A 102,105-nucleotide genomic window follows, 5' to 3' on the forward strand; every position below is an offset into this window, starting at 1 on the left:
TCCACCAAAACTTATGGTTATCGCAGAAGCTAAAGTTCTGCTTATGGTATCTCTCAAGCTAACAAAGCCGTTTTTGAAATGGTATCTTTCAATTACAAGTTCTGTTCCGCAACCGCACTCTTTATTTTCCGCCAACAGTCTTATTGTTAAATATCCTCCAAGGAGCGCAACAATTGTTGAGGCTAAAAGAAATGAAGAATTCCAGTTTACAATAATAAATGAAGCATAATTTAGCAGTTCGTAAATGTAGACAAGGAGGAATATGGCTAAGCCAATTATTGAGCCTAAAATTAAGGGCAGCACCCAATACTTTGCTACTTCAAAGAATCTTTTACTGCTCAGCCTCAAATTTTATCCGCTCCTTATCTGAACCTCCTGATCAGCCCTAACTAAACTAACCCCAAAATCATGAATAACTTCATTAATCCACCGCAAAACGATCCCTGAGCCCAACGCTCATTATAATGAACACTCATCGAAAGACCCTCTACCTCAAATTATTTCTTTCATACTGTCGAAAATTAAAGTTTATAGAAGCAAATTTAATTATTGAAAGCTGACAATTGAAGAATTAGTTTTTCACGTTTCTCACATAAATATTTTCGGAGTATCCCTTTAGAACGTGTTTAGAATTTCCTTCGTTTTCATAGGAATTTGTAGTATTCGTCGCAACCATACATCAACTTGATCTAGAGTACGCCTTTCTCCTAATTAGGCTAGCTTCCCAAGCCGTAAAGAGCATATATATTGTCTCTGAAGGCGCTGCAAGACTCGAAAGGGGGCCGCATATTCTGCGTCCCGAAGAACTTAATGCGCCTCGATGATTTGGTCCGTTGGAGAAACCCATACTGCTTTAAAACCCTATATCTGATATCGGCAGATCCCTCAACTGCTCCTTAAGCACCTTACCCTCTCACGCGGATGCGTGTTCTTAGCCTTGAGATCCCGTCCTCATCTCTCATGCCCCTCTTTCCAGTACTTTATGAGTTCGAGTATGACGTCCTCCAGGCTTCTAGGCTTTCCATTCCTCGCCTCCAGCTGCCCCCTAATCTTCACAAGCTCCTCCCTAGTGCTCTCATAAACTTGAATCGACGTCCTCTTTCCAGGCAACGTCCTCACCATCCTAATTTATTGTTTATGGAGTGAATATATTTAATGTTTTCTATGGAGAAGCGGAAGATTTAAATCTATGCATTCCATAGAATATATGAAAAACAATAAATACATGGAGGTGATGGAACATGGTGTCCGAAATAAAATCCGTGGATAAATTTAGCCTAAATGGGGAAGGAAGAAGCCTATTTGAGAAAGTCCTCAAATCCCTGCCCTCTGAGATTAGGAGCGCCTATGAGGGGGCTCCTAGGCGTGGTAGCCGGGCGCATGAGTTGGTTAGGCTTTATACTGCGCTTTATATGTTGCGTGAGGGCTATACGGATATAAGCTTTGAGAAGGTTGTTGAGACGGGTAATGGCGAGCCGATATATGTGGATATATTCGCTAGGGACGGAGACTACAATGTTTATGTTGAGTGCGAGCGCTATCCGGCTAAGGATAGGATTGAGAGGCGCGCGGGAGCCATTAAGTCTAGGGATAACTTCGCCAAGGTTATTGTAGCGCTCCAGGATAGGTGCGGCTGGTACTCTGGGCTGCTGAGCAGGGCTGCCAGCGTCTGGATCGTCTGCCGAAATGGCGAGGTCATGTATCCGGGCAGCTGGGAGTCTGAGAGGAGAAGGACCCTATATATGTCTATCCATGAGGCTGCACTCATATGCGCCCTAGCAGACTACAGGGAGGCTGAGAAGATTTATGGAGAGGCTAGGGCGCGGGCCGTTGAGGAGGAGGTCTTCTGGAGACCGCTGATAGACAAGGCTCTGGCCGCGGTCCTCGGAGGATCAAACGAGTGGGCTTTAAATGTGCCGATAAGGGGCGTGTGGCGCCAGAGGGCTGAGGAGGCTGAGAGGAGGCTTCTGGAGTATAAGGCTGAGGTCTTAGGGAGGGCTATACCGGTGCTCAACGCCATTCTAGCGCTAGCCTCACCATACCAGATAGAGGTCGATGAGGATGGATCACTAAAATTCTCAATTGACTGGGAGGCATGGGAGTGGCTCGGCTGGAAGGACTACCCATGCTCCGAAAACAACGTCCACCTCAAGCTCCTAGAGAAGGTACTTAGGAGAGAGCTTAGGATCGCTGCAAAAATGCTGGAGTTCGAGAGGACTGGTAGGATCTCCGAGGAGTATAAGATGGATGTATCCATGGCTAAGCTGGAGGCCCTAGCCAGGGAGATAGATGCCAGAGAAAAAACGCTTAAGCAGCTAAGGGACCTCATCAGGCAGATTAAGGAGGATGGATAGATCCTCACGCATATGCGTATCCCCACATGGCCTATAGGGCGGCGCCTATGGAATCAGATCAACTAGGCGTATTTAACAAGGAGGTAATTCAGCTAAGGGATACATTAATCAGTTTGGCTGCGGAGATAGCCGCCAAATATTCCAGCAGTGTCAGCAGTAAGAAGGTCATTGATCCGCTAATGGAGAACCTTTGTGAGCGCTGCATTATTGAGAGGCTTAAGGCCGGCTACTCCGGGGATGAGGAGGTAGATAGGGTTTGGAGGAACCTACATGAATACGCTGTTTCGCTGCTCGTCGAGCGGCTCAAGAATGAGCTGGCGGCCAAGGGCTTCCCAATAAATATATTCAGCGAGGCAGATATGACGCACTTCTAATCGTCGATAGAAGGAGCATTCAGATACTTAATGGTGGAGGAAATATCTGCATAGAGGCGAAAACTGGGCTAAACATATCTTTAAGCCAGTCAGAGAAGTATATGTGGAATGGGACAACAGTTGTTCTCGTTAGGTTTTCGTCCGGCGACGCAATAGTGTTCAGGGCCGCTGAGTGGGCTGACTTCTTGAAGGCGGCGTTAGCCGACCGCATAGAGAAGGCGAAGCGTATTCTGAATGGAAGATTTATCTTGGTTCCGGGCAGGGATTGCTATGAATGCCCAATAAAGTCGTGTAGGTTCAATAAGAGGAGTGATGGGGAGGGCGAGTCATCTAAGTCTCGAAGCATAGAAGACCTCTTTGACAGCTTTAGGAGAAACGCCTACAAAGCTATTGAAAGAGCCATTAAGGCGGTTATGGCCGAACTAAACCAGGTGCTAAAGGATGAGACAAACCACATAACCAACTCATAAGCACTCTTCAGGAGGCGATAAAATGCTGTCTCAACTCACCATTATGGAACGCAAAGCAACGGCAGAGATGAAAATTTCCCATAAAGATTTGGCTGATGGATGGTTAAGTCGATTTGAGAGCATTAATAAATTGTTAAAGAAGCTGTCGAGAAAGAGTAAAAGTGAGTGGACAAAACGCACCTATCTCTCGATAATAGCCAATTTATGTAACCGAGTAAAGGTAAACCCAGATGAGTTAATTAGGCTTAAAAAAGAGGACGTAGAGAAAATTATCCAGGAATACTGTGATGAACTAAATGGTCGTAGCTGCAGCCGAAGATACATTAACGGCATAATTCACGTTATGCGTTCCTTCTTTAAAGCAAACGGAATCGATATTACTCTTGAAGGATACTATACGCCTTCAAGATATAGGAAGAGACCCGAATATATACCAACAAAGGAGGAAGTTTATGCTATGGCTGACTGCGCTGGCAGTCTCCGCAACAGAGCTATAATCTTATTCCTACTTTCAACTGGTCTCAGGGTTTCAACGCTAATTGCCTTAACGTATGGTGACATTAAGGATGATCTGGAAAAAGGTTATCCAATAATTAGGGTTCCAGTATATCCCGAAATGAAGAAGCGAGTTCCAGGGGCATGCAAAAACAACGTACCCTACTACACGTTCGCATGTGAGGAGGCGGTTAAGGCCTTGCGATTATATCTTCGTGAGAGGATTGAGAAGTATGGGTCAATAGAACCTTACGAGCCGCTTTTCTGCTCCGAATATAATCAAATAAGTTTTCAAGAGCGTAGGTTGAAGTTCATGACTCCAAGGGAGGTTCAGAGAATTATTAAGGATGCTGCAAGAAAAGCCGGAATTGCTAACTGGATGTACGTTACTCCCCACTCACTTAGGAAGACTTATGAATCGATGCTCCGCAGCGAGCTTATCGATGGAGGAAGATTAGACGTAAAGACTCAAGAGTTTCTTATGGGGCATATTCTACCAGGATCTCAAGATGCGTATTACGATAAAACCAAATGCGAGCAACTTAGACTCGAATACGCAAGAATAAACTTCGGGAGAAAAGTTGTTGAAAACAAATTCAGCCTCCTCGAAACCGCTTTAACCAAAGCTTTTGAAGGGACTGGAATCGATTGGAAAGAGGTTTTAATAGAATATGTAAAAACGAGGATGAACTTATGCTTCTGAAGGATTATTAATGAGATGATTATTTATTAGAACTCCGCCTCAACAATCATTCTCCCATCTGGAAGCTTAAACCTGACAATCCATCCATTCTCAAGATAATTCTCAACTTCGTTGACATCGATGATTTTCTGCTTTTTCTTTTTACCTATCTTGGCTTTGCTAGGATTGGGGATCATCTTTGAAAATTTCTCTCTCAGTTCTTCCACCTTACCCCAATCATAATAGAAGTCCATTGACCCCTCCATAACATGACCGAATAAAAACTCTTGGTCTCGAATGTCGAGTCTTGTCGCCTCAGGCTGGTTCCGCAAAAAGCTCTGAAAAGTTTTTCGAAGTGAATGGGGAGTTACTTCTCTCCATCGTTCAAGCCCAGCGGCTTTGGCAGCGTTCTTCACTATACGATTAACCTGCCTTGCGCTTAAAGGTCTCTTTCTCCTCATCTCCTTTCTTATCTGATTATAATTTGTTATGAAGAGCGGTTCATCATCCTCAATATCTCCAAAGGCCCGCTTTCTTTCCTCAATATAAAGCTTCAATGTCTTGGTAGCTTTCTTAGTAGTAAAAGTATAATATCTAATGTTGCCTTTACATGCATTCGCAACAACTTCCTTCATCTCAGGATAGACTTTAATTTGAACATTCTCTACGCCCTTCTCTAGCTCATCTTTGACGTCTTTATATCTCAGCGCTAATAGTGTTGAAACTCTCAATCCCGAAAAAGCCATAAGAAGAATCATTGACTTATCCCTTAAATTGCCCGCCACCTCCGCCATCTTCAGTGCTTCACTAGGCGTTGGAATATACTCACTACGTTTACTGTATCGAGGCGGTATAGAGGGCGGAGAAACCTCTATATTGTTAAGCCCATTTACTCTAAAGAATGTTTTGAGGACGTTTACAGTAGTTGCAATATACCGTAAGCTCCTACCTTTTTCCCGCATCTCCTTGATCATTTCCTCAACCATTTCCTTTATCCTGTTCTTAGGCATTTTCACTAAAGTATCCGGATCTACATTGAACCTTGCACAAAACCGATAAATAGTACTACTATAAGTTTTCCTAGCAGCCTCACTGCCACTCTTCCTAATCCCCAAATATGTAAGCAGATTATTAACAGATCTATAACTGCTGCTCCACCCATCAATCTTAAGCACTCTCTCCCAGATTTCCGTTCTACGACACTGCAGTGTCGTAGAATGACAATTCTGCGAAACCGTGGTGTCGCAGAACGCTTTGCTTGTATCAATTGTTTTTTCACCAGAACTATTATAGTAATTGCTAGTGGAGAAAAATTCGTCCAGCGTTTGATCTATAAGATTCGATTTTCCTCCATATTTTAGCTGACCTTTCTTTCTTTTGTTTTGCCTGTTCATGGTTCAATAAATTAATGATAAAAACTGGAATAAAAAGTTTACTGATTATCAGTTATTTACTGAATTATAGATATTTTCTTTTAAGTCAGTAAAGCTTATTAAATTGGATCTTAAAGAATTTTGGTGGGAGGTTTAAGTATGCCAGCTCCGGGCTATAAAAATTTTACAATTAGGAGGGAGGCTGCTGAGAGGCTTGAGACCTATGCCTCTCTTAATGGTTTAAAGCTTGTGCAGTTGATTGATAGGCTCGCCGAGGAGATTGAGATAGATGTTCCCTTTATGTATTTGTTGAAGGCTGTTAAGAATTCAAGGCTTTTTATGCTTAAGGAGGCTGTTGAGACTGAGTATCTACGGGACCTGCTTGTTAGGCTTTATCTAAACTTAAATGCTGTTTCCCTTGAGCTGCGGTCTATTGTTCACCCGGATGCTTACTTGGCTTCCTACTCTTACATAAAGACCGCTATTATACCTATTATTGATATAGTGGATTATCAGGTATCAAGGCTAAAGAAGATTCTTGATGAATCCTATCCGAAAGGGTGGGCTACACCTCTACCTCCACTCCCAACGGCTTACGGCTGGCTCCAACCTTATAGGCAGCCCTCCGAGCAATTAGAATCGACGATTAAGGAACGAATACTAGAGTTCTTTGAGTTTATAGAGAAGCAGATTGATGATTCATTAATAATTCTTGAGAAGTTAAAGCCATACCTACCCCAGCTCTGGGAGAGCATGGAGGAGACACTCAATCAGGCTCTACTAATACTTAGAGAAAAGGTCGTAAACAGGTTAAGTTAAGTGCAGAGTTGTTATTTTTATAACCTTGTCTACGGGTCATCATTTTTCCTGTCTATACCCGCTCATATTTTGGCATATGCCTTCATCCCTAATATAATCCGCTTTTAAATTTAGAGCCCTCTCATATCTCTGGTGGTGTACGTGGCTGACAGCAGATATGTTGTTATTCGTGAGGAGGATCTTAAGGCAATTTTAAGGGAAGTTTCCGCCTTGAAGGCTATTCTTGCCGAGTGCCTTGAGATCCTGCGAGGACGCCTTGAAGGGTCTTCTCGAGGTTCTCGATGCGCTTAAATGCCTCCTCAAGCATCCCAATTATCTCCTCCTCCCTTTTGCGCTCCTCTTCCTCAATCTTCATCGCCAGACCTTTATCGAGTATATACCCGCAACACTCGCACCTAATATTATTTGGCGGGTTTATGCTTCCACATCTTGGGCACTGTGCTGGCTTCAGTATTCCATCAGCCCGCTTAGCTTCTTTAAGTCCATGGATCTCTAGAACAGTTTCTTCTAAGTCTCTTGCTGAGAAGTGCACGTAGCGCCTAGCCATCTTAGAGCCGTGAACCCAGCCTGCATAGAGCTCAAGCTTACTCTCTGTCAACACCTTTGCTAGGGCTGTTAGGCATGAGTGCCTAAAAAGGTATGGCCAAACATCCCTCCTCAACCCAGCCTTTTTGGCCAGCTCCTTCACTAGCTTCCTGAAATAGTAGTAGCTCATCGCCTCGCTCTTTGAGTTGTTGCTAAGCGATATCCATAATGGTGCATCAGGATCATGCCTTCTAGGATGCTTCATCAGCCAATCCAGTAAGAGCCTATGGCTCGCAACCAGCGGAATCCTCTTAACGCCAGTCTTACCGCACACGGAGATTAGGCAGTAATTGTCCCTAAACTCAACGCTTCTAACTTTCATTGTTAATAGCTCGCTTGGCCTTAATGCAGCCTCGAACAGGACTGATATTAACGCTCTATCCCGCTCATTCTCAGCGGCGTTGATCATGGCTTTAACATCCTCAAGCGAAAGCAGCATTTCTGGCTTAACCTTAGAATCCTTCTCACTCCTATTAATGCTGAACCATGAGACCTCGGGCGGCACAGGAGTATTGCGCCCACAGTTACCACACTTAGCGTATTGAACCAGCTTCCTAACAAGTATCTTAAGATCCTCCTTAGTTGAAGACTTGTATGGCTGGCTATTTATCCAAGCTATTACGCGCTCAACCATACGCCTATCAGCCCCAGCCGGATCGAATGGGCAATTCTTCATCAACGTGCATAGGAGGTTAGCGTACTTAGCAACCCTACCAACCGATAATCCAAGAGCGCTCAAATGATCTATGAATGATAGTAGTAGGCTGCTGTTCTCCAGCCTACTCAGCCTCTCTCTGGCTCTCTTAAGTCTACCAGCATAATCATGTATATCCGCTATCACATTAAACTCTGTACTCGAAGATTTAAAAGTTGGGCTTATGTGAACCGCACCAGAACTAGGGGTATTGGTGCGGGGGGTGGGATTTGAACCCACGAACCCCTACGGGACAGCCGCCTCAGGGCTGCGCCTTTGACCTGGCTTGGCAACCCCCGCCCTCTAAAAATTATAGATTTAGTTCTTCAGTTAAATCTTTATCGGTTATGTTCATTTTAAGCCTCTATTTTAGCCCAACTATTCTTATTTTTTAATGATACTTTTAAATCTTTAACGCTCATTTAATTAAAAACTTGTGGCGATAAAGCATGTCTACAGCGATGATGCTTAAAGAAGGGGATCTAGACACCTTAGATCAGCGTAGAAGGTTTTCCCTCACCGTTGCTGGGTGCGGTAGGATGGGTTTGCCGACGGCATGCCTTTTCGCGGACGCGGGATTTAACGTCATATGCTTCGACATTAATCCGCAGATCATTAATCGAATCAATAAGGGGCTTAGCCCATTTATTGAGCCTGAGTTAACTAAGATGATAAGAAGGAACTTAAGCGAGAAACGCTTAGCGGCTACAAATGATGCGAAAACAGCGTTCTCTAAAAGCGATATAATAGTTATCGTGGTCGATACCCCAATAGATGAGAAGAAAAGGCCTAACTACGCTAATCTTGAGAATGTTTGTAAAGATATAGGACTGAACTTTATGCATGGATCTATGATCATCTTAGAGAGCACGGTTGGTCCCGGCATGACTGAGGAGGTTGTTAAAAAGACTTTAGAGTTATCTTCCGGACTGAAAGCTGGGAAAGATTTTGGTTTAGCTTTCAGCCCCATACGTGCCAGCGTTGGAAGAGTTATTCACGACCTCGTTAACTACCCTAGGATTTTAGCTGCCATAGATGAGCGGAGCTTAATGGCTGCGAGAACCATATTAAAGACGATTGTTAAGGGGGGAATAGTTGAAGTCAGTAATATTAAGACTGCTGAAACCGTTAAGCTCTTCGAAAACATTTATCGGGATGTTAACTTAGCGCTTGCCAACGAGCTTGCGAAGTTCTGCGAGAAGGCTGGTATAGATTATATTGAAGTGCAAGCTGCTGCTAACACGCAACCATACTGTCACCTACTTAAGCCGGGGATCGTTAGCGGACACATACCTAAAGATCCTTATCTCCTAATATATGAGGCTGAAAACCTCGGCGTTAAGCTTCAAATTCCAATTTTAGCTAGAAGAATAAACGATGAAACCGTTAAGAGGGCGTACAGTCTTATTAAGGACGCTTTTAAGGTGATGGAAAAAACACTCAAGAGGTCGAAGATCGCTGTGCTTGGCATATCCTATAAGCCTAACGTTAAAGAGGTTAAGGGATCGATGGTGATAAATCTAGTTAAGATGATGCAGGACAGGAACATCAAGGTTAGCGTTTTTGATCCATTTTATTCTCCTGAGGAGCTAAAGGATATGGGGTTGCCGGCTGAGAAAAATCTAGCGAAAACCCTGGAGCATGCCGACTGCCTTATTATAGCTGTTGGGCATGATAGGTTTAGGCGTTTAAACCTAAGCAAGATAGGTGTGTTGATGAGGAAGCCAGCCGCCATAGTTGATCTAGCCCACGTAGTTGACCCGTCTAAAGCTGAAAAGGAAGGCTTTATATATCGTGGTCTGGGAAGAGGTGTTTGGACAAAATGAGAAAAGTTAGAATAGCTGTTGTAGGAGCCGGTTTTTGGGGCAGAAACCATGTTAGGGTTTTAAGTGAGATCCCTGAGGCTGAGCTGGTAGCGGTATGCGATATAGATAAGCAGAGGGCTGATGCTCTCTCTGAAAAATATGGCTTAAAGTCGTATGATGACAGCGTGAAAATGTATAAAAATGAAGAGCTGGATGCGGTAACCATATGTGTATGGTCATCTAAGCTCGCCGAGGAATCAATAAAAGCCTTAAAAATGGGTAAGCATGTGTTTGTTGAGAAACCTATGGCTAGCTCTGTGAGAGAAGCGCAGAGAGCCTTAAACCTGGCTGAAGCAAAGAACCTTAAGCTTCAGGTTGGTTTTATAGAGAGGTTCAACCCCGGTGTTAGGCGAGTGAAAAAGGCTATAGATGATGGTGTTATAGGGTCTTTGGTTTTAGCTACCGCGAGAAGGGTGTCAAAGTGGCCTCAGAGGATAGGTGATGTCGGTGTGGTGAGAGATACGGCTATACATGATATAGATGTCATGCGCTTTCTCTTTAATGAAGATCCATCAACGGTTTATGCGAGCGTCGGATATCTTCAGCATGAGAAAATAGAGGATTACGCCCAAATAATGCTCACATTTTCGAGTGGAAGATCAGCTTTTATTGAGGCTAATTGGCTTACACCATACAAAATTAGGAAATTAATAGTTACTGGAAGCGAAGCCATAATAAACCTTGACTACATAACCCAAGAGATGACTATAGAGACTTCAGGTCAGACTTTAACACCAAGATATGAATGGGAAGAACCGCTTAAACTAGAACTGCAGCATTTTGTTGACTGCATATTAAATGATAAGAAGCCATTGGTTTCAGGCATAGATGGTATAAAAGCCCTAAAAATAGCCGAGGCTGCTCTAAAATCGGCCAGCAAGGGGCAACCTATTAAAATTCTATAATAACTTCTAGAGATGCTTTTCCTTAAGGTTAAAGGGTTTCCCCTCGAAAAGTATTTTCTTCGGTATTTTATCACGCCATTTCTCTAGGAAACTTAACTCATCCCTCATGTTTCTTAGCTCGTCGGGAAGCATTTCAGGTATCTCATCCTTTATAGGATACCAACGTAAGCATTTTGGGCAAACTATCATCCCCTCAACTATCTCATCTTTCTCTTCAAAAACATAGAGTTCCAGCGGATGATGCTTATCAATTGGACATGCCAAAATATCCATTAGATGTCTCTTCACGCTTGATCACCCCTATTAATTGTCCCGCGGTCGCAGATAAATATGTCTAAAACTGGCTGATACCATCTTGGCCCCACGGTCCTAACGACCCTCGAAGACAATATGCTGAACCTTGCGCCTAAATTTAAAAGTTTTCGGGATACCTTATCGATCACCTTCTTTATGGGATCCTCATTTTTTCCCGCATGTTCAAAGTCATAGTAATGTATTACGCCGCCACATGGCTTTAAAGCCATTAAGGCGTAATCTAAGTACTCGTAGGCTTTCTCCGGTAGCGGCATGAGAACCCTATCAGCTGTATCGCGCAGTCTAGATAAAATCACTTCCTTCGAGTCTCCCTCAATCGGCTCAACGATCCCGTCGACCCTGTTTAAAGCTACATTCATACGCATGTAGCGGACCGCTTCAGGATTAATATCTATAGAGAACACTTTTTCAGCCTTAGAGAACTTGGCGATCAATATTGAAAAGCAGCCGACGCCAGCAAACATGTTAACCACAACCTCTCCCGGCTTAACTTGCCTCGCTACCCTCATGCGCTCGTAAGAAAGCCTTGGGGAAAAATAGCATTTACTTAAATCAACCTTAAATAGGCAGCCATGCTCCCTATGAACAGTTTCAGTCCTCTTCTCGCCGCGCAGCCACTTTAATTCCCTTAATCGCAGCTCTCCCGCGGTCGGCCCAACCTGACATAAAACTGTCTTCACATTTCGGTGTATCCGCATTATGGCGTCAGCGATTATCTCGCTCTTATTTTTGAGGGCTTCCGGCACTTTGAGAATGGCTATGTCGCCAACTATGTCAAAAGACTTGTACACCATCTTTATTTCTGAGGTTTCAAGTATGTTTGCGAGCTCATCCTTTAATTTCATAAAGTTCATCTCGTGTCATCCCTATTTTCAAAAATTTTTCCGAGCTCTTTCTTAACAGACCTGATAAGTTCTCTGGTTTCTTTATTGATTGCGGAAAGCGTGAGAAAATACGCTAGGGCTCCCATAAGCACCCTAAATATTGTTAATGTGAGCCTCGCTGGAAATTGAAGAGCCCAAATAACTATGGTCATAAGCAATGCTGCGCAGAAATATTTTCCAATATCTCTCCAGGGAATTTTAAAGGGCATGCTTTTTTTCGCTATTATGTATTTTGCTAATGTCAGCGAAATATTTACTATAGTGTTTATGGATGCAAAGTATAATGTTGCCTCTGGAGCATTCAATTCCAGCGACCCTAAAACAGCATATACTGACGGGACGACGATGGCCGCTTGCACATAATTTAGCGTTAATAGCAGAAACAACCTGCTTCTAATCATCTTACTATAGGATATTTCGGGCTCAACATCTATTCTCTCCGTTCCGCTGATGATTGATTCGAATATCGATGAGAAAACGGAGAAAAAAGCGCTTAAAGATAAGATTATAAGCGTCAGCCTCGCTGCACCATATACTGGGTTAAGTATTAGTAGGAGCTGTTCTGAAAGGATTATGGCGCCTAAACTCATCGGTATAACGAACATGGAAACCATTTTTAGGGAGAGCGTTACATCCTTTAGCTCGGGCCTTGATAGAAGTTTTGGATATAGGGCAGATGAGAGGAAGGATGAGTATCCTATTATTGAAGCAATCGCCGAAGCGGCTCCGTAATAAGCTCTCGATAGATCACCACCATAAATAAATAGGAAAATGTTTGCGAGCATAAGTATTCTTCCGCTTAAAATGCCATAAACGTTTAGCAGCGAAGCCTTAAACCATTTACCAACATAATCTCGAACAGCTTTTTCTCTGAGGTCATGGAACAGGTATCTCAAATAAAATAATGCTTGGATAATCGATGCCACTGCTATTGACAAGATAGCCCCTATCAAGCTCATTTTCATCGCAATTATCAGCGAGTATCCTAAAGCCAGCTTACTTGCCTCGAAGATAAATAATCCGAATCCGAGATTCTCTGGGCGCCTAGGATAAATTGCCGCCTCAAAAATCGTTAATATGTGGCTTTCGAACACTATTATAGAAGCGACCAGATATACTGGCAGATATTTTTGGCTAATTTGAAGAGCGTCCATAACGACAGGTATTAGAAGAGCATACATTGCCGTAGATATGAAGCCGATTAGAGTATTCATGTTAAATCCGGTCTTAAAAGAGCCTGATTGACATCTTGCTATAAACCTCGTTACCCAAAACGGTATTATTGTGGAGGTTAACGTGAAGTAGGATAAAATATCATTGAGGTTTCCAAGTATACCGTATTCTTCAGGCGATATGCTTCTAGTAACCATTAACGTGAAGAGTAGGCCGGTTCCAATGCTGATAACTCTGAATAGAAATATGATGAAGCCGGAGTATCTAAGTTTAATTTGCTCTTGAGCCAAACACCCTCATCCCGCACTGCAGAAACCTTTGAATACGGCGGTTGTTTAAGAATGTTTTCTCCAATAAATTAATAAACCTTGACGTTAGACTATAATGGCTAGGTCGAGGTATGAGTGCGTTGATATGTTAGGTAGGCTGCCCAGGGCCCCGGATGAACATAAGCCTGGAAGACCCCTTGTCCCCAACGGCTTAGGTATAATCTACGTTTTAGCGTCGGCAATCTATTTATTTATGGTTCATGGCTTTCAAAGCTGGGTTCTCCAAGACTGGGAGAGGCCGTCAGCATTAACGCTGGCTTCCTGTATACTTTTTGGCGGCTTTATGGGTCTCTTGGATGATTGGGCTGATATCCGATGGAGATATAAGGCTTTACTTCCACTCATAGCATCTTTACCGTTAATCATAATTCGTGAAGGCGAGACCCGCATGAGCACATACTTTTTTGGTAAAATAGATTTTGGATTGGCTTACTATTCTATCATTGTTCCAGCCATCGTTACAGTAACCACCAACGCTGTTAACCAGCTCGGCGGGTTAAATGGGCTTGAGACCGTCTGCCCCTCAATAGTCTTGACAGGTTTACTCGTAACCTCAATCATACATGGAAGAAGTGAGAGCATCCTACTTTATGTTCCACTCATAATCTCTTGGGCACTAGCATACTACAATTTTAAGGGAAGGATTTTCGTCGGCAATACCGGCTCATTCGCATTTGGAACAACCCTCGCCGCCTACGCGATTATAGCTAACATGGAGCAGACCTTAGCGATAGCGCTAGTCCCATACATATTTAATTCAGCGCTCGTGCTAATTAACATCGTGATCTTTAAGAGGAGAGCGAGGCTCACCATGAACGGATTAATATTGAAGGCGGATCACAGAAGAAGCCTAATAACGCTGATAGCTTACTATCACCCAACAACGGAGCGAAAAATAGTCACGCTAATATCTTTGCTCTTCATTATTACGACATCTATTGCGGTTATCATATCGACTATTTAGGGCCTTGGGGGTAAAAATGAAAATATGGTATGATGCGTGTACGGGTAAACAAGTCCGCTACGGCGCGGCGATAGCGAAGCGCTTAGAGGAAAAAGGACACGAAATAATATTTACAACGAGAAAGCATCCCGACACAATACCATTAGCGAAGCATCTAGGCTTAAAATTTGAAGTTGTAGGAAAATACGATGCGAAAACACGTTTCACAAGGCTTTACGAAAGCCTTAAGAGACAAATAAAGTTCTCCAAAATGTTTCATGAAACCCCTCCTGACTGCGCTATCTGCCATGCATCGGTTGACCTCTGCCGAGTTGCATTCGGTCTGGGAATACCAATAATATATACGTTCGACACACCTCACGCAGACGTGGTGAACAGGTTAACTCTTCCCCTAGCAAGCGTTATAGTTGCTTCAAAGGCTATTCCGGCAGAAGTAATTCGAAGCTATGGCGCAAAAAATATAGTTCAATTTGATGGTGTAGATGAAGTTGCTTGGATGAAGGATTTTAACCCTTCTATGAATTTCAACTTTGAGAGGCCAGTGATAGTTGTGAGGCAAAGCGAGATTAAGGCAACTTACGCTGAAGGAAAGAACGATATAATGCGGATAATAGCGGAGAAGCTCACCTCGCTAGGACATGTAATATATCTGGCTAGATACAGTAGAAGCCGAATAAAGGGGCTACTTATCCCAAAAGTTTTCGTGGATTCAGCCAGCTTGGCGGCTCAAGCCGACCTCGTCGTGAGCGCTGGCGGAACGATTTCGAGAGAAGCCGCGCTGGCGGGTACACCGAGCATTATAGTTGATATTTTTGGCAGAATACATGTGAATGATTATTTAGCGAGCAAGGGTTTCCCGATATTCACCGTTAAACCGGAGGGCGTCACGAAAACTGCTAGAGAGTATCTTGGAAAGCGTTTCGACGTCAAATCGCTTCTCAGCGATCTTGAGAACCCGGTGGATGTGATTGAGAATATTGTGTATTCATTGGAAGCTAAAGGCAAAGCCTTCTAGCGAACATAGATTTTTTAATCTCATACTCCCCCCTCGTCATAAACGCCTTTGCTGGCACGCCTCTAACCACGGTTTCCGGATCCACATTCTTCGTGACAACGCTTCCAGCCGCTATTACAGCTTTGTTACCCACCACAATGCTAGGCAATATTATCGCGCCGCCGCCAATTATTACATCGCTGCCTACTATCGGCGGCGTTATTCGCTCGCTCACCGGATACCTATCGTTTAGAATTACCACACCTGGTCCTATGAAGACATTATCTCCTATTTTACAGCCGTTTGATATGGTTACGTGCGCTTGAATGTTGCATCCCCTACCTATTTCAACGTTTCTTCCTATATCGCAGAAACTTCCAATTTTAGTTTGCTCACCTATGATAGTGTTATCGCCTATGACAACGTAATTCCATATGATTACGCCGGCACCCAGGCGCACGTTTTTCCCCAATACTACGCCGACACCTATTTTTGGCTTTAATTCCTCCAACCTTATTCACCCTAAACATCAATATATTCCCGCTTAAATAACATTAAAGATTTTATTTATCTAATTCTGACACTTACTACGGTAGGGGAACCATAATAATGTGGGGTTGATGCTGAAATGATGGTTTCTATTAGGGGTGAAAGTTTCCTTTTGGATGGTAGGCCTACTTACGCTGATATGAAGAATGTTAATCCAAGAGCTGTAGGCATGCTGCTAAACGCCCGCATGGTTCAGGCGCTCTTTGAGGATGAGAACCCTGAGACCATGAATCTGTGGCGTTACCCTAATGGAGACGAATTTAACCCGGAGAGAAATACCGATGAGTTTATTGCAGCGTTGCCTCTCTATAGGGCGCATGGCGTTATCGCCTTCACGATAAATATGCAGTGTGGGGGTCCAAAAGCGCGGCACTTCACTGGCAACCAGTAAGCGGTTTTGAGGAGAATGGCGCTTTAAAAAGCTCTTGGATGAATAGGCTTAGGCGGGTTTTAGAGGCTGCGCGAGAGCTGGGCATGGTGGTCATATTAGGGCTATTTTACTTTGGGCAGGATCAGCGGCTGCTTAACGAAGCGGCCGTTAAGCGTGCTGTTGAGAACATGGTTGACTGGTTGATGGGACACCGTTATAGGAATGTTCTCTTAGAGATTGCTAACGAATGCGATCATCCCGGCTACGACCACGAGATCATTAAGCCTAAACGCGTAGTTGAATTGATCTCCTTGGCAAAAGAGATCAGTGATGGAGATCTTCCAGTGTCAACCAGCTTCTGTGGCGGCATCATACCTCCCGACAATATTTTACGCGCTGTCGACTTTGTTCTTCTTCATGGGAATGGGCAAACCCCTGAGGGCATTATAAGCATGGTAAGCGCTGTTAGATCTAGACTCCAGTCCTTTGGCATGCCTAAACCCATAGTGTTTAACGAAGACAGTACAGATCTGCGGAATATGGAGGCAGCGTTAAGCGAAGGCGCGAGCTGGGGCTACTACGATCAGGGACGAAACAATTATAGAGATGGTTTCCAATCGCCGCCTACAAACTGGCTTATCAATACGCCGAGTAAACGCGCCTTCTTCCGTAAGGCCGCTGAGTGGGTTGGCATCTATCCTCCTGAAGGCGTTACCTATGAAATGCAGCGCATGGTTATTGCTCGCCTTAACCCGCAGCTTAACCGGACAATCTGCGTTGTAGGCGATATTAATGGTGATGGAAAAGAAGATGTAGTTATCGGCAGCAGGCAGAAGGGTGAGGACGCCCTCGTCTGGCTTGAACAGATCGCGTCAAACGATTGGAGCGTACATGTGATCGATGATGAGGCAGAGATGCTGGAGTCAGGCGGGGTTTTGGCTGATGTAAATAATGATGGACGCTTAGACTTTATAGCCGGCGGCGATTGGCGAAGCCCATATATTTGGTGGTGGGAGCAGCCGATTAATCCAGCGGAGAGATGGAGACGACATATTATTGGAAAATTCGCTAACAAGTTTCATACGCAGATCTGGATAAATGTTGACAGTGGAGGCGAGCTAGTGACTTGGAATCAGGGGCAAAGAGCTTTATTAAGGTTGAAGCCAGCGGACGATCCGCGAAAAACGTGGCAGTTTTCCTTTATTGCTCGGGACGTGGAGGGCGAGGGGCTTGCGTGGGCGGATGTTGATGGAGACGGTAAATCGGAGCTTATTGCGGGAAACTATTGGTTTAAACCATCCAATGATGAATGTAGGGAGTGGCAGCGCTTCTAGTTCGCGGAAGGATATGTTGGCACGCTTGTTGAAGCCGCAGATCTGGATGGCGATGGGCGGGTGGAGATTGTGCTCTCTGAAGGCGACGCTCAATACTTTGGACGAAAGGAGATGGGCCGGGTTGCATGGTTTAAGGCGAGGAATGATCCCCGCCAACTTTGGCAAGAACATGTGTTAGCTAATGATCTGGTTGATCCGCATTCGCTTGTAGTTGCCGACTTTACTGGCGACGGCCTACCAGATATATGTGTCATTGAAATGGATTTCACAGAGAACCCTCAAGTAATCCTGTTTGTTAACCGAGGCGATGGCGAATTTGAAGCCCATGTTGTCGATGAAGGCGTTGGGAGCCATGATGCTAGGCTCATACATGTAGATGGAAGGCCAGCAATCGTTGGTAAACCGTTCATTGGCAGATGGCTGGGTGAAGTGCACTTATGGATGCCAAAATGGAGAATTAAATCTTAGCCTAAGCTTAAACACTAATGCTTGCTGATCATCAGCGTTTTCATTCGGGAAGCCTTCCAAGGCTCTCTAATTTGTCCGCTACTTCCTTTAAGCCATGCTTCTCTAAAGTTTCCCTTTTAGGCCAACCTGTTTCCGGATCCCATCCTCTAAGGCGATAAAACTCATCCATCAAATTTCTGAATTTATCCAAGTCTAGCCTTATTCCATTCATGTCTGGTTTCTGAAAGTATGGTATTACTGCCTCATCATCCTTTCTTGTTCTTCCTTCCCTAACCATTATCGCCCTCTCAAGGTTGTATATTCTGCTGCCGATGAAATCTAGATACCCTTCAGCGATATCTATCCTAGTGACGGCTGAAAGCATCTTCGCCTCTAAGTAGGTCTCGCCAAAGCCATCCGGCGAGAAAGCGTTAAAAATTACGGGAAAAGCCTGATCGCACACAAGAAGCGAGTCGTCAACAGCAAGCCTATTCTGATGCCATATTGTTGGCTGCGCCTTATATTCGTAGCCGCTTTCAGGATCAACCGCAGCCTCAGAACCATAGAGGCGTTTCCCAATAGCTTTAAGCCTATCTATGGATATGGGCGCATTCTCCCTCATAACCCAATACGTTATGTTTTGAGCATAGCAATGCACCAATGGGTCTCTAGAGTCCATTGCCCATTGGAGGGCCGCAACAATCCAATATGGATATTTTGGCGCCCCGAAAAATCGCCCATCCCAATGCGTCTCAAATCCATGCGCAACGTGCGGTGAAAACTCCCGCCCTTTTCCGAGAATATCTATTGCCCTTGGAACACCCTCGGCGAACACCTTGCCTATACCTTCCTTATATGCTATCTTTTCAAGCATCTTGCTCCAGAACACCCCGCTCTTAAGGTCTATCGGCATACCTAAATCCTCCTCAGTGATCAGCCCCGCCTTAACGCAGTTATCAAGCCATTTGCCGACTCCAGTGAAGCCTAAAACAATCTCCCAATGATTTAAACCCAGTCTATCAGCGATCTCAGCCGCCTCGAAGCCAGCTTCCCAGGGCTTAAATCTCAAATATATGGGAGAACAGCAATGAACTGCGCCAGTATAACGCCTAGAGGAAAGCTTTCCTTCAACATTCTTGTAGACAATCATTTTGCACGCAGACACGTTGCATGCTAAACTACAGGCTTTTAAGTTTGATTCACGTCCCCCTGGGACTCTCCTATACATGATCTTTTGAACGTGCTTACAGATTTCAATTAGTTCTTTCGGCCTCGCAACTTTCACCATCCCAGATCCTTTTACTGTAATTGCCTTTAGATTTTTTGATCCCATAACGGCTCCGAAGCCTCCCTGGCCCGCCGCGCTTTCCAACCCATGATGAATAGTCGCTATTCTAACCAAGTTTTCTCCCGCTGGACCTATACATATGGTTTGCGAGCCGCCCCCATGCTCCTCCATCAACTTTTTCTGAGTTTCAAACGTGTCAAGCCCCCAAAGATTCTTAGCATCCTTAATCTCGACCTCTCCGTCCTCGATCCATAAGTATACCGGTTTTTCGGATCTTCCCTCAATGATTACTCCATCGTAGCCCGCATACTTTAATTCGGCTCCAAAATACCCGCCCATGTTAGATCTCGTGTAATGAGGTTTGGGATAGGCTTGCGGCGCTATGCCCGCAAAGACCATTCTACCCGATGTCGGCGCAATGGTTCCAGTTAATGGTCCCGTCATCATTATTAACTTGTTTTCGGGGCTGAAGGGGTCGATACCGAAAGGAAGCTCTTCCCACGCTATAGCGGCTGCAATGCCCCTTCCACCTATGAATTTCTCCGCATACTTCGTGGTGTCCATCTTATCTATTCTTCCATTTGTCAAATTCACGCGGAGTATCTTTCCAACCCAACCATAGATCTCCATACCGTTATCACCCGACTACTTTAAGGGCTTGGGAGGGGCATATCTGCACGCACTGAGGACTGCCGAAGCATAAATCGCATTTCATGTAAACCCTCTTTTCAGGGTTAAAAACAACTATGTTTTTCTCAACGTTATACGGGCATGCTTCAGCGCATAATCCGCACCCCACGCATTCACCTTCATCTATGAAGTATGCGTTAGATTTTTCATCGAATTTTATGGCTCCAGTTGGGCATGCTTTAGCGCACTCCGGATCAGCGCATTGCCTACACACGTAGGCTTTAGCCTCAGCCTCAAAAATATCTAGAGAGATTCTTATTCTCGACAGCTCTAAGCTGCAGCCCCCCTCATGATGCAATGAGCAAATAAGCTCGCAGCTACGGCACCAAACACATTTCTGGCCGTCAAACTCTATCCTCATGAATCATGTTCACCGTGATTCAGCCAGCGTTTCATATTAGGAGAAGCGCCAAACATTTAAAGGTTTAAGGGGAAATCGGCTACATTTTTGGCGGATACTACCCCAATTATATTATTTGCCATGTAGAGGATATCTTCCATATTTTCTTGCTTCTTTTACCATTGTGTAAATGTTTTCTACCTTGACATTTGCGTGTAATGAGTTGCTTGATGTTAGGATGAACCCTCCACCTTCCGCGGCCGCGTTAACGCATCTTCTCACGTCTCTTTTCACATCCTCTTCATCGCCAAATGGAAGAACATATTTACAGTCAACATTTCCCGCCAAACATATCTTTAAGCCATATCTCTCCTTTACATCCCTTAAGCTCATTACGCCGGGCTCTATGGGATGCAAGCAAGATATACCTGAGCCAACTATATCCTCTAATATTGGGTAAATATTTCCGTCCGAATGCTTTAACACCGGTATACCATATTTTCTCCCAACGCTAACGATTTCCTTTAAGTTAGGTAGCTCGTATTTCCTAAAGATTTCTGGGCTCATAAAGGGCCCTTTACTATCAGCGTAATCATCTGTCACGAATAGGGCGTCCACCCCGGCCTCAGCCATAACTTTGGCGAAACCTTGGCAAGACCTTGCAATTTTATCTAGAAGTTTCTTTGCGAAAAGCGGATTTCGATAGAAGTCTACCAATATTTTATCTATTCCGCCTCTTACCTGAAACGCCATGTGCCATCCGCTGTGGCACTGCGCTATAATGGCGATATCTTCACCTCTCGCTTTACTCATAATTTTCTCAATGGCTTCAATGACATCTTGATGGAATGGGTCCGGCGGCTCATAGAATTCTAAATCCTCTTGAGATTCGATTATTCCGCTGACAAAGAACGTTGTCTTCGCCTCCCTGCTCATCTGCATTACTCTGCCCCAATGATCAACATACCTTTTCCCATCAATATACCTAGGACTATAATCCTTTGTCGTAAGCGAGTAATCGGATAGGGCTGGTGCCGCATCAAAACCCAGCTTTTTGCACGCTTCGATAAGGGCAAGCCTATAGTTTAGCGATTCATCCCACCCAGCGCTTCCACCAGCCATCGTGAAAACTCCGCCGGAAAATCTTTTACCTAGGACTGCATCAACGATTGGCGGGTCGAGAGCAAGATCCGTTATTGGAACATAGTCCGGCTCCTCTAAGTCTAAAGCCCTAAAAAACCTTTCTCTACGATTCATTTTAATCACAAGAATAAGTTTAAGGTCAGATTAAATTCTTATATTTTATACCTAAAATACTGTTATAGTGAGGATTAAAGAATATTCGCTTGCCTATATGAGAGGTTATTGGAAGGCAATGAAACTACATAAAGTGTACTTGGTATTCTTTGGGGCGTATCATATACCGCATTTACTGCCCATGTTTGGGCTATATGAATTCATGATCGGTGCTCCCGGTTTTCTGCCGCTATTCTGGTGGCATTTAATTTTACTGTTCGTTTATGGTGTAGCTCCAATTCTAGCGGTCATCACTAACCGAAAAAAGCTATACATATTTGTTGCCATCTCATCGGCGCTTGGCTCAGTAATTGAAGTCTTAAAGATATTTAAGTGGACTTACGAATTCTACTATGCGCTTGCCGTCCTCGATCTTCTGGCAACTTTTTCAGCCTGCTTAGCGATAAAAAGATAATTTAAGCGGTTTAGACCATATTTTATGGGAGAGATGCTCGTTAACCCATTTAACTATGATGAGATCGGGCATTTCCAGAAAAACAATCTATTTAACTTTTATTATGCCATGCTCTCTAATCTTTACGATAGTTGGGAACAGATTTTCAAATGCTGCGATAGTTTTCTCGTCATGTTTTTCAGTGATGAGAAACAGTGCTGGAATTCTAAAAGAAGATGAGATCTCGATGGCGCTTCTCGTAAACCTGTAAGTTTTTTCAAACCCGATGGAGTAATACAGGTCTGTAAGGTTATCTATGAGCAGCGAATATGTTTTCTTTGCGGCTAAAGATAATTCTCCAAGCAAATGGGTTAAATTATATAGGGGCAATTCAACTTCACGCTCTGAAACGGCGACTCTTTTTGATGCTTCAGATGATAAATAGAAGATGTACGTTTGCTCGCTAGGCAAATATTTCAGTATCCTAGAACCCCTCCTAGTGAATACCGCAAGTTCCTCGCAATTAGCTAAAACCTCATAAATGTAAGCCTTAACGAACTCCTCGTATCTTTCAGAAGGATCTATCTCTACCAGAACGGGGTTCCCAAACAAGTCTTTATGCGTAAAACCAAGATGCCGCGAAAATCCATCGAGATTCTCCTCAGAAAAACCTTTCGGTAAAAATATGTTTCGAAGCTTGCCGTCAGCCAACTCGTGAAGTATCCTAGCTTTTTTTATGAGGTCTTCATGGGCTTTTATCATTGCTACGCTATCGCTTTCAATTAACGGATTTATGCTATCCCAAAACTTCACTAAGTCATTTATAACCTCATATGGTAATTCTCCGCTTTCTATGTACTCTAACGTTTTATCTATGATTCTGACTAGACGAGAATAATCGGGCTCTTTTTGAATAGAAACTTTGCCTCCTGAAAGGACGGCGTATTCGCTGATTCCTGTTTCCTTCAAGTATTTGTCAAACTTGAGGTATCGTTGCCCTAGAACATCCTCTTCCATTAAGCTAAAAACTCTTTGAAGAAATAGGGAGGTCTTTTTAGATAAGTCTTCGTATAATACTGAAAGTTGCGTTTCTTGCATTTTTTCTTTCAGCAATATGCCGAATGTTATCATTGATAGACCTATGCTTGTGGCTATTCCTCCTAAAGGCAGGGTTTCGGGAAAAACATAAAGCAGGATCGTGTTAAATATGACTACGCCGATAACGAAGAGTATAGTGAAGCCGAAAAGTATAAACTTATACTTTCTCCTGACGAAAGATGATCTGCTTTCTCTAATCGGCTTTATTATCCAAACATAATTTAGAACAATGTAAAATATTGTTAGTGGGAGCAACATATAAGAGGACACTCCATATGTGAATACGTATGACCAGCCGAATTTTGTCCAAAAGACCTCGAAAGGCGAAAAGATCAGAATGAAGGCAAAGAACACTAGGTTTGGCACTAGAGCAACAAGGTGCTTCATACTTCCATCTTGAAGGAAAGAAATCGTTAAGAAGAGTGCTGGAAGCATAAGCGAAGCAAACCCGGTTCCTAACGCGAAAAATGTTTTTGACAGAAAAGCATTTGGAGCATTCCTGTGAAGAAAGATAAGGAATTGCCATAGGGCTAAAAAAATCGAGAAAAGCATGAAAAACTTTGACGCCATAGAGCCACGGCTCTTGTAAAAAACATAAAAGCCGAGCAAAAGAGATAAGGTTCCCGCTACAATATATTGGAGGGTAGCTGGAATAAAGTACCATTCCATTTTTCAAATCGACTCCAATAAATCTAGTACCCTTTTTCTCTCGGCAGAAACAATCTTTGGAGGCTTTATTTGACCTATCTCCGCGCCTTCTTTCGCCATTTTAACCGAGTATTGTAGGAATGCTCCTTTCCTTAAATACTTAACTTTAATGATTTCAGTAGGGTTCTTGACGGAGAAGTCTCTCACATAGTTTTGGAAGTCAGGGAATGTTTTTAAGAGTGCCTCAAATATGATTCTGGCGGTTTCTTCTTCTGAATGCTCCCATGGCTTCTCCATCGCGACGTATAGGTATTCTCCTTCACCGCTAAACATTTTTGTAATAGCCCACTTCTCAAAATATTTCAACCCCGCCTCCCTTAAGGCTCTTGAAAAGATTCTTTCAGTGAGCCTAAAGTATCCATAGAAGTCTAACACTTCCTCAACTCGGCTCTTAAAAATGAAATATGGCATACCATCATCCCTAAAATCGACGACTGATAGAAGGTCTCTAATCCTATGTCTGATGAGGATAGATTCGATAGATGTTCCTACAAGCTCATAGGTCTCTCCTTTTTTAAGCTCATCTATCCTCCTTAAATTACCCCTTTCATCAATGAATTCATAGTAGCCGGATCTTAAATTCGGGATCAAACACTCCTTTCTATCCGGAGGCCCGCACATAATTACTGGGAACTCCGTAGAACCATATATGTTGGTCGGCTCAATCCCAAATTCTTGGACGAAAAAATCCTTATATGGCTCTATATTTACGCCAGCTACCCCTATACCTTTAAGCGGCAGCAGATCCGCCAACTTCTCATGCTTTTTACCAAAATATGAGCTTAACCATTTAAATAACATGTAGGCCTTTGCAAAGCCAGCATTCAGTGAACTATAGTACTCTCTGAATATTTCGGGTTTATTTTTCAGATACCTACAAACCAGTTGAAAGAAAGATGTTGCTCCGGCAGCGAAGACCGGCCTCTTCCCCCTTTCAATCTCCTTAAGAATAATCCACATTCTTCTTCCCATATCAGTTACTTCTTCGGCGGTTTCCACTGAGGGGACGACATTAAAATATTTGCTGCCCAACAGAAGCCCCCATCCTGAAATATATGGGATAGGCGCGGCGAGCTGTAATCCAGTCTCGCCCTCTCTGACCTTAGTCTCCCCCCAGTTTTCGCTGCAAATTAGGGCTCCTATAGTTACGCAATTCTCTTCATAGTCTCTCATGCTTGTGACGCCGTGAATTATCCATTTAGGTTCTCCGGTTGTACCGGATGTTTTTGCAGCGTAGCCGAATTCGTCGATCATCCATTCGTCGATTATGGGCTTTAGCTCGGCAAATAACCCGGAATAATAGGCAAATAGGCGTTCTCCCCACTTTCGAGGTTTTTTCGCCATCATTGCCTCTATTTTTGATCCGAATTCTCGTAGAATAGGATAGTCCTCGTAGGTTGTTAATGGTATATCTTCAAATCTTTCGAATTCTCTGCCATATTTCATCATCAGGTATTTCGCCGTCTTTGTCTTCTTCCACTTCTCAAAATGCCTCTTAACTCTCTCTTCGGAGTAGGCAACTTGCTCAGAAAACGGCTTCTCAAAAAAGCTGCAATATTTACGCCATATCTCTCCCTCATCCATCATGGCTTTTCACTCTTCAGCCTCCGGATAAGGTAATAATTCTACTCCAATATTCTTTGAGATATTATACTGGTAGTATCTCAGGTTTAGATCCGTCGCCCGCATCTTAAGAACTATCAATCTCCTTCTGAGGAAGTTTTCTCTAGAAACCATTTCAAGCATAATTATTCCGTCGGATAGAAACTCCTCAACACCGGTGCCAAGCCTGCCACTCCCCCACGGGATTTCAGCCGTCAATATTGTTGTGCAGCCCAGTCTACGCAGCACTTTCTGGAGAATAGATATTAATGTTCTTACCTCAGCCATGCTTCTGAACACAACTGTTAAAGCGGTAATGGAATCTATAACTAGCCTTTTAGCCCCCATAACTCTAACGGTCTCAATTATTTCATCGAGGGCCGCCTCCGCTTTATCAGTTTCCTTCAGGGATAAAAGATCTAGAATCTCTACCTGCTGTTTTTTCTGCAAGTTGTCGAAGTTCCATCCAAGCGTAAGCATATTATTCTTAAAGGACTCAGCCCCCTCCTCAAAAGTTACAAAAACGCCTTTCTCCCTATACTTTGCGGCCCCCAAATATATGAATTGGGCTGCAAGTATAGTCTTACCGGTTCCGGGGCCTCCGGCTATTAAAATTGTGCTCCCCTCTGGAAAGCCACCCTGCAATATTTCGTCGAGCTTCTCCACTCCTGTTGGGATTCTTCTCAATTTAACTTTCACCACCCTTTGGATAAAATATGGCTTCTAGCTCGCTTGGAAAATTATTCCTCATCTCCTTGACTGAAACCTTTTTTCCAGCAATACCCTCAAGGAAACCTGCAATTATACCGTATAAAATGAAGCGTGAATGCGGTGTTTTAAGAGAGGTTTCTTGAATTATAATCCTCCCCAGAAGATCGCTTTCCTCAACATCCGTAAAGATAAGGTTTCCTAAGGCTCTCTGAGCAAAGTATTCTGAGAGGGTTCTTAATCTCTCTTGGAAAGTTGCATCATACCTCTTGATCGCCTCAGCGTAACTTCTTCCGATACCTATGCCAATGTACCGCAATATTAGAGTGCCCCCGGAGCCGAAGAACTCATATATGGTGTCTGAGATCTCATCCCACTCTTTAATAATCCATTTAATTTCCACCTGACCAATATTTTTCAAATAGCGACCTCCAGATTAAAGGACAATCAAAGGTCTTTGTTCAGCCCTAATAAAGATTATTACGTTTTTCGAAAATAATGTGCGCCCTTTGGGATAAGAGTGCTACTTTTTTATATGTTAGGTCTACTCGCCTGATACTTAAAAAAGCGTTTCCACATATATGTTTAAGGGGCGCTATCTACTCTTCTCTCCAAATCTACCAGCAAGCGTATTAAGGCTGTCATCCTTTCCCTAGCCCAAGACTTCCCTTTTTCAGTTACAGAGAAGACTCTACTCCTATTTGTCATCGTATCTCCCTTGATTAAACCTCTCTTCTCCATTAAATGGAGTGTAGGATATAGGACGCTTGGCGCAACCAAGACCCCAAAAGCCTCATATATATGCGACAGCAGCTTATAACCAGTCATGGGACCATCCCTTAGCAACATCAGCACGACGATTAAGTCTAGAAACGTTTTACAGAATTTATCCCTGATTTCCCTTGAGACAGAAAATCTGACGAGGCTATGCGTATCTCTCTGAGCCATAAAGTCTCCTCTAAAGGAGATTTTATACGGATTAAATAAAAATTTTGGAGCAAAATTTAAGAATAATTTAAGCCCTATCAAAAATTTTAGTTAAGCGATGTTTACGATAATATTGTTTATCTTTAAAGTTTAAAGCCAGATATTTTTACTGGTTGAAAGCAATAAACATTGGCTTAGTGGCTTCCAGTTTATTTGGGCACTTCTATTCATCTAGAACAATAATAACGGCGTGATCTCAGGAGGCGCTCTTCTTCTCAGCTATTAAAACGCGATACCCGCTTTCCCTCGCGAGAACTGTAAAATTGCCGAATGCTTCCTTGAGCATCTGTGTAAATCTTTCTTTCCCAATCTTCGATCTCACAACTATCTGTAGTACGCCCCCATTGCTTAAATATTTCGGCGCCTCAGTCACTATGGCTCTGACCGTTGCTAGCCCGGCGCTTATAGGCGGATTGGAGAGTATACATTCAAAAGTCATGCCCCTAACGGGATCATAAAGGCTGCCATGTCTAGCTTCAGCGTTATTAACCCCATTAATCTTGATGTTGTGTTTAGCGAGGTTTACGGCCCGCTTATTTACGTCAACCATTACTACGTGAATATTGGGGTTCAATGCGGCGGCTACAATTCCAATAACTCCGTATCCGCAGCCAATATCCAGAACATAACCTTTTTCTGGTAGAATCATGTTTTCAACCAAAATTCTTGTGCCTAGATCAACTCGATTCTTCGAAAAGACGCTTTTAGACGTCAAAAACTGAAATCTTTTTCCACGTAGATACGCATTTATCAGCTTAAACTCCGGCTTAGATCTCGGTCTGGGAGTAAAGTAGTGCTCTACTTCACTAGGTTTACCGCACATATTTTCATTCATCCTTTAGATTTCTCAGCCCATCTTTTCGGTACAGGCGTTCTCTAAAACCATGTCGCCGCATTCTATACGCGACCGGTGCTACAACACTCTTGAAGGCTTTTAGTCTGGATTTCGATCCTAACGCTTATTCTTTCACTGCGCCTAAAATCAACGATAAAAGAGCCATCCTCGTAACCAAGCCATTTTCAACCTGCTGGAAATACTTTGCAAAGGGCGTTGAATCCACTTCGGCTGAGATTTCATCTACTCTCGGAAGAGGATGAAGCACTATAAGATCATCTTTGGCCTTTCTCAAAGTGTTAAGATCTATCCTATAAGACCCCTTAACCTTAGCGTACTCAGATAAGTCCGGGAACCTTTCCTTCTGGATGCGGGTCACATATAGGACGTCGATCTCCGGGAGAACCTCATCTATGTTTGTATGCTCATAGACCTCTATACGCCTCTTAATATCTTCTAGCACCTCTCTCCTCATCTTCAGGAGTTCAGGGGAGACCAGAAGCAATTTAACATTATATAGCGATAGTGCATAAGCGAGCGAATGAACGGTTCTACCATACCTTAAATCGCCCATTAACGCTATTGTGAGGCCATCAATACACCCTTTTTCCTTAAGGATAGTGTATAAATCTAGAAGCGCCTGGGTCGGATGCTCCTCTGCACCTGAACCCGCGTTTATAACTGGTATCTTAGCGTACTCTGCCGCAAAGCGTGCAGCCCCTTCAGCTGGATGGCGTAAAACTATTATATCCGAGTATTTTTCAACAACCCGAACGGTGTCAGCTAAGCTTTCGCCTTTTTTCACCGAGGAAATTTCCGGTTCACTGAACCCTATAACTGAGCCGCCAAGCTTATACATAGCTGTTTCAAAGCTTAGCCTAGTCCTAGTGCTGGGTTCAAAAAATAAAGTAGCCATTATTCGGCCCCTAAGCATATCGGAGCCGGTTTTAACTAAATGCTCCATCTCGCTGGAAATCCTGAGAATATAGTCTATCTCCTCGCGTGTAAAGTCCCTTATCGAAATAACATCTCTTCCAATAAAATCTGCTGCGCTGACCATTTAAAACACCTCGAGCAGGCAATAAGCATTTTACTCTATAAAAATTTAAATTTTCTCTCGTGGCATATTGAGAAAGTTTATATAGATGTATCAAAATTGATATCAATGGTGATATAATGTTCAGGTTCTATGACGAGGAACACGATAATCCGCCGCATGTGCCTCCACCACCCCCACCTCCACCACACGGACCATGGAGAAACTTAGGTAGACATTTAGCCTGCGTTCCTAAAGGCTTTTTAAAGTTCCGTGTTCTCTGGCTGCTGAAAGAGAAGCCCATGTCGGGCTCAGAGATAATGGATGAAATTGAGAAGGAGACTCATGGTTTCTGGAAGCCTAGCCCCGGGTCGATTTATCCGCTCCTAGCATGGTTACAGGATAAGGGCTATATTAAAGAAGTTCCAAGTGGAGAGACGGGGGTAAAACGTTACGCAATAACCGAGCAGGGCTTAAAACTGCTGGAGGAGCAGGCTAACATACAGGAGAAAATGCGGAGAATAATCTTTTTTGCTCCACGCTTCATATGGTTCCTTCCCTCAATGAGAAGGGTTGCTGAGTTACGGGAATCCTTTGAGAAAACTATTAGATCTCTTATAGATTTGGAGGAGGCTCTTAGGGAGAAGTTCGACGAGGAAACGCTTAAGGAGGCATCCAGAATTCTAAACGAGGCTGCCGAGAAGATTGAAGGGCTCGCTAAGAAGGCTAGGGAGAAATAGGTCAAGCGCCCCTAAAGACTTTTACCGCTTTAGGAAAGCATTAAATAAATGCTTCCTCAAAAGAATATGTTCAGGAGGTTTAAGGCTGATGAAAAGGCTCCTTATGGTGACCCACTCAGCTGGCTTTAAACATGATTACCTGCCAGTTGCTAGGGAGACCATTAAGAGAATCGGTGCCGAGTCAGGGAGGTTTGACGTAGTCGCCACAGATGAATGTGATCTTTTAAACCATGAGAACTTGAAAAAGTTTGATGCAATATTATTCGCGACGACCGGCGAGCTGCCAATATCTGATGAGCAAAAAATGGACTTCATAAATGCGGTTAAAGGTGGAAAAGGTTTCATAGGTATCCATAATGCTGCGGACACATTCTACAAGTTTCCGGAATACGGGAGGATGCTTGGCGGATACTTTCATAGCCATCCGTGGACTCAGGAGGTCGCGGTTATCGTGGAAGACAGAAATCATCCGGCTACAAGACATCTTCCGGAAAGATTTACCGTCAAAGAGGAGGTTTACACGTTTAGGGACTGGTCCCGAGACAGAACTCATGTTCTAATAAAATTAGACAATAGCTCGGTCGACTTAAGTAAAGGGACTAGGCCGGACAACGACTATGCGCTCTGCTGGTGCCACAATTATGGTGAGGGCAGAGTCTTCTATACGGCGTTTGGACATTTTAAAGAGATTTGGAGCGAAGAATGGTTTCAGACGCATCTATTAAATGGCATACTATGGGCGATGAGGGTTCTGTAATTCGGCTTTAGAATCCTCGCTTTATTTTTCCCATATTCTCCCTAAGTACTCGGAGAGCTTATCTTTCAGCAATTTTATTAGCCTTGGATCGCTTCTCGCATATATATCCGGTATGTCAAGCACAACGATTTTGTTTTCTGCCTCAGGCTTCAAGGCCACTATAGCATCCTTATGATGCTCTTCCATCGCAAATATTACGTCAGCCCAATCAATAAGCCCCTCCGTTATTCTTTTCCTAGCGTTAGGCCATATGCCGGCTGATCGAACCTCAAACCCATCGACGCCTCTTAAAATAGCCTCGGCTGTTGGGCTCCGATCAACATTAGCCGTGCAAACAAAGAGAATACGCTTAGGTTTTTCATTTATTGCCACTTAAGTCATCTCCCTGCTCAGTAATTCTTGAATTGGAGGATTACGCCCATAGCATTAAACCTATCCTTTAAGAGCATTCTATAGGCTTCTTCAGCATTACGCCAAGAATATCTATGCGTTATTAAATGGCTAACTCTAATATATCTAGCTGACAATAGATCGAAAAATAGCTCAGTGTTCCTTTTTCTCGTCCATGGATTATATGGTGTCTCGTATTCGGGTTGGCTGGAGAAATGAGTCCCAATTATCACTCTGCTCGGCCTATTAACCTCATCATGAAAGTCTATTGCTGTCTTTCCTCTAGGCGAACTTAAAACTACAAAGTATCCCAGAGGTTTAGTGAGCGTTATAGCTTCTGGTATAACGCTTGGATTCCCTGTTACCTCAAAGACTTTATCCACCATTCTTCCCCTAGTTATTCTCCTAACGGCTTCTCTCAGATCGCCCCAGTCGCCAGCGCGTAGAGTATGCGTTGCCCCCGATAGCTCGGAAAGCTTAAGCCTGTATTCGGCGAGATCTACGGCTATAACCGGATGCGCTCCAGCCATCCTAGAGAACATCACGGCCATCTGCCCAAGAAGCCCAAGGCCGACAACCGCAACAGATTCGCCTAGGGAAACTTTTGCAAGCCTAACTGAATTCATCACTCCAGCCGCAATCGTATGGAAGCATGCTTCTTCAACGTTAACGCCCTCGGGAACCTTTATAATCTGATCCGCGCGGACAGTGGCGTAGGTTGCATGCGGGGACATCGCTGCAATCATATCGCCAACAGTGAAGCCCTCAACCTCAGCGCCGCACTTTACTATTCTACCAACGCTAGAATACCCTGGCACGAAAGGATACTTAACATATATTGACCAAGCTGACCGCTCCGGGAAATCGCCAGTCAAAGCCGTCAGCTCCGTCCCCGTGCTTATCAACGTCGCCACGTTCTCCACCAGAACCTCGCCTTCAGACGGCTCCTTAACGTCGAATTCTTCAATCTCAATGGTATTGGCCTTTGGAAAAACGACCCTGTAACCCCTCACGATTAAACCTCCTTAAACATTCTAACCAATCTTGAAAACTATTCGTCCAAAATATTATATATGTCCCTTCCTTAAAAAGAAAATTGGCGGTTAAGATGAGCGTTGATGAGGCTATGCGTGAAATAAAGGCTATAGAGCGCCTTATTGGCCCCTACGAGCACTTTTCCTATGAGGCTAAGAAGGTTCTCGCTGCTTTAAGGGATCTGAAGAACGTGTTAGAAAGTATGGATGAAAAAAGCATAAAGCGAATAATGAGGGAAATGTCCAATATTGATGAGCTTGCAGCCCCATATAGAGGATACGACTTCGTTGAGGAGACTCTAGTGCACGCAAAAAAATTGTTGGATGAACTCAGGAAGATCGTAGGCGAATAGCCGCTTAATGATCTTTTCATTCACCCTAATCCCTTTATCTTTTTTATAAGCCAAACCATCTTCTTCGCGAAGTTTCTCGCAGTTCTTAAACCCTCTTCATCTTTAAGCACGTCGCCTTTATCCCTGCCGAAAGCTATGTTCCAGTATGTTGACCCCGGAACAATCATGCCTTGAATCATAAAGAAGAAGAGCAGCTGCGCGAATGTGAAGTTTTGGCCAGCTCTTCTAGCTACAACTAGTGGTCCCCCAACCTTGTTCTCAAAAATCCGCCCTTTAGCCATGGAAACATACCCAGCTCTGTCGATTAAAGCCATTATCTGCGGTGTCGCGGATCCAAAGTAGACTGGTGAAGCAAGTATTATGCCGTCCGCTTTAACCATTTTATCAAAGATCTCTTGGAAATCATCCTTTATATGGCATTCGCCCGTTCTTCTGCATGAAAGGCAAGCATCGCATGGCTTAATCTCCTTGTCAGCCAACCTTATAATTTCGGTTTGAGCGCCCTCCTCGGTGGCCGCGTTTAAAGCCTCTTGAAGGAGCATCTCGGTGTTGCCGCCAATTCTCGGGCTACCTACAATCCCTACTATGAAAACCATAATATCACCGAATTAAGTTAAACATGTTTACATAGATAAATCCTACAGGTCTTCTCCAATCAAATTCTTAATTTAGTGGCGCACTTCTTACAGAATCTTCGCGTTTTCCTATCAGTCATCCCTATATGAAGCGAAAAGAACATGACGCATGCCGGGTTTTCACAGTGTCTCAGACCGAACACATGCCCCAACTCATGAATCGCTTCTTTAATGGCTCTATCTACGAGAAGATCTCTGTTTGGATTCTCACCGTAAAATTCAGGCCTAAGCCTAAAAAGCGATATTATCGCAGATTTCCCGGGGCATTGAGCTTCACCGAAAATAAATTCATTCCCGGCGCATAAATATCGGCGCTGGTAACTCCCAGCGCTATACATGATTCCCCAGCATCCCTCTCTGATTCCACCGCAAACTTCAACACTTCGCTCAGCAGTATTTCCGAAAGGAATTGCCGCCTCACATGGTTATACGCTTTATCCGGCAACGGTATCGTTTTTCCACTAATTTCGCAAACAGCTCCTTTAAATGTCTCCATCACTTCTCTTCGAATAAAATCCAGAATTTCCGCATCCACTTCGCCAACTCGAACTAAATAAATCCTCATTTCCCAAACCTATATCACAAATTTTTCTCCGGGATTTGGCGCCTTCGACTCTAAACCCACCTCTTCCTTAATCCACTTAGCGAATTTTTGGCAGTTTCCGTCCGCTCCATGAATCGTGAACACGATTGGCTTTCCATCAAGCATCTTAATGACGCTTTTAAGCTCTTTCGCACCAGCATGGGATGAAAAGTCGAAGAAACCTACCTTTGCCTTAATCTTACGAATTTTTCCATCTATAACGCATCTGCCGCTATCCAACAATTCGCGCCCCGGGGTTCCCGGTATTTGATAACCGACCAGAAAGATCGCGTTCTTAGATTTTTTCCCAACTATTTGAACGTAATATGTTGCTGGGCCGCCCTTTAACATTCCGGCTGGCGCTATTATTATGCCTGGCCGCTTCGCAGCTCTTTTTCGCTCCCTCCAATCATCCACCCAATTAACCATGTGAACGGCATCCATGAAGAGTTTCGGATCCCTGAGAAAATCTAAGTGATTCATAAGTATTCTGCTGGCTTCCCTCGCCATGCCGTCTATTACGACGGGGTGCTCAAAATGATAGGCTGCGAGGACGCATGCGATCTCTTGAGCTCGGCCAACGCTGAACGCGGGAACTAAAACTGTTCCACCCGCCTCTACAACTTCGGTCGCTTCTTTAATAAACTTCTCTTCGAGGAGTTTCCGTTCAGTATGATCCTCATCAGCATATGTGCTCTCAATTATCACGGCGTCGAGATCCTTATACTCTAAATCCGCTCCCGGAAGAAGTCTAGTCTCTATAGTGTTAAAGTCGCTCGTATATAGGAGGCATTTTCCCTCGGCTTCAATTAAAACTGAGGCCCCTCCGGGAAGATGCCCTGAATTCAGGAGCTTAAATTTTATGTCGCCCACCTTAACTTCTTCCCTATAACTCACGCTGATATAGCTTCTAACCATAGAGTTTAACTCTATATATTCGAAAGGAAGATAGTAGCCTGATAAATGAATGAAATCTTTGATTAATAGGCTTGTTAGCTCCATGTTCAACCTCGTTCCATAAACCGGTGTCCGCTCGCTTATATGGAAGATGGGTATCGCGCCTGTGTGATCCAAGTGGCTATGCGTAGCTATAACGAGGTTAACTTCCCTAGGGGGAACATGCATCGGGAAACCAGGAGTATGATTAAGCATAACGCCATAGTCAAGTAGAATTTGAGTTTTAGCTGTCTTCACTGATATAGCGTTTCTGCCAACCTCTCTGGCTCCGCCTAAGAATCTTATCTCCAACGGGCTTTTCCACCATCTAATTCCAATTAATCTCCATTTTTCAACTTTAAACTAAACTATTTATTCACAATAAAATATAATCTTTTTTCCGTATTCTCGGTTTCACTCTACTTTTAGAGAACTCATATCCAAAGTTAATATCTCCGCTTTAATCTCTCTTTCATAAAATCTTTCGATGAACGACTTTACTAGTTTATCGTTCCAAGACCCTTTTTCCACTAATACAATGATTTTCCTATATGGGGATGCGGCAACATATTCTAAAATCTTTTCAGCAACATATTCAATGGTTTCAGCGTCTGGCGGATAGGCATACTCATACTGATACAGCGGGTAAGTTTCAGATAACTCAATCGGTATGACTCCAAATGGCGGCGAATAAAAGCATACGTGAATAGCGTTTAAATCCACGTTTAACCTTCTACAGCTTTTCGAGACAACTCTCTTGACGTATTTCCGCCCGCGGGTGCTCTTTGTTTCAGAATCAGGAATTAGAATTAAAACTCTGGCTCGCTCTGGAGGAACATATCTCTCTTTTAATCTTCTGTTGTGCCGAATAACCTCAGGTCGGCTCAAATCAATCGAGCCGAAGAAAAATAGACCCTTCTTCTTTACGCAGAGGCTGTTTTTCTCGATATATTCGCTGTGTTTCCGCATGCTTTTTAATGCCTTAAGAAGTGAGGGGTGAGCATGCGCTTTCATCTCCAAATACTCCCATAACCTGCCCTCAACTATAGCCTGCTTCACCCTCTTAATCTCAGCGAAACATACGTGCAAATTGTGCTTACTTAGCTCTCTTTCTCTCTCGTCGCTCGGCATCTCCATGAGATCGCTTGGACTACGCTTTACGCAGACGGGGCAAGAGCATGGAAAATACTTAATCTCCTCTAGGCGAATTGTTCCATAATCTGTCAAATACCTGTTCTCACGGGCGAAAAGCGAGTAAGCCGCTGAGTCGAAAAGATCGCAGCCTAAGGCAACCGCCAAAGAAAACATCATGGGGTGCCCGGCCCCGAATAGGTGGAAGGCTCTTTCCACCGGGGCGTTCATTTTAGCTGCAACTATCATGTCAACTAGCACATCAAACAAGTATTGCTCCATGACTGGTGTCGGGCTTCCTAAGGCATGTATGTCGAATGGGAGCTTCCCCATCTCCCTAGCTGAGGCGGCAACGAGATCTATGTATCGTCCACCCTGAATTGGGCCAACCCAAACTATATCAGACCTACCTCTAATATTTTCTAGCTCTCTCGCCCTCTTCAATGTCTCCTCAACAGTGTATCTAGCATAGTCGACTGAGACGTCCCAGCCGGTCGGCATGTCTAGAATGGTTGCAATATCGGTGTTTATCTCCTCCTGATATCTTATGATTTCCTCATTAGTCACGTTTAAGCTGCCGTAAACGAGAATCTGGTAGGCTCCAGAATCAGTCATAACGACGCCTGGATATTCAAGTATTCTATGTATCCCTTTCATCCTAGCTTCTTCGCCAAAATGTTTCTTGACAATGTAAGCATTAGTTATTAGGGCTTTGCAGTTAAAATCTTCCCATAATTCTCTAGGCTTCACCACCTCTTTAGCCGGATTTATAACTGGCAGGAACACTGGAGTCTCGATTGTCCCGCTCTTAGTTTTAAGCCTTCCTATCCTTGCAAGTAGATCTCTTTCGCGAATCTCGAACTCCACCATAGTATGTACGCACCGACGCGACATTTAATTACCAGTTTAACCCCCTATTAAATTTAGATCGAGGGCGAGCATTATTGGTTTGCGAGATAAAAATATATGAGCGCCCCAAATTAACTAATCCCGTCCTCATAGAGGGGCTTCCGGGAATAGGGCTCGTAGCAAACATAGCAGTAGCTTACCTCATAAAAAAGCTTAATGCAAAACTTTTCTGCGAAATTAAGTCTTCCTACTTCCATGACATGGCCATCACCGATGAATCTGGGCTCTTAAAACATCCAATTAACCAACTATATTACTTTAGAGGAGATGAGGCTGGAGAACGGGACCTAATACTTTTGCATGGAAATACACAAGCGCTCACGTTACGCGGCCAATACGAGCTCTGCGGACGGATACTTGACATAGCCGAGAGCTTAGGTTGCGGCTTCGTTATATCTCTTGGAGGCTATAGGCCCGGCAGAACCGTCATTAAACCAAAGCTCTATTTCGCGGCTTCAGATAACGAGACAGCTAAAATCGCTAGAGATTTAGGCGTCGAACCCCTTAAAATCAGCATCTTCGGTGTGGCTGGCCTTTTAATAGGCATGTGCAGGATACGTGGCATTAGAGGTCTATGCCTACTATCAGAGACCCCGGGAAACTATCCAGATAAAGAAGCGGCCATCGAGCTCTTAAAGGCTCTGTCTCAAATACTGAAAATTAAGGTTGATTTCACCAATCTAGGTAACTTGGAAGACTTGATAAGTGTCCTATCGCCCTTCGACTTCGGTGCGTTATCTAAGAGAGGAGAGCGAGGGGCTAGGCCGGAATGGTTTATATAAAACTAATTTAGTAAATATGCTGAAGAATCGGGGAAGAATGTTTCCCTTGGAAACAAAGTTCACTCTTCTTTTACTTCCTGTAAGAACTGCTGATAAACCTTTTGAACCCTCTCGGCGGCTGGTCCCGTCCCTTCTACAACACCGTCTTCTGTCACCTTGATTTTATCCATAACCCATATGAAGCCCTCCTTCTCGTAAAGCTTAACCATTCTCGGGAAAACCCTTTCAAGCCTTTCCGCTAAACCCTTAAGGTCAAAGGGCTTCTTGATCGATAGGATTTCGGCGACTCTACCTCCGCTCAACACTATTTTTGGTATAACCTGACCCTTCTCATCCCTAGCGTCTGATAGGCATAGGCTCAGATTAGCTGGGTTTATTCCGACAAGCGTGCCAACATATGTTTTCCCATCGACGGTTATAACGCTAACTGTTTTATCAATAAGCGAGGAAATTTCAGTAATGAATCTTCTTTCAGCCGCAGACATGCTCCCTCTTCCTTACATTAACTATGTTCTAATATTATATGCTTCGATACTTATTACTTTATTGTGCAGCGCCCAGCTTCTTGCATTTAATTTGCTGCTCTAATGTGAGAATAGTATCCGGAGGTACATCTCTGTAAACAACAATATTTGGCCCAATCCAGCTATTACAGCCAACGGTTACGCCAGGCATAAATAAGGTGCCTACACCTGTCATCACGTTATCGCCCATAATTACACCTATCTTTATTCTACCACTATCGACTTTTTCTCCTCTAACGCTTACGCGAATAGTTTTCTTGTCGAAGCGGAGATTAGCTGAAATAAACCCTGCGCCTAGATTGCAGTTCTCTCCTATTATGCTGTCGCCTATGTATGAGAGGTGCCCTACATGGACATTATCCATCAGTATGCTGCCCTTAACTTCACATGCGTTTCCAATCCTAACGTTTCTCCCTATGCTCGTATATGGGCGTATATAGCAGTTTGGGCCAATATCGCATCCATCGCCAATGAAAACCGGCCCCTCAATATATGATCCGGAGCGAATAAGCGCATCGTTACCTATGAAGACAGGGCCTTTAATGTGCACTCCTTCTTCAACTCTTCCCAGAATATCTGGCTTAATATTCTTTAGAACACGCATGTTGGCGTCAAAAAGATCCCAAGGCCGACCAATATCGAGCCATTTATCGCTGGGAACTTCCACAACTGAAATCTTTTCGCCCTCCTTTATGGCTAATCGGATAGAGCCTGTTATCTCGACCTCTCCTCTCTGGGATGGTTCGGTACGCGCTATAAAATCAAATATTTTCGTTGAGAAAACATAGATCCCTGCATTGACAAGATTACCTATATTTCTCTCGGAGGGTTTCTCGACTATGTCGATCAGTTTCCCACAATCCACCTTTAACACACCATAATCTTCTGGCCGTTCAACTTGAACAGCAGTTAAAGTGGCGATTGAAGAATCTTTTTTGTGCATGTGGACAACGGATTTTATCACGTCGTTCGATACGAGTAGGTCGCCATTAACTGTCAGAAAGTCTTCGTCTCCGACATATTTCTCTACGGCGCGAACAGCGTCAGCTGTCCCAGCAACACTCTCTTGAACAACATATCTTATTTTGACCCCATGCTTAGAGCCGTCACCGAAATAGGCTCTTATAGTCTCAGCTTTATAGTTAACAACGATCAAAATCTCCTCTATCTCAGAGATTTTAAGCGCGTTTATCAAGTGCTCTAAAATCGGCTTCCCGCCAACCGGTATCATGTGTTTTGGACGAGTGAGGGTTAAGGGTCTAAGCCTTTGACCCTCACCAGCAGCCAGCACGACAGCTTTCATGCTTTTTCAACCATAAACCCAGACGCTTAAACAAGTAAGAAGATTTAAAGTGCTCTAAGCCTTCCTTAGTCAAGATTTTGAGATTTTCATCACAAGATTTGCGAATTTAAATCCGAATTCTCTACAGAGATTTTTATCCTCGTCGCTTTCTGGAGCGCCGACGATGGCGAGTCCATAATGTTTGTCTTCCGGATTCCCCTTGACTATCATGCCATGGATTAGTAGGGCGTTAATTATAGACAGTAATGTTGTCTCAGCCCCAGTCGCAGTTCCACCCGACGTGGTGAATGCAGCGCCAACTTTCCCCTCAAGCTTACCATGAATTTTAACACTTTTATCAATTAGATCTTTTATTTTCGCGCTCATTCCACCATAATATGTTGGCGACCCAATAATTATTCCGTCAGCGTTTAAGAGATCATCTAGATTCGTCTCGTCAACCCTTTTAACTATGCAGTTCACACCATTAACTTTCCTAACACCTTCAGCCACAAGAAAAGCGGTCTTCTCCGTGTTTCCGGTTCTTGAATCATAGACTATAAGTATATTCACCATTACTTCAACCCCAACCTACAGTTCTCTACATCTATTATACTCGTTTTCTCCGAGATAAAAATATTTGAATTTTATCCTGACGCGCATCTAACGCGCTCAAAGATAAATCGTTTTAAATAAGGGTTGGTTAAAAATAACCATGATGTCGATTGCCACCTAATAAAGAGGTGTGTCCCTTGAAGAAAATAATTCTTGACACCGATATTGGAACTGATGTTGATGATGCTTTAGCGTTGGCTCTCGCCATAAAGTCTAGGAAAGACGTAGAGATAAGGGCGGTAACAACCGTTCACGGAGATGTTAATTTAAGAGCGAAAATAGCTAAGAAAATGCTGAAAATTTCTGGGTTAGAGCATGTTCCAGTAGCTACGGGGATAGCGCAACCGTTAATGAGGGATAGGCCAATCTTAGGGTGGGCTGGACATGAAGGTAAAGGATTTCTAACCCCTGAAGATAATGAACTAAAACCATGTGAGACCCACGCAGTTGACCTAATAATCTCAGAGATAATGTCTATGAAGGGTGAAATTACAGTGGTCGCCGTAGGGCCTTTGACGAATCTTGCCGCCGCCATAATAAAGGAGCCGAAGATAGCTGAAAACATTATGGAGATAGTGGTTATGGGTGGCGTGACCAGGCTCTTTAACGGTTTAAATCTTCCCTACAGAGAACACAATATCTTATGTGATCCTGAAGCCGCAAAGATAGTTTTCAGCTCCGGGGCCCCGATAACAATGGTTCCGCTCGATGTGACATTAAAAGTCTATATTGAACGAAAAGACTTAGACAAGATTTCGGCAGCTAAATCCCCCCTAACGGACGCGATAGTTTCGATGGTTGAAGAATACTTAAGAATAGTGAATAGAGACTACACTTGGCTCCACGACCCCTTAGCGTTAGCTGTTTCAATAAATCCTAACTTAGTGAGAATGATGGACATGAAGATACTTGTGGAGACTAGAGGAGAATATACTACTGGGCAGACAGTAGCTTTGCCAGCTAAACTAGGAGAGAAAGCCGTGAAAGTTTGCGTGGATGTAAATGTGGATGGGTTCAAGGAGTTTTTTATGAAGAGAATTTGCATGAACAACATGTAGACGCTGCCCTGTAATTAAGTCCCTTAAGCAGAATCTAAGTCCCCAATGTAAGTTAAGACTTAAGGAGGCTACATATACGGGCTACGATAGAGCCCTTTCAGCCCTATATCTTGAGGAAAGCGACAGAGTCCCTCAAGTGGAGTTTCTTAATCATACTGAGTTTATAGCCAAGATCTCCGGCTTAAATCCGCTTGAAAAGCCGAGAGAGGCGCAGAGCCTAGCTTTCGCTAAGCTAGATTTAGACATGACATGGTTTACGTACACTCCTCTAGAGGATTTCATCGCTAAAAGATATAAGAGCATTGAGGTAAGAAAAGACTCTTGGTCCCAAGCTTATCCAACAGAATGGAGAAAAACAATAGAGGTAAAATCTATTAACGAGGTTTTAGATTTCGATCCATTCAGCGAGTGGAATATACCGTCGCAAGAGGATCTTGCGGAGCATTTTAGAGAGGTTCACAGAGAGTATCAGTCAACCTATAGAAGTCAACTTGTTCCAGGAGGAACATACCATACTTGCTTAATGTGGCTCATTAAAATGTTTGGCTTAAACTACGTGGTTAAGGCCGCGTACATGGATCCGAAAGGCTTTGAGAAACTTTTAGGGAGGTTTGGCAATCTGTCGCTGCTTGAAGCGAAAGCATGGTCTCAGACTGATATAAAGGCTTTTATAAGCCACGATGATATCTGCTCAACACGCGGCCCATTCTTTCCTATGAATTGGATGCGCAGATACATTTTTCCATGGTATAATCGTGTTTGGAGTGAGTTAAAATCGAAGGGGATAGTTGTTCTCTTCTGTACCGATGGAGATATGACGCCCATAATGGACGATATATCTGAAGCGGGGGCAGACGGATTTATAATTGAGGAGTGCTCCAACCTAAGCCTTATAGCCGAAAAATATGGAAACGATAAAGTTATAGTGGGCGGCGTAGACATAGGCAGACTAACGTATGGCACAGTGAGCGATGTCGTCATTGAGGTTAAAAGATGCCTTAAGATTGCAGGCTCATATCCGGGATACTTCATAAATGTCTCAGGCTCAATCCCAGATAACGTGCCTTTAACAAACCTTGAAGCATATTTTAAGGCAGTTAAAAAATATGGTCGAAAAACGTCCCATGGGGGAAGAGGTTAAGCGCCACGTTGGGTAATCCTTAAATTCTCAATAGTCGTTTTTATCACTTTAGTTTGAACAGAAGGGGTTGTAAATTTGAGGATAATTCGCTTTTCATCTCCCTTTGGAGAACGCATCGGCATTTGGATGAATAATGAAGTGGTCGATATAACTGAAGCGTGTGAAGACCCTTTACGCTCCTTCCTAGATCTAGCGTCTAAAGCAAACGAGACCGGCAAATCTATCGACGATTTTCTTACAGATCTTATTGAGAAAAAATCCGGCAATCTCCCAGCATACTCGTACAAGAAGATTGAAAGTGGAGAAGACAATTTTCGGCTTTTAATACCCATTGTTCCACCAGAGGTCTGGGGTTGCGGCGTAACATATAGGCGGAGCAGGGAGGCGAGAGAGCGAGAAACTAGCGTGAAGAGCGTCTATGACTTAGTTTATAGCGCTGCAAGGCCGGAAATCTTCTTTAAGGCCACGGCTCATCGTTGCGTAGGACCCGGGGAGGAGATATATGTGAGAGGGGATTCGAAACGAAATATTCCAGAAGCAGAGCTCGCATTTATCTTAGGATCTAACCAAGAAATCCTCGGCTTCACAGCTGGCAACGATGTTTCTTCAAGAGACATAGAGAGCGAGAACCCGCTTTACCTTCCGCAGGCAAAAATATTTGATAGATGCTGCGCTCTAGGTCCATCAATCCTGACGATTGATGAAGCCGGAAAGGAGCCTAAACTGCGTGTAGAATGCAGAGTTTTCAGGTCTGGAAAAATAGTTTTCGAGGGCGCAACAAGCACGGCAGAAATGAAGCGAAGCATAGAAGAGCTTAGATCATATCTCTGCAAATATAACACTGTCCCACCGGGCTCCGTGTGCCTAACTGGAACCGGAATAATTCCTCCAGATGACTTCTCTTTAATGAGTGGAGACATCGTTGAAATAACCATCGAAAAAATCGGGTCTTTAAGAAACCCGGTTAAACAGCTTCAACCCATCTCCTAAATTGAAGAGCGTGGAGAATTGAGGAAACTTGATGCGATAGGCAGAAACTTAAAGCCCTTCTCCAACTATAGGGAAAGCGCGGCAAATGCCGCAGTATCTATTCTACTTAGAGTGCGCGAGTCAGACATATATTTATTGATTGTGAAAAGAGCTGAATCTCCAAGGGATCCATGGTCTGGCCACTTCTCTCTTCCAGGAGGGAAACGCGAGGCGGAAGATAGGGATTTACTGGAGACAGCGGTTAGGGAGACTATTGAGGAGACCGGTATAGATCTTAAGGAAAGTATTCTTCTCGGCGCGGTGGAGCCGGAGAGGTCTAAGTCAAATCCTAGCATCATGGTTCTTCCCTTCGTCTTTCTGCTCGAAAGTGAACCAGAAATAAAGCTGAATAAACGTGAGTTAGAAAGATGTGTTTGGGTATCTCTAAGCGAACTGCTTAATAACGAAAAAGCTATTGAGGTTGGCTCCGAAACACAGCCCGCGTTCATTGTCGGAGACATAGTAATATGGGGGTTGACGTACAGAATCCTAAAGAAAGCTTTTCAAAACATGAAAGACTCCTAGAGAAACAGCCGATTTCGCAGAGCATTCTAAAATATTTTTGAGCCTATAAAACTTTTAGTGGCAATTATCATATTTGCGTTAAGACTTTTACAGTGTCATAAAGAATTGCCGGCTGTCTTTAAATAGGGATGTGGACAGTTAATTATTGGTGGATTCAATGGATAACAATTTTGATCGGTTAGAAACTATTCTGCGTCTTGAGGGAGAGCCTGACAGGGTGCCATTCTATGATCTGTTCGCTGACCCAGAAATCATAGAAGCTGTAACAGGGCGGCAGCTGCCGTTACAACAAGCATCTCAGGCTGAAGCCGCTGGCGGTCGGATGGTGACATTATCTTCTGATCAAATGAAATCCATAGCTAGAGCGGAGAATCAGCAAAAGATTATTAGAGACTTGGAGCGTAGTTTTAGGGTTCAAGTGGACTTCTACTCGAAGCTGGGGTACGATTATGTTGTTCTTCATTTACCTTCCCCCTTCCCTAGGTGGAACGTTTTGCTAGCTGATGACACTGCGCCGCTAACCCGCCATAAGAGGACGTGGCAGGATGAAAATAGAGGTACTATAGAGAACAGGGAGGACTTTGAGAAATATTGTTGGCCAGATCTAAGCGATGTAGAGAACGCGTGCATATTGCTACTAGATATTTTAAGGGGATTTCTGCCTCAGGGAATGAAGATAGTGCCGTTAACACCGGGCGGTGTTTTGGAGAATGTTATGTGGCTTATGGGTTCAATAAACTTCTTTAAAGCATTATACATGGATAGATCTCTGATCGAAAATATGTTTCAGAAAATCGGGCCTGTGATATCTTTTTATTGCAGCATATGTTCTGAGGATAAGTCTGTGGGCGCAATATCCATGGGCGATGATATGGGTTATAAAACTGGGCCGATGATTCATCCAGATCTGCTGAGAAAATATGTTTTTCCATGGCATAGGAAATGTGTGGAAAGCGTGCATAGGCATGGGAAACCATTTATATTACATAGCTGCGGAAACCTGAAGATCGTTATGGATGACTTGATCGAGTATGTTGGAATAGACGCTAAACACTCGTATGAGGATGCTTCTTACCCAGTTGTAGAATATAAGAGACTATATGGTGACCGGATAGCGGTTCTCGGGGGCGTCGATATGGACAAGCTCGTCAGAGCCCCTCTCGGAGACTTCGAAAAATATGTTAAGAGCATCATACATGAGTGTGCTCCGGGCGGAGGCTACGCTTTGGGTTGCGGAAACACTGCCGCCAACTATATTCGACTGGAAAATTACCTGTTGATGTTTAATATTGGCAGGAAATATGGTAAGTATCCTCTCAGATGTTAGGCTTAAACTACATGCTCTCTAGCATAGTATGGTTTACTCACGTACACATATGCCTCGGTAGCCGCAATTATCGCTTGTCCTACAGCGGTTCCAATCTGTTTTACTGGGCACGCTGTTATGTCCCCCGCGGCGTAAACCCCTGAGATACTAGTTTCTTGGTTGAAGCCCACAATTATATAGCCTTGCTCATCGACCTTTATTCCAGACGCTACTGCAATCCCGCTATTCGGGCTTTCACCAACACATATGAAGACGCCGTCAACCGCTAGCTCGCTTTCCTCACCGCTCTTGTTGTTGAAGAGGGTTACGCTCCTGACTCTAGCATCCCCATCAATCTTTTTAACTTCAGTGTTCCATAATATTTCAACCCCACTCTTAACGAGATCATTAAAATAAATTTTCTCGGCTCTTAGCTCCCCTCTCCTGTGAGCTAAATAAACCTTCGCTGCAATCTTGGATAAATATATGGCTGATGCGACAGCAGTATTTCCGCCACCAACAACGAGAACCCTTAAGCCCTTAAAGAACGCGCCATCGCATAGGGCACAATAACTTACACCTCTCCCCTCAAACTCCTCTTCCCCAGGGACACCTAATTTTTTATGCTTCGACCCGGAAGCGATTACAACTGCTCTAGCAAGATACTCGGCTTTATCGGTTTTAACGATCTTCCTTCCGCGATCTTCAACCTTCAGCTTAACAGCGCTCTCAAACTCATGTATCTGAACGCCGTGCTTCAAGCACTGACTAACCATTCTTCTAGCAAGATCCTCACCGCTAATGCCCTCAGGGAAACCCGGATAATTTTCTATCCAGGGTATTATTAGAAGGGAGCCTCCAGCCTGTTTTTCCTCTAAAATTAGGGTTTTAAGGCCGCTTCTGGCGGCATAAATGCCGGCTGTTAAACCAGCTGGCCCTGCGCCAATTATTACTAGATCCCATTCTTCCATATCCGTTCAACCCTGAATAAAATTATACCGACTCATAAACTAAAACTATTAATGTTGATAAGGCTTAGGTAGATTTCAGTGTTTAATAGAGTTAACGGAGGCTACGAGCATGCCCGCGAATTGTAGGAAAGAACGGTTCGAGTTCCTAGAGCATACAGCCGATGTCTATATAGCTGCCTATGGCAAAAATTTATATGAAGCTTTTGAAAATGCGGCTTTAGCCATGTTTGAAACGATGACGGATACCAAGGATGTTAAATGCGAAATTGAGGAGAGCGTTGAGGTTGAGGGGGAGGATAAGCAATCTCTACTATATAATTGGCTTGAAGATCTGCTTGTAAGATTTGAGGTTGAAAATATGCTCTATTCAAGGTTCAACATAATTAAGATAGAGAAAACTGATGGTGGATTTAGGCTGAGCGCTAAAATTTGCGGCGAACCATTCAACCCCGAGAGACATAAGCAGAAGGTCGGAATAAAGGCGGTAACATATCACCGCATGGAAATTATAGAGGATCCTAAGGAGGTAACCGTAAGGTTTATACTCGACATATAATTGCTTGAAATGCTTTTTTCTCAAATCTTTACCCTTCACCATTAGAATGTAAGAGTGAGGCTGAACATCATCCTGCTGGAAAGATTGACCCATGAAGTTAAGTCCACGCTTTCAGCCCATTCATAATGTATTGTATTGCTATTGCAGCTATCAACAGCGCCATTACCTTTGAGATAACTACTGAACCGTTCTTTCCCAATACGCTATAGATCGGCTCAATATATCGAAGAATTAACCATACTGCAGCAAACACTATTATTACCGAGGCAACCGTCACCATTATCCCAAATTCCTGGAGACTTAGTATCGTAGTTGTTATCGCCCCTGGACCGACAAGGAGCGGAACAGCTATTGGAACCGCGCCTATGCTTTCCGGCGCTCTATGTATTTCTCCCCATTCCCCCACAACTAAAATTCTGATGGCAAGTATTAAGAGCAATATTCCGCCAGCCACCATGAAACTCTGTAACGTTATTCCGAAAATGTATAGTATCTGGTTCCCGGCAACAGCGAATGATAAAAGAAGAATGAAGCCTGTTATGGTAGCCGTATTAAATACTTTCCGCTTCTCTCTTCGCTTCATCTCAACCGTTAAACCTATGAAAATAGGTATATTCCCAAGCGGGTCAACTATTATGAACAGTGAAATTACACTTTTAGCTAGAGATATGAGTAAATCTGCCGAATATTCTAACATAAGTATAAGTCTGCTCTGCTTAATATTTTAATTTAGCTTATTCATTTTTAAGATGGGGCTCAGCCTAAATGATTTGCTTGAGGAAAGATATATATTATAGTGAATAAATATTCTACAGAAATATGTAGAAAATTATATGGAGGAGGAAAAACTCGACAGAAACTCTATCGCCACGTTTAATCGCTCTATAATGATTTTGACCTCGATTTCTCTTCGGAGGTTAGTGTTTTGAGGGAGGAAAATAAGGAGATACGCATACGCTCGATAGATGAGATAAATGAAAAGATAAAGCGCGGAGACGCCGTAGTGTTAACTGCTGAAGAGGTTATTAAGCTCGCCGAGAGCAGCGGCGTTGAAGCCGTCGCCAAAGAGGTCGATGTTGTAACTACTGGAACTTTCGGCGCAATGTGTAGTTCCGGAGTGTTCCTGAATTTTGGGCACTCGGATCCGCCGATAAAGATGGTTAGATGCTGGTTGAATGATGTGCCTGTCTATAAGGGGCTAGCTGCTGTTGATGGTTATCTTGGAGCAACTTCTATAAGCGAGACTAGAGGATTAGAGTATGGTGGGGGACACGTTATAGAGGATTTGGTCTCCGGTAAGGAGGTTGTTTTAAGAGCCGAGTCCTATGGCACAGACTGTTATCCAAGACGTCATATTGAAACCGTCATCACCATTGATGATTTAAATCAAGCTATCCTCGTTAACCCAAGAAACTGCTATCAGAGATATGAAGCCGCCACAAACAGCTCTGATAGAATTTTGTATACTTACATGGGTACTCTACTACCAAACTATGGGAATGTAACGTTTTCTGGAGCTGGCCAGCTCAACCCGCTCTGTAAGGATCCGAGCTACGAGACAATAGGTTTTGGAACAAAGATTTTTCTTGGAGGTGGAGTAGGCTACATAATCGGTGAGGGAACCCAGCATAATCCTGAACCCGGCTACGGAACCCTCATGGTTAAAGGCGATCTCAAGCAGATGAATAGCAGGTATCTTCGGGGAGCATCTTTCTACAGATATGGCCCAACGCTTTACATCGGTATTGGTATACCTATACCGATAATAAACATGAGCGTTGCTAAAACTGTAGCTCTAAGAGATGAGGACATATTTGTCAACATACGCGACTACGCCGTGCCGTCTAGACCGGATCTGAGGCCAATTATTAAGCGTGTATCTTACGCTGAGCTTAGATCCGGGAAAGTGTATTTAGGCGATAGAAAGGTTCCTTCCTCCTCGCTTTCAAGCTATAAGATGGCCAGAGAAATAGCTGAAACCCTGAAAAAATGGATTTTAGAAGGCATGTTCTTCTTAACTAAGCCTATTGAACCGCTGCCAAAAAGAGGAAAATTTAAGCCTCTGGAGATCAGAAGAAAAGAGCCTAAAGTTGGCGACATAATGAACCGGCATGTCATTATAGCGAAACCTAACGACGACGTAAATAGCGTAGCGGCAAAGCTCGTTGAGAAAGGCATAGATCACTTGCCGGTCGTCGATGATGAGGGAAAGCTTATTGGAATAGTGACTTCATGGGATCTAGCTAAAGCGATAGCATATAATAAGAGAAGACTGGATGAGATAATGACTAGAAGAGTTATAACGGCCTTCGAGAACGAGTCCATAGATGTTGTTGTGCGTAGGATGGCTCAACACAATATTTCCGGTGTTCCAGTGGTAGATGCGATGAACCGTGTAATCGGGATTTTAACCACCGATGACATATCGAGAAAGATTGTTGGAGGTAGGAACGTAACGTGAGAGTCAAGCTAATATATTCTCACGATGTTGTTGAAAAGCCAATTTTAGCTAGCATAGTGTTGAAAACCGGGGTGCCAATCAATATACTTGAGGCTAAGGTTAACGCTCAGAAAGGTGAACTTATAGTTTCAATACCAGCGACTGGAGACAAGCTTAGGGAGGTGCTTAACTTATTTAGAGAGGCGGGGGTTCAAGTCCAAGAATTTACTGAAACATTAAGAATAGACTGGGATAAATGTATGGCGTGCGGCGCGTGCATATCGCCATGTCCAACCGGAGCGTTAAAGTTTAAGGATGATTGGTCAATAGAGTTCGATGATGAGAAATGCGTAGCGTGTAAAGTTTGCGTTACAGCGTGCCCGGTTAGAGCCATATCCTTACCGTGATAGCCAATGATCTACGAATATGGACTAACTATCGGGTACTCAAAGATCCACATAAAGAGCGATGTTAAAAAAGCCATTTTTGAAGCTACTAAAAGTATAAAACGCCACATAAGGGATCTTCTAAACTATGTAGAGGAAAATCCCTGCTTCAAATACTCATTGGAGCCGCTAGATGCGCACTCAAACGCGCCTACTATTGTGCAGAGAATGACTGAAGCCTCAAACATCGCTGGTGTCGGACCTATGGCGTCTGTTGCTGGCGCAATAGCTGATTTAGGGTTAGAAACGCTAGTAAAGGCGGGCTCAACCGTCGCTGTCGTTGAAAATGGTGGCGAAATCTCAGCCTATACTAATAGCGAGGACATTGTAGTCTCGATTTTAACTAGCGAACCATGTTTATCTGGAAAAATAGGCTTCTTGATAACGGAGAATGATTCGCCGCTAGGTATAGGGTCAAGCTCCGGGAAAACAAGGTTGACAATAAGCTTTGGGGAAGCCGACTCAGTTACCGTTATCGCGGAAAACGCAGCCATAGCTGATGCTGCCGCAACGGCAATATGTAACGTTGTCACAGGCTATGACATTAAAAAATCAGTATTTAGAGGCCTAGAGAAAGCCAGAAAAATAAGGGGAGTTAGAGGGGCAATAATTGTACGAGAAGGATATGTCGGTCTAATAGGCGACATGCCGAAAATAATTAAAATAAAATGAGGAGGGAAATCGCTTTATAAAACGCAGCGTTCAATTAAATGTAGGGCCCGTGGCCTAGCTTGGATAGGGCGCAGCTGAACCACGAGCAAAGCGGCGTAAGCCTTCGGAAATATACTGCTGGAGAAAGCCTGAGGTCGGGGGTTCAATTCCCCCCGGGCCCGCCATTTTGGAGTTAGAGTTGCTTAGAGTGAGGGTTAACATTTTAGACATTAAAAAGATTTATTACATCTCTCTTCCTGATTATTTTTGGGATTGCTTTTAAAATGAGGAAAGGTGGCAGTTGTCTGATAGGTATCTTGAAGACTTAGCCGAGGAAGCGATTAAGAGAGGTGATTATGAGGGGGCTGCGCGATTATTTAGGCATCTCTCGGTACGTTTTGGGGTAAATGGTGACAGATTTAATCAAAGGAGAACCGCTATAAGGGCCGGAGAATGTTATATGCGAGCGGCCGAAGAATCTAGCGACGCTATAAAGGCGATAGCGCTCTATCTCAGGGCTATAGAGTCTTTTGCCGGACAGGGGGAAGATGAGAAAGCTAATCTCTGTGGCTTAAAGATGTGGGAGCGCTTTCTATCTCTCGAGGGCAGCGAGCTTGAAGTAAGCGGCGAAAGCATAAGCATATTCAGAGCTGCAGGCGACTACTTTATCGATAACGGCGACTTTGAAAAAGCAAACATAATCTATCGGAACGCGGCTGAAAGAGCACTAAAAGGTGGAAAGACGCTTCTCGCTGGGAGACTATATAAAAGCGCTGGCGACTGCAGCCTAAAATCTGGTAGACTTGAGGAGACTGCAACTTTGTACACTAAGGCTGCTGACATATATTTCTCATGCCAAGAATATTTTGAGGCTGCGTGGAGCTACTGTGAAGCTGGCTTCATACTTATATATTTGGGACGTTTCAAGGAAGCCTCAGATATTTCGGAGATGGCTGAAGAATCGTGTAGCAGAGATCAGGTGGAATTTTTCTTAAAAGATTTAAGCCATGTATGTAAGCTTCTCAGTAAAGGTTTTATAAGAGAGGCTAGAGAGAGATGGGATAAAATTAAGATAAAAGTTAGAAGAGAGTATGCTCATCTTATTGAATCTTCGTTTCAATCCGCTGAAATGAGACGCTAACCCCTTCCACTTCCGCCCAAGATGTCCGCGCTTCTACGCTTATTAAGAAATACAAATATAACTACGCACATTATTGTCACGATGGCCGCGATAATTGTGAGCAATATTGCATGTTCCCCGGCGCCGAGAATTATCGGTATAGGTCCTATAAGAAGAAATAAACTAGTGGAATTCTTCAGCCCGGAGAGCAGAGCGGCTAAAAACGTGATTAACATCCCAACAAATATTAGCAGGAAGCCCAAGAAAAATACTTTCACTGGCAGAGTTTCAAATGCCATTCTTTCTTCAATTTTCTCAGATGATCTAAGAGATTTCTCGATTTTCCTATAACATTCGAGACAAAACAAATCATATGGCTCTATGCATTGCTCACATACTTTTCGACCGCATTCCTGACAGACATATTTAGCTTGCCTTTTACCGCATATCTCACATATTTTCGCGTTCATTTTCTTCACCTTATTAGCCAGCTTAAGGCTAGCAAAAATATTAATGCCAGAAGCATCAGCATAATTGATAATATAATGAGAACTTTTATTTTTTCCTTATCAGTTCCAAGCACTATTGGTACCGGACCTATCATGACTAAACCGCTCCATCCCGACCCGCGAGCCTTATATCTTCTCAGGCTCCTGAAAAACATTATTAAGGCCGCTACAAAGGACAGCATAAACCCTAAGATGATTAAAGTGAAGCCAGCAATGAATAGAATATTAAATCCATCCATATGGTTACCCTGTTAAGCAATAAGATTAATGGTTTTCAGAAAAATAAGCTTTTACCACTATCATAATAACAAACAATTTATTTATCAATGGGCGTCATTATCTTTTAGGTTTATGTTTATGGTCGTTGCCGCAATGTCGCTTGAGGATATTATTGCCAAAATACTTTCAGTGAAACCTGAATTAACAAAGGATGAAGTTCTAAAGATTATCAAGGAGAGGGAGAAGAGCGCAAAGGGATTTTTAACGCTGGAGAGCGCTGCCCTGTCATTAGCCGCCGATCTGGGCATTGATTTCAAAGTGAGTTTCAGGCGCGAACTAAAAATTAAAGACTTAGTTTCCGGCTTAAGTAATGTAACGATTAGCGGTCGTGTAATCTATGTCGGCTCGTTAAGAAGGTTTTTTTATCCAGAGGGGCGCGAAGGATTTAAGAGGGTTATTTATTTAGCAGACGACACTGGTCTCACCAGAGCTACATTATGGAATGAAAAAGCGCTTCTCATAGACGTCGATGCAACAGATGAGATAGTGAGGTTGTCTCACGTAGCAGTGAGACGTAAAGGTGGCGGGAAAACGGAGCTGAATGTGGGTCCTAAAAGTGAAGTGGAGATTAATCCAAAAGATTTAAATGAAGAAAATTATCCGCCCATAACGGGCTTCACTAAAAAAATTGGTGAAATATCTAGTCAAAATAAATTTGTTGATGTTATTGGCCTTATTGAGCAGGTTTATCCGCAGTTTACTTTTAAACGCAAAAACAGTGAGGGGAAAGTCAGACGTATGGAGATTAGCGATGAGAGCGGTAAAATTCTAGCGGTTCTTTGGGACGAGAGCGCCGATTTCATTTCAGAAGAACACTTAGGGCGTTATGTTATGATGCTAAATATGAGAGTTAAGGAGCGTTTTGATGGTAAAATAGAAATTCATTCAGGAAGCCGGACAAGCATTCTTTTATTAAAAAAGAAGCCATCTGGCTTCAAATAACTTAATACGGACAAAAATAAAATAAAGTTATTAAAAAGAAAAGATAAAAAAAGGTTTTATTGGCTTACTCCTTTTTTACTAGCGAGATCTCTATTGTCGAAACATTTGTCTTCGGTCGATCCGGGCTCGTCATCTCTTGAGTGCCTATCTCGATCTTCTCGATAACTATGTCTTTGAGGAAGGCGCGACGTAGCAATTCAACAACATCAACCGCTCGACTTATAGCTCTTCCTCTAGCCTTGACGACAACTCTTTTGGCACCGGAGTTGAACGCTGTCAGGCACGCTACCACATAGTTCATTACTGGCTTCTTTCCGATCATTACTTGACTTTCTTCGGCCATAGTGTATCTCTTCTCCTCACCGCTAATTTCTTGTTAATTCACCTTATTTTTAAACATAACTACGATATAATATTTTCCTTAAGGAAGAAGAGATAATATTATCGTGAATAGAAAACCAAAGAAAACGAAAATAAGTGAATATTTTTTCGCTCTTCTTGAAACTATATCAGTAAGCGCGCTAAGCTGATTGATTTGAAGTTCTCCAATAACTTTAACTCTTGGAATTACTACTTTATGCCATGCTACTTCAACAGGCTCCATGTTATTTAACGCTTCAATAACGGAGCGCCTAACGTACTCAATCAATCTATTATGCTCTATAACTTCCCCTACGGGGTAGTATCCTCTCTCATTCAACACAATTGCATTAACAATATGTGTATCGGTCGTGAAAACCTCACCGCCACTTACGCCCAAATCCTTTAGACTTAAAAGAATCTTTTCTCTTAAACCGGACACCACATTGTTCCCATCTATTGTAACGTAAGCTATCTTCTGACCGCTGGCCGCGACAACTATGGCCGTGATACCCCCCGGCCCAATCCCATCTTTAACGCTTAAATCCTTCGGGTTAACTTTTCCGGCGCCCACCATTAAGCCATCCGGAATACATGCGAGACCCTTTGCTTTATTGAGGGCTAATATCACGGCTTCTCTGAACGCTTCCACGGCTTTCTCAACATTGAATGGTCCATTGAGACTGTTATGGGAGTCTACAGCTATTGCCCAGGAGAAGCCGTTTTCCATGGCCTTCTGAACTATAAAGTCGTTTAATTCTATTGGTAAATCTTCCATTGTTTCAGGGGAAAGAGTCAAAGTTAAAAAGACACATTTATTGAAGACTTGGCAACCAACTTTCGCTCCATCCTTCTCAACGCTAAAGAAAATAGTTGCGTTGGTGGAAAAAACATGTGGCTCATTCATGGCCTCAAGCAACCTTTCAAGAACCTTTTTGTTTTCTCTTTGAGAGACTAGGTCGAGAGAATGGCCTGATATCCCGTGCGGGACAGAAACCACGCATCCATACTCTTTTTCTAATAGGTTTTCTATTAAGCTTGGAAGGGAGCTGCTTCCAATATTTTTAAATGGTCCCGGATGCAAGTTAGGGACAACTATTATGGCCTTTAAGTCTCCAGTATTTTTGCTCCTAAAAATGATTAGAGACGTCATTATGTCGCGTTCTTCTCCAAGGCGCTCCAATATTTCCTCAAATGGCCCCTCTAGGCTTTCAGTCCAATTGGCAAGAAAAGCCCTAAATATCTCAAGCGATGGAATGCTAAATGTTTTCTCTCCCTCCCTATTAAGGAGGGTTATGAACAAGTGCACACTTAACATTGAGGCGGCTGCGGCAATAATGATATGTCCTATATGACTTATGGAAAAAGTCTTCACACGAATTAAGATCATTAGCAGCAAAGTTGCAGAGGACTGGAGCCCGCTGGCAATAGATTTAGCCAAAAAGTTTGAAAAAGAAATAGAGTGGACGACTAGGGTACGAAAAGAAAAATTTGCAAAAAAGCAAATTGATAAAACTTTAATAAGCAAGTCTGGATCTTTTAGGGAACTTGGAGCTAGTATACCCCCGATAGTCATGATAACTATATAGAAGAGATTTGCGGAAAACGATAGAAAAGATATTCTCCTATGGTTTAAAACAGGGTCTCTGGCAGATAATATCCTAGCGGCAAGATAATCCAAAGCTATAATTAGCGCATTGAACAGGATCCCCAGCTTAAAGCCCCTCGTGATCCATGATACTAACTGATGCTGCAAGCCGATCATCGTTATCAAGCCCAAAAGAAAGTTCTCGAGGCACAGTAATGCGAGTATTACTTTAAATGACGGGAGAGTAAATAGGCTAGAATAATGTTTAACGGCAAGGTCGATGCTGCTTTCAGAAGGCGACGGATCCAATCTCAATCACCAGTCACATTCACCCTCTTCCACTTAAAGAATTTAGGATAAAAATAAATTTAATAGTCAGCCTGAAAACAGCCCTGGAGCACGCATACCGTTATTTTAGGTTGCTTTCGCTACATGGAAAACTGAATGATGATGCATAACGCTATGAAAACTATTGTCAATATTATTAATGTTCTGGGCCTTATTTTTACACCTAAACTTTCCTCTTCAAAGAACCTCAGTAAGCCGGCGCCAGCGGCTGGCGCTGGTGCAGTTCTACGCCTTTTTCTCTCCCTTCCACCGCTCAAAGATTAACCACCTTTTCATAAATTTTAGTGATGAGTAGCCAATTAACCTTTTCGCTTATATTTCGCCTCCTCTTTTAAGTTTTCTTTCGAGACATGCTTTAACAAAACCATAATATTCTGGACTTGGCTTCCCAGGCCTACTCTTAAATTCGCCGTGGAACTGTGACGCGAAAAAGAAGAATTTATCCGGCAGTTCTAGAATCTCCATCCTCTTGCCATCTGGGCTCTTTCCGGAGAAGACGAGTCCATGCTTTTCTAAAATCTCTACGTATTTCGGGTTGACTTCGTATCTATGCCTATGTCTCTCGTATATTTCCGTTGCGCCATAAAGCTTATGGGCTAATGTACCCTCCTTAACTATTATTTTATGTGCCCCTAGGCGCATGGTAGCTCCTTTATAAGTTGTCTGATACTGTTCAGGCATTAAATCTATTACTGGATGGGGAGTATCCTCATCTATTTCAGTACTGTTTGCGTTCTTTAATCCGCATATGTTTCTCGCGAATTCGACAACAGCCAATTGAAAGCCGTAACAGATGCCTAGAAATGGAATATTGTTCTCTCTCGCATACTTGATCGCCATCATTTTACCAGCTGTCCCTCTAGGGCCAAACCCGTATGGAACAAATATGCCATCGTACTCCTTAAGTTCATTGATCCTCTCCGGGTTCTTCTCAAACTTCTCCGCTTCTATAAAATCTATCGTAACCTTGGTGCCGCAGGCCGCACCAGCATGCTTAAATGCCTCATTCATACTAACATAGCTATCAATTAGCCCTGTGTATTTGCCAACAAGAGCTATTTTTACGCTGTATTTAGCGTTCTCTAAGGCGTTAACAAAGTTTCTCCATCTCTCTATCTCACTTATATTGATCTGCTTTGGCGCAAGACCGAGCCGCTTACATATGTAGTCGCCCATCCCCTGTTCATCCAAAATTAATGGAACCTTATAGATGGTTGATACATTATAAGAGCAGAACACCGCTTCTTTAGGTATTGTTCCAAACAACGCTATTTTCTCAAGAGCTTCATTGGTGATCATTTTTGCACATCTAGAAACTATTATGTCGGGCTGTATACCTATTCTGCGCAGCTCGTTTACGCTGTGTTGAAGGGGCTTAGTTTTCATCTCGGATGTCACGTCGAGTATGGGGACCAGAGCAACATGTATGTAAAGAGTATTCTCATAGCCTTCCTCAAGGCGCATCTGCCTCATAGCCTCTAAGAAAGGTAGCCCTTCTATGTCGCCAACGGTTCCACCGCACTCTGTAAGAACGACATCTGCTCCAGACTTTTTTGCGACCGCACGTATCCTATGCTTAATCTCATCGGTTATATGCGGTATTATTTGGACGCATTTTCCGAGAAAGTCCCCCCTCCTCTCCTTCTCAATGACCGCCTGATACACTTGCCCTGTTGTAATATTATTTTCTTTCGACAAATTGATGTCAAGGAACCTTTCATACCAACCTAAGTCGAGGTCTGTCTCTCCTCCATCATCGGTAACAAAAATTTCGCCGTGAATGTACGGGTTCATGGTTCCGGCGTCAACATTTACGTACGGGTCTATTTTAATTACTGTAACTGAGAAACCTCTAAACTGAAGCATTTTTCCTACAGATGATGTGACTATTCCCTTACCTACCGAGCTTAATACTCCGCCAGTAACGAAAATATATTTAACCATCGCCTAAACCTCTTCCCAATTATATAGAGATAAGTCCAGAACATGCTTAAAATGGTTAACGTCTGCTTTTATGTTAAGCGAAAGATTTTTTTCCAACATTTTCCCTCTATACCTAAAGGGTTCGCATGTTTAAAGGAGGAGCTATAAATGAGAGTTGGGGTTCTAACGGGCGGTGGAGATGCACCGGGACTTAATGCCGCTATCAGAGCAATAGTGAAGAAATGTGAGAAATATGGCTTCGAAGTTTTAGGTATTAGACGCGGGTGGGCAGGCATGCTTGAGGGCGACGCGATACCGCTGAAATATGATAATATTAAGGATATCATTGGGTTTGGCGGCACAATAATTAAGACTTCGAGGACAAATCCTCTAAAGTATCCTGACGGGATAAAAAGGATAGCTGAAAACTTTAAAAAACTCGGCTTGGATGCATTAATAGCGATCGGCGGAGATGATACTTTAAGTGTCGCTAAAGCTATTAGTGACGCTGGATTAAACGTTGTCGGTATTCCTAAAACCATTGATTACGATGTGCCGGAAACCGAGCACACTATAGGCTTTGACACAGCCATTAATGAAGCCATGCATCAGATAGAGAACATTAAGGCTACGGCCGACGCTCATGAAAGAGTATTCATTGTTGAAATTATGGGTAGACATGCCGGATGGATTGCGCTATACTCTGGATTAGCTGCAGGGGCTGATCTCATATTGATACCGGAAGAACCGTTCAGCGTATCCGACGTAGTAAACTTTGTGAAGAAGAAGATGGAAAGTGGCCAAAAATCTCTAGTGATGGTTGTTGCTGAAGGCGCTTTAATCAAAGATTACAGAGGCCCAATAACTAAAGATGTTAAAGTCGACCAGTTTGGGCACGTTTATCTTGGAGGAATAGGGGAGTTTTTGGCAAAGGAGATTGAAAAAGCGTTAGGCATTGAAACAAGACATGTTGTTCCAGCTCACACGATTAGGGGAGGATCGCCGACGGCGCTTGACCGCATAGTATCTACAAGATACGGTCTAGCAGCGGTAGATTTAGTCAAGGAAGGAAAATTTGGTTTAATGGTCGCGCTCAAATCCGGAAAGATAACCACAGTCCCACTTTCAGAAGCGACCGGAAGAACCAAACAAGTAGACTTAGAACTATATAATGAGGCTAAAGTTTTCTTCGAATGAAATAGAGGAAAATTAGCCTTAACATTTTTGTTTAAATATTTTAGTTTTTAGATTTCAACACCAGCCCCATGCTCCTTGAGAAAATTATTTAGTTCTTCTCGGTAAGGTAGAGCGGTTATCGCACCATGTTTCGTAACTACGAAAGCTCCAACAGCATTAGCTATTTTAACACATTTCTCTAAGTCCCATCCTTTAATTACGCCAAGAAGTAGGCCAGCGTTCCATCCGTCGCCAGCACCCGTAGTATCTACAGGTTTAACCTTGAAGGCTGGAGCATAAACTTTTCTTCCATCTTTGGTTTTCACAAAGGCCCCTCTCTCGCCAAGCTTTATGCCAACTATTTCAACACCGTATCTCAAAGCCTTATCTGCAGCCCTTTCCGGCTCACTTGTCCCAAACGTGAACTCCGCCTCTTCCCGTGAAAACATCGCTATGTCGGAAAGCCTGAGCACTTTGCTATAGATAGCTTTTATCGTTTTTTCGGATCTCCATACGTCGAGCCTTAAAGTTGGATCGAATGAAACTTTAACTCCCCTCTTTTTAGCATACATGGCGGCGTCTAAAATGGCTTTTCTCGACGGATTGACTGAAAGAGCGAAACCGGAAACATGAAGAATCTTCGCAGAAGAGATGTAATCGTAGTCGATGTCCTCCGGCGATAGTGAATCAACCGAAGTTCTTTTAACCCAAGGGCTTCTGTAAAATATGAACATGCGTTCACCAGTTTCCGGATCATTAACAACAAAAGCAAGCGTTGTTCTAACATCTCTTTTAACTTTGACGCGGGATATATCAACGCCGTTTCTTTCAAGTTCCTTTAAAAGAAAATACCCAAAAGGATCATCTCCGACAACCGTTATGGCTCCAACAGCTAGACCCAACCTCACCGCTCCAATCAATGTATTCATGGGCGCCCCACCAAAAAACTTTCTGAAGGTCGAAGCCTCAATATACGATACAGGCTCTGTAGCAATGAAATCGATCAAAACTTCACCTATTCCAACAATGTCTAAATTTGGCATGTTCTCAACCCTTCCACTACTTTGCCTCCAGCTTCTCCATATTATTCATGTACGGTCTTAAAACTTCCGGGATAATGACAGACCCATCCTCTTGCTGATAATGCTCTAGTATCGCCATCATTGTTCGGCTTGTCGCTAAAGCGGTGCTATTAAGCGTATGCACGTATCCTTTGGGTGGTCTTCCAGGCCCATCCCTGTATTTTATGTTTAATCTTCTCGCTTGATAATCAGTGCAGTTTGAGTTTGAGCCTATCTCCCTAAACTTTCCATCAACCATCCAAACTTCCGTATCGTACTTCTTCGCGGCAACCGTCCCTATATCGCCAGTGCAGACATTTACTACACGATAATGTAAACCGAGCATCTGATACATTTCTTCACAGTTCCGCTGCAGCTCTTCATGGATTTCCCAAGACTGCTCCGGGAGACAGAAGACGAATTGCTCAACCTTATTGAATTGATGCATTCTAAAGAAGCCCTTAGTATATTTACCATGCGCCCCCACCTCCTTTCTAAAGTTTGTGCTCACGCCAACAAACTTTAGTGGCAGTTGACTTTTATCTAGAACTTCGTCCATAAACATCGCCGCTATCGGATGCTCGCTTGTGGCGATCAAATAAAGGTCTTCGCCCTCAATCTTATACATAACTTTCTCAAAATCCTCTAGATCTACGCAGCCCTCGTAGGGTTTTCTACGGAGCATGAACGGCGGCTCAATTAATATGAAGCCGCGCTTTCTAAGGAAGTCTATGGCGAACCTCTGTATTGCAAGATCAAGTAAAACGAGCTCCTCCTTAAAATAAAAGAAGCCTGAGCCGGCAACCTTATTAGCTCTCTCCTCATCAACTAAACCTAGATTTTTCGCTATATCTATGTGGCTTTTAGGCGGAAAATCAAACCTTGGCGGTGAACCCCACCGTCTTACCTCGACATTATCATTTTCATCTTGACCGTATGGAACTGACTCGTGAAGTAAATTTGGCACCCGCATGAGCAAACTCCTTACTTTCACCCTATACTCCTCAACATGGTCTTCTAGAACCTTTATATCCGCCTGAACCTTTTCGGCCTCAAGAAGTAGCTGGTCAGCGCTCTCATTCATCTTCTTTCTCTGAGCAATTGCGACACTAAGCTCATTTCTCCTCCTCCTCAAATTATTTAGCTCAGTTTGCAACATCCTCCATTTCTTATCGATTTCCATGAGTTCGTCGAGAATCTTCAGTTTTTCAGGATCGTTTCTGCGCTTAATGTTTTCCTTAACAAAGTCCGGTTTCTCTCTTATCAGCCTGATGTCTATCATAGCGGAAACCCTTTTTCAAAAAGAAAAGATTTAGACCAATATAAAAGCGTTCATTTAAAGTTTCATAAAAATTTAAGGCTTAGGATTTTTCAGAAACCTTTAATATAAACCTATTTTATTATTTTCTGAATACGACGGTGGCATGAAAGGTGTCAAAGAGCACCCGTATTAAAGATAAGTGGCGTAGTAAAAAATGGTATACTGTAGTTGCTCCACCATATTTTGGGAGCGTTGAAATAGGCGCTATACCAGCAGATGAGCCGGAGAAAATTCTAGGAAGGGTTGTGGAAGCGACGCTATACGATATAACTGAGGATTTTGCCCATCAATATCTGAAGACTTACTTTCAAATCATTAATGTGGATGGTAAAAGAGCGCTGACTATATTTAAGGGACACGAGTATTCAAGAGATTATCTGAGGAGTCTCATCAGAAGGAAGACAACTAAGGTTGACGGAATATTTGACGTGATTACTAAAGACGGCTATAAATTGAGGGTCGCGGCATGCGCCTTCACAACCACTAGGATAAAGACTTCTCAAGAGCGGGAGATACGCGCAATAATGAAGAAGATTATAGAAGAAAAGGCGCAGACATTATCTTTCGATCAGTTTGTGCAGGAGGCTGTCCTTGGTAAAATAGCCTCCGACATATATAACAATGCGAAAAAGGTGGCGCCTCTACGCCACGTAGGCATAAGAAAAACAAAGCTACTCTCAAGTCCGGGGGTCCAAATACCGATGGTTAAAGAGATATCTGAAGCTGAAGTTGAGGCGGATGCTGAGCTAAGCGAAGCTAAAGAAGCCGAAGAAGTTGAGGATGAGAAAGAGCCTTCTTATGATGAGGAGTAATTAAAACAGGCTTTTATCCTCATTTAATATCTTGTCTTAATTAAAGTAGTATGAGTAAAGAGAAAGACTTCTGGAGCTCCCTGTCGAGGAGGAGAGTCGCGCAAGAAGCTGCCTTCTTACTATATACTATGCAGGAAAAGGAGTTTAAGCAAGCTAAAGAGAGGGCTGCTAGCATACTCGGTTTAAGAGTTCTGCCGACAAACTTGGAGATCGCTGAAGAGTTGGATCGAATAGCTGATGAATATGAAGGAGAAGAAAGGAAAACTCGTTTAATACGGATGAGGGAAGAAGCCCTTAAAATAATGGAGTGCCTTCAAGACTTTCATCCAAAACTTATAGGCAGCGTTTGGAGGGGGACAGCAAACAGGAATAGTGACATAGATATAGTTCTTTTCGCGCCAGATGAAAGCTTAGTTATAAAGACGCTCGTTAGTGGAGGATTTAAGTTAACAAGGATCGAGATGACGCCCACTGCAAAAGATGGAAGCGGCGAAGCCACTCATATTTTTTTAGATTTGCCATCAGGAGACAAAGCTGAAATAATAGTTAGGAGGCTAGAAGACATGTACGTTGAGGAGCGCTGTGAAATTTACGGTGATTTAAAGAAAGGCTTAACGATCTCTCAGCTCAGAGAGGTTCTGGAAAAGGATCCTTTGAAAAAATTCATTCCAAAGAAGGCTTGAATCACCTCAGCTTCTTCCTAAAATATTTAATAAAACCTTTTTAAGGCGTAGCTGCCATAAGATAGATTGGAGATGATTAAAAGACAATGAATATTGACAAAGAACAGTTCAGAAAAATGTTCCCTAATCTCGCCAAAGAAATGGAGGGCGAGGAAGCTAAAATAACGATTTCATCCATAAGGCTGGATCCTCAGGAAGGAGAAAAGGCGGTCTCAAAGAGATTCGATGGTTACATTCCAGATGTAATTGATTTTCTGAGGAGATGCGATAACGAGGAGCAAGCTGAAGAAATAATAGCGTACTTAGAGAGGAGAAAAGAAATAACTCATGAATATGCATCATCTTTAAGGAAGCAGTTAAAAGAGAAGGGTGTTAGAAGCTTTGGCCCAAAGAAAGAGGAAGCCTATTACCTTAGGCAAGCTGGCTATAAGTAAGAAGCGTTTTAACCTAAGTTAAATTGAACTCGTTAACGCGTAATCTTCTTTTATACGTAACTTTTAAATTAAATGATCTATTACTTTGATTCAAAATATTAAAACGGTGGACGAAAATCAAAAGATATGAGAGGTTAAAAGAAATTGAGGAAAAGTGCGCTATTATTGTTCCTTCAGCTTTTACTCAGTTCTATAACCGTTTTTACAGTTAATTCCGTAAGCGCGGAGAACACCGTGATGCTGTTGCCGGAAGACCTATATGTGGGTATAGAGAGAAGGATAGCCCCTTTAAGCGGCGGATATATTATGATTAACGACACGTTTACATTTTCAATTTTTGGGGGAAACACCGAAAAACGCATGTTAACTAGCTATACTGTTGGCTTACCAAAAAACTATAGCGGAAAATTGATTTACTATGAGGCTTACAGCGGCCGAGGCATCTTACCTATAACATCTTTCGAAGATGAAAGTTTTAAATGGCTGAATATATCGTTTTTAGAACCAGTAAGTTTAAGCGGCGATGATATCTATAATTTTACTGTAACGCTCGTTTTTTCTGATCTAGTTGAAAGAAAGAATGCAAACTTATTTTACGCTGTTTTCCCATTATATCCAAGTCTAATGCATGAGGCATCTTTTTGCAATGTTACATTAATTCTGCCATCTTTAGCTAAGCTTTCAGAGGATAATTATCCGAGTAATGTTTTCATAAATAAAACTAGCGACCTTCGAGTCCTCTGTAATATAACTAGCCCTCTACCGCCTTTCGCGAGTTCTTCCTCTTGGGTGGAGTTCTCAGACACAACCTTTAAGATACTAAAATTCTTGGAATTGAAGAGAGAATTGTCTATAGATTGTTGGGGAAATATTTTTGCAACGGATTTTTACGAATTAGAGACGATTAACGTATACTCTATAGATGTTGTCTTACCTTCCGGGGCAACTGATATATCTGCTTATGATGCATATGGTAGATATCCTAAAGGCAATATGGATATCGTGGATGCAAGCCATGGTACAGCCGTTAAAATATATTTGAGCGAAAAACTGGAGAAGAGCGAGAGGATTAAGATAGCAATATCGTACGTGCTGCCTTCTAAAAAATATGTTATCAGAAATGGATGGCAGGTCTATACACTAAATATAAATCTCACGAAGCCGGACGCATGGATCATATACAAAGTTATCACCAGCATTACACTACCTGAAGGCGCAAGTTTAGTGCGAGAGAACAACGCTATTGAACTGAATATTGAGACGATAAATCCATTCCAAGAAAAGATAGTCTTTAAGCGACATAACGTTATAAAATTTGAGAGATTAAATCTAAACGTTAAATATCAGTACGTGATTTTCTGGGCAGCATTAAGACCTACGCTATTCGCAGCAATCATAATCGGCTCAATCATCGCGATCCTTCTATCTGCTAAATTAGCTGGAAAAGTTAGCGTCCCTTCACCAGCACCTGTCTCTGCCGAGATTCTAGAAAGATTTATAGAGGTCTGCGAGGAAAAGGTTCGCGTTTCCTCTGAGATAGAGGTTCTAGAGCAGCAGTCCATTAAAGGAAAAATCTCTAGAAAACAATATAGGCTCGCTAGGAGGGCTCTTGAAGAACGACTTTCATCTATCCAGGAGAGATTCCTTGATTTAAAAGCAAAAGTGGAGGCTGCTGGAGGACGCTATGCTAGCATGATTAGAAAACTGGAGGCTGTTGACGCTGAGCTCGAAAATTTAAAGAAGAGCATATCTGACGTTGAAACTAGATATAGACGTGGAGAGATATCCGCTGAAACACGCCGCAATCTCCTTAATGAATATGAGAGTAGAAAAGAAAAGGCGGAAAGCGAAAGGGAAGAGATTCTCTTAAGGCTTAAGGAAGAATTTTTGTAGCCGAGTAAAATCTTCATTTTTCAATTCAAGAATATTTTTATTCGATTAGATTCGGATTCAGAAGCCGTCACAACCAATATTATTTATTGAATTTTAGCCCTAGTTTATGGTGGCGCGAGCAGTCCGACAACCATTACGGAAGATTTTTAACAGGCTGAGGCTCTCAGATTATGAGACGAGGGTCTATGAGCTTTTGTTAAGTGAAGGGCCTTTCCACCGCCATGAGGATAAGTGTATTATCGAATGTTCCGAGGACAAAAGGGCTATAACTTAATACAGGTCGGCTATTTTGTGCAGAACCTCAAAGCAGCGCATCTCAGCTGTACTATAAAACTTTACGTAGTATAGGGCAGTGGTCACCTCCATGTCTTTAAAGTTTGTCTCGTTCCATCCACCATATTTAAGAGCTATAGAGCTATACTGATGGCTTGAGATTTTGAGATAGGCGGAGATAAAAACGAATTTCGATAATTTAGCATAAGCGTGGGATAACTCTTGATAGGAATGACTTATCTTTTGAACCTCTACTAAAACTAGCACGTTAATGGCTAGCGAGATTATGAGACTTAAAATGACCCCTAAAGTTAAAAGCTCAAGACGATTCATCCCCGTATCCCTAACATTTAATTTATTTGTCTTCCTATTTAGCGGGATCTATAGATCAATGGAATATGCGATACTTTTTACTTGGTTTGGGGATAAATTTTTATTTCACCTTAAACTATCTTTTGGGAAAACGTTTAGGAAGTGTCCTCAATGGTTAAAATAGATATAGATGTTGAGAAGTGCACTGGTTGCGGTAATTGCGTTGATGTCTGCCCTGCAGGAGTCTATGAGCTGAGGGAAGGGAAATCTGTTGCGGTGAATGTTGATGCTTGTCTCCTTTGTAGAGCTTGCGAAACGCAATGCCCAAACAACGCTATAACGATTACTGAGTAGTAGGCAACGCCGATAAATCATAGAGACCAGTATCTGGATTGAACTTTTCTTACATCTTCAATTATTTTATTTGCTTCCCTCTGAACCCTTAGATTTATTGGCGGACGTTTATCTCTAATTTTTAAGTCTAATCCAGCCATTCTCGCTATGCAGGAAGCAACAACTTTTCTTAAAAACCAAAGATTGTATCCTCCCTCAAGGACGGTTACAAGTCTCCCATCACATAGTTTACTCGCCAAGTTGAGGATCACCTGAAAAATCTTAGGATAAATATAAGCGGATAACGATAGATCAGATATCGGATCCCTATAATAGCCGTCGAAGCCCGCCGAAATCAACATAAACTGAGGCCTATACTGTACAGCTATTGGTGAAATTATTGTTTTAAAAGCTTTCCAGAAAGCCGGGTCGCTAGATCCATAGGGAAGTGGAACATTAACAGTGTATCCTCTGCCTTCCTCAACTCCAACTTCCCAAATAAACCCTGTTTTAGGAAAATCGGTCGGATCCTCATGTATACTCATATAGAGAACTTCATCCGTATCATAAAAAATATCTTGAGTCCCATTCCCATGATGAGCATCTATATCCAGAATCAACACTCTCTTTAAACCACGCTTCTCGATAAGGTGCTTCGCAGCTAAAGCAACATTATTGAAGACGCAGAAACCAAGCCCATAATTCGGCCCAGCATGATGGCCAGGCGGCCTAGCTAAAACGAAAACATTATTAAATTTTTCCGAAAAAACTTCCTCTACAGCCCCGACTGCTCCACCAGCGGCCAACCTTGCGACGTCGAAGCTCTCCTTTGACAATAAAGTTTCGTCATTAAGCAGGCCGCCACCTGAATCACAAATGTACTTGACCCTTCTAACATATTCTTCAGTATGCGCCAACAGCAGATCTTCTAGTTCTAGCGCCTTGGGTTCAATAAAGGTGATTTTGTCCATTAGCTGCTTCTCCCTTGTTACGCCCCTTATTATCGCTAGTAGGCGTTGGGGTTTCTCAGGATGACCTTTACCAGTCTTATGCTCTAGGTATACGGGAGAGTAAATTATCGCGGTCTTCATTGCGCCCACCTTATTTCGCTAAATACTTTATTAATAAATGATTGCATAGTTAATCCTCTTTTTCTCGCAATCTTCCTTAATGCCCGGCTTACACCAGTCCCATACTGAATGGCTTTTTTAGGTTTAAGGTATATATCTGCTGATAAGCCGATCCGTTTAGCGAGCTGTCTCAGTATTCTCTTTCTTAACGGGTCTCCTTGGGACACTATCTTGAATGTTATTGGTAGACTTAAAGCGAAGGATGCCAAATCATAATCTATGTATGGAAATCTGACGTCTATCCCGTGAAATGAACATATCTTTTCCTCTGGTTCCAGAGCGCTTTCATGCAATCTCAACACGTCCTCGTATAAAGACTGCTTCACTCTTTCTACTGAAACTTCAAATTCCCTCAGGTATTTATAGTAGCCTGCAAATAGCTCATCGCTTCCCTGCCCGGAAAGCATAACTCGATTATTTAATTTAGAAGATATTTCAGCGGTCCAATATATTGGAATGAAGATCGATGCCTTTAAAGCATTGGGCTCCTCAATCAACCATAAAACTCTAGGTAAAACTGCTTCCACATCCACAAGCGTATAGACTTCAGCTTTAAGTGGTAAGCCAATCTCATTGGCGGCTTTCTCGGCTTGCTCTATCTCCCTTGAACCTTCTAGCCCAACAGATATTAAAAGGGCGTTTACCCTGATCTCTTTTGCTAGCGCGGCTATTATGCTGCTATCTAAGCCTCCGGAAAACCCTATTGAAAGATTCCCTAAACCACTCGTCTTCTCCTTGAGAGACTTTAAAATCAAACTGTAAAGTCTCTCTAGAGCCCTGTTCTCATCAATCTTCTCCGTTTTAGGTTTTTCAAAAATCCTAACTGCCTTTAATGCTATACCGTCCTTTGTTATCTCCGCTAGTCTTCCGGGTGGAAAAGACTTTACACTATTGTTGCTTGCTCCAAGAGTCCATAATGCTTTTCGCTCTGAAGCTAGGGCAAAAAATCTCTCGTTTTCGCAAAAATAGAGCGGTTTTACTCCCATAGGATCTCTTCCAATGATAAGTTTATCGTTTTTAATGGCGGCAAACGAGAACGAACCGTCCATTCTCCCAATAACATTTCTCGCAAACTCTTCAATCTCACCGAACCGCTCCAATAAACCAGCAATATCTTTTGTCCCCAAATATTGGGGGGAGAATATTCTTCCCTCAAAAGATAATTTGCAGCCTTTATGCTCAATAGGCTGCGGGGCATCTTCTGGAAGTATACGACTAAAATTATAACCTAATGCTACGTTCGATTTAACCTCCGTCAAATTCTCCAGATCAACAAAATCTTTTGTGATAACTGTCACTCTGTCGGTAGATATCCCGTAAGTCTCCCCACCTCTGTGCTTAAGCGCTTTAAGCATTTTTATGGCTTCTGAAGCCGCGTTGATTCTTCCATAATGTTTAGAGACAACCGCTGCTAGGGCTCCCATTCTTCCTCTTCGTCACCTCAATCCTCTTGCCTTTTCAATGAATCTCTAATAAGCCTATTAGCGCTCAACCCTATATAACGAAAATCTCTCTAGGTATGCAGGATCCTAAATGTTACTATGGCTCCTTCGACAGTCTCCTCTATATCTGAGATTATGGTTTTTAACCCCATCTCCTCTAGAATTATTCTATAATCCTCGAAGTAATCGTAGAAGCCGCATGTATAGCAGAAGCTTCCACCGAACTCAATTTTAATCTCACCACCAGATATTGAGAGTAACTTTGCTTCAACCTCCGGAGACCTATACTTATTGTATTCGACTATTGCTTCTTCAACCACCCTATTCAGTTCCAACATGCAATCTTCTCCCAGAAAAGGGGACTGTAGCTACAAGAATTAATAAGTATTTTTAGAGAATATATTCTTGCAGATAATGTTGGAGGGAAGGATTAGTAATGCCGATTTTACCTATCGATACCGGACGCTACGGCACCCCGGAGATGCTCAGAATCTTTGAGGAAGAAAATTATATCCAAAAGATGCTTGATGTTGAAGCCGCTTTAGCGTGGGCTCAAAGTGAGGTTGGTGAAATCCCGAAAGAAGCCGCTGAGAAAATAATGGAAATGGCATCGACAAAATATGTTAAGGTGAGTCGAATAAAAGAAATTGAGAAAGAAATCAGGCATGATGTTATGGCTCTCGTTAAAGCCTTGGCTGAGGTTTGCGGTCCAAGTGGCGCATATGTGCATCTCGGCATAACAAGCTACGATGTTGTCGACACGGCTAGAGCCCTGCAACTTAAAGAAGCATTAGAGGTAATTGAACACCGCCTTAATGATCTAGAGCTAGTCCTGCTTAACTTATCTGATCGCTACAAGAATACGGTAATGATGGGGCGCACCCACGGTCAGCATGCGTTGCCAATAACATTTGGATTCAAAATGGCGGGCTGGTTGCGTGAAATATCAAGATATATTCAAAGGTTAAGGGAGAGTAAAAAACGCATTTTAGTTGGTAAGATAACTGGTGCTGTTGGTACTCAAGCCGGGCTCGGCTCAAACGCCATGAAGATACAGGAGCTTGTTATGAGAAGGCTTGGGCTTCAGCCAGCGGGCATCACGACGCAGATTATATCGCGTGATATACATGCTGAATTAATATGCCTATTAGCTATGCTGGCCTCAACATTAGACAAGTTTGCCACAGAAATAAGGGAATTACAAAGGACCGAGATAGCTGAAGTTTTTGAGCCATTTGAGAGGGGGAGACAAGTTGGCAGTTCAACAATGCCTCATAAGCGTAATCCGGAGATATGCGAAAGAATATGCGGTTTAGCAAAGGTCGTTAGAAGCCTTGTTATACCAGCTTTAGAAAATATTCCAACATGGCATGAGAGGGATTTAACGCAGTCGTCAGCTGAAAGATTCATTATACCCGAGGCATGTATTCTAGTGGACTACATGCTAAGTTTAATGATTTGGGTTCTATCAAGTCTTGAAGTCGACGAAAGGAAGATGCTTGAAAATATAGGTTTAACTCAGGGTAGAGCGCTATCAGAGGCGGTCATGATAGTCCTTACGAGAAAAGGGATGAGTAGGCAGGAGGCGCATGAACTTTTAAGGAGAATGGCTATTAAAAGCGCGTCTGAGAAAATACCTTTCAGAGAAGTCCTCTTAAATAACGAGGAGATCAGAAAACTTTTGACAGAGGAGGAAATAGATGAAGCTCTGGATCCGAAAAACTATCTTGGCACAGCTATTAAGCAGATCGAATTAGCTATAGAAAAAACAATTCAAGAGAGACGTGAAAGAGGATTAATAAAATAAATGTATTCCTAAACTGTAGCGGGGAAACGCTTTTCAACCTCGATGGCAATCGAATTTCACTCTCTAATTGGCGGTGGTATCACTATTAGGGTCTGCGTTCTAAGAACACCTCTTATACTTTGGACCTTCCCAATGATCTCCCCGAGATTCTCCATTTTTTCAAATTCTACCTGGATTATATCATCGAATTGCCCAGTTACAGCATAGGCTTCCTTAACACCTTCAACCTTTAGTGCCGTCTCAGCAACCTTCCATATCATGCCGGGCTCAGAGTTTACAAGAATATACGCTTTCATATGCATCACTGAAAGCTATTTTTATCTTTTTAGAAGTATAAAAGACTATGCTTAACAAACTGACTGGCCCATAAGCATCAACAGGATCAAAGAAGATAAAAGAATGATCTTTAACTCTAAATAAAAGTTATGGAAGAATAAAAACGATTAAAAAATGCATACAAGATATACTTACGGTTCTCTTAGATTAAACTTCACTCTTCATATCACTGATAATTCTCGAAGACGTTCTCTTAGACCTCATGACTATGCCGATTTAAGGGATCGGGATCAGCCGTCTAGCATACCGGTATTCTTCCATAAATCAAATCTTCGATAAATCTATCTATATTTTCAAGCTCGTATCTGACGATTTCTTCAACCCTCTTTCTTATAGCGTTGAAATACGATTCAGATTTTGTCATAAGCTGCACTGCAGTTATAACTGGCTGATCTACGGGCTGACCAATCTTGCTCAGCATCCAAACGTAAACTTCCTCTACATCATTTATCTCATTATAAATTTTCTCAGCTAGACTATGAGTTAATAGGTTGTATATTTTGCCAACGTGACTAACCGGGTTCTTGCCGGCCGCAGCTTCTGAGCACTGAGGCCTATTAAGCGATATAAGCCCATTAACTCTGTTCCCCCTACCGACTTGTCCGGAATCAGCCCCATCAGCGCTTGTTCCGAGAACCGTTAAATAGACCCCGTTAACGCCTCTACCTGCTGTATCTAAAGTGTTCAGCTCTATGTGAATTCTATCGAAGCCGTAGTTTCTCCTATTAACAAACTCTTCCATATCACCAAGAACTTCTTCTTTTCTCTCAAAGTAATGCTTTTCATCGCTTATGAATCTATCCACAAAAGCCATTGAAACAGTCAATTTTAGCTCTCTGTTTCTTCGAAAGGCCATGACTTTAACATCTTCTCCAGTCTCAGGAAACCTTCTTTTAAAGTTTTCAGAGTTAAGATACTTCTCTAGCTCTAAGACAGTTTTCTCTGTTTTGGTTAAAGGTGCCCATCCAACGGCGGCTGAAGTATCGTTCGCCTCAAGCACTTTTCCGCCGCGCCTAAAAATATCTGTAAGCGCCTGTGACCCCGGCTGTATTTCAACTTGATATATCACATGTCTATCCGGGTCAACAAACCTAAGGTTCCTTTTAAACCAATCTTTAGCAGTTTGAATAGCTATCTCAGAAACCGGAATTTTAATATTTCCAGCCTCAAATGTAGCTCTGTCACCAAATATTAGTTTCATTGGTTTCTTAACGACTCCGCCGCCAAATTTCACTTCAACCTCGCCAGCTACTAGGAGGGACTTATCAATATTGTGATGCAGTATCGCCCCAACTCTGTTAAGATACTCCTTACAAAGATTTACGGAAACCTCATTCATTATCGCGTCGCATATAGTGTCAGGATGGCCTAACCCCTTTCTCTCCACTATTTCAATCTCTTGCTCCTCTAATGGGATGTTTTTTGAAAATATGACAGCTATGTTTTCAATCCCCATTTATGAGATCCCTCAATGCTTCAAAGATTATCAAAGTGACCGCATATATATTTTTTGGTATAATAAACTGAAAAAATATGTAATTTTATGCATAAAGCCCAAAAACCATTTAATCCAACTATATTTAACTCGCCTCGATAAAGGATAAATATCACCATCATATATCTTGTTTATTGAAATTATAACCGGGGATTATATTTTGATAATAACCGGCTCACTACTTAAAAAAATGAGAATTGAAGCTGGATTAACTCAAAGCCAGCTAGCAAAAATGGTTGGTGTCTCACAGGCACATATAGCTAAAATAGAGAGCGGGAAAGTTGATCCTAGATTATCAACAGTAAACAAAATCCTGCAAATATTGACTAGTAAGCGTGGAAAGAAATGCAAAGATATAATGACGCGTGAAGTTATAACAATAACGCCTAAGGAGAAGATAAAGAAGGTCAGTGAAATAATGGTAAAATATGGAATTTCACAGTTGCCAGTAGTTGACAGAAATAAAGTTGTTGGTATGGTGACTGAAGAAGGGATTATTCGAAACTTAAGCTCAAACATATCAGAAGAATTAGTTGAGAAAATTATGGAACCCCCGTTTCCGCTGGTATCTGAGGATACCGATATAAGCGTAATTAGACCATTACTGGAAATGCACCCTGGAGTATTAGTGGTTAGTAAGGGCGAATTGGTTGGAATTATAACTCGTTCAGACCTATTAAAGGTTATATAACGAACGATTATATGTTATAGAGCGATTTGAACGATTATTTATTGTAGAGGCTTAATTCTAAAATCTTCTTTCACCACGTTTAAAACTACATTTGTGACCGTGCGCTTAACATGAGGCATTGATAAAAGCTTTTTGACAAATGAGTTTAACTCCGCTCTATCTTTAAACCTAGCTATTACCGCTATATCAAAATCGCCGGTTATATCGTAAACTGCAATGGCATTATCATTCTTCGCAATCTCATTCTCAACTTCAACTAGATGAGCTCCCTCAGCTTGAATGAATATGATAGCGATTGTTCCGTATCCTAGTTTCATTGGGTCAACAAGCACGGTGTAGCTCTTCAAAACACCGATATTTTCAAGTTTCTTAATTCGATTATATGCTGTTCCAACGGATATTCCAAGTTCGCTAGCTATTTTATTGTAGCTTAGTCTAGAATCCTCCTGCAATAACCTAATTATTTTGAGATCTAAATCATCAATTTTATCAAGTGGCGATATATTCACCCCCATCTTTAAATTGAACAAATATTCAATAAATAAGGAAATTATTTAAAGTTTTTGCATTCCATCCAAAAATTTTATATATAAGTGTGTAATAAAAATTCATTCTATTGAATGATAATGGTGGAGAAATCTTGGAACGTAGCGATTTCATCGACGAGTCTATGAGGAGAGCCATTGAAACTTTAAAAGTTAACAGGGTTCGGTGGGTTCATGCAGCCTTCGTTGATATAAGGGGCTTAATGCAGGATATGGTGATCCCTGCCAGAGAATTTGTTGATGGAGATGCTTTCAGGTCAGGTTTAGGTTTTGATGGCTCAGCTGTTAGAGGCTTTAAATCCATTGAGGAATCCGACATGGTTCTTATGCCTGATCCGAAAACACTTGCAATACTTCCATGGATGGAAGATGAGAGCCAAAAAAGCGCCATAATTATAGGTGATGTTTATGAGGCTTATGGAAGCAAATCTCCATCTGAGGTTGATCCGAGAGGTTATGTTGCGAAGAGAGCGGTTAAGGCAGCTGTCGAGATGGGGTATACTGGATACTTTGCTCCAGAAATAGAATGCTTCATATTCTCGTCAATAGATCCGACAAAGCTTGTTTGGGATCTTTGGGTTAGTCCAGATGGCGGCAAAAGCGATTCTTGGGGTGCGCCGAGAGTTGTCCCTCAATCGCCGGAGATCACTAGCGGAGGCTACGTGATTAGGCCTAGAGAAGCCTATTATAAACCGCCTCCGGAAGATACGACGATTGAGTACAGGAATGAGGTTTCATCTATTCTTGAAGATTATTTCGGATTTAATATCGAGAAGCATCATCACGAGGTTGCGACCGCTGGACAAATTGAGATAAACTTTCAATATGGGCAGCTTGTGGAGACCGCTGACAGAACAATATACTACAAGTTTGTGGCGAAGAACGTTGCTAAGAGACGAGGTCTAATAGTGACGTTCATGCCAAAGCCAATATATTTAGATAACGCCAGCGGAATGCACGTCCACATCTCACTGTGGAAGGATAATTTAAATGTCATGTATGACGAGAATGATGAATACGCCGAGCTCAGCCAAACCGGAAGATACTTCATTGGAGGCCTACTCGAACATGCTAGGGCTTTAACAGCGATCTGCTGTCCGACAGTGAACTCGTATAAGCGGCTTGTTCCAGGGTTCGAAGCGCCTATTTACGTGGTGTGGTCACGGCGGAACAGATCCGCACTAATTAGGATACCAGTTTATTATAGGGGTCCAGAATATGCCGTTTATAAGCGGGTCGAGTATCGTGGCGCCGACCCCTCATGCAATCCGTACCTGGCTTTTTCATGTCTTTTGATGGCTGGGCTTGACGGCGTAAGAAAGAAGATCGATCCGGGTGATCCAGTTGACGAGGACATTTACAGATTATCTCCTGAGAGGAGGAGGCATCTGGGCATAATTGAGTTGCCAACGACTCTGAAGGAAGCTATTGAGGAAATGAAGAGTGATGAGGTGATCCACCGAACCCTTGGAAGCCACATTTTTGACGCTTTCATAGAGTATAAACTGAATGACTGGCGTCAATACTGTCTCTACATAACGCCATGGGAAATAATGAAATACCTTGACTATTAACTTGAAAAGGAGGTGTGTTAAGTGTTAAGGGCATATATATTTGTTGAAACAAGGCCCGGTACTTCTTTAGAGGTAGTTAAGAGAATAAAGAGTAAAGTTAAGGAGGTTGTTCAAGCAGACGCGATATACGGCAGATTTGATGCTATTATCGTAGTTGAGACCCGGGATTTCGAGACGCTGCATGATCTATTGTATAATGTTATTGAAAGAGACCCTGACATTATTCATACGGAGACATCGCTTGTCTTAAGGGAAATAGAGTAATCGCTTTAGGAGGAAGCTATGATGTGTGCAGGCAAAGATTTGAGGAGGAAGACTTTAAGAGCCTTTATCCTCGTAAGGATGAAGCCCGGGACATCCGAGGAAATAGTTAAGTCTAGGCGTATAAAGGGTGTTAAAATGGCTAACTCGGTTCTTGGGAGATACGATGCTGTCGTTGTTATTGAGGCTAATAGCCTCGAAGAGCTGCAGAAAATAATTTACGAGATGATTGAGCAGCATCCTAACGTTGTGCGTACTGAAACATTAATCTCAATTTTTCATCCGCCAGAATTAAACCCCTCACATGAGGATAGAAGCGCGGGTGGAGGTAGATGATTTGAGTGTCCAAGAAGTAAAAAGAAACCTATCTTTTGATGATATATACTTTAAAATGTCCTTGAGAGTCGATCCTATTATTGATGATACAACGCTTAGAGATGGTGTTCAAATGCCTGGCTTAGCTGTTTCTCCCGAGGATGCTGCGGAAATAGCCCGCCTACTCGATGAGGTTGGTGTTGAGCGAATAGAGCTCCATCATTATCAGAAGCCCGATAAAGAAGCTGTTAAGCTTATCCAGAAAATGGGTCTAAACGCTCGTCTCGCTGGATGGTGCAGAGCGGTTAAAGAGGACATAGATGATGCGATAGATTGTGGTTTTGAGGAAGTCGGCATCTCTCATCCGGTCTCCTACATACATTTCAGGGCTAAGTGGCCGGATAAGAGCCCCGAGTATCTGCTGAATAGGGTTGTCGAAGTAGTTAAGTATGCTGCTAAAGACCATGGATTAAGAGTGTTTGTTCACGGCGAGGATAGCACAAGAGCTGATTGGGAATTCGAAAAGAGGTTTATTAATGCCGTGGCTGACGCTGGGGCTGAATGCTACAGGATATGCGACACAGTTGGGGTTGGGTTATCCGATTTTAACGCTCCTCTACCTAATGGGATTCCGGCTAAAATTAAAGCCATAAAATATGAGACAAGAATTAGAGATGTGGAGATTCATGCGCACGATGATTTTGGTAATTCAGTTGAGAACACTATTGCAGCAGTAAGGGCAGCTGATGGTATATGGGATCGGATTTACTTAAGCACAACTTTTCTTGGGATAGGCGAGAGAGCTGGTAACGCTGAAACTGAGAAGGTCATAATGAATTTATATCTGCATTATGGGGTCAAAAAGTTTGAGGGAAAAACGCAGAAGTTAACTGCTTTAGCTGAAACCATAAGTCGAGCAACAGGCTACGTTGTTCCGCCTAACAAGGCTATTGTCGGCGCATACGCATTTGCGCATGAATCTGGAATCCACACGCATGGAGTTCTAAATGACCCAGCAACCTACGAGCCCTATCCACCGGAACTCGTTGGAAATACGCGTAGATTAACAATAGGCAAGCATTCCGGAAAAGCTATCATAAGACATAAAATAATTGAAGTTACTGGTAAAGAGCCTGACCCCGATAAGCTTACAGAGGTTGTCCAAGAAGTTAAAAGGCTCTATGAGACCGGGAGAAAGGCATCATTGAGGGAGGAGGAGTTTAAGAAAATACTTCAGAGCGTCGGACTAATTTGATGAGGAAAGAACCCTAAATTTTGCCACTGCCTCACTCATGTTTCTGAGCTTCATTATGGCCGCTTCATAACCCTTCTCCCTTGAACCTTCAATAAGAAGATTTCTGAAACCGCAGTCCGGTGTGAAAATTAGGCAATCGTCATAAACTTTAAATTTCATCATTAGCTCGAGGATCTCGTCAACGCTCTCTACTCTTGGATTTCTACTCGACACGCAGCCAACTGATAGGATCTTTCCGTTATCTTTCAAACGTTTTGGGTCGTATACCTTTATGTTTTCAGGCGAATCATGGAATTCATGGCTTAAAAAATCTAAATCCGTTTTCAGCAGAATATCCGCTAATCTTGGTGAAATTTTGCCGCAAACATGTATTCCGATAGGTATATCCTTACAGCTATCTTTCAAGTTATCAAGTATTTTTACAATCTCATTCTCCGTGTATTTGAATGCTATTCTTGCACCTATAATAACTCCTAAGATCGGTTCATCTATGGATATCATCGCTGAATCTTTTGACGCTTCCCTGCAAACATTAGACACTATTTGCGCGATCTGTTCAACCAATCTAATATCAGAGAGAGCAGTATTGAAAAGTGCGGCTTCTTTACCAACCTCTATATAGGAAGCTAGGGTGAAGGGGCCCGTTATAGCTGCCTTAACATTAACTTTTAATCCTTTTTCCCTTACATACTTCATAGTCCATGAGAAGGGTTTAAGTCCGGGTGGTTTAACATCAACATCTATATCTTTACCTACCAGCCTGTACCTATTACGTTCATAAATTATCCCGCAATTTTGAGCCACAAGATCGTCCAGGAATTGTCTTCCCATATCGCTTAGCTGCGGATAAGCTGGGAAATCTATTCCTAAAGCAACCAAGTCTTTTATACATCTCTCCCTATTAGCGTCAGAATCCTCTAGGGGAAAGCTTCCAATAGTGGATGTATAGTAACCCTTTAGATCCAATGCTTCACCCCGATTCAAAACGCTATAAAAATTTAACCGTTTTTATAGAGTAGAATCCTCTATCTCTTCCCCCACTTCCTCAGATTCTTCAAGACTTTCTAGATCATCTAGCAGTTCAAACCCCTCTAAACATATTTCGCTTCCACATTTTTTGCAGACAATCAGCAGCTCTTTAAGCCTCCCCTGAGAATCCATCTTCACGTCTATTATTTCATAATTTAAGTTACTTTCATCTTCCGGCGATATTATATTTCCGCATGAGGGGCAAGGGAAGTCTCCCTCTCCCTCAATCTTTGTCAAGTTTATCCTGTAGAGCAGATTTTCACCCGCATCTATTTGGTTGTCTCCGTTTAACATTTCTTTTATATTGGTTTAAAAGTTTTTAGGTTTAAAAGAGACGTAAATTAATCTAAAACTGGCTTACGTTTTCATTTAAAAACTTCTGATGAATTTCTCTATACATGTAGAATCTGGATCAATAGATAGGTCTAACATAGCATACGCCGCGTAAGCATTATAATATGGGCTCCCTTTCCTAGAGAACAGTGTTAGGATTTTCCCGCCATGATTAATTTTATATCCATTGAAGGTCGGCTCATGCCCTCTAATCACAAGCTTAACATTCAAAATTTCGAGAAATCTCTTGGTGACATCTTCACCAAACAGATACCCAGCTCCGCGTGGAGAAGGTTTTTTGCCACATATATCATCGCTTGGATCATTCCATAAAATTTCTTCTAGATGGCTCTCAAACGGATGTTTTCTATACGCGAACGCCAAATCCTCTAAACTCTTAGCTTCGCTTGGAACGCCACCGTGAAGCATCACAAACCTATTTTCCACGATTGCGGCTGTATAAAAGCGCCTGAAAAGAAAGCTCAGCTCGCTATAGATCCTTAATCCATCCGCCTTAAATCTCCTCATTAAGCGATATGGCAGATCATGCGGATAAGCCAGCAGATCCTCAGGCCCCTCATGATTGCCCTGAAGAAGTATAATTTTCTCTGGGAAAAACTTCTTTAACGTTAAGATTACATAGTAGACTTCTGGCGAATATATGCCTCTGTCTCCATAATCGCCGAGAAAAATCAAGTAAATGTCATGTTTCGCCAGCGCCTTCTCAACGAACTTTGTTTCAGACAATATATGCTTTAAACTCGTCAGATCTCCATGGATATCTCCTATAATGATTGCTTCTCCAGCGGGAGGAACATAGATAAGCTTGCCAAGGGTTATCAGTTTTCCTCCACCCTTCTCCTCCTCAGATAAAATCTGGTTAACATGCTCAATTAGGCGGAGATATTCTTGTGAACTAACCCTTAAAGATTCGCTGAACAGGTCGTCTAAGCGCATCAAAACCCTTCCTTAAGGTAAAATAGTTGCTTATTCAGAAATATTTTATCTTGCGTAGGATATTTAGATTTACTCTTGATAGAGTATGGAGGTTGGAGGATTAAAAATATGCCTCTTCAAAAAGTTGGTTTTGAGGAGACTTTAAAGAAAGCGGTTGTCGAGCAAGGTCTATGTGTTGGATGCGCAACATGCGTTGTTTCATGCCCATTTAATTGCCTCGAATACATTGATAGTGCGCCTAAAATCGTTAGTGACTGCAAGGTGTGTGGCATATGTGCTCAAATATGTCCAAGATTCGACTTCTCCATGCCGTCGCTAGAGGAATTTGTCTTTGGGAGAAAGCGTAGCGCTGAGGAAGAGTTTGGTATTTATAGGCGAGTTGTCGTAGCCCAAACGACAAGTAGCGATATACTAAACGTTTGCCAAGATGGTGGGGTCGTAACTTCTCTTCTAATATTCGCGCTAGAAGAAGGTCTAATTAATGGGGCAGCTTTATCTGGTAAAAGCCCTCAAGAGCCTTTAAAAGCTGTTCCAAAACTTGCTCTTTCAAAGAGCGATATGCTTGAAAACGCGGGAACTAGGTACACTTATTCTCCCAACATGCTTGCACTTAGAGAAGGCGTCCAGAAGAAAATTGGAAGACTGGCCTTTGTTGGAACACCATGTCAGATACATGCATTTAGAAGAATGCAAATGCTTCCATTAAAGAAGTATGCTGACTCCGTAAAGTTTACAGTGGGCCTCTTCTGTAGTGAGAGCTTCACATATGAAGGTTTAATTAAGCATTTTCTGCAAGAGAAAATGGGCATCCTGCCGAGCGAGGTAGTAAAAATCAATATAAAGGGCAAGATGCTGCTGAAAATGAGGAGCGGCGAAGTTAAGGCGTTATCGCTGAAGGAAGTTAAAGATTACGCATGTAGTTTCTGTAGTGTGTGTCCAGACTTCTCTGCGGAGCTAGCCGATATATCTGTTGGGGGGTTAGGGCTTGAAGGTTGGTCTCTGACAATAGTGCGTACAGAAATGGGTGAAGAAATCTTCAGGAGGGCGGAGTCAAAGGGCATGGTGAAAACTAAGCCTGTGGAGGATAGTAGGCTCATTGATCTTCTGATTAAGATGTCAAAAAGGAAAAGAGAAGCGTCCACGAAGGTCGGTGGACTTACTTGAATTGATGCTTAACAGTAATTGAGGGATCTCATTAAAAGATCTACATTTATTCTTCCAGCGGTAAATATCCTTCCAGTCTTCTCGTTCACAATAGTTATCTTTGCCGGGGCAAATATCTTCGAATCAACTTTATAAAAGTCTTGCCCAGCCTCCTTGAATATTTCCGCAAATGTTTTTCCATAATCCTTCGAAGATGATGAGACGGCTTCTTCAGCGATGCTCTTCAAATAGCTATCATCCTTATGCCTCACAACATAATAGGCCGAGCCTCCATATAGTATGGCGTCATTCGATCTACCCATAGATTCAATTACATCTGGATGTGGTGGCGGTATAGGCGCTTGCCCAAAAGCGTAGGACACTATGCCCGGATCTAAGCCGAGCTCAATTAATTTATACATGCCTACCTCAACTATTCTACCGGAAACCTGCGTTAAGCCAGCTATAGACGAGGTTGACGCAACCACAATAAATAGGCGCTCGGCCGATATACGGCAAGCTTCGGCGATCATTTCAATAGCTTCTTCCGGAGGCTCTCTAGAAGACTCTAAAACGATCACCGATTCACCGAACTCATCTTTGTAACCGATCTTCTCATATATGCTTTTAGGCTTTTGAGCTAGAGCCCTAGCAGGCCCAGACCCCATAGCGGTATACTCGCCGACCTTGATTCTCCAACCAGCCATTTGTGAACCCAACGTTGAAATTGAAGGGTAATCGGTATAAACGTTCACCGATGGGATATCTAATTCGCCTAGGTGCATAAGTGAAAGTTGCGCCTCGCCTAAGCCGCCTAAGCATATCTCTACGATGAGTTTACCTATTAAAAAGCCTCCCCCAGCTTTTATTCCAGCGTCAATTACATGCGCTCCTAAGCAGCTTTTTTCAACAGTAACGTTGTATTTTTCAGGGTTCTCGCATATTTCTTTAACAATTTTCATAGCTTCGCTATTCACGCTTGGAATCAATAAGAAAAACCTCCTTAACCCGATTACTGCAGATACTTTTCATGGGATGCTAGATGCGGGTTCTTAGGCTTCGATATAAAAAGTCTTCCGTCGCCATCGTCAGCCATATCTCCTATAAAACGATAGAATGGCCCAATTATTTTTTCTCCATCAACATTGACGCTGGGCCTTACATCGTCTATTGAGAATGTTGGGAGAATCGATGGAACATGGCCGCATATAATTATTCTTCCTCCCCGCATGCCGCCCCCAGCCTTACCAGCGCAATCTCCGTGAACAAGTATTGTTCCCTCAATCATGTTCACGCCAACAAAGTGTTTGACAGAACCATAAATCCTGATCAGCCCACCCCTCATTAAGCATCCAACCTCCCTACCAGCGTCACCATGCACAACTATTGATCCACCCCTCATGCCTTCAGTGCTTCCACGATACGGGGCGCCGAGACCGTCGCCAGCTGAACCGTTGATCTCGATTCTACCACCTTTCATTGAGCCTCCAGCCCAAGAATCAGCGTAACCATTAACTATTATTTCACCACCACTCATTCCTTCACCCAAGTGCATGCCAATATTACCGTTTACGATAATTTTCCCCCTGCTCATGTTTGCTCCAACTTTTCGAACCTTGATAAAGTTTCCAGTAAGATACATTATAATCTCGTCGCCACCAGATCTTTCAAGCGTCACGTTGAACAGGTCGTTCAGGCAGCGTATCTTATTGCCTTCCCAAACTTTTAGCTTCACTATTTCTTCTACGCTTTTTCCGTCAAAAACATCCGGAGATAGGCAGTCCGCATATATGGGAACCCTAAACTCATATTTAGGAGTAATATTGAAAATTATTTCTCACACCCCCTTAACCTCTAAGGTAATTGGCATCGAGGCCTTAAGATACCTTTCCGGAATAAAGTAATTGTCAAATTCAACAGTCCAATATTCTCTAAACTTTTTCTTCAAGTTCGCCACCGCATTTAAAGATGCATCACTTGCAAGCGACATGCCCGCGAAATTTATCCAATATGTTTTTCCATCAAAGGCCTTAACTATTTCGCCATCTTTAGCAACGATCTCTCCGCTCTTAATTGTATACGCGGCTCTAGCGAATGCTTTACGAATCACTTTGTAGTCGGCTGAAGGATCGATTTTTCTTGGATTAACATTATATATCGCTATGTCTGCGTCGGCGCCGACCCCTAAATGCCCCTTATTCTTTAAGCCTAAGGCTTTCGCTTGCCCAGCCCTTGTAATTATCGCTATCTCATAGAACGTGAGCTCTCTATCTATGCTTGGAAGCAGAGATTTAGCTCTAGCCTTCCTGTTTATCTTCTTTAGTATCCTTTCTCTAGTCTTTCTGCTCATTAGCCAGCATATTATTTGAGGGTATTCTGTAAATGGGCCGCCATTAGGATGATCCGTTGTAAGATAGATTTTCCATGGATCTTTTATTAGAAGGGCTAGCTCAAGCCCGATAGACCACATCGTCGCATGCACATAGCTCTTCTTCCTATACTTAAATGGAACTATTCCCGAGCTCGTCTCAACCTCAACATCGTGGTTAACCCACTTATTCCCGCTTAACTCGTAGAGAGTATATTGCCACGGACCATCTGCAGTCATAGTAGTCGTATCCGTGAAAATAACTTGACCCATGTCTAAAGTCACATGTTTGTGGGCGTTAACATACCTCGCGATCTCCTCAGCTCCACTCCTCATGTTTGCCCAGCTATCACCCTTAAAGGCGCTAAATTGGCAGTGCGTAATATGGATAACTGGTCTATCGGACAGCGCCAGATCCTTCACACAATCCATTGTCTCAATCGTTGTAACGTAGTTGCCCGGCTGACCAAGCCTATTTGTGTGAACGTGAATGGTGTGCGGCAAACCAAGAATTTTGCTCACCGTACATAATCCGCGAACAATCTCCTTTGGAGTCACATTAAAGTATGGGACTGGGTCATCTAAACCCTTAACATTTCTGCCAAAACCCCACGCCTCTAAGCCTCCAGGGTTCACTATTTTGATAGCGTAGCCTTTGGTTGCCATAATCATCCAGGCTACGTGCTCAGCGCATTCTTTAATTAAACCATCTCTCAAATATTCCAGAACGAACCACCAGTCTCCTAGAAGCGGGAACGTCATCTTGTCAACTATTGGGGTGTCCTCCAGCTCCTCATGGGTATGTCTAGCTTCTAGAGGGGGCATGGAGGGGTTGCAGAGGAAAGTGTAGCCCATCCGTACATACCTATAGCCAGTTGTAAAGGTGGATGGAACCGAGTATCCGACGCCCGACCTAGTCAATGACGTTTTTGGTTCAACATCATAAACGTGGTCCTCTGGCCTCAGTAGCCTTCCAGAATTAACCTCTGATCCAGCAATGTGTGTATGTATGTCAATTCCGCCCGGCATAACTATCATTCCAGAAGCATCTATGGTTTTTGCCTCGCGCTCATCAACTTCCTCAACTATTTTACCGTTCTTAACGCATATGTCCATTATTTCGCCGTCTACATCATTCAAAGGATCATAAACGAAACCATTTTTTATGAGCATGATCATTTCTACAGGTCAGCACCCCTAGTTAATCACTTATAAATGCGAATATTAAGTAGGTTAATTTATCTTTTCCTATAAACCAGAAAAGTTGAAATTATGGATTTAACGCGTAATTATTTTGAGTTAGTGAGATTAACGGGCATGTAAAGCTATTCTCTCCAGCTCATTTCTGCGTTGTATAGCGTAGCTCTTTAAATCTTTGTTCGCCGCCAGGATTATTTCTTCAGCCAAACATTCCTCAAAGGTTTTTGGGTTACTGAACGCCGCCATCCTAGCTCCTTCAGCAATCCAGCGTAATGCTAAGTCAACCCTCCTCTGCGGCGATATATCGACAGACTGGTGATAAACTATTCCACCGTACATTATTCTAGTCGTATCCTCACATGGCGCCGCATTTTCAACGGCTCTAACTAAAACTTCAATAGGATTCCTTCCAGTTTGAAGGTGAATTATCTCAAAAGCATTCTTCACGAATTTTATCGCTCTGGCTTTTTTACCGGCATTCTTTCCCGGGCGCATAAGCTGATTAACCAGTCTCTCAACAATATTTACTTCCGACTTTGCAAACCTATTGTGTTCATGCCTACCCATAGAGAGCGGCACGATTATGGGTCTAAGGCATATATACCTCTTAAGCCCAGGGTCCTTTACCTCAACATCCTTAAAGCTCCACTTACCAAAGAGCAGGTATTTTTCATACCACTCTTCAGGCCACTGGTTCTCGCTACTCAATCTCCTTCACCTAAATTAGACATATTTTTGGAATGAACTGGCTTATTTAAGGGTTATGGCTTAAGGACCCTTTCAATTAGATGAAGGAGAAGGTGAAGCTGCTCTATCTAATAGAAGCCTAGAACTTTGAGGAGAACAGCTTTAGCTGAATAGAGCCTATTTTCGCTTTGCTCGTATATTATTGACCTTGGATCCTCAATCATGTCTGAGCTTATCTCATATCCACGGTGGATTGGCATGTCATGCATTATCCAAGCACTGCTTTCAGCCATATTTTCCTTATTTATCTGATATGGCATCATAAGTTTCATTCGCCTCTCCTTCTCTTCGGCATACCTTGGGTCTGAAAAGAACTCCATGTCAACCCAAGTATCTGTGTAGACAAAGTCCGCATCCCTAATGGCTTCTTTGAAGTCTAATGTTCTCTTCCAAAGCCCGGATTTCTCAGCCTCCTCCAAAAGATCATCATCTCTTGACGGTTCATTGAAGATTGGTGTAACGGTCGTTATTTCTATGCCAACTTTTGTGCAAGCTTCTACCAGGGAGTTGCATACATTGTTATGTACGCCTACATATACAACTTTAACTCCTTCCAGCGTACCCTTCTTCTCCTTCATCGTTATTAGGTCAGCTATTATTTGGGTCGGATGATATTTTTCATCACAGCCGTTTATGACGGGTACTTTTGACGCCTTAGCCATGACTTGAAGATCCGCATGCCTCAATGTTCTGGCTAGAATGCAGTCAACGTTTCGTGAAAGATACTGCGTCTCATCATATATGTCCGCTATTGTAAAGTTTGTTGCTCTCCAATCCATATATATGGCGTGCCCTCCCATTTGAGTCATTGCAACCTCAAAGGAAACTCTAGTTCTTGTCGACGTCTTCTGAAATATCATTGCCAAAGTTTTTCCGCTTAAAGAACCTCGATATTTTTCTGGACTGTATTTTACCTCTAAGCCTTTATTAACAATCTCCATAATTTGTTGTCCAGACAAACCCTTAAAATTCAATAGATGCATGTTTAATTTGCCTCCAAGCTAAATTTATGGGTCATGCGGCGCTATTAAGCGTTATCGGTCTTCTGGAAAGATATTTTATATGTTAATGACAAAATATTCTTTTTATTGGAGGGAAATTCTTGAAGACCAGCGACCTAGAGGATCTAAAGATCCTTAGAGATGAGATAGCTAGACTAACTTTTGAGATAATTCGCTTATCCGGTGAAAGGTTAGTTTTAGCGAGAAAAATAGGTGAAATAAAGGCTAGAAACAATATGCCCATTGAGGATCCCGTGATTGAAAATGAGTTAAAGACGAAAATTGTAGATTTTAGCCGGAGACATGGTATAGATGAAGGATTTTCGCTTAAAATCTTGGAGTTACTACTTGAGGAGTCAAAACGGGTGCAACGTGAAGCTTTAGATGCCAAGAAAATGTGGGATAAGAAAGTTTTGGAGGTTTAAAAATTGTTTGTCGCAATAATCGGTGGAGCGGGAAGGATGGGATCATGGTTCACAAGATATTTTCTCGATCACGGTCATTATGTTACAATATTTGATATAAATATGGAGAAAGCCGCTTTAATCGCTAGATCCTTAGGTATTAAAGCATGTAAAAGCGGCGTTGAAGCTGCAAAAGATGCTGATCTATTATTAGTGGCGACACCAATAGAAATTACACCGAAAGTTATATCTGAAATTATGCTAGAATTGAAGAAGGGTTCGATCGTCGCCGAGATATCTTCGCTTAAATCTGGCATTCTCCCGGTTCTAAAGGAAGCTTCTAGGCTAGGATTAAAAACTTTATCTATTCATCCGCTTTTTGGATCTGGTGCGCAAGAGATGGCTGGTGAGAAGATCGCCCTAATACCGGTTAGCGATCCAGAGCTTGAAGAGAGCTTAGCAAAGGAGATTTTCCCGGAGGCTACTATAATTCCCGTAGACTGCCATACTCATGATAGAATTATGGCTTTAACCCTATCTTTAACACACTTCATAAACATTGTTTTTGCATCAATTGTTAGCGAAGAGGATACATGTATGTTGAAGCAGCTTGGTGGAACAACATTCACGCTGCAGTTCACATTAAGCGAAGCCGTCATGACGGAGGATCCATCGCTCTACGCATCGATTCAGATGAATAATGAGCACTCAGTCAAATATATTGATAAATTTGTGTCTAATGCTCTAAAACTAAAAAAGATTATTGAAACTAAAGATTCGGAAGGATTCGTGAGGTTCTATAAGGAAATATATAAAGCTCTCTCCAAAGATAAGGATCTTGAAATGGCGTATAGACGGATGTACCGTGCTCTCAAAGCCATTTAATGAGGTCTTCCGCTTATTGCATATATTTTAATCCTTGAGTTTTATAAGGGTTTTAGTATTTAAAACCCAAGGTAAATTTCTTATCTCATCTATCTTGGCGTTAAGTTCCTCAATCGTATAAGCTTGGATGAGAGCCGCTATATCATATTCGCCTGAAACCTCAAATACTCTATCTGTAATCTTCCTTATTTCTTGAGTCACTTCCCTCGTTTTAGCCGGCTCAGTTTCAACAAGAACTATCCCCTCAATATCAATGCTCGTTTCGATAGTAAACCTTTTTATCACCCCTTTTTCTCTCAATTGCTTTATTCTCCTTCTCACAGCTCCCTCTGTTAAACCAACTTTATTCGCTATCTCCGTATACTTAGCTCTCGCGTCTTCCTTTAATATACGCAGTATTTTTAAGTCAACTTGATCCACAATTTTAAATGATTCATTAAGTCTTAAAAATATTTTCGAAAAACGTAAAATAATTCTGTATTTTTGATACGTTTTTCGTAAAAAAGAAACGAAAAACATAAATAATAATTAAGTTTATTCAAGATTGTCGCTAAGAGGGGTAAGAAGTATGAGCATAAAAAGATTTGAGGGATGTTATACCGCTTTAATAACGCCAATGAAAAACAATTTCGACGTCGACTTAGAAGGGCTTAGAAGACTAGTTGAGTTCCAAGTCAAGGAAGGCGTCAGCGGAGTTCTCGCAGTCGGAACAACTGGCGAGAGCCCAACGTTAACTCATGAAGAGAGCATTAGGGTTATTAGAGAGACATACGAGGTTGCTGGCGGAAAATGCACTGTTATAGGAGGAACAGGGAGTAATTGCACCGAGAAAACTATGGAAATGACGAGGGAAGCGTATGATTTCGGTATCAGATGCATCTTACTTGTAGACCCATACTATAACGGACCGAGCTCGCTTGAGATAAGAAAGGAATACGTCGAGCCAATTGCGGAGGCTTTTCCAGATGTCCAAATGATACCGTATGTGATCCCGGGAAGAACTGGAACCCAGCTCTTGCCACAGGATTTGGCGATCCTTCACTCTAAATTTAAAAATATTAGGGCTGTAAAAGAAGCAACCGGAAATATCGAGAACATGAAATTGACTAGAAGGCTATGCGGCGAGGATTTTGACATATTATCTGGTGATGACGATAAAACTTACGAGATGATGATTAGCCCGGAAATACGCGCTAGCGGTGTGATCTCTGTTGCTTCAAACGTGGCACCGGGGGCCGTTCAAAGATTTACGAGGGCGATTCTTGAAAATAGGCATAAAGAGGCTGAAACGCTTCTTGAGGCTCTCAAACCATTCTTCTCGATAGTAACCGTTAGAACTGAGGAGGAAACCCCATATGGTAAAGTTTCCTGTAGATTTCGTAACCCGGTTCCGTGTAAAACGCTCATGAACATATTAGGCATGCCTTCAGGTCCCTGCAGACGCCCACTTGGAAAGATGACTAAAAGGGGTCTAGAGGTTGTTTTAAACGCTGCAAGAACCGTTTACGAGAAGAATCCTGAGATCCTTAAGCCCATAGAAGACTTCTTTGATGTAGACTTAAGTAGACGTTTATACGATGAGCGCTTTTGGGAGGGTTTAGCGTACGACCAATATTAAAATATGTGTAGCTGGCGCAACTGGCAGGATGGGTAGCACGCTAATACGGGAAGCCGTTGCAAGAAATTTCAAGGTTGTCGGCGCCATCGCAGCTAAAGATGACCCTAACATAGGTAAAACTTTAAGAGAGAGCGGAATCTGCGATTTAGAAGTCAAGATCGTTGACCCAACAAGAATCCCTGAAGCCGTCAAAGAGGCGGACGTGTATGTATCCTTCACTACACCTGAGGCCGAAGTCGCCAATCTGCCAGTGGTAGCCAATTTAGGCAGGAAGATCGTCATGGGAACTACAGGCTTCACCAATGAACAGATGAAAAAGATCGTGGAGGCCGTTTCAAACAAGGTTCCCGCCGTTTTCTCCCCAAACTACGCTATAGGCGTGAACATATTGTTTAGGCTTTTACGCGCGATGAAAGCGTTTCCAGAGGGATACGATTTCAGCATAGTGGAAATCCATCATTCAGGTAAAAGAGATGCGCCCAGTGGAACGGCGAAAAAAATAGGTGAAATAATTTCAGAGATAAGAGGTTATTCAAATGTATCTTATGGCCGAGAAGGCATAAGCGTTAGGAAGCCAAGTGAGCTAGAGATTTTAGCAGTTAGAGCTGGCGGGGTTCCAGGGATACATGAGATCATAGTGGCTGGCCCATATGAGATGATACGCATTGAGCATACAGCCTTTTCGAGAAGCGTTTTTGCTCAAGGAGCATTGTATGCTGTTAATTGGGTTTATAAGCAAGAGAAGCCTGGAATCTACACTATGGATGATATATTAGGGCAGATTTAGGAGGAAGACTACGTTCCAATGGGTGGCAGGGTAGTCGTAAAATTTGGCGGAGCAGATCTCTCAAGTGGGGAGAAAATAAGAAAAGCTGCCGAAATGGTTGTAAAAGCTAATTTTGAAGAAGTTGTTGTTGTCGTCTCAGCAATGGGCGACACGACCAACAACCTAATTAAAATAATCTCGCAAATAGGAGACATAAGTGACAAAGACTATGCCGACATAGTTTCAATGGGCGAAAGAACCAGTGCACGAATATTTTGTTCAGTTCTAAAAGCTTTGGGCGCAGACGCTGTTTATCTTGAGCCAAGCCACGAGGAGTGGCCGATCATAACAGATTCGAACTTTAGAGATGCTAAACCATTTATGGATGAGACTTGCAGGAGAGTAGGCAAGTATGTTGAGCCGCTTATCTCAAAGAGGAAGATAGTTGTTGTCTGCGGCTTTCTGGGAAGGGATAAAGATGGAAATGTAACAACTCTCGGAAGAGGTGGAAGCGATACAACAGCCCTCATACTAGCGAACTGCTTGAAAGCGGATGAAGTTATACTTGTCAAGGAGACTGAAGGAGTCTTGTCAGCTGATCCAAAAATAGTTCAGAACCCGCGGACAATAGATAGAATAGATATTCATGAAATGTTTGCATTAGCTCACGGAGGCGCTAAAATAATTAAGGCTGAAGCCCTAAAGTATAAGCTTCCGGGGCAAAAGCTGAAAGTTATCAGTTTTTCATCGGGGGATCTGAGGTCTCCTGGAACTGAGATAATCGGCGTTTTTAACTCAAACTCTTTCGAGATTAAGGAGAAAGAGGGTTTAGCCGCCATAAGCCTGATATGTGATATAACGCCGGAAAACTTGAGCCAAATATTTGCTATACTTGCCGGAAATGAGATATTTGGGGTTAGTACTGGAAGAAAGTCGATCACAGTATTTGTTATGACGCAGAACCTAAAGGACTTGATGAGTAAGCTGCATGGTTTGAGCGTTATTAAAGCATTGAGCTGCCTAACAAATATTGGGCTCATTGAAGTATCGCACCCAATCTTCGTCGATTCGCCCGGCTGGATTGCGAAGATAGCTGGTGCACTAGCCTCTAAAAACATAAACATTATTGAGGTCACAACAAGTAAGGCGACAATAAATATATTTATTGATGAAACGAAAATTAAAGAAGCTATTGATGTTGTGAGGGATGCGCTTGAAGCGTAAAAGTGTAGCGATATTAGCGGCGACGGGTGCCGTGGGGCAGCGTTTCGTTCAGCTTCTGGAAAATCATCCGTGGTTCGAGGTGACGGTGTTAGCAGCATCTGAACGTTCAGCTGGCAAAAAGTATAAGGATGCGTGCGTCTGGAGAATGGAGACAGATATGCCTAAAGAAATAGGCGAAATGACCGTTGTTAATACGGATCTTAATTCGGTTAAAGAAGTTGGCGATGTGGATTTAGTTTTCTCCGCTTTACCCGGCGATATAGCTGGACCAATCGAGGAGAAATTTGCTATGGAGTTTCCGGTGATCAGCAAAGCGGCAGCTCATAGAATGGATGAGGATGTCCCGCTTCTAATACCCGAAGTTAACCCCGAACAGCTTGAGCTTATACCTATTCAGAGGCGGCGGAGGGGTTGGAGCGGCTTCATATCAACAGACCCTAACTGTTCAACTATACAGTTAGCTTTAACCCTAAAGCCCTTAATGAAATTCGGTTTAAAGAGAGTTATCGTCGTAACAATGCAGGCTTTAAGTGGAGCAGGCTACCCAGGCGTGCCTTCTCTCGACATAATTGATAACATTATTCCCTATATCGCTAAGGAGGAAGAGAAGATTGAAAATGAGACTAAAAAGATCCTTGGGACGTTTGACGGTGAGAGGGTTAGACCCGCTAATGTAATTGTAAGCGCCAGCTGTAATAGGGTTAACGTTAAAGATGGTCATTTAGAAGCTATATGCGTTGATTTAGAAGATAAGCCGACAGTAGAGGAGGTTAAGGAGGCTTTCAGAAACTTTATTGGCGAGCCGCAGAGGCTTAAGCTTCCAACAGCCCCCGAAAGACCAATAGTTGTTAAAGATGAGATAGATAGGCCGCAGCCCAGGCTAGACAGAGACGCTGGCAAAGGAATGAGCGTTACTGTCGGACGGATACGCAGCGACCCGATCATGTCAGTAAAGTACCTTTGCTTAGGCCATAATACTATTAGAGGGGCAGCCGGCGCTGGAATATTGAGTGCGGAGTTAATGGTTGCTAAAGGATACGTTTAGCGAAATTGTCCCTCTAGGGTGTAAGCCCGTGTTTCTCCCACATAGATTTCTTGAGAATAGAGGGGGAATACTCTACATAGACGGCGTATCAGCTACAGAACTTGCAGATAATTTCGATACTCCACTGTATGTACTGATCGAAAATCGTATACGTGAGAATTTCCGAGAACTAAAAAACGCGCTACTCAAGTATTACAATAAAATTAGAATTTATTACTCCGCTAAAGCTAACACCAGCTTGGCTGTTCTAAAGATTCTTAATAATGAAGGCGCTCACTTGGATGCTGTAAGCCCCGGAGAAGTCTTTTTAGCGCTTAAAGCCGGCTTTAAACCGGAGAAGATTCTCTTCACGGGAACAAGCGTTAGGGACGACGAGATTAAGTTTCTCATAGATTCGTGGGTTATAATTAACATCGACTCCTTATCTCAATTAAGGAGACTTCTTAAGGTTAATGTTCCGGAAGTATTATCCTTTAGGGTTAACCCGGAAATCGGAGCTGGGCATCATGAGCATGTAATTACAGCTGGTAGAAACTCAAAATTCGGCATCTGGGAAGCAGATATCCTTGAAGCATATAGGATGGCACTTAATGCGGGTGTAAAACGCTTCGGCATACATATGCATATAGGATCCGGAATACTAAACGTTGAACCATTCTTATTAGCCGCTGAGAAACTGCTGAAGATAGCTGGTCAAATTTGTAGGAGCCTCAATATAACATTTGAATTCATAGATTTCGGCGGCGGGTTAGGTGTACCATATAGGCCTGGAGAAAAACCTTTGGATGTAGAAATGTTTGCGGATAAGATGCTTTACCTATTTAAGAGCAAGGTTAAGGAATACGATCTTGGAGAACCATTCTTTTGTGTTGAGCCGGGCCGTTACATAGTTTGTGATGCAGGCATACTTCTAACTAGGGTTAACACGATTAAAGTCACACCATTTAAGAAGTTTGTTGGGGTTGACGCTGGATTCAACATACTGATTAGGCCGGCCATGTATGGCGCATATCATCATGTGATCGTCGCAAATAAGATCAGTGAAGACGGAAAGGAAGTTTATGATGTAGCTGGGCCTCTCTGCGAATCCGGCGATATATTAGCTAGAGATAGACTTCTCCCAGAAGTTCATGAGGGGGATTTGCTTGCGATATTAAACGCTGGAGCATATGGTTTCGTGATGAGTTCGCAGTATAATTCTAGGCCAAGGTGCGCTGAAGTTTTAGTTAAAGATGGAAAATATACCATAATAAGGGAAAGAGAGAGCCTTGAAGATTTGCTAAAGGGACAGCGGATACCTGAGTGGCTAAAATAATATGTTCTAGGAAGAAAGAAGATCATCTATAACACTGCATGCCGTCTCTACGAGTTTTTTACCAGCATCCCGCTCAACAATACATACAGGAAGGTTTGTCTCATATCCTCCTTCTTCAAAGGCCTCCTCTGTTGGTATATATCCGAGCATGTCGTTAGAGCATCCGACAACCATAGTTACATCAGCTTTAGAATAAGATTTAATCGCTAGACCTAGATCTACAAATACTTCACCCGGCAATAAAACCGCTATAAAACTTCCAATCCTAAACCCTTGGACCTCTACGTCGGTAAAGCCGTATGGAAACATGGTGCGGATAAGCTTAAGGGACTTAGCCGTCAATAATTTAAACTTAATTTCCTCAGTTTCTTTGCCACTTGCTTCTTTAAGCTTGGCTCTAAGCGTAGCTATCTCTTCTTCAGTAATCTCAGGAATGGACTTAAGTTTAAGTCGAACTTTCCTGTAAGCGAAAGATAATGTTAAATCGTCTCGACATTCAACGGAATTCAGGATTTTTACGGCTTCTCCACCTATAGATCTACCCATATGAACAGCGTCTTCAAAGCGCCCCATGCTTCTATCATAAACCCTATCAATTCTTGTTCTAGGAGTTAGAGGGTTTATATCTCCAAACGCTCCATTAAGGAACAGACATACGCCGCCCTCAATGTTTTCGACAGTTCTAGAGACGTAGCCCGGATAATCACCAGAGATCATGAAGTTGTTCGCGCCTAAAACAACTGCGTGACAGGTATAGTTTACTAGGGCGGATATAAGTCTACCCTCATAATCCTCAAATCTAAGGGCTGCAAGATGCTCATCCCGCGTGCCCGTGATGGGTCTTCTCCTATTGATCGTCCACCCTTTAACTTCACCCTTCCCGTAGCCAGCTTTAGCCTTTCTCCTAGAATTGAAAGCTCTAATAACACCGGAGGATACTAGGCCGGGTAGAAGATTAAGGTATTCCTCAAGAAAGAGGTATTGTGATGCTGTGTGAAAACCTACTATCGATGGACCTGAATGGTTGTGAACCGCCGTAACTACTACAGACTCCTTTGGAAAGCTAATTTCTTTCGATATTACTTCCCTAACTTTTTCAGTTAAATTTCTAGTTGCATAAAGAAGATCCATGGAGACTAGCGCTAAATTATGTTCCCCGTTGCTAATGGTTAAACATCTAGCGTATAAATGGTCGTGGACTCCCTGAGACGGCTTATCTCTAGACGCGTAACCATCCATTGGGACTCCTATGGGTGGAGTGATTCTAACTTTAGATGCGCCTGCCTCTAACATGAAATAATTATTTATGTATTTACATGATATATGAGCCTAATGGAAAGCATCTAAGATTTTAGACGTTTAACGGCGGGAGACTTCGTCTATTATTTTTGGAACTATTTTCACTCTCTGTATGCTGGCTGGTGGCGGTAGCTCATCTGAGATCCCTAGTATCAGCCTATCTCGAAATCTTATTATTATCTCCTTCACAAATTCTTTAAATTTGTCTTCGCTCACCGCTTCCTCTATAAAGTATATGTACGGTATTCCATCCAATATCACCATTTCATCGCCCAGAAAATCTTCTATATCTTTAAGGGTCATGTCTCCCACTGGTTTGACTGTTAACGCCTCAACTCCGTCTAAACTTGACTCCCTCAAAAGTTGCAGTAAAGGCTTAGCATAACCATCAACATGTATATGCACATATTTGCCTTTCTTATGTAAGTAGTCAGCTCTTTCCCTATAGTATGGGAGACAGTACCTCTCAAATATTTTCGGAGGAGTCATTCTAACATCTATGTTCTCACCTAAGTTAAAGATTTTAATTGGAGTATCAGCCATAACCTCATAAAAAATATCATTTGAACTTTTAATGGTCCTCATAAACTCCTCAATTTCCCTCTTATATCTGAGCAAAAAGCTCATAGTTCTCTCCAAACCCATGTATTCAAGTATGAGTCTCTGGTAAGGCGACCTTGGAAAGAAATATGAAACCATTCCCTGACCCTTAAGGTTCCTCTCCATCCGACCGTAAATTTCCCGGTCAAACTCTACTTTAACGCGCTCTAAAACATACTCCATGATCTTTAAATCCTCTAAGTTTTTAATGGGGTATTCTACTATTCTTGACGTTAACTTTAGGTCATCCATGATCTGCATCTGTCTCAATATGCCTTTAGGAGTCTTTAACTCGGTTACGACAACATTATCTTTAGTAAACCTGTTGACTTCAACGTCATCAGCGTAGGAGACTTTGACGAAGCTTTCAGTGAAGTAACCAGAATAACACCTCCAACTAGCGTTCCACTCCAAGCATACATCAAGTAAACTCATACTCATGTACTCGATTGGCAGGGTATTCTTGGCGCGATTATAATAATACCAGAACTCATGCCTAATGTTCCATGGAACTTTCTCGCTTCCCTTCCCTTCAAATACGGCGAGAATCCTTTCATAGGGGGTTTTATCGGTCGCCATAAAGATCACCATTATTGGGAAACATATTCTTATTTAAGGATTAATAAGAATATAGCATCAAATATCCTTAAAACCTTGAAGAATCCGGAGAGAGCAAAATGGATAAGATTGAAAGAGTTTATAGGGCTCTAGATATCGAAGAGCCGGATAAAGTGCCGAAGGGAGAGCTTCAAATACATGATGAACTCGTATCTGCTTTATTAGGCGAAACAATAACAGATTGGTTTAAAGCCCATGTTAAAGTTAGAAAATTATTAAACATGGACCTAGTGAATATCGGTCTCGATGGCGGTCCCAAGACTGAAGTAGTTGGTAGAACAAGAGAGGGCTATCCCATATACAGGGATTATTTTGGTAACGAGTGGGTTGAAAGCGGAAAAACCAAAGCGTACTTAAAGTACGCATTAAGCGAACCAGAAGATTTTAGGGATTTTAGGATGCCGCCTATCTCGCTATATAATGCTGGCAGCGTTGAGAAATGGTCTAGAGAGACTGATCTCTGCGTCTTTGCGCAGGTCGGTGGAGCATTTGATTCAGTGTATCCTTTAATGGGTTTAACCGGCTACATAAAGGCGCTTTATCAATATCCGCATCTGCTCAAGAAGGTTATTGAGGAAGTTCACAGATTTGAGCTAGAAAGCATAAAGCTATTTGCCGAAGCTGGAGCGCACGTGATACTTGTGGGCGACGACCTAGCTTATGATAAAGGTCCATTCATATCGATAAAGCATCTTGAAGAATTCGTCTTCCCCTACATAGCTCAAGAAGTCGACTTAATACATAGTTTAGGTTTACCAGCAGTCTTTCACTGCGATGGAAACGTAACCCCTCTAATAGGGTACGTCATTAAATCCGGTTTTGATGGGATTCAAAGTTTACAGCCAAATGCGGGCGTAGACATAATATCCATCAAGAGAGAATGGGGCGACAAAATATGTTTAATGGGCAACTTAGATTTAGATTATTTGTTACCGTTAGGGACGCCTAAAGAAGTTGAAGATGAAGTAAAAAGACTTATAAGAAACGTGGCTCCGGGAGGGGGCTACATACTTAGTACAACGAACGTGTTAACAAGATACGTGCCGCCTGAAAATGCTCTAGTAATGTATAAAGCGGCGGAAAAATATGGGAAATACCCTATAAGGGCGTAATAACCGTTAAACCTAACCAAACATTCATCTAAATATTTTCAAGTCTAAACGCATAGAAGATAGCTTATGGAGGCCGCCGCCGTGACTTTAATAGAAAGTTAAAGGACAGAGCATCCGCGTGATACTTAAGTATCAACAATCATATCAGCGCTGGGGAATATTTTTTCTTATTGGGGAAGTAGAATTGGATGAAGTATTTACTGGAATGGTTTTCTTGAGTTACTTATTGTTCCCTCGTCACTCCACAGCAATACGTTGTCGCCTATGGTTGTGCCTATCCATCTCCATGTAACACTGTAGCTAGAAGTGTATTCTTTATTAACGCCTGGATAGGAAAGACCGCCAACGCCGAACAGTGTGTTTTCTATCCAAGTGATTACTGCCGTGTCTCCTCGGAGTGAGTAGCCTGGAAGATAGCGCCATTGGTTATCATAATAGTAGGCTGTGTTTGAGATAGTTACCCGCCAGTCTAACCCTGTAATGGCTTGATTGCTTTCCACACCAAACTGAAAATGCCTAACATGACACACTCTTTGTCCAAGCGACACCGACCTCGACCCCACTAGGAAACCGCTATCCCAAGCTTCATGCCAACATGCGTAGATTGTGGGGGCATCATTATCATATTGAGCCCATGAGTTGTATGCGTAAAGCCTATAAAGTATAACGTAAGAGTCGCTGAGGTAATCCACTCTCCCAAAGAATACTATGGAATTACCGCTCCCAACATTAGGCGCTAGATAATAATATATGAGCTGACTGCCGAAATATGTTTGAGGCGCCCATGTAACACTATTATTCTTAAAGAGTGCTGCGCCGTTTTGATAAATCCATCCGCTCGGCGTTGTTCCACTAGAGACGCCAGCTACGCTGAGAACTGAGCCTAACCATGCGCTGGATGGAAGTAAGCTGGCGGGCGCTGAGTAACGGAAGGAGAATAAAGCTCGGTTAGTAGTTCTCACGCTACCACTTAAGTATCCTCCAACATAAGGCTGTTGTTGCGCTGAAGCTGGCCGCACTAATATGGTGGATAGCATTATGAATGTTAGGAGGGCGATTATACCGGAGTTTATGAGGTTAAAATTCTCCCTCCCTCTTTTCACAATCATATTGTTACGGCCTCCAAAGCAACCATATCAATTATAAAGTAGCTTAACGGGTTCTGGGCTAAAGGATCCTTTATAGCGATCCCAACGGCGCCCAGAGGAAACTTTGTTAATGGGAAGTCTTCCGGTATGCTCACGATCATCACTACCTCTACTGGCTGGTTATGCTTCACTTTAATGATGCCTGAGGGCTCGTACCTAACATACTTATTGATGAAGATTACGGTTCCATTAGGTAGCGTTACCCCTATAGCCGATCCCGATTTCCTGCCCATCCAGAGCATTGGAGCCGAATCCAAGACGACTTCAATCTCAGTGATATTCTCAAAGTAGGAAACAAAGCGTAGAATCAGCGGTATCCTTGTTTCACCACCCCTCTTAACGCCTATAAGAAGACGCGACGCCTCATCAATTTCAGAAACTTTACCAGTATACTTTTCCCTATCAAATTTAATCTCTAAATAGCCTTTAACACCATACTTTGTAGCAATCTCGGGATTACATATCTCTAGAGGCGTAAGAAAGAGTACGTATTTGACCTCTATCGATCCAGGCAGCACAATAGCAGACTCCCTTTCCCCTCCAACCTTCTCAGCCGCACCTTCAGCCATGAAGGGAGCTACTAGGGAGAGGAAGACAGCGGCAGAAATAGCTACAGCCATGAAGACAGCTGACAACAATAACTTCAGCTTCATCTCCTTAATCCCCAACTAATATCATCGCTCACTGTTATATGAATCTTCCTTACCGATGCTTAAACATTATACTCTTCTCCTTAGCGCATAGTAGCTTAGCCATGCTACGCATATGATGAATATTATGAGCGCTATTGGGTTTCCAAGCAGGCGTCTTGCAGCCTCAGCGGCAGCTTCGCTGATTCTTTTGATTAGGTTGGAGATTTCTCCAATTATTCCGCCTGTTTCTGATTCGCTTATGGTGAATGTTATGTTGGCTCCGGCTTGGGCTGTTTCTCCCTCTGGGCTTGTGGCGTGTATGGTGAATGGTATGGTGTATTTGCCTGCTGTTGCGTTTGATGGGATTGTGAGCTGAGCTTCTATTGTAGCGTTGTCGATGATGCTTCCTAGTCTCCGCATGAAGGTTTTGGGTAGAAGCGTCTCTAGGCTAAGCCACTCGCTGCCAAACTCCACATGGTTTACTGTTATGCTGAGGCTCGAATATTCCACCGTAATTGTTAGCTTAACTGTTGAGCCAGCGGTCACCCTGCCTAAATCAACCGGATATGCTTTAAAGTGGAATTGCGGCTGCGGGCTTGGTGTTGCAGGCTTCTCCCATATGATGCTGACCTGCACGCTGCTCCGGTGAACAACCTTAATCTCCAGTATTCCAGTTTCATGATTGAATGTCCAGGCATCACCCTCCAATAGTAGGCTTCCATTAGCCCTCACTTCTCTAGGCTTACCGAGCATCCCGGTGTAAACCTTAATGGAGGTGTGGAAGCCAGGCGCATTATTAACTGTTATTTCAAGCTGCCAGCTGTCGCCCTCAACCCACCGTAGAGACTGGATGGGCGAATTGGAATATTGGATATACGCTCCCCTCGCGGCGCGCTGCATAAGCGCCTTCCAAACGCCGAAGGCTGCGGCGCTCATAGGCTGGGTTTCAGTATTAGATTCTGGAGGCGGGTCTAGGCTTATTGAGAGGCCGCGCGGCGTCTCCCTAGTGAACCTCCATATCATGGATACGGCTGTCAGCATTAATGGATCATTGTATAGGGCTCCGCTTATCGCTAGGGCGTACATCATTTCGGTTGCCCTGAAGAGGTGAAGCGGGTTCCCAGCTGCTTCAACATATGGTTTCCCATCGTAGTCTAGGAGGTAGACTTTCAGATTGCTCCATTCATTCGAGTATTTAATGGAGTTTTTAATTAGATTCGCCCTCTCCCTGTAGATGCTCTCGCCCGTAGCTTTATGCATGGCTGTGAGGAGGGCATAGGCCCAGCCGTGCTCCTCCAAAGCCTGCTTATAATTCTTGTTGACTAGGCTGCCGTATGCTGGGCTTGAAGAATTCATGTTCTGCCATAGGTTCATGATTGCGTCTGAAACGTTTCTTGCCCAATCTAGGTAGGTTGAATTCTTTGGATCGAGAATTAGGCCTGCGAGCGCATGTGGGTAGAGTGAGCGGAAGTAGACGCTGAATATTCTCTCCTTAACATCCTCATAGTAGTAGTTCCATAGCTTCTTTGCGTATTCCATGACCGCCTGGTCGCCTGTGGCCTGAGCGTATTCGGCAAGAGCGTAGACTGAGATCCCCCATGATGCGGGCATGGATATGTCAACGTTTGGGGTTTCATCCGAAACCGCCGAGGCAAGTAGCTGGTATGCTGAAGCCGAGTAATTCCACAAATATAGTTGAACCGATACTTCGCCAGCATCCCATGCGAGGTTGAATGTGGCGTTCAGGTAATCCCAGTAGTAGCTGTCGCCTTCGCCGGTGAACTCAACCTCGGCAGCAAACTTAGTGTAATATGATGTCTCACACTTAAGCATGTCAAGCTTAAATGTGAAGGGTTCGCGGAGCTTCCAACCTGTGATCTTAATCTTCCATTCTCCGTTTTCGCTTCTAAAGTGCATGGGGTTCTGCTGGATAATTAGGCTCTTCTCCTCCGCCTCGCCACCCACATAGGATAGGTAGCCTATGCCGCTTGTAGGATACTTCCCGTCTGTGTAGTTGTATGCTTGGATTGTAACGTTTACTGAGGTGGGAACCCATGCTGAATCAACCCTAAAGGTTAGCTTCTCCCATACGTAGGTGTTGGATGATCCTGAGAACTCAACCTCGGAAACGTAGGCTTCGCATTCGCTGTGCGCGTAGGAGCCTTGCATCTCATCGAGTCTCCATAGGGCTATTAAGCCGCTTGAGGGTGGATTATTATCTCTTAGGCTGGCTAGCTCCGTCCAGCTTAATGCCCTCGAATAAATCGCCACGTTATCTACGACTCCCTTGAAGTTGTAGCCGTTTCCGTAGGCGAATGAGCCTATGTGCAGCGGGCTTGTTGAGCCTGTTATATCTACGTATCCAATGTTCCATTCCCCTATTAAACCGGTGTTATTGTATATTCTCATGTATTGTCCGTCGTATGTTGCAGCTATGAACGTCCATGTGTTATTGTATATTCTGCCGAAGAGCGCCCTGCCCACCTCATCTGTCCCGTTTCTGAGAATCCAGATGATGTCTAGGGGGTATGTGGATCCGTCTATGCGGAGGTCGAATCCTCCAATGGAGCCTCTCTTGTCAACGAGGTGCTGCTCGCCTGTCTTCCCCATAGGCTTAAACCATAATGCCACGGTTATCTGCTGCGGGTTTAGGCTTGCGTGATTCGGCACCTCAATCATGCTGCTTAACCCGCTGAGGTATAGGCCGCCTGAATGCATTCCGTTAGTCCAGGTTACGCTGCCCATTATGGTTCCAGTGTTCTCTGATGTTGCTCGGATGGTTGAGTAGCTTGAGAAGAGCATGTATTGTGAGTCATCATCGTTTATTCTATTCTTTAGGTGCCAGCTGTAGGCTTTTCCGCCAGAGTTCTCGTCGAACGTCCAGTAGGCCTTAAGGTTGCTGTAGACGATGTTACCGTTCATGTTCGACTGGAGCGCGCTTGAATCTAATGCTTCGCTGTAAATCACAACCTCATCGATCCAGCCCTTAAAGCCGTAGCCGCTTCCGCCGGCAAAAGCGCCTATATGAACCTCGCAGTATGTCTGCGTAGTGTCTAGTGAACCCAGATACCAGCTTCCAATCTGCTGGCCGTTGAGGTAAATCTTCTTGTAGGCTCCGTCATAGGTTCCGGCAACATAATACCATGTGTTGTTATGTATTACTCCGGGGATATATTCGCCGTGCTCGACGCCGTTGCTGTCCTTGACTATCCAGATGAGGTCAAGCGGGTATGATGAGCCGTCTAACCGTAGATTCCATCCGCCATATGCGTCTCGGCAGTCTATGATGTGCTGCTGTCCGGTCTTTCCAGCAGTGCGGATCCACGCTGCAAATGTGATGCGCGGGCTTCTGAATGTGCTGGAGCTGGGAACTGCTAGATAATCGTCGCCGTCAAAGTAGATTGACGAGCCGGACTTTGCGGTTGAACTCCATGATGCATCGTTCCTCAGCTCAGCGGTGTCGCCGACGGTTCCAGTGGAGCCTAGAAGCCGAATGGCTGAAGTATAATAGGTGCTTAGCGCCGTTTGAGTGCCATAGCTTCTGACAATCATGTATGAGCCGTCGTCTGAGGTTGTGTTGTGGATCCCGCCGCTAACAAGGCTTGTTCCGCCGAGCAGATTATATGCGCTCGCATAATATTGCTTCGGGATCAGACTTTTGGCAGCTATTGAGACGAGATATCTATTGTCATCTGACGCGGTATCGGATGGGAAGCCTGAAATATGCAGCGTGCCGCCAAGCAGAGAATAGGTGATTGGATGATAAGCCGTAGCAGTCCAATGGACACTGCCAGACACCACACTATAGTATTCGCCGTTGACACTGCGCAGATTAAGCAATCCGCCCCCGCCGTAGCTTCCCTCCAAAACATTCGCAGCCGCAGGATAATAGATGCTCTCCTCAGTAACAGCTGAAACAATTAATGGGAGAGCAGGCAATACCAAAACAAAGAGTAAGGCTATCAGAGTTATAAGCCTAAATACCCTCGCTATAATATGCCACCATCAATGGAAAAATAGGGTGAGGATGGTGTGGCTGGCAATTTCTATTAGGATTCCAATCGCTATTATGATGAGTATGATGAATGAGGCTGCCATGCCTAAGAGCAGCATTATTATTCTACCTATTATACTCTCCAATTTTCTGTCAAGTATCTGGACGATTACGATAAACGCTAGGAAGATTATGGCGAGGGTATTGGGCGGATAGCGTGCAAGGATTGTAAGGATGAGGTAGGGGAAGAGGTATAGGCCGAGTGGAAAATGAGCGCCCAGTAGAAGGCGCCTCACCCAAAGCCTCCTAACATTAGCATCATGAACCAAAAACTGAAGCAATGCGAATAAAAGTGCTGAGGTGAGGGAGCTGATATAGAAGAAGAGCCTTAAATCCCAAGCCATGCTAGTCCACTCGGTGAAAGATTGAACTGAACCGATAAAGCCGAGGGCGAGGAGGAAGCCCAGCAGAACATGAACTAGGCCAATCACCCTATATAAAACACGCATCTTTATCCTGGACTCTTCAAACGACAGAACCATTCCCCTTCAATATCCAACATGTTTTCCTTTTTTCAAGAATTTATGTTTTTCCTTTGCTCAACTTTTAACATATTGCTCCTATATTTTCAAGGGTTTCAAAGAGAGAAATCTTGAGAGCGAGCGAGGTCAAATACAAATTTCAGGTCACCATACTAA

The 102,105-nt window shown here is 42.9% G+C and carries 109 protein-coding genes and 2 tRNA genes; 50 read left to right on the plus strand and 61 right to left on the minus strand.

The annotated features are described in order from the left end of the window. Together QXR61_05935 and QXR61_05940 are read right to left on the minus strand one after the other, a co-directional pair. On the minus strand, window positions 1-348 hold a 348-nt coding region (locus QXR61_05935), incomplete at its 3' end, for a hypothetical protein (GenBank protein MEM3757482.1). A 603-nt stretch (window positions 349-951) separates the two neighbouring features. Continuing rightward, on the minus strand, window positions 952-1,110 hold the full coding sequence (locus tag QXR61_05940; protein ID MEM3757483.1) for a hypothetical protein: 159 nt from the start codon (window positions 1,108-1,110) through the stop codon (window positions 952-954). A gap of 131 nt (window positions 1,111-1,241) precedes the next feature. Between QXR61_05940 and QXR61_05945 the strand changes: the two genes are divergently transcribed. The 4 genes from QXR61_05945 (at window position 1,242) to QXR61_05960 (ending at window position 4,396) form a co-directional block, all read left to right on the plus strand. Further along, the gene (locus QXR61_05945) at window positions 1,242-2,354 is read left to right on the plus strand and encodes a hypothetical protein (GenBank protein MEM3757484.1); all 1,113 of its coding nucleotides are present in this window, start codon (window positions 1,242-1,244) and stop codon (window positions 2,352-2,354) included. 47 nt (window positions 2,355-2,401) lie between these two features. Next, window positions 2,402-2,728: a hypothetical protein gene (locus tag QXR61_05950; GenBank protein MEM3757485.1), complete on the plus strand. Its 327-nt coding sequence runs from the start codon at window positions 2,402-2,404 to the stop codon at window positions 2,726-2,728. Window positions 2,729-2,829: 101 nt separating this feature from the next. Then, complete coding sequence (locus QXR61_05955) at window positions 2,830-3,198, plus strand: hypothetical protein (protein ID MEM3757486.1); 369 nt, start codon at window positions 2,830-2,832, stop codon at window positions 3,196-3,198. A 22-nt stretch (window positions 3,199-3,220) separates the two neighbouring features. After that, window positions 3,221-4,396, plus strand: coding sequence for a tyrosine-type recombinase/integrase (locus QXR61_05960; GenBank protein ID MEM3757487.1), 1,176 nt, complete (start codon window positions 3,221-3,223; stop codon window positions 4,394-4,396). A 26-nt stretch (window positions 4,397-4,422) separates the two neighbouring features. On the opposite strand, the gene QXR61_05965 is transcribed toward QXR61_05960, so the two are convergent. Continuing rightward, entirely contained in the window at window positions 4,423-5,769 is a 1,347-nt protein-coding gene (locus QXR61_05965; protein ID MEM3757488.1) for a tyrosine-type recombinase/integrase, read from the minus strand. Window positions 5,770-5,907: 138 nt separating this feature from the next. Here QXR61_05965 and QXR61_05970 point away from each other — a divergent pair, with 138 nt between their 5' ends. Beyond that, the gene (locus QXR61_05970; protein MEM3757489.1) at window positions 5,908-6,567 is read left to right on the plus strand and encodes a hypothetical protein; all 660 of its coding nucleotides are present in this window, start codon (window positions 5,908-5,910) and stop codon (window positions 6,565-6,567) included. A 217-nt stretch (window positions 6,568-6,784) separates the two neighbouring features. Here QXR61_05970 and QXR61_05975 read toward each other — a convergent pair whose 3' ends face one another. Continuing rightward, entirely contained in the window at window positions 6,785-7,993 is a 1,209-nt protein-coding gene (locus QXR61_05975; GenBank protein ID MEM3757490.1) for a tyrosine-type recombinase/integrase, read from the minus strand. Between the two features lie 65 nt (window positions 7,994-8,058). Continuing rightward, a tRNA-Leu gene (locus QXR61_05980) sits at window positions 8,059-8,146 on the minus strand. 149 nt (window positions 8,147-8,295) lie between these two features. Here QXR61_05980 and QXR61_05985 point away from each other — a divergent pair. Both QXR61_05985 and QXR61_05990 read left to right on the plus strand, forming a co-directional pair. Then, window positions 8,296-9,672 (plus strand): nucleotide sugar dehydrogenase, encoded by a 1,377-nt coding sequence (locus QXR61_05985; GenBank protein MEM3757491.1) that lies wholly within the window; start codon window positions 8,296-8,298, stop codon window positions 9,670-9,672. Then, a complete protein-coding gene (locus QXR61_05990) occupies window positions 9,669-10,616 on the plus strand; it encodes a Gfo/Idh/MocA family oxidoreductase (GenBank protein MEM3757492.1) in 948 nt (315 codons plus the stop codon). Before QXR61_05985 ends, QXR61_05990 begins: the two co-directional genes overlap by 4 nt. A gap of 6 nt (window positions 10,617-10,622) precedes the next feature. Here QXR61_05990 and QXR61_05995 read toward each other — a convergent pair whose 3' ends face one another. From QXR61_05995 to QXR61_06005, 3 genes are read right to left on the minus strand one after another with little or no spacing between them, the layout of a single operon-like run. Next, complete coding sequence (locus tag QXR61_05995) at window positions 10,623-10,904, minus strand: Trm112 family protein (GenBank protein ID MEM3757493.1); 282 nt, start codon at window positions 10,902-10,904, stop codon at window positions 10,623-10,625. Further along, window positions 10,901-11,785, minus strand: coding sequence for a class I SAM-dependent methyltransferase family protein (locus tag QXR61_06000; protein MEM3757494.1), 885 nt, complete (start codon window positions 11,783-11,785; stop codon window positions 10,901-10,903). Before QXR61_06000 ends, QXR61_05995 begins: the two co-directional genes overlap by 4 nt. Further along, a complete protein-coding gene (locus tag QXR61_06005) occupies window positions 11,782-13,278 on the minus strand; it encodes a hypothetical protein (protein ID MEM3757495.1) in 1,497 nt (498 codons plus the stop codon). Before QXR61_06005 ends, QXR61_06000 begins: the two co-directional genes overlap by 4 nt. A 94-nt stretch (window positions 13,279-13,372) precedes the next feature. Between QXR61_06005 and QXR61_06010 the strand changes: the two genes are divergently transcribed. Both QXR61_06010 and QXR61_06015 read left to right on the plus strand, forming a co-directional pair. Beyond that, window positions 13,373-14,281, plus strand: coding sequence for a hypothetical protein (locus QXR61_06010; protein MEM3757496.1), 909 nt, complete (start codon window positions 13,373-13,375; stop codon window positions 14,279-14,281). A gap of 16 nt (window positions 14,282-14,297) precedes the next feature. After that, on the plus strand, window positions 14,298-15,296 hold the full coding sequence (locus QXR61_06015) for a DUF354 domain-containing protein (protein ID MEM3757497.1): 999 nt from the start codon (window positions 14,298-14,300) through the stop codon (window positions 15,294-15,296). Here QXR61_06015 and QXR61_06020 read toward each other — a convergent pair. Beyond that, a complete protein-coding gene (locus QXR61_06020) occupies window positions 15,277-15,786 on the minus strand; it encodes a DapH/DapD/GlmU-related protein (GenBank protein MEM3757498.1) in 510 nt (169 codons plus the stop codon). The genes QXR61_06015 and QXR61_06020 overlap by 20 nt on opposite strands. 117 nt (window positions 15,787-15,903) lie before the next feature. Here QXR61_06020 and QXR61_06025 point away from each other — a divergent pair, with 117 nt between their 5' ends. The 3 genes from QXR61_06025 to QXR61_06035 are packed head-to-tail and all read left to right on the plus strand — an operon-like array spanning window position 15,904 to window position 17,996. Then, window positions 15,904-16,215: a hypothetical protein gene (locus tag QXR61_06025; GenBank protein ID MEM3757499.1), complete on the plus strand. Its 312-nt coding sequence runs from the start codon at window positions 15,904-15,906 to the stop codon at window positions 16,213-16,215. Window positions 16,216-16,253: 38 nt separating this feature from the next. Next, window positions 16,254-17,528, plus strand: coding sequence for an FG-GAP and VCBS repeat-containing protein (locus QXR61_06030; protein MEM3757500.1), 1,275 nt, complete (start codon window positions 16,254-16,256; stop codon window positions 17,526-17,528). Between the two features lie 42 nt (window positions 17,529-17,570). Beyond that, the gene (locus QXR61_06035) at window positions 17,571-17,996 is read left to right on the plus strand and encodes a VCBS repeat-containing protein (GenBank protein MEM3757501.1); all 426 of its coding nucleotides are present in this window, start codon (window positions 17,571-17,573) and stop codon (window positions 17,994-17,996) included. A gap of 40 nt (window positions 17,997-18,036) precedes the next feature. On the opposite strand, the gene QXR61_06040 is transcribed toward QXR61_06035, so the two are convergent. The 3 genes from QXR61_06040 to QXR61_06050 all read right to left on the minus strand — a co-directional run bounded on the left by QXR61_06040 (window position 18,037) and on the right by QXR61_06050 (window position 21,550). Beyond that, window positions 18,037-19,893 (minus strand): aldehyde ferredoxin oxidoreductase N-terminal domain-containing protein, encoded by a 1,857-nt coding sequence (locus tag QXR61_06040; protein ID MEM3757502.1) that lies wholly within the window; start codon window positions 19,891-19,893, stop codon window positions 18,037-18,039. A 7-nt stretch (window positions 19,894-19,900) separates the two neighbouring features. Beyond that, window positions 19,901-20,314 (minus strand): 4Fe-4S dicluster domain-containing protein, encoded by a 414-nt coding sequence (locus QXR61_06045; GenBank protein ID MEM3757503.1) that lies wholly within the window; start codon window positions 20,312-20,314, stop codon window positions 19,901-19,903. A gap of 111 nt (window positions 20,315-20,425) precedes the next feature. Continuing rightward, on the minus strand, window positions 20,426-21,550 hold the full coding sequence (locus QXR61_06050; protein MEM3757504.1) for a uroporphyrinogen decarboxylase family protein: 1,125 nt from the start codon (window positions 21,548-21,550) through the stop codon (window positions 20,426-20,428). Window positions 21,551-21,668: 118 nt separating this feature from the next. Here QXR61_06050 and QXR61_06055 point away from each other — a divergent pair, with 118 nt between their 5' ends. Continuing rightward, on the plus strand, window positions 21,669-22,004 hold the full coding sequence (locus tag QXR61_06055; protein ID MEM3757505.1) for a hypothetical protein: 336 nt from the start codon (window positions 21,669-21,671) through the stop codon (window positions 22,002-22,004). Window positions 22,005-22,091: 87 nt separating this feature from the next. Here the strand turns inward: QXR61_06055 and QXR61_06060 are convergent, their stop codons facing one another. The 7 genes from QXR61_06060 to pyrB all read right to left on the minus strand — a co-directional run bounded on the left by QXR61_06060 (window position 22,092) and on the right by pyrB (window position 28,981). Next, window positions 22,092-23,468: a hypothetical protein gene (locus tag QXR61_06060; protein ID MEM3757506.1), complete on the minus strand. Its 1,377-nt coding sequence runs from the start codon at window positions 23,466-23,468 to the stop codon at window positions 22,092-22,094. A 285-nt stretch (window positions 23,469-23,753) separates the two neighbouring features. Further along, complete coding sequence (locus QXR61_06065) at window positions 23,754-25,376, minus strand: GH3 auxin-responsive promoter family protein (GenBank protein ID MEM3757507.1); 1,623 nt, start codon at window positions 25,374-25,376, stop codon at window positions 23,754-23,756. A gap of 6 nt (window positions 25,377-25,382) precedes the next feature. After that, entirely contained in the window at window positions 25,383-26,078 is a 696-nt protein-coding gene (locus QXR61_06070) for an ATPase domain-containing protein (GenBank protein MEM3757508.1), read from the minus strand. 1 nt (window position 26,079) lies between these two features. Continuing rightward, entirely contained in the window at window positions 26,080-26,520 is a 441-nt protein-coding gene (locus QXR61_06075; protein ID MEM3757509.1) for a hypothetical protein, read from the minus strand. 164 nt (window positions 26,521-26,684) lie between these two features. Continuing rightward, complete coding sequence (locus QXR61_06080; GenBank protein MEM3757510.1) at window positions 26,685-27,047, minus strand: PadR family transcriptional regulator; 363 nt, start codon at window positions 27,045-27,047, stop codon at window positions 26,685-26,687. 235 nt (window positions 27,048-27,282) lie between these two features. Further along, window positions 27,283-27,921: a class I SAM-dependent methyltransferase gene (locus QXR61_06085; protein MEM3757511.1), complete on the minus strand. Its 639-nt coding sequence runs from the start codon at window positions 27,919-27,921 to the stop codon at window positions 27,283-27,285. 124 nt (window positions 27,922-28,045) lie between these two features. Beyond that, the gene (gene pyrB, locus QXR61_06090; protein MEM3757512.1) at window positions 28,046-28,981 is read right to left on the minus strand and encodes an aspartate carbamoyltransferase; all 936 of its coding nucleotides are present in this window, start codon (window positions 28,979-28,981) and stop codon (window positions 28,046-28,048) included. Window positions 28,982-29,097: 116 nt separating this feature from the next. On the opposite strand from pyrB, the gene QXR61_06095 reads away from it, so the two are divergent. Together QXR61_06095 and QXR61_06100 are read left to right on the plus strand one after the other, a co-directional pair. Continuing rightward, window positions 29,098-29,697: a PadR family transcriptional regulator gene (locus QXR61_06095; protein MEM3757513.1), complete on the plus strand. Its 600-nt coding sequence runs from the start codon at window positions 29,098-29,100 to the stop codon at window positions 29,695-29,697. A gap of 88 nt (window positions 29,698-29,785) precedes the next feature. Beyond that, on the plus strand, window positions 29,786-30,454 hold the full coding sequence (locus tag QXR61_06100; GenBank protein MEM3757514.1) for a ThuA domain-containing protein: 669 nt from the start codon (window positions 29,786-29,788) through the stop codon (window positions 30,452-30,454). Window positions 30,455-30,475: 21 nt separating this feature from the next. On the opposite strand, the gene QXR61_06105 is transcribed toward QXR61_06100, so the two are convergent. Beyond that, complete coding sequence (locus QXR61_06105; GenBank protein ID MEM3757515.1) at window positions 30,476-30,826, minus strand: phosphotyrosine protein phosphatase; 351 nt, start codon at window positions 30,824-30,826, stop codon at window positions 30,476-30,478. 17 nt (window positions 30,827-30,843) lie between these two features. Further along, window positions 30,844-31,857 (minus strand): zinc-binding dehydrogenase, encoded by a 1,014-nt coding sequence (locus QXR61_06110; protein MEM3757516.1) that lies wholly within the window; start codon window positions 31,855-31,857, stop codon window positions 30,844-30,846. 95 nt (window positions 31,858-31,952) lie between these two features. Between QXR61_06110 and QXR61_06115 the strand changes: the two genes are divergently transcribed. Further along, window positions 31,953-32,231 carry a hypothetical protein gene (locus tag QXR61_06115; GenBank protein MEM3757517.1) on the plus strand — a complete coding sequence of 93 codons (279 nt, stop codon included), beginning with the start codon at window positions 31,953-31,955 and terminating at the stop codon, window positions 32,229-32,231. A gap of 20 nt (window positions 32,232-32,251) precedes the next feature. Here QXR61_06115 and QXR61_06120 read toward each other — a convergent pair whose 3' ends face one another. From QXR61_06120 to tgtA, 5 genes are all read right to left on the minus strand, one after another. Further along, window positions 32,252-32,827: a flavodoxin family protein gene (locus tag QXR61_06120; GenBank protein ID MEM3757518.1), complete on the minus strand. Its 576-nt coding sequence runs from the start codon at window positions 32,825-32,827 to the stop codon at window positions 32,252-32,254. 59 nt (window positions 32,828-32,886) lie between these two features. Then, window positions 32,887-33,204 carry a hypothetical protein gene (locus QXR61_06125; GenBank protein MEM3757519.1) on the minus strand — a complete coding sequence of 106 codons (318 nt, stop codon included), beginning with the start codon at window positions 33,202-33,204 and terminating at the stop codon, window positions 32,887-32,889. Further along, window positions 33,111-33,431: a hypothetical protein gene (locus QXR61_06130; protein MEM3757520.1), complete on the minus strand. Its 321-nt coding sequence runs from the start codon at window positions 33,429-33,431 to the stop codon at window positions 33,111-33,113. The genes QXR61_06125 and QXR61_06130 overlap by 94 nt, the downstream gene beginning before the upstream one ends. Window positions 33,432-33,440: 9 nt before the next feature. Further along, a complete protein-coding gene (locus QXR61_06135) occupies window positions 33,441-34,697 on the minus strand; it encodes an MBL fold metallo-hydrolase (protein ID MEM3757521.1) in 1,257 nt (418 codons plus the stop codon). A 102-nt stretch (window positions 34,698-34,799) separates the two neighbouring features. Beyond that, on the minus strand, window positions 34,800-36,386 hold the full coding sequence (gene tgtA / locus QXR61_06140; GenBank protein ID MEM3757522.1) for a tRNA guanosine(15) transglycosylase TgtA: 1,587 nt from the start codon (window positions 36,384-36,386) through the stop codon (window positions 34,800-34,802). 74 nt (window positions 36,387-36,460) lie between these two features. Here tgtA and QXR61_06145 point away from each other — a divergent pair, with 74 nt between their 5' ends. Further along, window positions 36,461-37,207 (plus strand): PAC2 family protein, encoded by a 747-nt coding sequence (locus QXR61_06145; GenBank protein ID MEM3757523.1) that lies wholly within the window; start codon window positions 36,461-36,463, stop codon window positions 37,205-37,207. A 59-nt stretch (window positions 37,208-37,266) separates the two neighbouring features. Here QXR61_06145 and QXR61_06150 read toward each other — a convergent pair whose 3' ends face one another. The 3 genes from QXR61_06150 to QXR61_06160 form a co-directional block, all read right to left on the minus strand. After that, window positions 37,267-37,692: an Lsm family RNA-binding protein gene (locus QXR61_06150; GenBank protein ID MEM3757524.1), complete on the minus strand. Its 426-nt coding sequence runs from the start codon at window positions 37,690-37,692 to the stop codon at window positions 37,267-37,269. A 58-nt stretch (window positions 37,693-37,750) separates the two neighbouring features. Then, window positions 37,751-39,034 (minus strand): sugar phosphate nucleotidyltransferase, encoded by a 1,284-nt coding sequence (locus tag QXR61_06155; GenBank protein MEM3757525.1) that lies wholly within the window; start codon window positions 39,032-39,034, stop codon window positions 37,751-37,753. A gap of 69 nt (window positions 39,035-39,103) precedes the next feature. Next, window positions 39,104-39,589, minus strand: coding sequence for an NAD(P)H-dependent oxidoreductase (locus QXR61_06160; protein MEM3757526.1), 486 nt, complete (start codon window positions 39,587-39,589; stop codon window positions 39,104-39,106). Window positions 39,590-39,765: 176 nt separating this feature from the next. Here QXR61_06160 and QXR61_06165 point away from each other — a divergent pair, with 176 nt between their 5' ends. From QXR61_06165 to QXR61_06185, 5 genes are all read left to right on the plus strand, one after another. Next, window positions 39,766-40,686 carry a nucleoside hydrolase gene (locus tag QXR61_06165; protein MEM3757527.1) on the plus strand — a complete coding sequence of 307 codons (921 nt, stop codon included), beginning with the start codon at window positions 39,766-39,768 and terminating at the stop codon, window positions 40,684-40,686. A gap of 136 nt (window positions 40,687-40,822) precedes the next feature. Next, the gene (locus QXR61_06170) at window positions 40,823-41,827 is read left to right on the plus strand and encodes a uroporphyrinogen decarboxylase family protein (GenBank protein ID MEM3757528.1); all 1,005 of its coding nucleotides are present in this window, start codon (window positions 40,823-40,825) and stop codon (window positions 41,825-41,827) included. Between the two features lie 126 nt (window positions 41,828-41,953). Then, window positions 41,954-42,817 (plus strand): fumarylacetoacetate hydrolase family protein, encoded by an 864-nt coding sequence (locus QXR61_06175; GenBank protein MEM3757529.1) that lies wholly within the window; start codon window positions 41,954-41,956, stop codon window positions 42,815-42,817. Between the two features lie 18 nt (window positions 42,818-42,835). Further along, the gene (locus QXR61_06180; GenBank protein MEM3757530.1) at window positions 42,836-43,381 is read left to right on the plus strand and encodes a CoA pyrophosphatase; all 546 of its coding nucleotides are present in this window, start codon (window positions 42,836-42,838) and stop codon (window positions 43,379-43,381) included. A 157-nt stretch (window positions 43,382-43,538) separates the two neighbouring features. Beyond that, entirely contained in the window at window positions 43,539-44,708 is a 1,170-nt protein-coding gene (locus QXR61_06185; protein MEM3757531.1) for a uroporphyrinogen decarboxylase family protein, read from the plus strand. 2 nt (window positions 44,709-44,710) lie between these two features. On the opposite strand, the gene trxB is transcribed toward QXR61_06185, so the two are convergent. Continuing rightward, window positions 44,711-45,658: a thioredoxin-disulfide reductase gene (gene trxB / locus QXR61_06190; GenBank protein ID MEM3757532.1), complete on the minus strand. Its 948-nt coding sequence runs from the start codon at window positions 45,656-45,658 to the stop codon at window positions 44,711-44,713. Between the two features lie 109 nt (window positions 45,659-45,767). Here trxB and QXR61_06195 point away from each other — a divergent pair, with 109 nt between their 5' ends. Further along, on the plus strand, window positions 45,768-46,214 hold the full coding sequence (locus QXR61_06195; protein ID MEM3757533.1) for an archease: 447 nt from the start codon (window positions 45,768-45,770) through the stop codon (window positions 46,212-46,214). A 97-nt stretch (window positions 46,215-46,311) separates the two neighbouring features. Here QXR61_06195 and QXR61_06200 read toward each other — a convergent pair whose 3' ends face one another. After that, window positions 46,312-46,911, minus strand: a complete 600-nt coding sequence (locus QXR61_06200) for a MarC family protein (protein ID MEM3757534.1) — start codon at window positions 46,909-46,911, stop codon at window positions 46,312-46,314. Between the two features lie 228 nt (window positions 46,912-47,139). Between QXR61_06200 and QXR61_06205 the strand changes: the two genes are divergently transcribed. From QXR61_06205 to QXR61_06225, 5 genes are all read left to right on the plus strand, one after another. Continuing rightward, the gene (locus QXR61_06205; GenBank protein MEM3757535.1) at window positions 47,140-48,675 is read left to right on the plus strand and encodes a homocysteine biosynthesis protein; all 1,536 of its coding nucleotides are present in this window, start codon (window positions 47,140-47,142) and stop codon (window positions 48,673-48,675) included. Then, window positions 48,672-49,061: a 4Fe-4S binding protein gene (locus tag QXR61_06210; protein ID MEM3757536.1), complete on the plus strand. Its 390-nt coding sequence runs from the start codon at window positions 48,672-48,674 to the stop codon at window positions 49,059-49,061. Before QXR61_06205 ends, QXR61_06210 begins: the two co-directional genes overlap by 4 nt. A 6-nt stretch (window positions 49,062-49,067) precedes the next feature. Further along, window positions 49,068-49,772, plus strand: a complete 705-nt coding sequence (locus tag QXR61_06215; GenBank protein MEM3757537.1) for a UPF0280 family protein — start codon at window positions 49,068-49,070, stop codon at window positions 49,770-49,772. Window positions 49,773-49,815: 43 nt separating this feature from the next. Continuing rightward, window positions 49,816-49,936, plus strand: a tRNA-Arg gene (locus tag QXR61_06220). A 116-nt stretch (window positions 49,937-50,052) separates the two neighbouring features. Beyond that, the gene (locus QXR61_06225) at window positions 50,053-50,892 is read left to right on the plus strand and encodes a hypothetical protein (GenBank protein MEM3757538.1); all 840 of its coding nucleotides are present in this window, start codon (window positions 50,053-50,055) and stop codon (window positions 50,890-50,892) included. On the opposite strand, the gene QXR61_06230 is transcribed toward QXR61_06225, so the two are convergent. Further along, window positions 50,889-51,341 (minus strand): DUF131 domain-containing protein, encoded by a 453-nt coding sequence (locus tag QXR61_06230; protein ID MEM3757539.1) that lies wholly within the window; start codon window positions 51,339-51,341, stop codon window positions 50,889-50,891. The two genes, QXR61_06225 and QXR61_06230, sit on opposite strands and share 4 nt — an antisense overlap. Window positions 51,342-51,346: 5 nt before the next feature. Beyond that, window positions 51,347-51,619: a DUF131 domain-containing protein gene (locus QXR61_06235; protein MEM3757540.1), complete on the minus strand. Its 273-nt coding sequence runs from the start codon at window positions 51,617-51,619 to the stop codon at window positions 51,347-51,349. Between the two features lie 28 nt (window positions 51,620-51,647). Between QXR61_06235 and QXR61_06240 the strand changes: the two genes are divergently transcribed. Next, on the plus strand, window positions 51,648-52,601 hold the full coding sequence (locus tag QXR61_06240) for a hypothetical protein (protein ID MEM3757541.1): 954 nt from the start codon (window positions 51,648-51,650) through the stop codon (window positions 52,599-52,601). A gap of 64 nt (window positions 52,602-52,665) precedes the next feature. On the opposite strand, the gene albA is transcribed toward QXR61_06240, so the two are convergent. The 4 genes from albA to QXR61_06260 form a co-directional block, all read right to left on the minus strand. Next, entirely contained in the window at window positions 52,666-52,944 is a 279-nt protein-coding gene (albA, locus tag QXR61_06245) for a DNA-binding protein Alba (protein ID MEM3757542.1), read from the minus strand. Between the two features lie 78 nt (window positions 52,945-53,022). Next, on the minus strand, window positions 53,023-54,858 hold the full coding sequence (locus QXR61_06250) for a DUF2070 family protein (GenBank protein MEM3757543.1): 1,836 nt from the start codon (window positions 54,856-54,858) through the stop codon (window positions 53,023-53,025). A gap of 119 nt (window positions 54,859-54,977) precedes the next feature. Beyond that, on the minus strand, window positions 54,978-55,154 hold the full coding sequence (locus QXR61_06255; GenBank protein MEM3757544.1) for a preprotein translocase subunit Sec61beta: 177 nt from the start codon (window positions 55,152-55,154) through the stop codon (window positions 54,978-54,980). Between the two features lie 55 nt (window positions 55,155-55,209). Beyond that, a complete protein-coding gene (locus QXR61_06260; GenBank protein ID MEM3757545.1) occupies window positions 55,210-56,841 on the minus strand; it encodes a CTP synthase in 1,632 nt (543 codons plus the stop codon). Window positions 56,842-56,988: 147 nt separating this feature from the next. On the opposite strand from QXR61_06260, the gene QXR61_06265 reads away from it, so the two are divergent. Then, window positions 56,989-58,017: an ATP-dependent 6-phosphofructokinase gene (locus QXR61_06265; protein MEM3757546.1), complete on the plus strand. Its 1,029-nt coding sequence runs from the start codon at window positions 56,989-56,991 to the stop codon at window positions 58,015-58,017. 47 nt (window positions 58,018-58,064) lie between these two features. Here QXR61_06265 and QXR61_06270 read toward each other — a convergent pair whose 3' ends face one another. After that, a complete protein-coding gene (locus QXR61_06270) occupies window positions 58,065-59,039 on the minus strand; it encodes a sugar kinase (protein ID MEM3757547.1) in 975 nt (324 codons plus the stop codon). A 16-nt stretch (window positions 59,040-59,055) separates the two neighbouring features. Continuing rightward, window positions 59,056-60,339, minus strand: coding sequence for a serine--tRNA ligase (serS, locus tag QXR61_06275; GenBank protein ID MEM3757548.1), 1,284 nt, complete (start codon window positions 60,337-60,339; stop codon window positions 59,056-59,058). Window positions 60,340-60,488: 149 nt separating this feature from the next. Between serS and QXR61_06280 the strand changes: the two genes are divergently transcribed. The 4 genes from QXR61_06280 (at window position 60,489) to QXR61_06295 (ending at window position 64,200) form a co-directional block, all read left to right on the plus strand. Beyond that, a complete protein-coding gene (locus QXR61_06280; protein MEM3757549.1) occupies window positions 60,489-61,190 on the plus strand; it encodes a 30S ribosomal protein S3ae in 702 nt (233 codons plus the stop codon). Between the two features lie 50 nt (window positions 61,191-61,240). Next, window positions 61,241-61,873: a nucleotidyltransferase domain-containing protein gene (locus tag QXR61_06285; GenBank protein ID MEM3757550.1), complete on the plus strand. Its 633-nt coding sequence runs from the start codon at window positions 61,241-61,243 to the stop codon at window positions 61,871-61,873. An 86-nt stretch (window positions 61,874-61,959) separates the two neighbouring features. Beyond that, entirely contained in the window at window positions 61,960-62,307 is a 348-nt protein-coding gene (locus QXR61_06290; GenBank protein MEM3757551.1) for a DUF2095 family protein, read from the plus strand. Window positions 62,308-62,541: 234 nt separating this feature from the next. Further along, the gene (locus QXR61_06295; GenBank protein ID MEM3757552.1) at window positions 62,542-64,200 is read left to right on the plus strand and encodes a hypothetical protein; all 1,659 of its coding nucleotides are present in this window, start codon (window positions 62,542-62,544) and stop codon (window positions 64,198-64,200) included. 270 nt (window positions 64,201-64,470) lie between these two features. Here the strand turns inward: QXR61_06295 and QXR61_06300 are convergent, their stop codons facing one another. Further along, window positions 64,471-64,806, minus strand: a complete 336-nt coding sequence (locus tag QXR61_06300; GenBank protein ID MEM3757553.1) for a hypothetical protein — start codon at window positions 64,804-64,806, stop codon at window positions 64,471-64,473. A 150-nt stretch (window positions 64,807-64,956) separates the two neighbouring features. Here QXR61_06300 and QXR61_06305 point away from each other — a divergent pair, with 150 nt between their 5' ends. Next, window positions 64,957-65,139, plus strand: coding sequence for a 4Fe-4S dicluster domain-containing protein (locus tag QXR61_06305; protein ID MEM3757554.1), 183 nt, complete (start codon window positions 64,957-64,959; stop codon window positions 65,137-65,139). A 17-nt stretch (window positions 65,140-65,156) separates the two neighbouring features. Here QXR61_06305 and QXR61_06310 read toward each other — a convergent pair whose 3' ends face one another. From QXR61_06310 to QXR61_06320, 3 genes are all read right to left on the minus strand, one after another. Beyond that, entirely contained in the window at window positions 65,157-66,209 is a 1,053-nt protein-coding gene (locus QXR61_06310) for a histone deacetylase (protein MEM3757555.1), read from the minus strand. Then, a complete protein-coding gene (locus QXR61_06315) occupies window positions 66,206-67,672 on the minus strand; it encodes an asparagine synthetase B (GenBank protein ID MEM3757556.1) in 1,467 nt (488 codons plus the stop codon). Before QXR61_06315 ends, QXR61_06310 begins: the two co-directional genes overlap by 4 nt. A gap of 89 nt (window positions 67,673-67,761) precedes the next feature. Beyond that, a complete protein-coding gene (locus tag QXR61_06320) occupies window positions 67,762-68,028 on the minus strand; it encodes a hypothetical protein (GenBank protein ID MEM3757557.1) in 267 nt (88 codons plus the stop codon). 98 nt (window positions 68,029-68,126) lie between these two features. Between QXR61_06320 and purB the strand changes: the two genes are divergently transcribed. Beyond that, entirely contained in the window at window positions 68,127-69,497 is a 1,371-nt protein-coding gene (gene purB / locus QXR61_06325) for an adenylosuccinate lyase (protein MEM3757558.1), read from the plus strand. Between the two features lie 56 nt (window positions 69,498-69,553). On the opposite strand, the gene QXR61_06330 is transcribed toward purB, so the two are convergent. Further along, window positions 69,554-69,793: an Lrp/AsnC ligand binding domain-containing protein gene (locus QXR61_06330; GenBank protein MEM3757559.1), complete on the minus strand. Its 240-nt coding sequence runs from the start codon at window positions 69,791-69,793 to the stop codon at window positions 69,554-69,556. Between the two features lie 278 nt (window positions 69,794-70,071). After that, on the minus strand, window positions 70,072-71,289 hold the full coding sequence (locus QXR61_06335) for a methionine adenosyltransferase (protein MEM3757560.1): 1,218 nt from the start codon (window positions 71,287-71,289) through the stop codon (window positions 70,072-70,074). 199 nt (window positions 71,290-71,488) lie between these two features. Here QXR61_06335 and QXR61_06340 point away from each other — a divergent pair, with 199 nt between their 5' ends. Continuing rightward, the gene (locus tag QXR61_06340; protein ID MEM3757561.1) at window positions 71,489-72,019 is read left to right on the plus strand and encodes a CBS domain-containing protein; all 531 of its coding nucleotides are present in this window, start codon (window positions 71,489-71,491) and stop codon (window positions 72,017-72,019) included. A 38-nt stretch (window positions 72,020-72,057) separates the two neighbouring features. Here QXR61_06340 and QXR61_06345 read toward each other — a convergent pair whose 3' ends face one another. Then, window positions 72,058-72,534: an Lrp/AsnC family transcriptional regulator gene (locus QXR61_06345; GenBank protein ID MEM3757562.1), complete on the minus strand. Its 477-nt coding sequence runs from the start codon at window positions 72,532-72,534 to the stop codon at window positions 72,058-72,060. A 155-nt stretch (window positions 72,535-72,689) separates the two neighbouring features. Between QXR61_06345 and glnA the strand changes: the two genes are divergently transcribed. The 4 genes from glnA to aksA are packed head-to-tail and all read left to right on the plus strand — an operon-like array spanning window position 72,690 to window position 75,969. Next, the gene (gene glnA / locus QXR61_06350; protein ID MEM3757563.1) at window positions 72,690-74,138 is read left to right on the plus strand and encodes a type I glutamate--ammonia ligase; all 1,449 of its coding nucleotides are present in this window, start codon (window positions 72,690-72,692) and stop codon (window positions 74,136-74,138) included. A 21-nt stretch (window positions 74,139-74,159) separates the two neighbouring features. Further along, window positions 74,160-74,402 (plus strand): Lrp/AsnC ligand binding domain-containing protein, encoded by a 243-nt coding sequence (locus QXR61_06355; GenBank protein ID MEM3757564.1) that lies wholly within the window; start codon window positions 74,160-74,162, stop codon window positions 74,400-74,402. An 18-nt stretch (window positions 74,403-74,420) separates the two neighbouring features. Beyond that, window positions 74,421-74,735 (plus strand): Lrp/AsnC ligand binding domain-containing protein, encoded by a 315-nt coding sequence (locus tag QXR61_06360; protein ID MEM3757565.1) that lies wholly within the window; start codon window positions 74,421-74,423, stop codon window positions 74,733-74,735. A gap of 1 nt (window position 74,736) precedes the next feature. Beyond that, a complete protein-coding gene (gene aksA, locus QXR61_06365; GenBank protein ID MEM3757566.1) occupies window positions 74,737-75,969 on the plus strand; it encodes a homoaconitate hydratase in 1,233 nt (410 codons plus the stop codon). On the opposite strand, the gene QXR61_06370 is transcribed toward aksA, so the two are convergent. The 3 genes from QXR61_06370 to QXR61_06380 all read right to left on the minus strand — a co-directional run bounded on the left by QXR61_06370 (window position 75,961) and on the right by QXR61_06380 (window position 78,288). Beyond that, window positions 75,961-76,935, minus strand: a complete 975-nt coding sequence (locus QXR61_06370; protein MEM3757567.1) for a uroporphyrinogen decarboxylase family protein — start codon at window positions 76,933-76,935, stop codon at window positions 75,961-75,963. The two genes, aksA and QXR61_06370, sit on opposite strands and share 9 nt — an antisense overlap. 42 nt (window positions 76,936-76,977) lie before the next feature. Then, entirely contained in the window at window positions 76,978-77,292 is a 315-nt protein-coding gene (locus QXR61_06375) for a hypothetical protein (GenBank protein ID MEM3757568.1), read from the minus strand. Between the two features lie 75 nt (window positions 77,293-77,367). Next, on the minus strand, window positions 77,368-78,288 hold the full coding sequence (locus tag QXR61_06380) for a metallophosphoesterase family protein (GenBank protein ID MEM3757569.1): 921 nt from the start codon (window positions 78,286-78,288) through the stop codon (window positions 77,368-77,370). Between the two features lie 108 nt (window positions 78,289-78,396). Between QXR61_06380 and QXR61_06385 the strand changes: the two genes are divergently transcribed. Next, entirely contained in the window at window positions 78,397-79,452 is a 1,056-nt protein-coding gene (locus QXR61_06385; protein MEM3757570.1) for a Coenzyme F420 hydrogenase/dehydrogenase, beta subunit C-terminal domain, read from the plus strand. Window positions 79,453-79,460: 8 nt separating this feature from the next. Here QXR61_06385 and mch read toward each other — a convergent pair whose 3' ends face one another. The 5 genes from mch to QXR61_06410 form a co-directional block, all read right to left on the minus strand. Beyond that, window positions 79,461-80,420, minus strand: coding sequence for a methenyltetrahydromethanopterin cyclohydrolase (gene mch, locus QXR61_06390; protein MEM3757571.1), 960 nt, complete (start codon window positions 80,418-80,420; stop codon window positions 79,461-79,463). Between the two features lie 23 nt (window positions 80,421-80,443). Next, the gene (locus tag QXR61_06395) at window positions 80,444-81,265 is read right to left on the minus strand and encodes a formylmethanofuran dehydrogenase subunit C (GenBank protein MEM3757572.1); all 822 of its coding nucleotides are present in this window, start codon (window positions 81,263-81,265) and stop codon (window positions 80,444-80,446) included. Between the two features lie 3 nt (window positions 81,266-81,268). Further along, window positions 81,269-82,978: a formylmethanofuran dehydrogenase subunit A gene (locus tag QXR61_06400; GenBank protein ID MEM3757573.1), complete on the minus strand. Its 1,710-nt coding sequence runs from the start codon at window positions 82,976-82,978 to the stop codon at window positions 81,269-81,271. Window positions 82,979-83,107: 129 nt separating this feature from the next. Next, a complete protein-coding gene (locus QXR61_06405; GenBank protein MEM3757574.1) occupies window positions 83,108-83,707 on the minus strand; it encodes a 30S ribosomal protein S7 in 600 nt (199 codons plus the stop codon). Between the two features lie 107 nt (window positions 83,708-83,814). Then, window positions 83,815-84,729 carry an ornithine carbamoyltransferase gene (locus QXR61_06410; protein ID MEM3757575.1) on the minus strand — a complete coding sequence of 305 codons (915 nt, stop codon included), beginning with the start codon at window positions 84,727-84,729 and terminating at the stop codon, window positions 83,815-83,817. A 119-nt stretch (window positions 84,730-84,848) separates the two neighbouring features. Between QXR61_06410 and QXR61_06415 the strand changes: the two genes are divergently transcribed. Both QXR61_06415 and QXR61_06420 read left to right on the plus strand, forming a co-directional pair. Further along, window positions 84,849-85,172 (plus strand): chorismate mutase, encoded by a 324-nt coding sequence (locus QXR61_06415; protein MEM3757576.1) that lies wholly within the window; start codon window positions 84,849-84,851, stop codon window positions 85,170-85,172. 3 nt (window positions 85,173-85,175) lie between these two features. Next, window positions 85,176-86,036, plus strand: a complete 861-nt coding sequence (locus QXR61_06420; GenBank protein MEM3757577.1) for a prephenate dehydrogenase/arogenate dehydrogenase family protein — start codon at window positions 85,176-85,178, stop codon at window positions 86,034-86,036. Between the two features lie 27 nt (window positions 86,037-86,063). Here the strand turns inward: QXR61_06420 and QXR61_06425 are convergent, their stop codons facing one another. Continuing rightward, on the minus strand, window positions 86,064-86,456 hold the full coding sequence (locus QXR61_06425; GenBank protein MEM3757578.1) for a winged helix-turn-helix transcriptional regulator: 393 nt from the start codon (window positions 86,454-86,456) through the stop codon (window positions 86,064-86,066). 148 nt (window positions 86,457-86,604) lie between these two features. Between QXR61_06425 and dapA the strand changes: the two genes are divergently transcribed. The 5 genes from dapA to lysA all read left to right on the plus strand — a co-directional run bounded on the left by dapA (window position 86,605) and on the right by lysA (window position 92,004). After that, on the plus strand, window positions 86,605-87,654 hold the full coding sequence (gene dapA, locus QXR61_06430; protein ID MEM3757579.1) for a 4-hydroxy-tetrahydrodipicolinate synthase: 1,050 nt from the start codon (window positions 86,605-86,607) through the stop codon (window positions 87,652-87,654). A gap of 1 nt (window position 87,655) precedes the next feature. Continuing rightward, window positions 87,656-88,441 carry a 4-hydroxy-tetrahydrodipicolinate reductase gene (dapB, locus tag QXR61_06435; GenBank protein MEM3757580.1) on the plus strand — a complete coding sequence of 262 codons (786 nt, stop codon included), beginning with the start codon at window positions 87,656-87,658 and terminating at the stop codon, window positions 88,439-88,441. A gap of 18 nt (window positions 88,442-88,459) precedes the next feature. Next, the gene (locus QXR61_06440) at window positions 88,460-89,644 is read left to right on the plus strand and encodes an aspartate kinase (protein MEM3757581.1); all 1,185 of its coding nucleotides are present in this window, start codon (window positions 88,460-88,462) and stop codon (window positions 89,642-89,644) included. Beyond that, window positions 89,628-90,689, plus strand: a complete 1,062-nt coding sequence (gene asd, locus QXR61_06445) for an aspartate-semialdehyde dehydrogenase (protein MEM3757582.1) — start codon at window positions 89,628-89,630, stop codon at window positions 90,687-90,689. Before QXR61_06440 ends, asd begins: the two co-directional genes overlap by 17 nt. A gap of 67 nt (window positions 90,690-90,756) precedes the next feature. Next, the gene (gene lysA, locus QXR61_06450) at window positions 90,757-92,004 is read left to right on the plus strand and encodes a diaminopimelate decarboxylase (GenBank protein ID MEM3757583.1); all 1,248 of its coding nucleotides are present in this window, start codon (window positions 90,757-90,759) and stop codon (window positions 92,002-92,004) included. Between the two features lie 6 nt (window positions 92,005-92,010). On the opposite strand, the gene QXR61_06455 is transcribed toward lysA, so the two are convergent. Together QXR61_06455 and QXR61_06460 are read right to left on the minus strand one after the other, a co-directional pair. Continuing rightward, on the minus strand, window positions 92,011-93,297 hold the full coding sequence (locus QXR61_06455) for a neutral/alkaline non-lysosomal ceramidase N-terminal domain-containing protein (GenBank protein MEM3757584.1): 1,287 nt from the start codon (window positions 93,295-93,297) through the stop codon (window positions 92,011-92,013). A 66-nt stretch (window positions 93,298-93,363) separates the two neighbouring features. After that, a complete protein-coding gene (locus QXR61_06460; GenBank protein MEM3757585.1) occupies window positions 93,364-94,482 on the minus strand; it encodes a uroporphyrinogen decarboxylase family protein in 1,119 nt (372 codons plus the stop codon). Between the two features lie 98 nt (window positions 94,483-94,580). On the opposite strand from QXR61_06460, the gene QXR61_06465 reads away from it, so the two are divergent. Continuing rightward, window positions 94,581-95,633, plus strand: coding sequence for a uroporphyrinogen decarboxylase family protein (locus tag QXR61_06465; protein MEM3757586.1), 1,053 nt, complete (start codon window positions 94,581-94,583; stop codon window positions 95,631-95,633). A gap of 197 nt (window positions 95,634-95,830) precedes the next feature. Here QXR61_06465 and QXR61_06470 read toward each other — a convergent pair whose 3' ends face one another. From QXR61_06470 to QXR61_06485, 4 genes are all read right to left on the minus strand, one after another. Continuing rightward, window positions 95,831-96,742 carry a hypothetical protein gene (locus QXR61_06470; protein MEM3757587.1) on the minus strand — a complete coding sequence of 304 codons (912 nt, stop codon included), beginning with the start codon at window positions 96,740-96,742 and terminating at the stop codon, window positions 95,831-95,833. Further along, window positions 96,739-97,434: a hypothetical protein gene (locus QXR61_06475; protein MEM3757588.1), complete on the minus strand. Its 696-nt coding sequence runs from the start codon at window positions 97,432-97,434 to the stop codon at window positions 96,739-96,741. Before QXR61_06475 ends, QXR61_06470 begins: the two co-directional genes overlap by 4 nt. 66 nt (window positions 97,435-97,500) lie before the next feature. Next, window positions 97,501-101,352 (minus strand): LamG domain-containing protein, encoded by a 3,852-nt coding sequence (locus QXR61_06480; protein ID MEM3757589.1) that lies wholly within the window; start codon window positions 101,350-101,352, stop codon window positions 97,501-97,503. A 66-nt stretch (window positions 101,353-101,418) separates the two neighbouring features. After that, window positions 101,419-101,949, minus strand: coding sequence for a hypothetical protein (locus QXR61_06485; GenBank protein ID MEM3757590.1), 531 nt, complete (start codon window positions 101,947-101,949; stop codon window positions 101,419-101,421). Window positions 101,950-102,105: the final 156 nt, after the last annotated feature.

The organism is Candidatus Bathyarchaeia archaeon (assembly GCA_038882715.1).
Lineage (GTDB): Archaea > Thermoproteota > Bathyarchaeia > Bathyarchaeales > DTEX01 > DTEX01.

Coding starts and splice junctions, on each gene's coding strand:
- QXR61_06305 (MEM3757554.1), top strand. CDS start 64,957: ATGGTTAAAATAGATATAGATGTTGAGAAGTGCACTGGTTGCGGTAAT.
- QXR61_06475 (MEM3757588.1), bottom strand. CDS start 97,434: ATGAAGCTGAAGTTATTGTTGTCAGCTGTCTTCATGGCTGTAGCTATT.
- QXR61_06460 (MEM3757585.1), bottom strand. CDS start 94,482: ATGGCGACCGATAAAACCCCCTATGAAAGGATTCTCGCCGTATTTGAA.
- QXR61_06055 (MEM3757505.1), top strand. CDS start 21,669: ATGAAACTACATAAAGTGTACTTGGTATTCTTTGGGGCGTATCATATA.
- dapA (MEM3757579.1), top strand. CDS start 86,605: ATGAGCATAAAAAGATTTGAGGGATGTTATACCGCTTTAATAACGCCA.
- QXR61_06380 (MEM3757569.1), bottom strand. CDS start 78,288: ATGCGCTTAGACGACCTGTTCAGCGAATCTTTAAGGGTTAGTTCACAA.
- QXR61_06200 (MEM3757534.1), bottom strand. CDS start 46,911: ATGTTAGAATATTCGGCAGATTTACTCATATCTCTAGCTAAAAGTGTA.
- QXR61_06080 (MEM3757510.1), bottom strand. CDS start 27,047: ATGGCTCAGAGAGATACGCATAGCCTCGTCAGATTTTCTGTCTCAAGG.
- tgtA (MEM3757522.1), bottom strand. CDS start 36,386: ATGGTGGAGTTCGAGATTCGCGAAAGAGATCTACTTGCAAGGATAGGA.
- purB (MEM3757558.1), top strand. CDS start 68,127: ATGCCGATTTTACCTATCGATACCGGACGCTACGGCACCCCGGAGATG.
- albA (MEM3757542.1), bottom strand. CDS start 52,944: ATGGCCGAAGAAAGTCAAGTAATGATCGGAAAGAAGCCAGTAATGAAC.
- QXR61_06155 (MEM3757525.1), bottom strand. CDS start 39,034: ATGAAAGCTGTCGTGCTGGCTGCTGGTGAGGGTCAAAGGCTTAGACCC.
- QXR61_06270 (MEM3757547.1), bottom strand. CDS start 59,039: ATGCCAAATTTAGACATTGTTGGAATAGGTGAAGTTTTGATCGATTTC.
- QXR61_06050 (MEM3757504.1), bottom strand. CDS start 21,550: ATGAATCGTAGAGAAAGGTTTTTTAGGGCTTTAGACTTAGAGGAGCCG.
- QXR61_06320 (MEM3757557.1), bottom strand. CDS start 68,028: ATGTTGGAACTGAATAGGGTGGTTGAAGAAGCAATAGTCGAATACAAT.
- QXR61_06330 (MEM3757559.1), bottom strand. CDS start 69,793: ATGAAAGCGTATATTCTTGTAAACTCTGAGCCCGGCATGATATGGAAG.
- QXR61_06125 (MEM3757519.1), bottom strand. CDS start 33,204: ATGTATAGCGCTGGGAGTTACCAGCGCCGATATTTATGCGCCGGGAAT.
- QXR61_06095 (MEM3757513.1), top strand. CDS start 29,098: ATGTTCAGGTTCTATGACGAGGAACACGATAATCCGCCGCATGTGCCT.
- QXR61_06345 (MEM3757562.1), bottom strand. CDS start 72,534: ATGGGGGTGAATATATCGCCACTTGATAAAATTGATGATTTAGATCTC.
- QXR61_06015 (MEM3757497.1), top strand. CDS start 14,298: ATGAAAATATGGTATGATGCGTGTACGGGTAAACAAGTCCGCTACGGC.
- QXR61_05985 (MEM3757491.1), top strand. CDS start 8,296: ATGTCTACAGCGATGATGCTTAAAGAAGGGGATCTAGACACCTTAGAT.
- QXR61_06315 (MEM3757556.1), bottom strand. CDS start 67,672: ATGGGAGCCCTAGCAGCGGTTGTCTCTAAACATTATGGAAGAATCAAC.
- QXR61_06175 (MEM3757529.1), top strand. CDS start 41,954: ATGAATAATGAAGTGGTCGATATAACTGAAGCGTGTGAAGACCCTTTA.
- QXR61_06085 (MEM3757511.1), bottom strand. CDS start 27,921: ATGAATGAAAATATGTGCGGTAAACCTAGTGAAGTAGAGCACTACTTT.
- QXR61_06160 (MEM3757526.1), bottom strand. CDS start 39,589: ATGGTGAATATACTTATAGTCTATGATTCAAGAACCGGAAACACGGAG.
- QXR61_06120 (MEM3757518.1), bottom strand. CDS start 32,827: ATGGTTTTCATAGTAGGGATTGTAGGTAGCCCGAGAATTGGCGGCAAC.
- QXR61_06485 (MEM3757590.1), bottom strand. CDS start 101,949: ATGGTTCTGTCGTTTGAAGAGTCCAGGATAAAGATGCGTGTTTTATAT.
- QXR61_06195 (MEM3757533.1), top strand. CDS start 45,768: ATGCCCGCGAATTGTAGGAAAGAACGGTTCGAGTTCCTAGAGCATACA.
- serS (MEM3757548.1), bottom strand. CDS start 60,339: ATGATAGACATCAGGCTGATAAGAGAGAAACCGGACTTTGTTAAGGAA.
- QXR61_05945 (MEM3757484.1), top strand. CDS start 1,242: ATGGTGTCCGAAATAAAATCCGTGGATAAATTTAGCCTAAATGGGGAA.
- QXR61_06100 (MEM3757514.1), top strand. CDS start 29,786: ATGAAAAGGCTCCTTATGGTGACCCACTCAGCTGGCTTTAAACATGAT.
- pyrB (MEM3757512.1), bottom strand. CDS start 28,981: ATGGTCAGCGCAGCAGATTTTATTGGAAGAGATGTTATTTCGATAAGG.
- QXR61_06215 (MEM3757537.1), top strand. CDS start 49,068: ATGATCTACGAATATGGACTAACTATCGGGTACTCAAAGATCCACATA.
- QXR61_06230 (MEM3757539.1), bottom strand. CDS start 51,341: ATGAACGCGAAAATATGTGAGATATGCGGTAAAAGGCAAGCTAAATAT.
- QXR61_06040 (MEM3757502.1), bottom strand. CDS start 19,893: ATGGAGATCTATGGTTGGGTTGGAAAGATACTCCGCGTGAATTTGACA.
- QXR61_06185 (MEM3757531.1), top strand. CDS start 43,539: ATGGATAACAATTTTGATCGGTTAGAAACTATTCTGCGTCTTGAGGGA.
- QXR61_06060 (MEM3757506.1), bottom strand. CDS start 23,468: ATGAAGCACCTTGTTGCTCTAGTGCCAAACCTAGTGTTCTTTGCCTTC.
- QXR61_06360 (MEM3757565.1), top strand. CDS start 74,421: ATGATGTGTGCAGGCAAAGATTTGAGGAGGAAGACTTTAAGAGCCTTT.
- QXR61_06000 (MEM3757494.1), bottom strand. CDS start 11,785: ATGAACTTTATGAAATTAAAGGATGAGCTCGCAAACATACTTGAAACC.
- QXR61_06455 (MEM3757584.1), bottom strand. CDS start 93,297: ATGTTAGAGGCAGGCGCATCTAAAGTTAGAATCACTCCACCCATAGGA.
- QXR61_06045 (MEM3757503.1), bottom strand. CDS start 20,314: ATGAGGATAGAGTTTGACGGCCAGAAATGTGTTTGGTGCCGTAGCTGC.
- QXR61_06260 (MEM3757545.1), bottom strand. CDS start 56,841: ATGGTTAAATATATTTTCGTTACTGGCGGAGTATTAAGCTCGGTAGGT.
- QXR61_06300 (MEM3757553.1), bottom strand. CDS start 64,806: ATGAATCGTCTTGAGCTTTTAACTTTAGGGGTCATTTTAAGTCTCATA.
- QXR61_05970 (MEM3757489.1), top strand. CDS start 5,908: ATGCCAGCTCCGGGCTATAAAAATTTTACAATTAGGAGGGAGGCTGCT.
- QXR61_06335 (MEM3757560.1), bottom strand. CDS start 71,289: ATGGGGATTGAAAACATAGCTGTCATATTTTCAAAAAACATCCCATTA.
- QXR61_06025 (MEM3757499.1), top strand. CDS start 15,904: ATGATGGTTTCTATTAGGGGTGAAAGTTTCCTTTTGGATGGTAGGCCT.
- QXR61_06385 (MEM3757570.1), top strand. CDS start 78,397: ATGCCTCTTCAAAAAGTTGGTTTTGAGGAGACTTTAAAGAAAGCGGTT.
- QXR61_06290 (MEM3757551.1), top strand. CDS start 61,960: ATGAATATTGACAAAGAACAGTTCAGAAAAATGTTCCCTAATCTCGCC.
- QXR61_05955 (MEM3757486.1), top strand. CDS start 2,830: ATGTGGAATGGGACAACAGTTGTTCTCGTTAGGTTTTCGTCCGGCGAC.
- glnA (MEM3757563.1), top strand. CDS start 72,690: ATGAGGAGAGCCATTGAAACTTTAAAAGTTAACAGGGTTCGGTGGGTT.
- QXR61_06400 (MEM3757573.1), bottom strand. CDS start 82,978: ATGATCATGCTCATAAAAAATGGTTTCGTTTATGATCCTTTGAATGAT.
- QXR61_06115 (MEM3757517.1), top strand. CDS start 31,953: ATGAGCGTTGATGAGGCTATGCGTGAAATAAAGGCTATAGAGCGCCTT.
- QXR61_06130 (MEM3757520.1), bottom strand. CDS start 33,431: ATGAGGATTTATTTAGTTCGAGTTGGCGAAGTGGATGCGGAAATTCTG.
- QXR61_06410 (MEM3757575.1), bottom strand. CDS start 84,729: ATGCATCTATTGAATTTTAAGGGTTTGTCTGGACAACAAATTATGGAG.
- QXR61_06010 (MEM3757496.1), top strand. CDS start 13,373: ATGGCTAGGTCGAGGTATGAGTGCGTTGATATGTTAGGTAGGCTGCCC.
- trxB (MEM3757532.1), bottom strand. CDS start 45,658: ATGGAAGAATGGGATCTAGTAATAATTGGCGCAGGGCCAGCTGGTTTA.
- QXR61_06150 (MEM3757524.1), bottom strand. CDS start 37,692: ATGTCTGCGGCTGAAAGAAGATTCATTACTGAAATTTCCTCGCTTATT.
- QXR61_05965 (MEM3757488.1), bottom strand. CDS start 5,769: ATGAACAGGCAAAACAAAAGAAAGAAAGGTCAGCTAAAATATGGAGGA.
- QXR61_06065 (MEM3757507.1), bottom strand. CDS start 25,376: ATGATGGATGAGGGAGAGATATGGCGTAAATATTGCAGCTTTTTTGAG.
- QXR61_05960 (MEM3757487.1), top strand. CDS start 3,221: ATGCTGTCTCAACTCACCATTATGGAACGCAAAGCAACGGCAGAGATG.
- QXR61_06440 (MEM3757581.1), top strand. CDS start 88,460: ATGGGTGGCAGGGTAGTCGTAAAATTTGGCGGAGCAGATCTCTCAAGT.
- QXR61_06310 (MEM3757555.1), bottom strand. CDS start 66,209: ATGAAGACCGCGATAATTTACTCTCCCGTATACCTAGAGCATAAGACT.
- asd (MEM3757582.1), top strand. CDS start 89,628: ATGCGCTTGAAGCGTAAAAGTGTAGCGATATTAGCGGCGACGGGTGCC.
- QXR61_06375 (MEM3757568.1), bottom strand. CDS start 77,292: ATGTTAAACGGAGACAACCAAATAGATGCGGGTGAAAATCTGCTCTAC.
- QXR61_06240 (MEM3757541.1), top strand. CDS start 51,648: ATGGTTTTCAGAAAAATAAGCTTTTACCACTATCATAATAACAAACAA.
- QXR61_06030 (MEM3757500.1), top strand. CDS start 16,254: ATGAATAGGCTTAGGCGGGTTTTAGAGGCTGCGCGAGAGCTGGGCATG.
- QXR61_06285 (MEM3757550.1), top strand. CDS start 61,241: ATGAGTAAAGAGAAAGACTTCTGGAGCTCCCTGTCGAGGAGGAGAGTC.
- QXR61_06235 (MEM3757540.1), bottom strand. CDS start 51,619: ATGGATGGATTTAATATTCTATTCATTGCTGGCTTCACTTTAATCATC.
- QXR61_06470 (MEM3757587.1), bottom strand. CDS start 96,742: ATGATTGTGAAAAGAGGGAGGGAGAATTTTAACCTCATAAACTCCGGT.
- QXR61_06265 (MEM3757546.1), top strand. CDS start 56,989: ATGAGAGTTGGGGTTCTAACGGGCGGTGGAGATGCACCGGGACTTAAT.
- QXR61_05990 (MEM3757492.1), top strand. CDS start 9,669: ATGAGAAAAGTTAGAATAGCTGTTGTAGGAGCCGGTTTTTGGGGCAGA.
- QXR61_05950 (MEM3757485.1), top strand. CDS start 2,402: ATGGAATCAGATCAACTAGGCGTATTTAACAAGGAGGTAATTCAGCTA.
- QXR61_06465 (MEM3757586.1), top strand. CDS start 94,581: ATGGATAAGATTGAAAGAGTTTATAGGGCTCTAGATATCGAAGAGCCG.